General features: G+C 56.6%; 86 protein-coding genes (1 of these 86 cut by a window edge). 52 read left to right on the top strand and 34 right to left on the bottom strand.

The genetic code is table 11. The features are described from left to right. Positions 1 to 250, top strand: a 250-nt coding sequence (locus VGE55_RS10535; protein WP_331131631.1) for a hypothetical protein, incomplete at its 5' end; no start/stop codon positions are given. On the opposite strand, the gene VGE55_RS10530 is transcribed toward VGE55_RS10535, so the two are convergent. Both VGE55_RS10530 and VGE55_RS10525 read right to left on the bottom strand, forming a co-directional pair. Beyond that, positions 247 to 1,092, bottom strand: a complete 846-nt coding sequence (locus VGE55_RS10530; RefSeq protein ID WP_331131630.1) for a flagellin — start codon at positions 1,090 to 1,092, stop codon at positions 247 to 249. The genes VGE55_RS10535 and VGE55_RS10530 overlap by 4 nt on opposite strands. A 383-nt stretch (positions 1,093 to 1,475) precedes the next feature. Further along, positions 1,476 to 2,339 (bottom strand): flagellin, encoded by an 864-nt coding sequence (locus VGE55_RS10525; protein WP_331131629.1) that lies wholly within the window; start codon positions 2,337 to 2,339, stop codon positions 1,476 to 1,478. 545 nt (positions 2,340 to 2,884) lie between these two features. Here VGE55_RS10525 and flhD point away from each other — a divergent pair. The 9 genes from flhD to VGE55_RS10480 all read left to right on the top strand — a co-directional run bounded on the left by flhD (position 2,885) and on the right by VGE55_RS10480 (position 12,014). Next, the gene (gene flhD, locus VGE55_RS10520; protein WP_256765182.1) at positions 2,885 to 3,202 is read left to right on the top strand and encodes a flagellar transcriptional regulator FlhD; all 318 of its coding nucleotides are present in this window, start codon (positions 2,885 to 2,887) and stop codon (positions 3,200 to 3,202) included. Positions 3,203 to 3,240: 38 nt separating this feature from the next. Then, a complete protein-coding gene (flhC, locus tag VGE55_RS10515) occupies positions 3,241 to 3,804 on the top strand; it encodes a flagellar transcriptional regulator FlhC (protein WP_331131628.1) in 564 nt (187 codons plus the stop codon). Between the two features lie 320 nt (positions 3,805 to 4,124). After that, the gene (motA, locus tag VGE55_RS10510) at positions 4,125 to 4,985 is read left to right on the top strand and encodes a flagellar motor stator protein MotA (protein ID WP_331131627.1); all 861 of its coding nucleotides are present in this window, start codon (positions 4,125 to 4,127) and stop codon (positions 4,983 to 4,985) included. 6 nt (positions 4,986 to 4,991) lie between these two features. After that, the gene (motB, locus tag VGE55_RS10505; protein WP_331131626.1) at positions 4,992 to 5,933 is read left to right on the top strand and encodes a flagellar motor protein MotB; all 942 of its coding nucleotides are present in this window, start codon (positions 4,992 to 4,994) and stop codon (positions 5,931 to 5,933) included. Positions 5,934 to 5,979: 46 nt separating this feature from the next. After that, a complete protein-coding gene (locus tag VGE55_RS10500) occupies positions 5,980 to 6,912 on the top strand; it encodes a chemotaxis protein (protein WP_331131625.1) in 933 nt (310 codons plus the stop codon). Positions 6,913 to 6,921: 9 nt separating this feature from the next. Continuing rightward, complete coding sequence (cheY, locus tag VGE55_RS10495; RefSeq protein WP_331131624.1) at positions 6,922 to 7,311, top strand: chemotaxis response regulator CheY; 390 nt, start codon at positions 6,922 to 6,924, stop codon at positions 7,309 to 7,311. A gap of 27 nt (positions 7,312 to 7,338) precedes the next feature. Then, entirely contained in the window at positions 7,339 to 8,151 is an 813-nt protein-coding gene (locus tag VGE55_RS10490; RefSeq protein ID WP_331131623.1) for a protein phosphatase CheZ, read from the top strand. Positions 8,152 to 8,185: 34 nt separating this feature from the next. Beyond that, entirely contained in the window at positions 8,186 to 10,024 is a 1,839-nt protein-coding gene (locus VGE55_RS10485) for a chemotaxis protein CheA (protein ID WP_331131622.1), read from the top strand. A gap of 244 nt (positions 10,025 to 10,268) precedes the next feature. After that, a complete protein-coding gene (locus tag VGE55_RS10480; protein WP_331131621.1) occupies positions 10,269 to 12,014 on the top strand; it encodes a methyl-accepting chemotaxis protein in 1,746 nt (581 codons plus the stop codon). 7 nt (positions 12,015 to 12,021) lie between these two features. Here the strand turns inward: VGE55_RS10480 and VGE55_RS10475 are convergent, their stop codons facing one another. Beyond that, on the bottom strand, positions 12,022 to 12,381 hold the full coding sequence (locus tag VGE55_RS10475) for an Hpt domain-containing protein (protein WP_331131620.1): 360 nt from the start codon (positions 12,379 to 12,381) through the stop codon (positions 12,022 to 12,024). Positions 12,382 to 12,479: 98 nt separating this feature from the next. Between VGE55_RS10475 and flhB the strand changes: the two genes are divergently transcribed. The 7 genes from flhB (at position 12,480) to VGE55_RS10440 (ending at position 21,743) form a co-directional block, all read left to right on the top strand. Beyond that, positions 12,480 to 13,610: a flagellar biosynthesis protein FlhB gene (gene flhB, locus VGE55_RS10470; RefSeq protein ID WP_331131619.1), complete on the top strand. Its 1,131-nt coding sequence runs from the start codon at positions 12,480 to 12,482 to the stop codon at positions 13,608 to 13,610. Positions 13,611 to 14,302: 692 nt separating this feature from the next. Next, positions 14,303 to 16,411, top strand: coding sequence for a flagellar biosynthesis protein FlhA (gene flhA / locus VGE55_RS10465; protein WP_414675006.1), 2,109 nt, complete (start codon positions 14,303 to 14,305; stop codon positions 16,409 to 16,411). Then, on the top strand, positions 16,408 to 17,781 hold the full coding sequence (gene flhF, locus VGE55_RS10460; protein WP_331131617.1) for a flagellar biosynthesis protein FlhF: 1,374 nt from the start codon (positions 16,408 to 16,410) through the stop codon (positions 17,779 to 17,781). Before flhA ends, flhF begins: the two co-directional genes overlap by 4 nt. A gap of 23 nt (positions 17,782 to 17,804) precedes the next feature. Next, complete coding sequence (locus tag VGE55_RS10455; protein ID WP_331131616.1) at positions 17,805 to 18,566, top strand: hypothetical protein; 762 nt, start codon at positions 17,805 to 17,807, stop codon at positions 18,564 to 18,566. Positions 18,567 to 18,588: 22 nt separating this feature from the next. Then, on the top strand, positions 18,589 to 19,305 hold the full coding sequence (locus VGE55_RS10450) for an RNA polymerase sigma factor FliA (protein WP_331131615.1): 717 nt from the start codon (positions 18,589 to 18,591) through the stop codon (positions 19,303 to 19,305). Between the two features lie 86 nt (positions 19,306 to 19,391). Continuing rightward, positions 19,392 to 21,299, top strand: a complete 1,908-nt coding sequence (locus VGE55_RS10445; RefSeq protein WP_331131614.1) for a PAS domain-containing sensor histidine kinase — start codon at positions 19,392 to 19,394, stop codon at positions 21,297 to 21,299. Between the two features lie 6 nt (positions 21,300 to 21,305). Beyond that, on the top strand, positions 21,306 to 21,743 hold the full coding sequence (locus tag VGE55_RS10440) for a response regulator (protein WP_331131613.1): 438 nt from the start codon (positions 21,306 to 21,308) through the stop codon (positions 21,741 to 21,743). Here the strand turns inward: VGE55_RS10440 and VGE55_RS10435 are convergent. The 3 genes from VGE55_RS10435 to flgA form a co-directional block, all read right to left on the bottom strand. After that, positions 21,718 to 22,230, bottom strand: coding sequence for a flagellar protein FlgN (locus tag VGE55_RS10435; RefSeq protein WP_331131612.1), 513 nt, complete (start codon positions 22,228 to 22,230; stop codon positions 21,718 to 21,720). The two genes, VGE55_RS10440 and VGE55_RS10435, sit on opposite strands and share 26 nt — an antisense overlap. Before the next feature lie 18 nt (positions 22,231 to 22,248). Further along, positions 22,249 to 22,542 (bottom strand): flagellar biosynthesis anti-sigma factor FlgM, encoded by a 294-nt coding sequence (gene flgM, locus VGE55_RS10430; RefSeq protein WP_331131611.1) that lies wholly within the window; start codon positions 22,540 to 22,542, stop codon positions 22,249 to 22,251. Positions 22,543 to 22,685: 143 nt separating this feature from the next. Next, on the bottom strand, positions 22,686 to 23,441 hold the full coding sequence (flgA, locus tag VGE55_RS10425) for a flagellar basal body P-ring formation chaperone FlgA (RefSeq protein WP_331131610.1): 756 nt from the start codon (positions 23,439 to 23,441) through the stop codon (positions 22,686 to 22,688). Positions 23,442 to 23,638: 197 nt separating this feature from the next. Here flgA and flgB point away from each other — a divergent pair, with 197 nt between their 5' ends. The 11 genes from flgB (at position 23,639) to flgL (ending at position 33,200) form a co-directional block, all read left to right on the top strand. After that, positions 23,639 to 24,073 (top strand): flagellar basal body rod protein FlgB, encoded by a 435-nt coding sequence (flgB, locus tag VGE55_RS10420; protein WP_331131609.1) that lies wholly within the window; start codon positions 23,639 to 23,641, stop codon positions 24,071 to 24,073. A gap of 19 nt (positions 24,074 to 24,092) precedes the next feature. Further along, positions 24,093 to 24,515 carry a flagellar basal body rod protein FlgC gene (gene flgC, locus VGE55_RS10415; protein WP_331131608.1) on the top strand — a complete coding sequence of 141 codons (423 nt, stop codon included), beginning with the start codon at positions 24,093 to 24,095 and terminating at the stop codon, positions 24,513 to 24,515. A 13-nt stretch (positions 24,516 to 24,528) separates the two neighbouring features. Beyond that, positions 24,529 to 25,197, top strand: a complete 669-nt coding sequence (locus tag VGE55_RS10410; protein ID WP_331131607.1) for a flagellar hook assembly protein FlgD — start codon at positions 24,529 to 24,531, stop codon at positions 25,195 to 25,197. Positions 25,198 to 25,256: 59 nt separating this feature from the next. After that, positions 25,257 to 26,567: a flagellar hook protein FlgE gene (gene flgE / locus VGE55_RS10405; protein WP_331131606.1), complete on the top strand. Its 1,311-nt coding sequence runs from the start codon at positions 25,257 to 25,259 to the stop codon at positions 26,565 to 26,567. Positions 26,568 to 26,590: 23 nt separating this feature from the next. Beyond that, the gene (gene flgF / locus VGE55_RS10400) at positions 26,591 to 27,328 is read left to right on the top strand and encodes a flagellar basal-body rod protein FlgF (RefSeq protein WP_331131605.1); all 738 of its coding nucleotides are present in this window, start codon (positions 26,591 to 26,593) and stop codon (positions 27,326 to 27,328) included. A 27-nt stretch (positions 27,329 to 27,355) separates the two neighbouring features. Then, positions 27,356 to 28,138 carry a flagellar basal-body rod protein FlgG gene (gene flgG, locus VGE55_RS10395; RefSeq protein WP_331131604.1) on the top strand — a complete coding sequence of 261 codons (783 nt, stop codon included), beginning with the start codon at positions 27,356 to 27,358 and terminating at the stop codon, positions 28,136 to 28,138. Between the two features lie 132 nt (positions 28,139 to 28,270). Next, on the top strand, positions 28,271 to 28,861 hold the full coding sequence (locus VGE55_RS10390; RefSeq protein ID WP_331131603.1) for a flagellar basal body L-ring protein FlgH: 591 nt from the start codon (positions 28,271 to 28,273) through the stop codon (positions 28,859 to 28,861). A gap of 66 nt (positions 28,862 to 28,927) precedes the next feature. Further along, a complete protein-coding gene (locus VGE55_RS10385; protein ID WP_414675005.1) occupies positions 28,928 to 30,034 on the top strand; it encodes a flagellar basal body P-ring protein FlgI in 1,107 nt (368 codons plus the stop codon). After that, entirely contained in the window at positions 30,034 to 30,441 is a 408-nt protein-coding gene (locus VGE55_RS10380) for a rod-binding protein (RefSeq protein WP_331131601.1), read from the top strand. The genes VGE55_RS10385 and VGE55_RS10380 overlap by 1 nt, the downstream gene beginning before the upstream one ends. Positions 30,442 to 30,471: 30 nt before the next feature. Then, positions 30,472 to 32,202: a flagellar hook-associated protein FlgK gene (flgK, locus tag VGE55_RS10375; protein WP_331131600.1), complete on the top strand. Its 1,731-nt coding sequence runs from the start codon at positions 30,472 to 30,474 to the stop codon at positions 32,200 to 32,202. Positions 32,203 to 32,219: 17 nt separating this feature from the next. Continuing rightward, positions 32,220 to 33,200, top strand: coding sequence for a flagellar hook-associated protein FlgL (gene flgL / locus VGE55_RS10370; RefSeq protein ID WP_331131599.1), 981 nt, complete (start codon positions 32,220 to 32,222; stop codon positions 33,198 to 33,200). A gap of 444 nt (positions 33,201 to 33,644) precedes the next feature. On the opposite strand, the gene VGE55_RS10365 is transcribed toward flgL, so the two are convergent. Both VGE55_RS10365 and VGE55_RS10360 read right to left on the bottom strand, forming a co-directional pair. Beyond that, positions 33,645 to 34,277, bottom strand: a complete 633-nt coding sequence (locus VGE55_RS10365; RefSeq protein WP_331131598.1) for a response regulator transcription factor — start codon at positions 34,275 to 34,277, stop codon at positions 33,645 to 33,647. Next, entirely contained in the window at positions 34,274 to 35,809 is a 1,536-nt protein-coding gene (locus tag VGE55_RS10360; RefSeq protein WP_331131597.1) for a hybrid sensor histidine kinase/response regulator, read from the bottom strand. The genes VGE55_RS10365 and VGE55_RS10360 overlap by 4 nt, the downstream gene beginning before the upstream one ends. Before the next feature lie 188 nt (positions 35,810 to 35,997). Here VGE55_RS10360 and VGE55_RS10355 point away from each other — a divergent pair, with 188 nt between their 5' ends. From VGE55_RS10355 to VGE55_RS10345, 3 genes are read left to right on the top strand one after another with little or no spacing between them, the layout of a single operon-like run. Continuing rightward, the gene (locus VGE55_RS10355; RefSeq protein ID WP_331131596.1) at positions 35,998 to 36,990 is read left to right on the top strand and encodes a CheR family methyltransferase; all 993 of its coding nucleotides are present in this window, start codon (positions 35,998 to 36,000) and stop codon (positions 36,988 to 36,990) included. Then, on the top strand, positions 36,987 to 37,610 hold the full coding sequence (locus tag VGE55_RS10350) for a chemoreceptor glutamine deamidase CheD (RefSeq protein ID WP_331131595.1): 624 nt from the start codon (positions 36,987 to 36,989) through the stop codon (positions 37,608 to 37,610). Before VGE55_RS10355 ends, VGE55_RS10350 begins: the two co-directional genes overlap by 4 nt. 9 nt (positions 37,611 to 37,619) lie before the next feature. After that, a complete protein-coding gene (locus VGE55_RS10345) occupies positions 37,620 to 38,723 on the top strand; it encodes a chemotaxis response regulator protein-glutamate methylesterase (protein ID WP_331131594.1) in 1,104 nt (367 codons plus the stop codon). Here the strand turns inward: VGE55_RS10345 and VGE55_RS10340 are convergent. Further along, positions 38,720 to 40,471 (bottom strand): EAL domain-containing protein, encoded by a 1,752-nt coding sequence (locus tag VGE55_RS10340; protein WP_331131593.1) that lies wholly within the window; start codon positions 40,469 to 40,471, stop codon positions 38,720 to 38,722. The two genes, VGE55_RS10345 and VGE55_RS10340, sit on opposite strands and share 4 nt — an antisense overlap. A gap of 32 nt (positions 40,472 to 40,503) precedes the next feature. Here VGE55_RS10340 and greB point away from each other — a divergent pair, with 32 nt between their 5' ends. Beyond that, a complete protein-coding gene (gene greB, locus VGE55_RS10335) occupies positions 40,504 to 41,061 on the top strand; it encodes a transcription elongation factor GreB (protein WP_331131592.1) in 558 nt (185 codons plus the stop codon). Positions 41,062 to 41,653: 592 nt separating this feature from the next. On the opposite strand, the gene VGE55_RS10330 is transcribed toward greB, so the two are convergent. The 7 genes from VGE55_RS10330 to VGE55_RS10300 form a co-directional block, all read right to left on the bottom strand. Beyond that, positions 41,654 to 43,900 carry a bifunctional (p)ppGpp synthetase/guanosine-3',5'-bis(diphosphate) 3'-pyrophosphohydrolase gene (locus tag VGE55_RS10330; RefSeq protein ID WP_331131662.1) on the bottom strand — a complete coding sequence of 749 codons (2,247 nt, stop codon included), beginning with the start codon at positions 43,898 to 43,900 and terminating at the stop codon, positions 41,654 to 41,656. A 48-nt stretch (positions 43,901 to 43,948) separates the two neighbouring features. Then, positions 43,949 to 44,203 carry a cell division topological specificity factor MinE gene (minE, locus tag VGE55_RS10325; protein ID WP_256765145.1) on the bottom strand — a complete coding sequence of 85 codons (255 nt, stop codon included), beginning with the start codon at positions 44,201 to 44,203 and terminating at the stop codon, positions 43,949 to 43,951. A 5-nt stretch (positions 44,204 to 44,208) separates the two neighbouring features. Next, positions 44,209 to 45,021, bottom strand: a complete 813-nt coding sequence (minD, locus tag VGE55_RS10320; RefSeq protein WP_331131591.1) for a septum site-determining protein MinD — start codon at positions 45,019 to 45,021, stop codon at positions 44,209 to 44,211. 11 nt (positions 45,022 to 45,032) lie between these two features. Continuing rightward, complete coding sequence (gene minC / locus VGE55_RS10315) at positions 45,033 to 45,827, bottom strand: septum site-determining protein MinC (RefSeq protein WP_331131590.1); 795 nt, start codon at positions 45,825 to 45,827, stop codon at positions 45,033 to 45,035. A gap of 103 nt (positions 45,828 to 45,930) precedes the next feature. Then, positions 45,931 to 46,137 carry a DNA-directed RNA polymerase subunit omega gene (rpoZ, locus tag VGE55_RS10310; RefSeq protein ID WP_256765142.1) on the bottom strand — a complete coding sequence of 69 codons (207 nt, stop codon included), beginning with the start codon at positions 46,135 to 46,137 and terminating at the stop codon, positions 45,931 to 45,933. A gap of 10 nt (positions 46,138 to 46,147) precedes the next feature. Further along, positions 46,148 to 46,795 carry a guanylate kinase gene (gene gmk, locus VGE55_RS10305; RefSeq protein ID WP_331131589.1) on the bottom strand — a complete coding sequence of 216 codons (648 nt, stop codon included), beginning with the start codon at positions 46,793 to 46,795 and terminating at the stop codon, positions 46,148 to 46,150. A gap of 11 nt (positions 46,796 to 46,806) precedes the next feature. Further along, complete coding sequence (locus VGE55_RS10300) at positions 46,807 to 47,739, bottom strand: YicC/YloC family endoribonuclease (RefSeq protein ID WP_331131588.1); 933 nt, start codon at positions 47,737 to 47,739, stop codon at positions 46,807 to 46,809. Positions 47,740 to 47,824: 85 nt separating this feature from the next. On the opposite strand from VGE55_RS10300, the gene dinB reads away from it, so the two are divergent. The 5 genes from dinB to VGE55_RS10275 all read left to right on the top strand — a co-directional run bounded on the left by dinB (position 47,825) and on the right by VGE55_RS10275 (position 53,185). Then, positions 47,825 to 49,042 carry a DNA polymerase IV gene (gene dinB / locus VGE55_RS10295; protein WP_331131587.1) on the top strand — a complete coding sequence of 406 codons (1,218 nt, stop codon included), beginning with the start codon at positions 47,825 to 47,827 and terminating at the stop codon, positions 49,040 to 49,042. Positions 49,043 to 49,080: 38 nt separating this feature from the next. Then, the gene (gene rph / locus VGE55_RS10290; protein ID WP_331131586.1) at positions 49,081 to 49,809 is read left to right on the top strand and encodes a ribonuclease PH; all 729 of its coding nucleotides are present in this window, start codon (positions 49,081 to 49,083) and stop codon (positions 49,807 to 49,809) included. Between the two features lies 1 nt (position 49,810). Further along, positions 49,811 to 50,440, top strand: coding sequence for an RdgB/HAM1 family non-canonical purine NTP pyrophosphatase (gene rdgB / locus VGE55_RS10285; protein WP_331131661.1), 630 nt, complete (start codon positions 49,811 to 49,813; stop codon positions 50,438 to 50,440). A 1-nt stretch (position 50,441) separates the two neighbouring features. Beyond that, on the top strand, positions 50,442 to 51,767 hold the full coding sequence (gene hemW / locus VGE55_RS10280) for a radical SAM family heme chaperone HemW (protein ID WP_414674996.1): 1,326 nt from the start codon (positions 50,442 to 50,444) through the stop codon (positions 51,765 to 51,767). Between the two features lie 80 nt (positions 51,768 to 51,847). Further along, on the top strand, positions 51,848 to 53,185 hold the full coding sequence (locus VGE55_RS10275) for a DsbA family protein (protein ID WP_331131585.1): 1,338 nt from the start codon (positions 51,848 to 51,850) through the stop codon (positions 53,183 to 53,185). A gap of 18 nt (positions 53,186 to 53,203) precedes the next feature. On the opposite strand, the gene VGE55_RS10270 is transcribed toward VGE55_RS10275, so the two are convergent. Then, the gene (locus VGE55_RS10270; RefSeq protein WP_331131584.1) at positions 53,204 to 53,728 is read right to left on the bottom strand and encodes a hypothetical protein; all 525 of its coding nucleotides are present in this window, start codon (positions 53,726 to 53,728) and stop codon (positions 53,204 to 53,206) included. 152 nt (positions 53,729 to 53,880) lie between these two features. Between VGE55_RS10270 and clpB the strand changes: the two genes are divergently transcribed. Next, positions 53,881 to 56,469 (top strand): ATP-dependent chaperone ClpB, encoded by a 2,589-nt coding sequence (gene clpB / locus VGE55_RS10265; RefSeq protein WP_331131583.1) that lies wholly within the window; start codon positions 53,881 to 53,883, stop codon positions 56,467 to 56,469. Positions 56,470 to 56,711: 242 nt separating this feature from the next. Here the strand turns inward: clpB and VGE55_RS10260 are convergent, their stop codons facing one another. Further along, positions 56,712 to 57,590, bottom strand: coding sequence for a metal-dependent hydrolase (locus VGE55_RS10260; protein ID WP_331131582.1), 879 nt, complete (start codon positions 57,588 to 57,590; stop codon positions 56,712 to 56,714). Between the two features lie 124 nt (positions 57,591 to 57,714). Here VGE55_RS10260 and VGE55_RS10255 point away from each other — a divergent pair, with 124 nt between their 5' ends. The 3 genes from VGE55_RS10255 to aceA all read left to right on the top strand — a co-directional run bounded on the left by VGE55_RS10255 (position 57,715) and on the right by aceA (position 60,954). Continuing rightward, positions 57,715 to 58,734, top strand: coding sequence for an AraC family transcriptional regulator (locus VGE55_RS10255; RefSeq protein ID WP_331131581.1), 1,020 nt, complete (start codon positions 57,715 to 57,717; stop codon positions 58,732 to 58,734). A 91-nt stretch (positions 58,735 to 58,825) separates the two neighbouring features. Further along, positions 58,826 to 59,317: a ribonuclease E activity regulator RraA gene (rraA, locus tag VGE55_RS10250; protein ID WP_331131580.1), complete on the top strand. Its 492-nt coding sequence runs from the start codon at positions 58,826 to 58,828 to the stop codon at positions 59,315 to 59,317. A gap of 317 nt (positions 59,318 to 59,634) precedes the next feature. Next, on the top strand, positions 59,635 to 60,954 hold the full coding sequence (gene aceA, locus VGE55_RS10245; protein WP_331131579.1) for an isocitrate lyase: 1,320 nt from the start codon (positions 59,635 to 59,637) through the stop codon (positions 60,952 to 60,954). 236 nt (positions 60,955 to 61,190) lie between these two features. On the opposite strand, the gene VGE55_RS10240 is transcribed toward aceA, so the two are convergent. The 3 genes from VGE55_RS10240 to VGE55_RS10230 form a co-directional block, all read right to left on the bottom strand. Then, on the bottom strand, positions 61,191 to 62,882 hold the full coding sequence (locus tag VGE55_RS10240; protein WP_331131578.1) for a cation:proton antiporter: 1,692 nt from the start codon (positions 62,880 to 62,882) through the stop codon (positions 61,191 to 61,193). A 91-nt stretch (positions 62,883 to 62,973) separates the two neighbouring features. Further along, positions 62,974 to 64,605 (bottom strand): methyl-accepting chemotaxis protein, encoded by a 1,632-nt coding sequence (locus tag VGE55_RS10235; RefSeq protein ID WP_331131577.1) that lies wholly within the window; start codon positions 64,603 to 64,605, stop codon positions 62,974 to 62,976. Between the two features lie 105 nt (positions 64,606 to 64,710). Beyond that, entirely contained in the window at positions 64,711 to 68,037 is a 3,327-nt protein-coding gene (locus VGE55_RS10230) for a PAS domain S-box protein (RefSeq protein ID WP_331131576.1), read from the bottom strand. A 247-nt stretch (positions 68,038 to 68,284) separates the two neighbouring features. Here VGE55_RS10230 and VGE55_RS10225 point away from each other — a divergent pair, with 247 nt between their 5' ends. Both VGE55_RS10225 and VGE55_RS10220 read left to right on the top strand, forming a co-directional pair. Next, the gene (locus tag VGE55_RS10225) at positions 68,285 to 69,055 is read left to right on the top strand and encodes a sulfite exporter TauE/SafE family protein (RefSeq protein ID WP_331131575.1); all 771 of its coding nucleotides are present in this window, start codon (positions 68,285 to 68,287) and stop codon (positions 69,053 to 69,055) included. Between the two features lie 107 nt (positions 69,056 to 69,162). After that, the gene (locus tag VGE55_RS10220; RefSeq protein ID WP_331131574.1) at positions 69,163 to 71,103 is read left to right on the top strand and encodes a hypothetical protein; all 1,941 of its coding nucleotides are present in this window, start codon (positions 69,163 to 69,165) and stop codon (positions 71,101 to 71,103) included. Positions 71,104 to 71,168: 65 nt separating this feature from the next. Here the strand turns inward: VGE55_RS10220 and VGE55_RS10215 are convergent, their stop codons facing one another. Further along, on the bottom strand, positions 71,169 to 71,378 hold the full coding sequence (locus tag VGE55_RS10215) for a cold-shock protein (RefSeq protein ID WP_256765114.1): 210 nt from the start codon (positions 71,376 to 71,378) through the stop codon (positions 71,169 to 71,171). A gap of 271 nt (positions 71,379 to 71,649) precedes the next feature. On the opposite strand from VGE55_RS10215, the gene VGE55_RS10210 reads away from it, so the two are divergent. Then, complete coding sequence (locus tag VGE55_RS10210) at positions 71,650 to 72,423, top strand: GNAT family N-acetyltransferase (RefSeq protein ID WP_331131573.1); 774 nt, start codon at positions 71,650 to 71,652, stop codon at positions 72,421 to 72,423. Here VGE55_RS10210 and ppx read toward each other — a convergent pair. Continuing rightward, the gene (ppx, locus tag VGE55_RS10205; protein ID WP_331131572.1) at positions 72,420 to 73,922 is read right to left on the bottom strand and encodes an exopolyphosphatase; all 1,503 of its coding nucleotides are present in this window, start codon (positions 73,920 to 73,922) and stop codon (positions 72,420 to 72,422) included. The two genes, VGE55_RS10210 and ppx, sit on opposite strands and share 4 nt — an antisense overlap. A gap of 228 nt (positions 73,923 to 74,150) precedes the next feature. Between ppx and ppk1 the strand changes: the two genes are divergently transcribed. Beyond that, on the top strand, positions 74,151 to 76,289 hold the full coding sequence (gene ppk1, locus VGE55_RS10200) for a polyphosphate kinase 1 (RefSeq protein WP_331131571.1): 2,139 nt from the start codon (positions 74,151 to 74,153) through the stop codon (positions 76,287 to 76,289). Positions 76,290 to 76,301: 12 nt separating this feature from the next. Here the strand turns inward: ppk1 and VGE55_RS10195 are convergent, their stop codons facing one another. Beyond that, positions 76,302 to 78,587 carry a bifunctional (p)ppGpp synthetase/guanosine-3',5'-bis(diphosphate) 3'-pyrophosphohydrolase gene (locus VGE55_RS10195; RefSeq protein WP_331131570.1) on the bottom strand — a complete coding sequence of 762 codons (2,286 nt, stop codon included), beginning with the start codon at positions 78,585 to 78,587 and terminating at the stop codon, positions 76,302 to 76,304. 65 nt (positions 78,588 to 78,652) lie between these two features. After that, entirely contained in the window at positions 78,653 to 79,513 is an 861-nt protein-coding gene (locus VGE55_RS10190) for an alpha/beta hydrolase (protein ID WP_331131569.1), read from the bottom strand. Between the two features lie 97 nt (positions 79,514 to 79,610). On the opposite strand from VGE55_RS10190, the gene VGE55_RS10185 reads away from it, so the two are divergent. After that, a complete protein-coding gene (locus VGE55_RS10185; protein ID WP_414675004.1) occupies positions 79,611 to 80,393 on the top strand; it encodes a 3-hydroxybutyrate dehydrogenase in 783 nt (260 codons plus the stop codon). Here VGE55_RS10185 and VGE55_RS10180 read toward each other — a convergent pair whose 3' ends face one another. The 3 genes from VGE55_RS10180 to VGE55_RS10170 all read right to left on the bottom strand — a co-directional run bounded on the left by VGE55_RS10180 (position 80,394) and on the right by VGE55_RS10170 (position 85,339). Beyond that, positions 80,394 to 81,359 (bottom strand): alpha-E domain-containing protein, encoded by a 966-nt coding sequence (locus VGE55_RS10180; protein ID WP_331131568.1) that lies wholly within the window; start codon positions 81,357 to 81,359, stop codon positions 80,394 to 80,396. It abuts the gene before it with no gap. 15 nt (positions 81,360 to 81,374) lie between these two features. Further along, positions 81,375 to 82,790, bottom strand: a complete 1,416-nt coding sequence (locus VGE55_RS10175; RefSeq protein ID WP_331131567.1) for a circularly permuted type 2 ATP-grasp protein — start codon at positions 82,788 to 82,790, stop codon at positions 81,375 to 81,377. 95 nt (positions 82,791 to 82,885) lie between these two features. Next, complete coding sequence (locus VGE55_RS10170; RefSeq protein ID WP_331131658.1) at positions 82,886 to 85,339, bottom strand: DNA internalization-related competence protein ComEC/Rec2; 2,454 nt, start codon at positions 85,337 to 85,339, stop codon at positions 82,886 to 82,888. Between the two features lie 138 nt (positions 85,340 to 85,477). On the opposite strand from VGE55_RS10170, the gene VGE55_RS10165 reads away from it, so the two are divergent. After that, positions 85,478 to 86,821 carry a hypothetical protein gene (locus tag VGE55_RS10165; RefSeq protein WP_331131566.1) on the top strand — a complete coding sequence of 448 codons (1,344 nt, stop codon included), beginning with the start codon at positions 85,478 to 85,480 and terminating at the stop codon, positions 86,819 to 86,821. Here VGE55_RS10165 and VGE55_RS10160 read toward each other — a convergent pair. Beyond that, positions 86,810 to 87,607, bottom strand: a complete 798-nt coding sequence (locus tag VGE55_RS10160) for a TatD family hydrolase (protein WP_331131565.1) — start codon at positions 87,605 to 87,607, stop codon at positions 86,810 to 86,812. The genes VGE55_RS10165 and VGE55_RS10160 overlap by 12 nt on opposite strands. Before the next feature lie 15 nt (positions 87,608 to 87,622). Between VGE55_RS10160 and VGE55_RS10155 the strand changes: the two genes are divergently transcribed. Next, a complete protein-coding gene (locus VGE55_RS10155; RefSeq protein ID WP_331131564.1) occupies positions 87,623 to 88,180 on the top strand; it encodes a DUF2062 domain-containing protein in 558 nt (185 codons plus the stop codon). A 1-nt stretch (position 88,181) separates the two neighbouring features. Here VGE55_RS10155 and VGE55_RS10150 read toward each other — a convergent pair whose 3' ends face one another. The 3 genes from VGE55_RS10150 to VGE55_RS10140 are packed head-to-tail and all read right to left on the bottom strand — an operon-like array spanning position 88,182 to position 91,100. After that, positions 88,182 to 89,108 (bottom strand): recombination-associated protein RdgC, encoded by a 927-nt coding sequence (locus VGE55_RS10150; protein ID WP_331131563.1) that lies wholly within the window; start codon positions 89,106 to 89,108, stop codon positions 88,182 to 88,184. Between the two features lie 35 nt (positions 89,109 to 89,143). Further along, positions 89,144 to 89,854: an ABC transporter ATP-binding protein gene (locus VGE55_RS10145; protein WP_331131562.1), complete on the bottom strand. Its 711-nt coding sequence runs from the start codon at positions 89,852 to 89,854 to the stop codon at positions 89,144 to 89,146. Beyond that, positions 89,847 to 91,100: a lipoprotein-releasing ABC transporter permease subunit gene (locus VGE55_RS10140; protein WP_331131657.1), complete on the bottom strand. Its 1,254-nt coding sequence runs from the start codon at positions 91,098 to 91,100 to the stop codon at positions 89,847 to 89,849. The genes VGE55_RS10145 and VGE55_RS10140 overlap by 8 nt, the downstream gene beginning before the upstream one ends. A 75-nt stretch (positions 91,101 to 91,175) precedes the next feature. Here VGE55_RS10140 and VGE55_RS10135 point away from each other — a divergent pair, with 75 nt between their 5' ends. The 4 genes from VGE55_RS10135 (at position 91,176) to lysS (ending at position 96,845) form a co-directional block, all read left to right on the top strand. Continuing rightward, positions 91,176 to 92,390, top strand: coding sequence for a hypothetical protein (locus VGE55_RS10135; RefSeq protein WP_331131561.1), 1,215 nt, complete (start codon positions 91,176 to 91,178; stop codon positions 92,388 to 92,390). Continuing rightward, positions 92,387 to 94,135, top strand: coding sequence for a single-stranded-DNA-specific exonuclease RecJ (recJ, locus tag VGE55_RS10130; protein WP_331131560.1), 1,749 nt, complete (start codon positions 92,387 to 92,389; stop codon positions 94,133 to 94,135). The genes VGE55_RS10135 and recJ overlap by 4 nt, the downstream gene beginning before the upstream one ends. Positions 94,136 to 94,202: 67 nt before the next feature. Beyond that, positions 94,203 to 95,307 (top strand): peptide chain release factor 2 gene (gene prfB / locus VGE55_RS10125; RefSeq protein WP_331131559.1). Its coding sequence is split into 2 segments (ribosomal slippage): positions 94,203 to 94,283 and positions 94,285 to 95,307, totalling 1,104 coding nucleotides; the frame shifts between segments, so codons are not numbered across the junction. Positions 95,308 to 95,309: 2 nt separating this feature from the next. Then, positions 95,310 to 96,845, top strand: coding sequence for a lysine--tRNA ligase (gene lysS, locus VGE55_RS10120; protein WP_331131558.1), 1,536 nt, complete (start codon positions 95,310 to 95,312; stop codon positions 96,843 to 96,845). Between the two features lie 596 nt (positions 96,846 to 97,441). Here the strand turns inward: lysS and VGE55_RS10115 are convergent. After that, positions 97,442 to 98,353 carry a transglutaminase family protein gene (locus VGE55_RS10115; protein ID WP_331131557.1) on the bottom strand — a complete coding sequence of 304 codons (912 nt, stop codon included), beginning with the start codon at positions 98,351 to 98,353 and terminating at the stop codon, positions 97,442 to 97,444. A 2-nt stretch (positions 98,354 to 98,355) separates the two neighbouring features. Further along, on the bottom strand, positions 98,356 to 100,849 hold the 3' portion of the coding sequence (locus tag VGE55_RS10110; protein WP_331131556.1) for a circularly permuted type 2 ATP-grasp protein. Its footprint extends 74 nt past the window's final position; the window shows 2,494 of its 2,568 coding nt (coding positions 75-2,568); its start codon lies off the right edge, out of view; the stop codon is at positions 98,356 to 98,358.

Below are 100,849 nucleotides of genomic sequence, written 5' to 3'. Positions count from 1 at the left end.
GTGTGTTTTTTGGTTCATTGTGGCTGCGTCATTGCGCTGCCTTATGAATCCATTAACGCGAGGAAAAAAGGAATCTTTAGGGCGGAAAAACAAAAAAATTCTCCACAGCAGGAGAATTTTTTTGCACCCTCAAGTTTGCGGAAGCGTGACCGTAAACACCGGGTTTTGTCTGGATGCAACAGGCCTTGTGGGCTTGAAGACCCTGCCGGGAGACGCCTTGGTGGCGACGCCCCCCGTTCAGCGGGTTTAACGCAGCAGGCTCAGCACGTTGTTGGGCAGCTGGTTGGCCTGGGCCAACATCGCTGTGCCAGCCTGTTGCAGGATCTGCGAGCGGGTCAGGTTGGCAGTTTCTTTGGCGAAGTCTGCATCCATGATCCGGCCCTTGGCAGAAGCCAGGTTGGTGGAGCTGTTTTCCAGTGAGGAAGCCACTTGTTCCAAGCGGCTCAGGCCGGCACCGACGGTCGCACGCAGGTTGGTCACCGCATTGATGTTGGTGTCAATGTTGGTGATGGCGGTGGTGGCGTTGGCCACGCTGTCGATGGCGCCGAAAGTGGAGGCGGCCAGGGTGGTTTGCAGGTCGTTACCGCTGGCTGTACCGTCATCGGTCAGGTTCACGGCCAGGCTGTCGGTGGTGGCGTTGCCAGAACCGATTTGCAAGGTGACCGACTTGTTGGCGGCGCTGAATACGTTGTTGCCGTTGAAGGTGGTGCCAGTGGAAATCCGGGTGATTTCATTGCCCAGTTCGGTGTATTCACGGTTCAGGTTGGCGCGGTCGGTGGAGTTCAGTGTGCCGTTTTTGGCTTGAACAGCCAGTTCACGCATGCGCTGCATGTTGTCGGAAATCTTGCCCATGGCGCCATCGGCGACCTGGAGCAGGGAAGTGCCGTCGTTGGCGTTGCGCTGTGCAACGTCAAAGCCTTTGATCTGTGCGGTCATGCGCTCGGCGATGGCCAAACCGGCTGCATCGTCTTTCGCAGAGTTGATGCGCAGGCCAGAAGACAGGCGGGCAATCGAGGTTTGAAGGGAACCAGCAGACTTGCTCAGGTTCATTTGTGCCGTCAGCGACGGTGCGTTTGTGTTGATTCCTAACATGATGTTCCACTCCGAAATGGTGATCAATGTGGTTGGACAAAAGAGGTCAGGGTTGGTCACCGCTGATCTGTTCGGCAACTGCGCTGCCGATGACTATTTAACGAGGTGGTTTGAAAAAACTTTAGAAAAAACTTCAAAAAAAGTTTTTAAATAACTGATATAAAACAAATAATAATGACGATGTTTCGAGGCCAAGAAAGTCTCGAAACACCGTCACTGGGTTGCACTTGCCCGGCGCTTTGCGCCAGGCTGTGCGGGGTGTAAAAACGGCGGGTGGCGTTTCCCACTCCGCCAAAACAACCGGCATTCAGGAATCAGGATGCAGGCTGCTGCTTGGTCGTGGTGGTTACTTTCATAACCACCGTATTCTTACTTCAACATGCTTACTTCAACAGGCTCAACACGTTGTTGGGCAGTTGGTTGGCCTGGGCGAGCATGGCGGTGCCCGCCTGTTGCAAAATCTGGGAACGCGTCAGGTTGGCGGTTTCTTTCGCAAAATCCGCGTCCATGATCCGTCCCCGGGCTGCAGACAAATTGGTGTTTTGAATGTCTGCAAAAGCCACCACTTGTTCCAGCCGGCTTTGTCCGGCACCCACCACGGCGCGAACACCGGTGATGGCATCGATTGCTCCATCCAGTCGGGTGATGGCTGTCGTTGCGTTGGCCACTGTGTCCACTCCGACCAGGTTGGCTTGAATCGTGCCATTGCCATTGACCAACACGGTCGTCAAATCATTGCCACCAGCGGTTGCATCATCGGTGAGGTTCACGGTCAGCGTGTCCGTGGCAGCGTTGCCAGTACCAATCTGGAAGGCCATGCTCTTGTTGGCAGCGCTGAACACGGCATTGCCATTGAACGTGGTGCCACTCACAATGCGGTCCACCTCGTTGGCCAACTCCACATATTCGCGGTTCAGGTTGGTGCGGTCGGTGGGGTTGAGCGAACCGTTTTTGGCTTGCACAGCCAGTTCACGCATGCGCTGCAGGTTATCGGCAATCTTGCCCATGGCGCCATCGGCCACCTGCAACAGTGAGGTGCCGTCACTGGCATTTCTGGAAGCCACGGCATAACCCTTGATCTGCGCATTCATGCGCTCAGCGATGGCCAGGCCGGCAGCATCGTCCTTGGCGTTGTTCACCCGAAGGCCTGACGACAGGCGGGCAATCGATGTTTCCATGCCCAATCCGGACATCGACAAATTCTTTTGTGCGGTTAACGACGCAACGTTTGTATTGATTCCCAACATGATGATTCTCCAAGCGGTTTGTTTGTGTGTTCGGTGCTGGTCACAATGCCGCGCCGATGTCCTGTTAACGCTGGCCTGGAATCGAACTTGAGGGGGACTGTCAAACTTTTTAAATAAATTTTTGGGGGACTCAAGTTTTAAATCCTCGGGACGTAAACCAACCCTTTTTGACAAATGTTGACAGATGGTCACCCCTTGAAGATTCAAGTTCCACAAGGCATTGGTCGTTATAGAGGCAGAGGGACAAATTTGCGGGTGACCCCGAAAGAGGCACGCCTTATGGGGTTCGAACAGATGGGGGGATCCCCCCAAGCCGTGATGCCCCCCGTCCTCAAGACTTGGCACATTGAGGCCGTGAAGTTGATGGTTGTCATCCAGATTCCTACAAGCCGATTGATGGAAGGATGACGACACGAATGGTGCCAGGCCGATTCAGGATTCTTCTGGAGAAGTCGACACTACGTATGAGGGAAATGTCTTTGAAACCCAGGTTTGAAAGACACAAGAGACACGACAGACTGTTTGTTGAATTGGAGGATGTTCACATGAAAAGCACACGTCTACTGGATGAAATTCGCGAAACCAACTTGTCCTACCTGCTGCTGGCCCAGCAGCTGATTCGTGAGGACCGCGCCGAAGCCACCTTCCGTTTGGGAATTTCCGAAGAAGTGGCTGACCTGATTGATCAGTTGACCACAGCCCAAGTGCTGCGCATCGCCTCCAGCAATATGCTGATGTGCCGCTTCCGCTTTGATGATGAAGTGGTCTGGAACCTGCTGACCAGCCACACCAAAGACCGTACTGTGTCTGGTATGCACGCAGCCATCATCATGTCTGGCAAGGCAGCCAGCACCGCTGCGTAAGTTGCATTTCAAACGATCAAACCATCAAAGGCGCTGTCATGGCTAAAGTCAAATCCATTCTGTCCGAAGCAGCACAAATCCAACTGGCCACCGAGCTGATCCGTCTGGATGCCCGTCTGCAAGTGTTGGAGTCCGAGACGCAATTGTCGCGTGAACGTTTGCTGAAGCTTTACAAAGAGCTGAAGCACAAATCACCGCCCAAAGGGATGTTGCCTTTTTCGACCGACTGGTTCATGACTTGGCAGCCCAATATTCACTCGTCCTTGTTCATCAACATTTACCAGACTTTGATCAAAAGCACCGAGATCGAAGACATCGACGCCATCATCAAGGCCTACCGCATGTACCTGGAGCAGGTTGCTCACTTGGGTTTGCCTGAGGTGTTGTCGTTGACCCGTGCATGGCGCCTGGTGAAGTTTTTTGATGCAGGCATGTTGACCACCACAGAGTGCAAGGAATGTGAAGGCCGTTTTGTGGTCCACACGTTCGAACTGGTCAATGATTATGTGTGTGGCCTGTGCCACATGCCTTCCCGTGCTGGCAAAACCCGCCAGTCGGCTGCTGAGCGTTTCTTCAATGAAGAGGCCAGCCTCGAAGTTTGAACTGAACAATCGCCCCAGGGAGAAGGGGCTACGTTTACCTCCGCTGCGTTAAAAGGTCCGGTTGCATCCTCCCACCCTCTGTCTCTTCCGGGTCTGCAGCGGGGGTTTCTCGCTCCCTCAAGGCCAGTGCCTCACCGCACTGGCCTTGTTGCATTTGGGGGCCCCCGAAATGCAGGTACCACGGCCCTGTGCGGTAACTTGGACAGGCTGTCATGCCTTGAATTCGCCCCTAAAAAGTGGCTTATTCGAATAAAAGATTTTACAAACTCTGCCGACAATACCTATACAGAAAAACCAATTTCGAGCAGAGGGTTCTCTCCATGTTTGTAATCGTCGGCTACATCCTTGTCATAGGCTCCGTGCTGGGTGGCTTCCTCATGGCCGGCGGGCATTTGCATGTGCTGTGGCAGCCTGTGGAACTGATCATTATTGGTGGCGCAGCGATTGGTGGCTTTATTGTGAGCAACACCAACAAGGTGCTGAAAGCGGTGGGCAAGGGCCTGGCCAGTTGCTTCAAGAACACGGCAGTCACCCGAGAGTTTTACATGTCGCTGATGGCACTGATGTATGAAGTTCTCACCAAGGTTCGAAAAGAAGGCTTGATGTCGATTGAAGGCGATGTCGAAGAGCCGGAGCAAAGCCCCTTGTTCCAAAAATACCCCGATGTGCTGGCCGACCATCACATCATCGAATTCATGACCGACTACCTGCGCTTGATGGTGAGCGGCAATTTGAACCCCATGGAAATTGAAGCCTTGATGGACGGGGAACTGGAAACCCACCACCAGGAAGCGCACACCCCGGCATCGGCTGTACAGAAAATGGCCGACGGCCTTCCCGCCTTCGGTATTGTGGCCGCGGTGATGGGGGTGGTGCACGTGATGGGTTCGGTGGGGCAGGTCAGCAACGCCGAGCTGGGCAACATGATTGCCGCTGCGTTGGTGGGTACCTTTCTGGGTATTTTGCTTTCTTACGGTTTTGTGGGGCCGTTGGCCAGTTTGCTGGAGCAAAAAATCAGCGAATCGTCCAAACCCTTTGAATGTGTGAAAACCACGCTGCTGGCCAGTTTGAATGGGTACTCGCCCGCACTGTCTGTGGAATTTGGTCGCAAGGTGCTGTATTCCACCGAGCGCCCAACTTTCCTGGAGTTGGAGTCGCACGTGAAAGGGACCAAGGGGTAAACGGCCATGGCCAAGTCCGAGCAAGAACGCCCCATCATTGTCATCAAGAAGATCAAGAAAGGCGGCCATGGTCACCATGGTGGCGCCTGGAAAATTGCCTATGCCGACTTTGTGACGGCCATGATGGCGTTTTTCTTGTTGATGTGGTTGCTGGGTTCAACCTCGGAAGGTGATTTAAAGGGCATTTCGGACTATTTCAATTCACCCTTGAAGGTTGCCCTGATGGGGGGTGAAGGATCGGGTACCGCCACGAGTGTAATACGGGCTGGTGGAACGGATTTGGCACGCTCGGTGGGGCAGATCAAAAGTGGCAACGACTCCAAGGATGCGAATTACAACCCCAATTCAAGCACCGAGAAGGCTGAAGCCCTGCGTCTTGAGCAATTAAAGGGGGAAATTGAGGGCCTAATCGACGCATCGGATTTGATGAAACAGTTTAAAAATCAAATCATCCTGGATTTAACACCAGAAGGATTGCGGATTCAGATTGTGGATGAGCGCAACCGCCCCATGTTTGACATGGGCAGTGCCGTGCTGAAGGACTACATGAAGGACATTCTGCGCAACCTGACCAAAGTGTTGAACCAGGTGCCCAACAAGTTGACCTTGTCAGGGCACACCGATGCAGCGCCGTATGCCTTGGGCAACAAGGGCTACAGCAACTGGGAATTGTCGGCTGACCGTGCCAATGCCAGTCGCCGGGAAATGACGGCAGCCGGTATGTCCGACAACAAGATGCTGCGTGTGGTGGGTTTGGCCTCGTCGGTGCCGTTGATTGAGACTGACCCAATGGCCGCCGTGAATCGCCGAATTGCGATTGTGGTCATGAACAAAAAAGCAGAGGAAGCGGTGCGTGCCTTGGCGCACACCGATTCCGCCGAGGGACGGACATTTGTGGATTTGCCACCCGTGCCCAAGTTGAATGAACAGCCTGTGAAAGGGCAATGATTGAAATGGAAAACAATGGCTAGCAGCCATTTTGTCAGGAGCGACAATGATGCAAAACGACTACCGCTTGATGAACATGATTGATGAGAAGGCTCGGCTGGCGGGCTCCAACAAAATGGAGTTGCTGCTGTTTTCGCTGGGCTCGACCGAGGTGTTTGGCATCAACGTGTTCAAGGTTCGCGAAGTGTGCGAAACCTTGCCCATCACCCGCACACCCAACATGCCACCTGGCGTGGAAGGCATCATTTCATTGCGCGGCAGCATTTTGCCGGTGATTGACCTTGCCCAGTGCTTGCGCATGGGCAACGGCGAGGAACGCACCAAGCTGATCATCACGGAATTTTCTTCGCACACACAGGCTTTCCTGGTGCAGGACGTTGACCGCATTGTGCGTGTGGATTGGGAGCAAGTGAAGTCGCCCCAAAGCATCGGCCAGTCGCAAAGCGCCATGATCACCGCCTTGACTGAATTGCCCGATGGCAAGTTGGTGTCGATTCTGGATGTGGAGCAAATTCTGGGTGAGGTGATTGGTGAAGGCGATGTGCCCAACATGGACTCGCTGCGCCCGGATCACCCACACCCGGTATTCTTCGCCGACGACTCCAACCTGGCCCGCAAGAAAATCACGGAAGTGCTGGAAAAGTTGCACCTGCCTTACCAAAGCGCCACCAATGGCCGCGAAGCCTGGGAAAAGCTGCGCAATATTGCCAACCGCGCTGAAAACGAAAACCGCGACATCAAGGATGAGGTTTCCCTGATCCTGGTGGATGCTGAAATGCCAGAGATGGACGGTTATGTGTTGACACGCCACATCAAGGAAGACGTGCGATTCAAAGGCATTCCCGTGGTGATGCATTCATCACTGTCGTCTGTGGCAAACAAGAAGCTGGGTCAACAGGTGGGTGTGGATGCCTACGTCGGCAAATTCCATCCGGAAGAGCTGGCCCAGATGGTCACGTCAATGCTGCAACCAGCGTAAGGAGCAAGCATGAGCCCCGAAGAATTGAGAATCCTGATCGTGGATGACTTTTCGACCATGCGTCGAATTGTCCGAAACCTTCTGAAGGAAATTGGTTACAACAACGCGGACGAAGCGGAAGACGGTGCTGTCGCGCTGGGCAAGCTCAAAAGCGGTCACTTCAATTTTGTGGTGAGCGACTTGAACATGCCCAACATGAACGGCTTTGAGTTGCTGCAGAACATTCGCAGCGACCCCGATCTCAAGCACCTGCCAGTGTTGCTGGTGACTGCGGAAGCGAAGAAGGAAGACATTGTGACGGCTGCGCAAATGGGCGCCAACGGCTACATCGTCAAGCCCTTCACCAAAGCGACCCTGGAAGAGAAACTTGGCAAGATTGTCGCCAAGATGTCTGTGTAAGAACCTACAACAAGCGAGGGCGTGAGGATGACTCCCGATAACCTGAAGAACGGCGACAACGACGAACTGGAAGCCCTGTTCGACTCCATTGCAGAACAGCGCACCTGGGATACTGGTTCCGCCGATGCACCAGCGGCCAATGCGCCTGCTGCCTCTGCACCCGCACAGCCAACAACCACAGCGAGTGCTGCCAGTGACAATCCTTTCGCCGACATGGGTGAGGTCAACAGCGACGAGCCACATGATGTGTTTCGCCGGGTGGGTTCACTGACGCGAAAATTGCACGATGCCCTGCGCGAACTGGGCTACGACAAAAGTGTTGAAAATGCTGTCAACAGCCTGCCCGATGCCCGTGCACGCCTGAATTACATCGCCAACCTGACTGGTCAGGCTGCTGAAAAAGTGCTGGCCACGGTCGAGGCATCGCAAAAGCTGAACGACGACTTGGCTGAGCAAGCCGGTGCGTTGGACAAGGCCTGGGACAAGCTCTACAACAACGAAATGAGCCTCGAAGAATTCAAGACCCATGCGCAAGCCAACCGCGACTTTGTGAAACGGGTGTCTGGCCACACCGGTGAGATGGGCAGCAAGCTGACCGACATCATGATGGCGCAGGACTTCCATGACCTGACCGGCCAGGTGGTCAATCGCATTGCCAACATGGCCCAAGGTCTGGAAGAACAACTGGTTCAATTGTTGCTGGACACCACGCCGCCAGACCAGCGCAAGCAGGTTGAGGAAACCTGGTTGAACGGCCCAGCCATCAACACCGAAGGTCGCACCGATGTGTGCGCCAACCAGGGCCAGGTCGACGACCTTCTGGAAAGCCTGGGCTTCTGAGGACAGTGCCCGTTGAGTCGGGTGGGAGAAATGAATGAGCGCATTCAGTGATGTAGAGTTGCTACAAGACTTCTTGACCGAAGCGGGCGACTTGCTGGAAGACGTGGACGCCAAGCTGGTGGAGTTGGAGCAAAGCCCAGAAGATTCAGACCTGCTGGCCACCGTTTTTCGCGGATTTCACACCATCAAGGGTGGGGCTGGCTTTCTGGAAGCCGCGCACTTGGTGGAGTTGTGCCACAAAACCGAAAACCTGTTTGACAAGTTGCGCTCGCGCAGCCTGACGCTGACCGCCGAAATGATGGACAGTATTTTGGCCGCCACTGGCGAAGTGCACCGCATGTTTGGTGAAATGCGCAATGGTCATCAACCTTCGGGTGCTCCTGAAGAGCTTTTGGCTGCGCTGGATGCGGCCATTGAAGGGCGCAGCGTGGTCCCTGCGGAAGCTGTGGTCACCGTGACATCAGCAAGCTCACCGGTTGAGCCTGTGGTCAGCACTGCCGTGGTGCGTTCTACCAACACCGACGATGAGCTGGATTGGGCAGGCATGTACGAGGCTGTGGTGGGCGTTCCACCCAAGGAACTTGCACAAGCTGCGCTCAGCACCGAAATGGTCACCGAGGCCTTGTCCAAGCAATCGGCAGCGGCAGTACGCCCCAAGCCTGCGGCCAAACCCAAACCAGCATCATCGCCGGCCGCTGCAGCCACCAAAGAAAACACGATTCGCGTGGATACCCAGCGTTTCGACCAGATTTTGAACCTGAGCGGCGAAATTGGTTTGACCAAAAACCGCCTGAATTGCCTGTTTGATGCCATCACACGTGGTGACCGTGGTGAAGACGTGATCAAGGCGCTGGACACCGTGGTGGGCCAGTTGGACATGCTGGTGTCGGACCTGCAATCGGCCGTGATGAAGGCCCGCATGCAGCCTGTGGGGCGAGTGTTCCAGAAATACAGCCGCTTGGCGCGCGATGTGGCCCGCCAATTGGGCAAAGACGTCGAGCTGGTGATTGAGGGTGCAGAAACCGAAGTGGACAAGTCCATTCTGGAAGAACTGAATGACCCGCTGGTGCACCTGGTGCGCAACGCCGTGGACCACGGCATTGAGACGATTGCCGACCGCACGGCAGTGGGCAAAAATGCCAAAGGCATCGTGAACCTGTCGGCCCGGCAGACTGGCGACCACATTGTGATCGAAATTCAGGATGACGGCCGAGGCATGCGTCCGGAAATTATTCGGGAAAAGGCGGTTGAAAAAGGGTTGATCAGCCATGAAGAGGCTGGCCAGTTGAACACCCAGGACAGCCTGCAGTTGATTTTTCTGCCAGGGTTTTCAACCAAGGACCAGATCTCCGACATTTCCGGTCGCGGTGTGGGCATGGATGTGGTGAAAACCAATATTCAGCGTTTGAATGGACGCATTGAGATCCAGTCCGAACCGGGTCAAGGGTCTCGCATCACGATTCTGCTGCCCTTGACGCTGGCCATTTTGCCGGTCTTGATGTTGAAGCTGGAGGAGCAGATTTACTCGTTGCCACTGTCGTGTGTGCGGGAAATCATTCCAATCGAGCAAGACAAGGTACAGCGCGTGAATGGCAAGCCCACAATGGTGATTCGGGGCGAAGTGGTACCTTTGCTGGACCTGGCGCATTTGATTGGTCGCCCCACCAGCGACCGCCCCAAAGTGGGTGTGATGGCCGTCAGTGGCAACCGAAGCTGCATTTTGGCCGTGGACACCCTGGTTGGTCAGGATGAGGTCATGATCAAGCCGCTGGACGGTGTCAAACCCAAAGGTGTGGCGGGTGCCACATTGTCTGGCGAAGGCTTGCTGGTGCTGGTGCTGGAATTGCGGGAATTGCTGGAAGGGCAGTTGTGATCTGATCTGTCCACCGCAGTGTCATGCTGATAAGGCTGAGTCACCGACTCAGCCTTTTTTATTTCACTGTTTTTTCCAAGTGAAAAACAAACATGGTTTTGCAGCCTTAATAGCCTGATTGGGTTACCCGGTAATTTTTGATAATTCTGATGTAGCTGTTGCGAAACCCCGTGGCAGACATTCTTCAAACCAACAAAACAATGCCAATGAAGGGCCCACGAGGCTCGGGCTGGGAGATGTTCAGATGAGTTCACTGTACCGCACCATTGAGAAGACGTTCTTCTACACATTGAGCCGAAAGTTGTTGGGCAATGTGATGGTCACTGTGGCGGTGGCGTTAACCGGTTTCGGGGTGTTGTACCTGTGGTTGCATGGCCGTGTTCCGGCGGCAGATCTACCTCTCTTTAACACGCTGTTTGCGGTGTTCGCTGGCCTGACACTGAGCAGTGGTGTGGGCGCCTACCTGTATTTGAAACACCTGATTGTTCGCCCGGTGCATTTGCTGAGTGCACGCATGGACCAGTTGGCCAACGGCGAAGGCGATTTGTCGGTGGACTTGCCGACCGTGACGCAGGACGAATTGCGTGATCTGGCCGACAATTACAACGCATTCATGGCGCGGCTGCGTGACCTCATTCATGAAATTCGCCGCATGACAGCGCAGGTGTCGATGGAGTCGGTGCGCGTTTCCGGCAGCCTGAAGGATGCCAGCCGCACCGCAGATCGCCAGGGCGAAATCACCGGTGAAATTTTCAATGCGGCTGACAATGCATCGCAAGCCATGCAGCAAGTGGCCAACAGTGCGAATTACTTGTCGTCGGCCACCAGCGAGCATTTGCAAACGGTGAATTCTTCTTACCGTGAGTTGCTGACCGTGGCCGAAGAAATGAACATTGCCTCAGGCAGCTTGAACAGCTTTGGTCAGACCGTTGAACAATTGGCAGCCACCGGCAAGGGCATTGAAAACATTGTGAAGTTGATCAACGACATTTCGGACCAAACCAATTTGTTGGCCTTGAATGCCGCCATTGAGGCAGCCCGCGCTGGTGAACAGGGCAGGGGCTTTGCTGTGGTGGCCGACGAGGTGCGTGGACTGGCTGAGCGTGTCAAGGCGGCCACTGGCGAAATACGCGGCAACATTTCATCCATGTTGTCCTTGGTCGCTGACACTCAAAACGAAACCCGTGAAATCAACAAAAGCATTTTGAAAGGTCAGCACACAGTGACCACATCGTCCGAAAAGTTTTCGGGCATGGTCCACAGTTTTGAAGAAATGAGTGCCCAGATCAATGATGTGACCAATCAGGTGCAGTCTGTGAAGGTGATCAATCGGGAAGTGTCGGAAAAGGCCTCCCACATTCGTGAAACTGCACAGTCGGTGATTCGTCAGACCACTGACAGCGAGCGCTCCAGCAGCGAACTGGCCAACGCAACGGACCGCATCAAGGAATTGGTGGCACGATTCAAGATCGGCAAAGGGGCCTATGAGTCCATCATTGAGCGGGCCATGCTGGCCCGGCAGGCCTGCACCGATGTGTTGGTGCGTGCCCAGCAAAATGGCGTGAACATTTTCGATGAAGCCTACAAAGCCATTCCCAACACCAATCCACAAAAATACAGCACCCATTACGACCGCGCAGTGGAGCGGGAGTTGCAACAGGTGTATGACCAACTGGTGGCCGATGTGCAGGGCTCGGTGTTTGCTTTGTGTGTGGATCGAAAAGGGTATGCACCCACCCACAACAGCAAGTATTCCCGCCCAGCCACGGGCGACCTGAAAAAAGACTTGGTCGAAAGCCGCGACAAGCGGATGTTCAGCGACCCGGTTGGGCTGCGGGCTGCACAAAATGTGACGCCATGGCTGCTGCAAACCTATCGCCGCGACACAGGCGAGGTGCTCAATGATTTGTCACTGCCGATCGAGATTGACGGCCGTCACTGGGGTGGCATACGCCTGGGCTTTACACCGGAACTGTTGATTCGGGACTGATACCGGCTCAATGGCCACTGAGCCACTGGTTCATGGCCGATTCGCATTGCTTGAGTCGGTCCATCAACTTTTCGTACAGAAACTGAAAACTCTGGATGTCTTTGTCCGAGGGCACATTGGGTGCTGTACGGCAGGTTTTCTCCAGGGTTTCGGCGATTTCCCGAACCATCTCAAGCCCAATGGTGGCACTGGCGCCTTTGACGTTGTGCGCAGCATTGCCCAGTTCAACCCAGTCTGCAGCTGAGTAAGCCTTGGTCAACCGGTGGGCGTAGGTTTCACGCTCATTTAAGTAAACCCCGATCAGCATCTTGAGCAATTCAAGATCGTTGTCGATGCGTGTCAGCGCCTCGGTGGGGTCGTAAAGCATGGGTGCCTGTCCTGTCCGGTTTCCCCTTCAATTCAGGGGTTTGTTTTGTTGCTTGTTCAACACATAATAGTGCCTCTACAGCAGAAAGGGGAGCCGCGGTGGCTGAAGAAAGCGACCAGGAAAAGGAATTAGCCGCCTCAGAGCAAAAGATTCGCAAGGCGCGCGAAGAAGGCAATGTGCCCAGGTCTCGGGATTTGGGTGGTGGCGTTGTGTTGCTGGTGGGCGTGGCCTTGCTGTACTCGTTGGGTACAGACCTGTTAAGCCAGAGCGAAAAACTGTTGCGTGCAGGCCTCACCCTGGATCGAGCACAGGCCTTTGACCCCAAAGCCATGGGGCTGAAATGGATTGGCATGATGCAGGACAGCTTGGTGATTTTGCTGCCCCTGTTTTTGGCCGTGTTTGTGTCGGCGATTGTGGCCAATTTGGCGGTGGGCGGACTGAACTGGTCAACCAAACCCTTGGAACCCAAGCTGTCCAAGCTCAACCCGATCAGTGGGTTGAAGAATATTTTTTCCAGCAATGGGCTGGTGGAATTGCTCAAGGCGGTGTTGAAAGCCTTGGTATTGGGCGGTGTGGGCTATTTGCTCATCAAGGCTGACATGCCCGAGTTTGCGCAATTGTCGGCCATGCCGCTCGAACATGCGATGGCCGAAACAGCCCGCATTGCCGTCAAGGACTCCCTGATCCTGGCCAGTGTGTACATGGGCATTGTGGCGCTGGATGTGCCTTACCAGTTGTGGAAGTACTACAAAGGTTTGCGCATGAACCTGGAAGAGCTCAAGCGTGAAGCCAAGGAATCTGAAGGTGATCCGCACTTGAAAGGGCGCATCAAGCAAATGCAACGAGAGGCTGCACGAAAGCGGATGATGGCCTTGGTGCCCAAAGCGGATGTGATTGTCACCAACCCAACCCACTACTCGGTGGCCTTGAAATACGACAAGCAGGGCAATGGCGCGCCGCGTGTCTTGGCCAAAGGCATCGGCCCCCTGGCCCTGCGCATACGTGAGGTGGCCCAGGAAGCCAAAGTGCCTTTGGTGGAAGCACCGCCCTTGGCGCGTGCGCTGTATGCCAACGTGGAGCTGGAACAGGAAATACCCGCCAGCCTGTACACGGCGGTGGCCAAGTTGCTGGCCTATGTGTATGCCTTGGCCGAGGGCAGGGCGCATTTGCTTCAGGTGCCCGATTCGGCGGACATCCCGGCGGGTTTGGATCCTGGGGTGAGTGAGTAAAACCGGTATTTGCGCTCTCTCCGGCTATCAGCACGTCAACCCCACTCTTTGAGCTTGTTTGAATAGCGCCACTGCGCAATTACCTCGCCCTTTGCGACGGTCCATTGGTGTTTCCCTCGCTGAGCCTCACGATCGCTGAGGTCGCCCCTCCAAAAAGCGAGTCGGGATCGACCTCTGGGCCCACTCGTTGAGCTTGGCCCACCGCGCCTGTTTGGCACGCTCGGGCCAATGGCCCTGACTGTCGCTGCAGGGGAGGTGAACCGCGCAGGCCGTCAAACCGGTGCTACCAAGACGCTCGGTGCCAAGCCCCAAGCAATACCGGCTTGCCTGGCGCCGAACAGTCAGCCCCCCGATCGGTTTGACCCGCACAGCATTCGAACACCCGGACCGAGATGTTTGAGCCACGCAGTGGCGAGTTATCGGTCCGGTTCTGAATGCGCGGGGCAACCTTTGCCTTTCGGGGGGCGTTTGGACCGGGCTACCGGTGTTGCTGGGGGCTAACAATGGGCACGGGCTACCGGCATTGCTGGGGGGCTGTAAAACAGACCGGGCTACCGGCGTTGCGAAGGGGCTTCACCAACCCAAGGCATCTCACGTTGCAATTGGACACCTTTTCGGCCTCAATTCCCCGCTTGGTCCTCCCCTCAAGTTTTCCATAATGGAGCCGTTAACAACATCAGATGCGCAGAACTGTGGCCACTCCCGCATTCAATCTTGAATTCCTCAAACAGGGTTTCTCTGGCGACAAAGCCAAGACCTTGGGCGCGCCGCTGTTCATTCTGATGATTCTGTTCATGATGATGCTGCCGCTGCCTCCAGTGGTGCTCGATCTGCTGTTTTCATTCAACATCGCGCTCAGCCTCATGGTGCTGGTCGCCAGCCTCTACACCACCCGCCCGCTGGACTTTGCGGCTTTTCCCACCATTCTGTTGGTCACCACACTGATGCGCCTTAGCCTGAACGTGGCGTCTACCCGCGTGGTGCTGATGCATGGCCATGAGGGCCCCGACGCAGCGGGCAAGGTGATTGAGGCATTTGCCCACTTTTTGATTGGCGGCAACCTGGCGGTTGGTCTGGTGGTGTTTGTGATTTTGATGATCATCAACTTTGTGGTGATCACCAAAGGTGCAGGCCGCATTGCGGAAGTGTCTGCCCGCTTTACCTTGGACGCCATGCCTGGCAAACAGATGGCGATTGATGCCGACCTGAATGCAGGCCTGATTGCCGAAGACGAAGCCAAAAAACGCCGTCAGGAAGTCACCCAGGAAGCGGAGTTCTTCGGCTCCATGGACGGTGCTTCCAAGTTTGTGCGTGGTGATGCCGTGGCTGGTATGTTGATTTTGGCCATCAACATCATCGGCGGCTTTGCCGTGGGTGTGGCGCAGCACGACCTCAGCTTCGCGGCTGCGGGCAAAAACTACGTGATGCTGGCCATCGGCGATGGCTTGGTTGCCCAAATTCCTGCACTCATCATCTCCATTGCCGCCGGCATGGTGGTGGCCCGCGTGGGGCAGGGGCAGGACATTGGTTCGCAAATGGCGGGCCAGCTGATGAAGTCGCCCCAGGCGATTGCCATCACTTCCGGCATTCTGGCCTTGATGGGCATGATCCCCGGTATGCCCAACTTTGCGTTCCTCACCTTGTCGGCAGGCTTTGGTTACTTGGCCTACCGCATGGCGGCCAAAAAGGCAGAGCCCGCCAAGCAGGCCTCAGATGCTGAAAAAGAAAAAATCAAGGCAGCCACCACCGAAGCCCAGGAAGCCACCTGGGACGACCTGGTGCCTGTGGACACCGTGGCCTTGGAAGTGGGTTATCGCCTGATCAGCCTGGTGGACAACAAGCAGGATGGCGATTTGCTCAAGCGCATTAAAGCCATCCGCAAAAAGTTTGCACAGGAAGTGGGCTTTTTGCCACCGGCCGTTCACCTGCGCGACAACCTGGAACTGCGCCCCTCCGTGTACCGCATCCTGTTGAAGGGCGTTTGCATGGGCGAAGGCGAAGTGTTCCCCAACCAGTTTTTGGCCATTAACCCGGGCCGTGTGACCATGCAGTTGCCTGGCCCGCAAACCAAAGACCCTGCCTTCGGTTTGCCAGCCGTTTGGATTGCCGAAGACCAAAAAGACAAAGCCACCGCAGCAGGCTACACCGTGGTGGATGCGTCCACCGTGGTGGCCACCCACCTGAGCCACATTCTGCAAACAGCGTCTGCCCAGTTGCTGGGCCGCACCGAAACCCAGCAGTTGCTGGACCATTTCGCCAAGACCGCGCCCAAGGTGGTGGAAGACCTCACCCCCAAATTGCTGGACGTGGCCGTCATTCAGAAGGTGCTGCAAAACTTGCTGGATGAGTCGGTTCACATTCGCGACCTTCGCACCATTTTTGAAACCTTGCTGGAATACGGCAACCGCACCAAAAACCCCTTGGAGCTGACCGCTGCAGTGCGCATCGCCTTGGGCCGTGCCATTGTGCAAGGCCTTGCAGGGCCATCCGATGAATTGAATGTGCTGGTCATGGAGCCCCGTCTGGAGCAGATGATCAGCCAGGCCCACACCACTGCGGGCAATGACCACGTGGGCATCGACCCCAATCTGGCGGAAACACTGGCACGCCAGACCGCCGAGGCCGCTGGACGTCAGGAGCAACTGGGGCAGAGCCCAGTGTTGCTGGTGCCCGATGTGCTTCGCCTGTCGATGTCCCGTCTTTTAAAGCGTGCAGCACCCAATTTGAAGGTGCTGTCGCACAGTGAAATCCCTGAAAATCGTTCCATCCGCGTCGCGCAGGTCGTAGGAGCCAAAGCATGAAGCTGAAAAAATTCACCGCCCCCACCACACGGGAAGCCCTGCAGAAACTTCGGGCTGAACTGGGCGAGGACGCCATCATCCTGTCCACCAAGCGAACGGCCGCAGGGACAGAGGTGTTGGCCGCTGCTTCTCAAGACCTGGATGATGTGGCCATGCAACAGGACAAACAACCCGAAAAGCCACAAGCTCAGATTGTTAGCCCCACGTCCTGGACACGCAGTGAGCGGGCCCAATACCAAGCACAGCAGCCCGTGAACAGTGCGGTGGCTGAGCCTTCGGCCCGCGCCGACAAAATTGCCCAGCAGGTGGCTGCTCAGCGCAGCAGCTTGTTGTCGAACAACGCCCCATCCATGGCACCCGAGCAGCGCTTTGACAACGATGACATGGTGTCTGAAGTGGGTCGTCGTCGGTCTCAAGCGGCCAGTCAAGCCATGGTCAACGAGCAGGCGGCGGTGCTGGAAGAAATCAAGCAAATGCGCCAGTTGCTGAAAGACCAGATGAACATGATCGCCTGGCGGGATTCACTGGAGAAAAACCCCTTGAAAGCCGAGCTGTGGAACCACCTCAGCAATGCCGGTTTTTCGCCCTTGTTTGCCCGCACCGTGGTGGACAAATTGCCCGGCGGCCTGACAGAAGCCCAGGCCATGGATTGGGTGCAGAATGTATTGAAGAAAAACCTGGCAGTGGTCAATGCCCAAAACGACATGGTGGAAACCGGCGGCACCTATGCCCTGGTGGGCCCCACGGGTGTGGGCAAAACCACCACCACGGCCAAGCTGGCTGCACGGTGTGTGGTGAAGTATGGTGCCGATTCGCTGGGCTTGATCACCACCGACAGCTACCGGGTGGGTGCGCAAGACCAACTGCGCATTTACGGAAAAATTCTGGGTGTGCAGGTGTACACCGCACAAAACCATGCGGACTTGCAGCAACTGCGCTCCACCATGCAGCGCAAGCGCCTCATTTTGATTGACACCGTGGGCATGGGACAGCGCGACAGCCGCGTGGCCGAGCACACCAAGATTTTGACCGACAGCCACGTGAAGCGGGTTCTGCTGCTGAATGCCACCAGTCAAACCGAAACGCTGGACGATGTGGTTCGCCATTACAAAAGCACGGGTCTGGATGGGGCCATCGTGTCCAAACTCGACGAAGCCATCAAACTGGGCGGCGTGCTGGATGTGGTGATGCGCCACAAGCTGCGCCTGCACTACATTGCAACCGGACAGCGCGTACCCGAGGATCTGTTCCTGGCCGATTCCCGCGTGCTGGTGCACCGTGCCCTAAAGAACCGTGCCAGTCAGGCCTTCAGTTCGTCTGACGAAGAATTGAAGTGGAAAATGGCCCAAGTCTCCACGACTGGTTTGTAAGCCCTTTCGCTAGACTGAGTCTTATGGATCAAGCCACCACATTGCGAAAGTTGTTGGGTCAAGCCCGCCCGGTCATCACACCGATTCTGGGTGACATGGGTTTTGACTATGCAGCCTGCCTGGCCCGTTTCATTTTGGAGCGGCATGCCCGACTGCAATTGAATGCACTGGTGTTTGACGCATCGGTTGCGGGCTTGCGGCAACTGCTGCCTGCAGACCGCCGGTTGGACGTGATTGAATTTTTCAAGGGTCGATTGAACCTGGAAGACCAGGTGGTTGAGCTCGCCGATGGTCAGTACCTTTCGCCTGCCATGCACGGTTTGTCGGCCCTGGCCCAAAATATCGACCAAGCCGAGGTCTTGCTGAGCCGCCTGCACCGCTTGCCCGTCACCTGTGACCGGCATTTTGCAACGTTGCCTTACGAGTCCTGGAAGCTGGCTGCCAAATTTGCACCTGCAGACGACTGGTATTGGGTGGTTCAACCCACGGCGAACTCGGTCACACGGGTGTTTCAAGCCATTCGCAATACATGCGGGGTAGATCAAAACATTCACCACCGTGTTATTGTTGCGGGAGTGAAAGGGACGGATGAAGCCGATCACGTGTTTGCCAACCTGTTGGAAAGCACCTCAGGGTTTTTGAGCCAGCCACTGCAGTACGCCGGTCATTTGCCGGCCTTGGCCTTGGGTCAACCCTTGAGTATGATGGGCCGAGAGATGATGACCGCAGGACGGCGAGCGGCCAAACTGGTGTGTGCCCTCGAAGAGCACGCCCTGGCCGAATAACAAGACAGGAAGCACACCCTCCATGTACACAGCGCAAGGCACACTCGACAAATCGCAGCAAATTGACCAGTACATTCCGCTGGTCCGTCGGCTGGCGCACCATTTGATCGCCAAGTTGCCGGCGTCTGTGCAGATTGATGACCTCATTCAGGCCGGTCTGATTGGCTTGATGGACGCCATTTCCCGTTTTGAAGAAGGGCAGGGCGCCCAGTTTGAAACCTATGCCAGCCAGCGCATTCGTGGTGCCATGCTGGATGAGCTTCGCCAGGCCGACTGGATGCCGCGTGGTGTGCGCCAGGCGCAACGCAAAATCGACAATGCCACCATCAAGACCGAGCAGAAGCTGGGCCGATCGGCCACTGAGGCTGAAATTGCCGAAACACTCGGTGTGAGCCTTACCGAGTATCAAGAGATGCTCTTTGACTCACGCGGTGCCCAGTTGGTGTACTACGATGACTACGCCGAAGACGGTGATGGCGAAGGCTATCTGGACCGTCAAATGGACGGTGACGAAGAAGCCAACCCGCTTGAAATGTTGGGTGACCAGCGTTTCCGCTCGACTTTGATCAAGGCCATTGAAGAACTGCCCGAGCGCGAAAAAATGCTCATGGGACTGTACTACGAGCAGGAACTGAACTTCCGTGAAATTGCGGCTGTGTTGGGCGTGACCGAGTCCCGTGTGTGCCAATTGCACACCCAGGCGGTGAGCCGTCTTCGGACCAAGCTCAAAGACCACTGATGCCCTGAATTCGGCGAAACCCCACTCGCCAAAAGCGGCGCGGCTCGCGTAGACTAACCACACCGTCGACTTCATTTGACTTGCCCATGGCCGCAAGCCCACCCTCTGTTGGTAAACCCGGCAGCATTGAGCAATCCCGAGCCCGTGTTTACCGCGCACTCCTGATCGTCATTGTGTGTGCCGTCGGCCCAGTCGCCCTGGCTGCGGTTTATATGTCTGCAGACACCAGTCGGGCATCCAGTTGGCAGTTCATGGTTCTCGTCACCAGTATTCTGGGTGTATTCAGTGCCCTGTTCATGGGCCGAAAATTGCTGTCCACCTTGTTTGAGGCCTTGAACCAGGTCATGCAGTCCGAACGCCAGTTGCGCAAACTCATGGAATTGTCGGGTGATTGGTATTGGCAACAAGACCCCAGCCATGCCATTACCCGAATCATTTATCGAGGCCGCGAGCAGGCCAATGCCGAGCTGACCGAAGATTTGCCTTTTCGGGGTTTGGCACGTTGGGAGGTGGATGGGCTGAAGTGCATCGACCCGCGTTACAACTGGGACAGTTTCCGGGCGTTGCTGGACAATCACCAACCGTTTGACCGGGTGCTGTTTGAGTACTGGCCGGCCAACAGGGCTCGGCTCATATTCGAGTCCACCGGTCGCCCCAGTTTTTCCGGGCAAGGCGACTTTGCCGGTTACATGGGTGTGTCAGCCGACCTGACCCAGAAGAAATTGAATGAACAAATGTTGTCGCTGCAACGCTCACTGCTGCAGGGGGTTTTGCTGTCGGCGCCAGTGCCTGAGTTGGCAGCATCGTATGCCAAGGGCTTGAAACATTGCCTGACAGCGCACACTGAGGTGTTGCTGGGTTACCGGGACAATTCGCAGGTACCCAAGTGGCATATTCGCGGCACCAGTTCTGAATTGCATTTGCCCTTGGACAAGGGCCTGGCCTTCTGGAACAACCCGGAGGCCTATTGTTCACCACTGGAAGGCCATGATCAGCAAGGCCTTGTGTGGCTGGGTCAAATGAAGCCCGAGTGCTATTTCGACCCCGCCTGGACGAGCCGTGTGGGTGTGAGTTGCATCTGGGTGGCCATACGCAAAGCAGTCGAGCCCAACCAGCCAGAATATTGGGTCATGGTTGCCCAACGTGGCACCCCCAAGGTGTTTCACGATGACGTGTTGCGGGTTTTGACAGCCGTGCGCGTCTTGGGTTTGTGCGTTGAGCGGCGTGTGTTTGAAGATGATTTGCAGACTTTGAACGCCACACTGGAACAGCGCATTGAGGCCCGTACGGCGGAGCTGAAACGCAGCAATTCCGAGCTGGAAGCCTTCACTTACACTGTCTCGCATGACCTGCGGGCACCGCTGCGCGCCATCGACGGTTTTTCCAGCATCCTTCGGGAAGACTTCAAAGACCAATTGCCCGACGATGCGCAACATTTGCTGGACCGAATCAGCAACAACGCCCGCCAAATGGGCGGGTTGATTGACGGCTTGCTGGACTTTTCCCGCCTGTTGCGCACGGATGTGGCCCTGGTCGAGGTCAATCAGCAACAATTGATCGAGCAAATCATCGATCAACTGGATGCCAAACGTCGGGCCACACTCGAGGTGTCCAGTTTGCCGAATGTGCATGCTGACCCGGTGTTGCTCAAGCAGGTTTGGATGAATCTCATCGACAATGCGCTGAAATTCTCGGCCCGAACCGATGCGCCCAAAGTGACCATTGCTTGCGAGAAACTGCCGAAGTTTTACCGCTTCAGCGTGCAGGACAACGGGGCTGGTTTCGACATGAAATACGCGGACAAACTGTTCAATGTGTTTGAACGTTTGCACCACAAAAAGGACTTTGATGGCACCGGTGTGGGCCTGGCCATTGTGAAACGGATTATTGAACGCCACGGTGGCGAAATTCGCGCACTGGGCGAGGTGGGCAAGGGTGCCCGGTTTGAATTTACCTTGCCAGATGATGCTGGCAATATCGACAAAAAGGATTAAAAAGCCATGGCAGATGTGGTGTTGGTGGATGACAATTCCAACGACGCGGATTTGGCGTTGCGTGTGGTGCGGAAAACCTCGGCGAGTTCTTCAACAGTCTTGTTGGAAGACGGCGAACGGGCCATCGACTATTTCAAACAGTTGATGAGCCAGCCCGGTGAGGACGGCACGCCCGATCTGCCCAAGTTGCTGTTGCTGGACTTGAAACTGCCCAAGCTTGATGGTCTGGAGGTGTTGAAATTTCTGCGGGCACAGGACGTGTTCAACACCATGCCGATTGTGGTGTTGTCATCCTCTCGGGAAATCAGCGATGTTCGGCGGGCCTACGAGTTGGGTGTCAACAGCTTTGCGGTCAAACCCGTTCAGTTTGACCAGTACCTGACGCGCATTTCTGCGCTGGTGTCGTATTGGATGACGATCAACGAATTACCGCGCGGGGCGTGAGCCCCGAGCCGGACAGGCTGTTCAGCGACCCTGTGGGACCGTAGGTATTGGCCGATCCAGGTTGCTGGTCAGCCACGGCGGCGGCAGTCAGGATGGAAATGCGCTCTTGCAAGCCAGCCAGTTGCTCGGCCACCAGTTCACCGTTGGTGGTGTTTAAGCGGTGGGCCTGTTGCAGGGTTTCGCGCAGTGTGGCGTAGGTGCCCTGCAAGCGGCGTTCATCACCCGCCAGGTCGTCCACCCAGTAAGCCATACCGTCCAGCGTGGGTTCGTAACCCAGGCTTTGGGCAATCTGAATGTTGTTCAGGTAGCGCTTTTCAAGTTCCAGCATCATGCTTTCTTTTTGAAGCGCCAGCTCACCCAAACGCGCGGTTTCCAGTTTCACCAGACAGGCCTGCTCTTCCAGCAATACATCCACCAAGGCCATGGCAATGTCGCATTCCTGCGCCAGGTTTCGGTAGAGGTTGATGGCCTGTTCTGTGTGTGACATGGTGTATTCCTCGCGGTTTTACTTTTGGCCCAGCAACTCGCGGGCACTTTCAATCACTTTGGATGCGACAGCCTCGGCATTGACTTCAAACTTGCCTTCACGGATGGCTTGCTGAATCTCAGCCACACGTTTTGCATCGAAGGGCGCTTCAGCACCTTTGATGCCGTCAAACTGTCCGGACAGCTTGGTCACGGCGCTTTCGCTGGTGCTGCTCTCGACGCTGTCTGTCTTGCTGGCCTTGCTTCCACCCTGAGGTTTCGTCAGTTTGTCCACCGAGCCCGGCTCGAATTTTCCGTTGATCTTTATGCTCATGTCATCCTCCGCTTCAGGCAGAGCCTAAGGTTGCTTTCCATGACTGTTTAACGGTCACACCCGCCCTAACTTTAACGAAATATCGACGGAATGCCCATTATTTTGCATCGGCTCACCCGTCTCACGTGTCTTGCACAAGTCCATCAAAGGGTAACCTCCACTTGGAGGGGCTCTACAGCAATGCCCTGAAGCACTTTTCCTTGCGGAGTTTTGATTTTGACCGTCTGACCCTGTTCGGCAGAATCCATGGCCACTGCAGAGCCACCGATCGAAAAACCGGGCCCTTGAATCAGCACTTTCACCGTGTCTCCGCTTTTCACCATGGGTTGCCCTTTGAGCAGGTCCGGCTTCAAGATGGCACCCGGCCACAAGGCACGGGCGGCTGTCTTTTGGTTCAAATGCGACAAATCGGCCACCCAGCCTGTGCCCAGTTGGGCAATGTCCAGGGTTTTGAATTCGACATCATTGCTGGTCACGTCCTGACCCGAGGCCACGGCATTTTTCATGACCAACACCGGCGCATACACCTTCACGTCTACGCCCACAAAAAAACCGGGGGTGTCGGTGCCCAGACATTGGACCCGCAAAAATGTACGTCCCCAGAGGCGGTTGCCGGTGGTGTTGGCCAACAGGGGCGAGGGGCAGTCCACCCCTCCAAGTCGGGGGTCCTGTTTCACCAGGCTCACGTCAATCTGACTGCCAGCCGGCACACTGGCCGGGTCAATCAGGGTATTCAACTGGTCCACCGTCACCCAGCGGGATTGGCTTGCAGCGCGGTTCCCGGCCTGGACAGTCTGCGGATGAGCCAACCCGACAGACAACACCAAGGCAGCCGCCAGCATGATGCTGCGGTGGGCCCAGCCTGTGGTCAGTTGTCTCGGTTGTGTTTCACTTTTCATTCAAGTTTTCGGTCAAGCGGCCGTTAAATGAGATAAACAGGTTGATCAACAAATCGATCCGTCCATGCATCGTAGGTGGGCAAGGCTCGCCCATGCCCATTGAATAGAGCGGGTAATTTCCCCTTTATTGTGTGTTTGATTGGACAGCAGCGCAGGAATAATCCATTCATCCCCCTGTGGAGAAAAGGATTTTTCAGATGCTGGACAAACTTGCTGACACGATGCAGTTCTCTGCCGAGGCGCTCAAACTGCGCGCTCGCCGCCAGGAAATTCTGACTTCCAACATCACCAACGTGGACACGCCCAATTACAAGGCCGTGGACATGAAGTTCAATGAGGCCTTGCGTGCTGCCACTGGCGACACCGCTTCTGGCCAGGCGTCTGCCTTGTCTTCACCCACCTTGGCAGTGACCCACAAAGGCCACATGGCCGGCAACGGTCAAGCCATGTCCACCCAAGCCATGTTGCAGTTCCGCCGAGGCAACAACCCAGCTGTGGATGGCAACACGGTGGACATTGAACGCGAACGCGCCGCATTTGCCGAAAACACCGTGAAATACGAAGCCGCCCTGCGCAGCATCAATGGTCGAATCTCGACCTTGAAGCAGGCCATGGGCTCGGGCAACCAGTAAGGCTTAGGAGAACAGCACCATGTCCATGTTCGATGCATTCAAACTCGCCGGCAGTGCCATGCAGGCCCAAACCCAGCGCTTAAACACCGTGGCCTCCAACCTGGCCAACGTCGACACAGCGTCGTCCAGCCCTGACCAGGTCTACCAGTCCCGCAAGGTGGTGTTTGAAGCCGTGCTGCAAAAAGCCGCGCCCGGCAAAGCGGCATTGGCTGACGATGTGCGCGTGAAAGACATCATCACCGACAAAACCGAACCCAAGAAAATGTACGACCCCAAGCACCCCATGGCGGATGCAGAGGGTTATGTGTACATGCCCAATGTGAATGCAGTGGAAGAAATGGTGGACATGTTGTCTGCCTCCCGCAGTTACCAAACCAACGCGGAAGTGATGAACACCGCCAAATCGCTCATGTTGAAAACCCTCAACATGGGCAACCAGTAAGGAGCCTTGAACCATGGCCATTGATGCAACTTCCTCCGTCGGCACCGCCAGCAAAGCCAGCGCCACGGCCAAAAAGAACGAGAACAGCCCTGAAGCCATTCAGGAACGTTTCATGTCGCTGCTGGTGGCGCAGCTGAAAAACCAGGACCCGATGGCGCCCATGGACAACGCGCAGGTGACCAGCCAAATGGCGCAATTGAACACGGTGACTGGCATCAACAAGTTGAACGATTCCATGTCGGCCATGGCCGCGTCGGTTGCGTCCAACCAAACTGCCCAGGCCGTGACCATGTTGGGTCGCGCTGTGTTGACGGAAGGCAACGACATTGCCATGAAAGACGGTGTGGGCACTGGTTCACTGGAAATGAAACAGTCGGCCGACAGCGTGCAGGTCAATATTCTGGATTCCAATGCCAAGGTGATTCGCACCATGGACATGGGTCCACAGGCCAAAGGCATTCACCAGTTTGATTGGGACGGCAAGGACGCCAACGGCAACCTGGTGCCGGCTGGCAACTACAAGTTTGAAGTGCAGGCAACCGCCGCTGGCCAAAAGGCCGATGTGACCACGCTGAGTTTGGCGGTGGTGCAGGGTGTGCGCAACGCCGGCAGTGAAGGGTCGAAATTGCTGACCAATCTGGGAACGGAATTGTCGTTTTCGGACATCAAGCAGATTTTTTAAGCATCAACAACAGCGCAGTCATTCAAGCGAAGTAAGCAGAGTTTAATCAGGAGCTCAACATGGCAATTGCAGGTGGATCATTCCAACAAGGTCTCAGTGGCTTGAACGCAGCACAGCGTGGCCTTGAGGTTATCGCCAACAACGTGTCCAACGCCAGTGTCGTTGGTTTTAAAGGGTCGGAAGCCGAGTTTGCCGATGTGTTTGCGCGAGCCTTCAGTGGTGCACGGTCCTCTGCCGCCATCGGTTTGGGTACCACGCTGTCGTCGGTGAACCAAAGTTTCAAGCAGGGCAACATCAATGTGACCGGCAACCCGTTGGACATGGCCATCAATGGCAATGGCTTTTTCAAAGTGGCCAGCACAGCCGGCGAAATGGTGTACACCCGCAATGGTCAGTTCAATGTCGACAAGGATGGCAACATTGTCAACTCCAAGGGTGACAAATTGCAGGGTTTCCCGATCGACTCAACAACCGGACGTGTGTCCGATGTGTCCGGTGTAGTCACCGTATCGCAGGCCGCCATTCCACCATCGCCTACCCGAGGCTCAGGCCTTGAGCTCAACCTGGATGCGCGCGCCACAGCCGTTCCCGCTGCCGTGACCTTCGACCCGACCAACCTGAACTCGTACAACAACACCACGTCCATGACGGTGTATGACGAGCTGGGCCAGTCGCACATCATGAGCATTTACCTGCGCAAAGACACACCCAACAACTGGAGCGCCTATGCAACCGTGGATGGCACGCAAGTGGACGTGGGCTTGTCGCCCGTAACGCCCACAGTGGCCCCTGCACAAGCCGCTGCTGGTGCACTGGTCTTTGGCGTGGACGGCAAGCTGTCCACCCCTGCCAATGCGAGCTTCACAGTGGACCTGTCCCGGTTTGTGACTGCAGCCGGTGTACCGTTTTCGTCCACGGGTGCCGCACCCAACAGCTACACCTTCGACATGAGCAAGGTCACGCAGTACGGCAGCGCCTTCTCGGTTCAAAACCTCAGCCAGGATGGTTACACGGCCTCGCCGTTCTCCGGTTTTAACGTGGGTACGGACGGAACACTGACCATCAGCTATGCCAACGGCAAACAGGTGGATGTGGCAAAAATTGGCCTGTACAAATTCCAGAACCCTGAGGCACTTCAGCCGGTGGGCTCTAATGGTTGGCTGGCCACACAGGCGGCCGGTTCTGAATTGGTGTCCCTGAGTGAAGATTCCGGTTTTGGGCTGATTCAGTCCGGTGCCCTGGAAGAATCCAACGTGGATTTGACGGCTGAACTGGTGGCCATGATCTCCGCCCAGCGTGTCTATCAGGCCAACTCGCAGAGCATCAAGACGCAAGACTCGTTGCTGCAAACCATCACGAACCTGCGCTAAGCGACACAGAAGGCGATTGACCCATGGACAAACTGGTTTATCTGGCTTCTCAAGCAGCCAAGGGCACCATGGCCCGGCAAGAGAACATTGCCAACAACCTGGCCAACGTCAACACACCGGGCTTCCGGCAGCAGCTCATGGCTTTTCAGAGCGCGCCGGTGGTGGGCGAGGGCAGTGGCAGTCGCAGTTTTGCAGTGGAAACCTCGGTGGGGTTCGACACCACACCCGGGCAAATCCAGTCCACCGGCCGCGACATGGACGTGGCCATTCAGGGCAAGGGGTGGTTTGCGGTTACGGCTGCAAACGGCAATGAAGCCTACACCCGCAATGGTTCATTTCAGGTGGATTCCGGCGGCAATTTGGTGACGCAGGAAGGGTATCCCGTGATTGGTACATCGGGTCCCATCAACGTGCCGCCTGATCACCGTTTGTCTTTTGAAACCGACGGTACCGTGTCCGCCATTCCCTTGACCGGGCAGGGTGGTGTGGTGCCCTTGGGCCAACTCAAGTTGGTCGATGTGGAAGAAGGGCAACTGGCGCGTGGTGATGATGGCCTGTTTCGCCGCAAGGACGGTCAGGATGCCGACCCCGACCCCACGGTGCGCGTGGCTGGTGGCTTTATTGAAACCAGCAATGTCAATGCGGTGGACATGATGGTGCAAATGATCACCGCAGCTCGCCAGTACGAAACCCAAATGAAGATGATCAGCTCGGCTCAAGAGAATGACCGCGCTGCGAACAACCTGTTCGGCTTGAACTAAGCCGGGCCGAACTGAGGAGAAACTGTCATGATGCGTTCTTTGTGGATCGCCAAAACCGGTCTGGATGCCCAGCAAACCAACCTGGATGTGATTTCAAACAACCTGGCCAACGTGTCCACGAATGGTTTCAAGCGCTCACGTGCGGTGTTTGAAGACCTGTTGTACCAAACCCTGCGCCAACCCGGTGCGCAAACCACCGAGCAAACGCAGGTGCCTTCCGGTCTGCAGGTGGGCACTGGTGTGCGGCCTGTGTCCACAGTGCGAAATTTTGCACAGGGCAATTTGCAACAAACCAGCAACAACCTGGACATTGCCATCAATGGACAGGGTTTTTTCCAGGTGCAAATGCCCGACGGCACCACCAGCTACACCCGCGATGGCAGCTTCCAGCTGGATTCCAACGGCACCTTGGTGACCTCCAACGGCTATCCCATTCTGGGCCCTGTGACGGTACCCCCCGGTGCGCAAACCATCACCGTGTCGCAAGACGGCACCGTGTCAGCCACCATTCAAGGGCAGGTTGCGCCCCAGCAGTTGGGCCAGTTGCAATTGGCCACTTTCGTGAACCCGGCCGGTTTGTTCAGCATGGGCCAAAACCTGTATCAGGAAAGCGCTGCTTCAGGCGCGCCCACTCAGGTGGTGGCTGGCAGCAACGGCTCTGGCCAGTTGTCGCAAGGTTATGTGGAAACGTCCAACGTGAATGTGGTGGAAGAGCTGGTGGGTTTGATTCAGGCGCAGCGTGCGTACGAGATCAATTCCAAGTCAATCACGACATCTGACCAGATGTTACAGCGCTTATCACAGCTTTGATTTTTGCCTGACCTGACACACTGAGTGTGTTAGATGGGAGAAAAAGCAATGCTTACACGGCTTCTGATTGGTTTAACGGCAGCAGTTTCAATAACTTTAGGGGGATGTTCCACTTTTAATCCGAAAGTGGACATGCCCCAGCAAACAACGGTGCAACAGCCTGCCCCGCAAGTGGCCATGGCGCAACCCACTGGCAGTTTGTACAGCCCGCAAACCTTTCGCCCCCTGTTTGAAGACCAGCGCGCCCGTTTCGTGGGCGACACGCTCACCATCCAGGTTGTGGAACAGTTGGCCTCGGAACAAACCAATTCGGCTTCGGCCTCCCGCAACAACACCACCAGCCTGACATTGCCCGGCCTGGGTTTCGGCATTTTCGACACCAATCCCGTGGACAAGTCCGCAACCGGGTCTGCCGATTTCAAGGGCCAAGGCCAAAGCAAAGCCGCCAACACCCTGACCGGCACCATCACAGTCACCGTCAGCGAGGTGTTGCCCAACGGCAATTTGCGCGTGGTGGGCGAAAAGCAGATTGGTACCAACCGCGATGTGGAAAAGCTGAAGTTCACCGGTGTGGTGAACCCGGTCACCATACTGCCCGGCAATGTGGTGCCCAGTAACCGCGTGGCCGACGCCCGCATTGAATACAAGGGCGAAGGCACGATTGATGCCGCCACCACCATGGGCTGGCTGTCTCGCTTCTTCCTCTCTGTTCTCCCATTCTGATTGCCCCGGAGCCTGCTCATGAATTCGCCCTACCTCAGCCCCAGCCTTCAGTGGATCAAGCGCTTGATGAAAGTGTTTGTGATATTTGTCAGCCTGATGGCGGTGTTTAGCCTGTGCAATGCAGCACAGGCACAGACCCGCATTCGCGACCTCACCAGCGTTCAGGGCGTGCGTTCCAACCCGATTTACGGCTATGGCCTGGTGATTGGTCTGGACGGCACCGGCGACCAAACCACTCAAACCCCCTTCACCACCCAAAGTATTGCGGCCATGCTGGCGCAGTCCGGTATCAACTTGCCACCGGGTGCCAGCATCCAGCTCAAAAACGTAGCCTCGGTCATGGTGACGGCCAACCTGCCCGCCTTTGTACAGCCTGGTCAATCGATTGATATCACCGTGTCGTCCATTGGCAATGCGAAAAGCCTGCGCGGCGGCATGCTGTTGCTCACACCCTTGAAAGGCCCGGATGGCCAGGTTTATGCGCTGGCTCAAGGTCAGTTAATTGTGGGCGGTGCCGGTGCGTCGGCTGGCGGTTCAAAAACCCAAATCAACCATTTGTCCTCGGGCCGCATTCCCAACGGTGCCATTGTTGAGCGTGAAGTGCCCACACCTTTTAATCTCGGCGAAAACATTCAACTGGAGTTGAATGCCACCGACTTTTCCAACGCAACCCGGGTGGCCCAAGCCATCAACAAGGGCATGGGACAAGACCTGGCCCAGGCGCTGGATGGTCGCATCATCCGCGTCCGCGCACCCTCCAGCCCCAATGAACGGGTGGCCTTCCTCTCAAAAATTCAGGAACTGGGCATCGACAAGGCGGTGGGTACAGCCAAAATCATTGTGAATGCCCGCACTGGCTCGGTGGTCATGAACCAGGCGGTTGCCCTGGAAGACTGTGCGGTGGCCCACGGCAATTTGACCGTGAAAATCACCTCCACACCCGTGATTTCCCAGCCCGCGCCGTTCTCGCAAGGCCAAACCGTGTCCACACAGCAGTCCGACATCCAGATTTCGCAATCCGGTGGCGAAGTGATCTCGCTCAAGGGGGCTGCGCAGTTGTCCGACGTGGTGAAGGCCTTGAACACCCTGGGCGCCACACCGCAAGACTTGATCTCCATCCTGCAGGCCATGCAAAGTGCCGGCAGCCTGAAAGCCGAAATTGAGGTGATCTGATGGTTGCACCCTTGTCCAACAACGCTGCCGACCCACAATCCCTGTCGCTGGACACCCGCAGCCTGGAGGGCTTGAAGCGCGGTGCCCGGGCAGAAAAGGGCAGTGCGGAGTACAACGCGGCCATTGACAAAGTGGCCACACAGTTTGAATCCATTTTTTTGCAAATGGCCTTGAAGGGCATGCGGGATGCAACACCGCAAGGCGGCTTGTTCAGTGACTCGGCCACCAAAAGTTACCAGGCCATGTATGACCAGGAATTGGTTCAGAAGCTCTCTGGACGCGGCCTTGGGCTTGCACAGGAAATTGCGCGCCAATTGAAGTCGCAGGGGGGCGGCGCAGTCCCACCCCAAAGCGGGCATTCCCAAATGGAGCCGCAGGCCTCAACTTTGCCAAAACAGGGCCGTTAAGCCGTATAAGAGAGAAAAGGATTCGACATCATGACGAACTCGGTCTATGGCATTGCACTCAGTGGCCTGAACGCGGCGCGTTCGGGCCTTTCGACCACATCCAACAACATCGCCAACAGCAACACGGTGGGGTACAACCGCCAACTGGTGATCCAGCAGGCGCGCCCCTCGTTTGGTAGCGACATTGGATACATTGGCCAAGGGGTGGACATTGCCTCGGTGCAGCGGGTGTATTCCGACTTTCTGAATTCCCAGGAGCAGAAAGCCACTTCCGACTCAGCCTTTTTTAAAGCCAAGTCGGAACAGATTTCGCGTGTGGATGCACTCATTGCCGATGATTCATCCGGTATTTCGGGCGCCTTGAGCAACTTTTTTGCAGCCGCCCAAACCCTGACCACCAACCCGGCCGACCTTCCATCCCGACAAAACTTTTTGTCGGCAGCCGACTCCCTGGCAGGGCGTTTTAACGGACTGAACAGTGTGTTGGATGAGTTGCGCAATGCCACCAACCTGCGTGTGAAGGACACCGTGGCCCAAGTCAACGATGCCACGGCGCAAATTGCGCAGTTGAACGACCGCATTGTGGCGGCGGGTTCGCAAACCTTCAATGGCGGCCAACCCAATGACTTGATGGACCAGCGGGACAAGCTGATCATGGACCTGTCTCAACAGGTGCAAGTCACCCGAGTGAACATGGCCGATGGCTCGGTTAACCTGTTTTTGGGCAACGGACAACCGCTGGTGGTGAAAACCACCCAGTTCCCGGTGAGTACACAGGTGGACCCATCTGACCCCAAGAATTTGCTGGTGGGCACCACCCAAACGGTGAACGGTCAGCAAACGTTGATTCCACTGAAGGCAGACACGCTGGGCATGGGCGCACTGGCGGGTTATTTGAGTTTTCGTGACAATGAATTGAACCAGTACCAGAACACGGTCGGCTTGCTGGCAGCCCGCGTGGGCGAGGCCATCAACAACATTCAGACCGCGGGTGTAGACCTGGATGGCAATGCTGGCAATCCACTTTTCAAATTTGGCTCTGGCTCCATGTTGAGCGGTATTTCGCGTGTGGTTCCCAATGTGAACAACAGCACCACCAACGTCACCAACATCACGTTCAAGAGTGTGGACTTGTCCAAAATCAGCGGCGCCGATTACGAAGTGACCATCATTGGCGGGCAGCCGCAATATCGGGAATTGGGCTCCACTGGCGCATTCCAGGCCGCTTCACTGGTGCCCGACCCTGCTGGGGATTACTACGAAATTCGCGATCCGGCGGGTGCGCCGCTGGTCCAGTTCCAGCTGGACAATGCCACGCCGCAGGAAGGCGATACCTTCACATTGATGCCCGTGCGGGACGCCGCACTGAACATGAGTTCAGCCATTACGCGCCCCAATGAAGTGGCTGCATCGTCAGCCACCAACCCCAGCGTGGGCAACAACGACAACATTCGTTCGATTGCCGCTTTGCAAACCTCCCGCACGCTTTACAAAAGCAACAACGCGGCGGGTGTGTCGGTGTCGGATGCCTTCAATCAACTGGTGAGCCGGGTTGGCAACAAAGCGCGTGAATTGCAAGTGTCGTCCGATGCGCGGGACACCGTTCTCAAGCAGGTGACAGAAAGTCGCGATGGTTTGTCGGGCGTCAACATGGACGAGGAAGCCGCCAATCTCATCAAATATCAGCAGGAATACCAGGCCTCGGGCAAAGTCATTTCCCTGGCCAAAGAGCTGTTCCAGCAAATCCTGGAAATGTTCTGATCTGGAGTCTATGAACCATGGCGATTAACCGCGTAAGCACCAACCTGTATTACAGCATCACCGCAGACAGAATGTCCAAACAGCAGGGTGAACTCATCAAGCTGCAAGGTCAGCTGGCCACCGGTGTCCGTGTGCTCAAACCATCGGACGATCCGCTGGCCATGTCCACAGCCATGGGGGCCAAGTCAGCCATCAAGACGCTGGACAGCTTTCAGTCCAACATCACCTATGTGAACAACCAGTTGAGCCAAATGGACACCGCATTGGGCTCAGCCAGTGACGTGATGAGCAGCATCAAGGAGTCCATGTTGCAGGCTGGCAACCCAACGCTGAGTGCGGCTGAGCGAGAAATTCTGGCCCGCGACCTGGAAGGGCGCATGGATGAATTGCGCGGCATTGCCAACCGGACAGACCCCAATGGCAATTATCTGTTTTCAGGCACATTTCAGGATCAGGCGCCGTACCAGGTGCCGAATCCACCTGCTGTGACCGGCAGTTTTCTGGAGCAGCCCACACAGGCCGCCATGCAGGCGGTGACAGGGCGCAGCATTCAGGTATCGGCTGGGCGTGACATCGACTTGAGCATCACCGGTTACGACGCGTTCAACAATCCCAACACGGGCAACGATGCATTTGCCATCATGCGCCAAGCCATTTCTTATCTGCGCGACCCCGGTTACCCGGGGGGGCAGCAGGGCGCTACGCCGGCTGACACTTTCAAGAAAGCGTTTGATGACCAACGGGCCGAGCTGGATGGCGTGTTTGACCAGGTGCAACTGGCGCGAACCAAAGTGGGCGTGCGTTTGCGTGAGGCCGAGACGCTGGAGCAAATCAACTCGGCTGCATCGCTGGACCAGGAGAAAGTGGCTGGTGAGGCGGTTGGACTGGACTATGCCAAGGCCATCAGTGAACTGTCGCAAGGTCAGTTGCAGTTGCAGGCCTCACAGCAGAGTTTTGCATCGACCTCGCAGTTGAGCTTGTTCAGCTTCTTGAAGTAAAGGCGGGGGCTGGAATGCCCCTGTCTGTTTATTGTCCCTTCGCAAAAGCGGTGGCCAGTGATTTTTGACTGCCCCAGCAACACCGGTTGCCCGTGCTTTTTGATTACCCCCAGCAACACCAGTGGCCCGGTCCGAACGCCCCCCGAATGTAAAGGTTGCCCCGCGCATTCTGAACCGGACCGAGAACTCGCCACTGCGTGGCTCAAACATCTCGGTCCGTGTGTTCGAATGCTGTGCGGGTCAAGCCGATCGGGCGGGCTGACTGTTCGGCCCCGGGCACACCGGTATTGCGGGGGGCTCGGTGCAGGCGGCCTGCGCTGTTCACCTCCCCTGAAGCACAGATTGGCCGTCGCCAAGGGGTGTGAACGCGAAGTGCCGCATCCAGTGTGCTTCTAACGACCAATTGGCAGCGCACTACCGCCACTACAGCACTGCACCGCTGCATTAAATCAACCCATGCTCCAACGCATACCGCGTCAATTCACCATTGGTTTTCATGCGCATTTTTTCAAGAATTCGCGCACGGTACACACTCACCGTCTTGGGGCTCAGCGACAGTTCTTCCGCAATCTCGCTCAATTTCTTGCCAGCAGCAATCAATCGGATCGTCTGGAATTCCCGGTCACTTAAGGTGCTGTGCAAGGGTTTTTCAGTGTCTTCTGTCAGGTGGCTGGCCAGTGATTCCGCCAACTCTGGTGTGATGTATTTCCGGCCTGCAGCAATCACTTGAATCGCATCCACGAGTTTTTCCGGCGCGGTGTTTTTGGTCAGGTAGCCCGATGCACCTGCTTTCAGCGAACGCACGGCATATTGGTCTTCCGGGTGCATGGACAGCATCAGGATTTTCAAGGCTGGGTATTTGTCTTTCAGGATTTTCACCACATCCACGCCATTTTTTCCCGGCATGGAAATGTCCAAAATTGCCAGCTCGACCGTTGGGTTGGCCGTCATGGCCTTCATGATTTCCGAGTATTCCCCGGCTTGGGCCACCACCTGAATGTAGCCAGTGTCCTCCAGCAACTGTTTTAAACTGCCACGCAGCAGGGCGTGGTCATCGGCCAACAACACTTTGATCATTCGTCTGCCTCTTCCCCTGAATGTCCCTTTGGAATGGACACCATCACCGTGGTGCCTTGTCCAATCGCTCCGCTCACATCCACCCAACCATCGAATGCGGCGACCCTTTCTTGCATTCCTCTCAAACCGAAGGATGTTTCTTTCAACTTGTCGGCGTTGTCGATGCCCTTGCCGTTGTCCCGAATCTCCATGGACAATTCATTGTCGGTGACAAACAGCTCCACATCAACCCTGGTCGCTTGCGCGTGTTTCACTATATTCGTTAATGCCTCCTGCAAAATGCGGAATAGGGCGGTTTTTTCCTCCCCAGGCAAATCCAGGTCTTCCACATTGCTTCGAAAGTGTGCTGCAACCTGACACCGTTTGTTGAAGTCCTTCACCAACCAGTCCAGTGCGGGAATCAGGCCGTAATCCAGAATGCCTGGGCGCAGGTCTTTGGCAATCCGCTGGCTGCTGGCCAGCAAATGCTCAATCAACTCCAGCATGTCATCCAGCTTTTCTTGCACGGCGTCATCGGCTGTCAGGTTCTTGTTCAGCCACGCCACGTCGGCCTTCAATTTGGTGAGCGATCCACCCATGTCATCGTGAATTTCCCGCGCAATGGCACCGCGTTCCTGTTCGCGCCGCTTTTCAAACTCTGTGGTCACCTGCCGCAGTTCCACCTGCGCCTTCAACAGCCGTTCCTCGGCGTGTTTTCGGTCCGAAATGTCCAGCAACACACCATCCCACAACACCATATTGCCTTTGGGTTTGGCCACGGCACTTAGGTACACCCAACGGGTGTCCTGTCCTTTGCGTTGTTTTAGCCGGCCTTCCCAGCCAAATGGTTCGTCATTGGCGGGCGGGTTCAGCAATTCCTCAAACAGCAGGGCGGCGTCGTCGGGCTCGAACTGTTCAAAGAAGTAATGGGGATTTTCCAGAAAATTGCGGGGTGGCACACCAAACAGGCGAATCACCCCTTCGCTGACAAAAGGCACGGTGGGCTTGGCCTTACCGGCCCCAGACACCATCTGGAAAATAATGCCGGGAATGTTTTCAGCAATCGCTGCAAACCGACGTTCACTCTCCCGCTGCGCCATTTCAGCCGCCGCCAGGTTGCGCCGCTCATTGGCCGCGCGCAGCGAACGCTCAATGGCTGGCACCAGCCGGGCCATCTTGTCTTTCATCAAATAGTCATCAGCCCCGGCGCGCATGGCGTCCACGGCCACATGCTCACCAATACTGCCCGACACAATGATGAACGGGATATCCAAGCCAGAATCCCGCACAACCCGCAAGGCTTCCTCCGAGCTGAAACCGGGCAGGTTGTGATCAGAAATCACCACCTGCCATTCTTCATGCTGAAGCTTCTGCTTCAACTCTTCCAGCCGATCCACACGCACAGCGGTGTATTTCAGGCCACCCTGTTTCAGTCGGTAGCACATCAACTCAAAATCCGAGTCATTGTCCTCCACCACCAACACCTTCAATCCGTCATCGGAAAAACCGCTCAAGTTGAGCAGGGAAGGTGGCAGCCCCTTGTTCTCGTTCATTGTTGGTTTGGCCTCTCATGGGCTTTTCAGCGTGTTGGGCGGTTCTCGCCAAAGCAGAAACAAACCCGCTTTCAAGGTGTTAATCCGGGCTTGTCATGAAGGCAGTTTAGCGGAACATGCAAGTGTCGGGAACTCACAAAAAGGTGGGTTCTTTTCATCCTGAACAGTTTTCCCTACAAAGGCTCGGCATGAACCAAACGCCCCCCCGCTTTGAACCCAAAAACCTGCAAGGGTCCAGTCTCATCACCGGTGCGCGTCAGGTGGTCAGTTCAGTGGGCAAAAGTCTTCAACAGGATGAGGCGGCCAGCCGAGAGTTTGACTTCACCGAGGCGGACTTTGCGCGGGTGCGCAGCATGATCCTCAAGATTGCCGGCATTTCTCTGGCACCCAGCAAGCAAAGCATGGTGTACAGTCGCCTGGCCCGTCGCCTGCGGGCCTGCAATCAAAACCGGTTCTCTGCCTATCTCGATTTTCTGGAAAACAACCCCAGCAATCCAGAGTGGGAACAGTTCACCAATTCGCTGACCACCAACCTGACCTCGTTTTACCGTGAGGCCCACCATTTCGACATCCTGAAAAGCCAGTTGCAAAGTTTGTCGGGCAAATCACGCATCGACATCTGGTGCAGCGCTGCCTCCACCGGTGAGGAGCCCTACACCCTGGCGATAACAGCCATGGAAGCCTTCAACAGCCTGAATCCACCCGTGCGCATTCTGGCCACCGACATCGACACCAAAGTGTTGGAGACCGGTCAAAAGGGCGTGTACCGCATGGACCAGGTGGAGAAAATTCCGCAGGACATCCTTCGCAAGTATTTCCTGAAGGGCAAAGGCGACAGTGAAGGCCTTATTCGTGTGCGCCCCGAGTTGCAAGCCATGATCACATTTCGCAAGGTCAACCTGATGGACCAAAGCTGGAGCATTCGCCCAGGTTTTGATGTCATTTTTTGCCGCAATGTGATGATCTATTTTGAAAAAGACGTGCAGATGCAAATCCTGAAGAAATTTGCACCCCTGATGAACCCGGGTGGTCTGTTGTATGCAGGCCATTCAGAGAACTTTGCCATGGCTCGGGACTATTTCACCTTGCGTGGCAAAACAGTGTATGTCGTCAACGATGACAAAGCCTTCAAGGGCAATGGTTCTACACCCGCTGCAGGCCGAATTCAGGTGGGTGCATGAACACCGCGCCCGTGCGGGAAGAACGCACACAAGCGCCTTCAGCCAGCCCTGATGCTGCGGTGGTGGCGCTCGATCGCAAGGTCATCATGCCCGGCGAGCACTGTGTGTCCTGGGACCCTGTGGAGATTGTCACATTGCTGGGCTCCTGTGTTGCCGCTTGCATCTACGACTCTCAACGAAAAATCGGCGGCATGAACCACTTCATGTTGCCAGACATTCCCAGTGTTGCGCCCGCTTTGACTGATCAAACCAAACCCCTGCGGTATGGTTTGTACGCCATGGAACGGGTGATCAACGACCTGCTCATGATGGGCGCCAAGCGCGAACATTTGGTGGCCAAAGTGTTCGGTGGGGCCAACATGACCAACACCCTGGAAAACCAGCATGTAGGCCGCCGCAATGCGCAATTCGTGATCGAGTTTTTGCGCAGGGACAAGATTCGGGTATTGGCCTCTGACCTGGGTGGAACCAACAGCCGTCGCATTCGTTTTAACACCCGAACCAATGCGGTGCGTGTAGAACGTGTGGCCAGTGCCGACCAACTTGCGCTGCGTCAGGAACGTCAATATCGCGATCAAATTCAATCCGATCCGGTCAACGGTGAAGTGATATTTTTTTAAAGGATTCTCATGAGCAAGATCAAAGTGGTCGTCGTCGACGATTCTGCCCTGATCCGCAACTTGATGACCAAAATCATCAATTCGCAACCCGACATGGAGACCGTGGCCACAGCGCCCGACCCGTTCATTGCGCGAGAGCACATCAAGCGATTGAATCCAGACGTCATTACGTTGGACATTGAAATGCCCAAAATGGATGGTATTGAATTCCTGGAGCGCATCATGCGTTTGCGACCCACGCCGGTGGTGATGGTGTCTACCTTGACCGACAAAGGCGCTGACGTCACGTTTAAAGCCCTGGAACTGGGGGCGGTGGATTTTGTGACCAAGCCCAAACTCGACATCAGTCAGGGCATGCTGGACTACGCCAATGAAATCACCGACAAAATCCGCGCAGCCTATGCCGCCCGTTATCGTTTGACCAAATTGCCCGAGAAATCTGCAGCTGCCCTGGCAGGCTCAGAAGTCGCCAAGCCTGTGATTGCCCCGGCGGCCTTGGGTAACCGGTTTGCTGCCACGGAAAAACTGGTGCTGATGGGTTCATCCACTGGCGGTACTGAAGCCATCCGCGTGATTCTCGAACAATTGCCCACCGATTCGCCTGCCATTTTGATCACGCAGCACATGCCAGCCGGGTTCACCAAAAGCTTTGCGGACCGCTTGAATCAAGTGTGCCAGATCACCGTGAAAGAAGCCACGCATGGTGAACGGGTGCTGCCGGGACATGCCTACGTTGCCCCGGGTGACAAGCATCTGAAGCTGGGCCGAAACGGCGCCAACTACATTTGCCAACTGGAAGACAGCGAGCCGGTCAATCGCCACAAGCCATCGGTCGAGGTGTTGTTCAAGTCGGGAACTGAAGTCTCACCCCGCAACATCATTGGCGTGATGCTGACCGGCATGGGCAAGGACGGCGCACAGGCCATGGCAGACATGAAGAAGGCCGGGTCCTACAACATTTGTCAGGATGAAGCCAGTTGTGTGGTGTTTGGCATGCCCCGTGAAGCGATTGCCTTGGGTGCTGCCGATGAAGTGGTTCCACTCAATCAAATTGCCAAACGGCTGCTGGAGCATTTGTCCAAAATCGGTGGACGCGCAGCCATCCGCGTTTAATGTAACCAAGCCAGCAACGCATCGGCACTCAGGGGTCTGGAGAACAGATACCCCTGAAGCCGGTCGCACCCCATGTCCACCAAGGCCTGTCGTTGTTCGGCGGTTTCTATGCCCTCTGCATGCACCACCAGGCTCAAGGCGTGAGCCAGGTCAATCACGGCCTGCACAATTTTTCGACTCGATGGGCTGTCCAGCAAGTCGCTGACAAAACTCTTGTCAATCTTCAGCACGTCCATGGGCAGTTGGCGCAGGTAGTTGAGCGATGCATAACCTGTACCGAAGTCGTCCATGGCGATTGAGCAGCCGGCCGCACGCAGTTGGTTCAAAGCGTCCACCGTGCTGTCCATGTGGTCAATCGCTGCAGATTCGGTCACCTCAAACTCAATCCAGTGAGTGTCCAGACCGCTTTCACGGATGCTGGCCACGGCTTTGGACGGAAAATCCGGATTCATCAGTTGGCCGACTGAGCAGTTCACCGAGCACCACAACACATGACCGGCCTCGTGGAAAGCCTTTACCTGCCGGGCTGCAGTTCGAATCACCCAATCGCCCAGTGCCTCAATCAAGCCCGTGTCCTCAGCCACCTGAATGAACTCGCCGGGCATGATCAAGCCCAGCTCAGGGTGTGTCCACCGCACCAAGGCCTCCAGGCCACAAACCTGGCCTGTTTTCAGGTCTTCAATGGGTTGGAAGTTCAGCACCAGTTGGTGGTTTTCAATGCCCTTGGCCAAGCCCAATTCAATGGCCCTGCGGCGTTTCGCCAAGCTGTGTACCTCGGTTTCCACAGCGCGCAGCAATTCAAATGAGCGCAGCTCAAGAACACCAGCCACGGCCTGTGCATGGGTCACCAGTTCGGCTGCGTGGGTGCCATCCCGGCCTGGGCGCGCCAAACCAAGTCGCATGCGCGGCCGCAGCGAAATATTGTCCAGCAGAAACGGTCTGTTCAAATGGGCTTCCACAGCTGACAGGCGCTCCAGCAGGGCGCTACCGGGGTGCGCCCAGTCAAATCCATTGCTGACCACCGCCAAAGTAGTGTCCGACCATCGGCACAAAATATCGTTGGGAAACACTTCTCGAACGCGGCCCACCACCCTGTCCAGCATGTTGCGACGCGCGCGCGGGTCCAGTTCCATGCCCCGCATTTGGTGACGTGACAATTGAATGCTGAACAAACACAGGTCTTGTCCCTGTGCGCTATTCAGCATCAGCCCGGACAACGCTTTCAGCAGGCCCTCCCGATTCAGAAAGCCGCTGGACGCATCGAAGTAAACCGCCCGTCGGTGGGCCTGCTCCAGCAAATGTTTTTCGCGTTTAAGCCGCAAGGTGTCCAGCTCACGGCGTATGGCCGGCACTAACCGTTCTGGCTTGGACTTTTCGACATAGTCCCGAACCCCCGCATGCATGGCTGCAATACCGTGTGCTTCCGAGGCCATGCCTGAGAGCAATATCAGTGGCGTGCCGGGCCGGTGCTGCTCAAGCAGGTTTGCAGCATGGTCATGCGTCAGGTCCGGCATGGAATAATCGCAGATCACCACATCGGCATCGTGCTGTTCCAGCGCATGCACCAATGTCTTCTCATCGGCCGCGTGAAGGATGCTGGCCGTTGGCCAGGTTTTGTGCAGTTGCCGCGCTATCAGGACAAAGTCGTCTTCGCTGTCGTCAACAATCAGTATGCAAGGGCTTTGCGCAGTCGAATTCATGGGGCTTTTGTTGTTGTCCACGCCGTGGCGCTTTACGGTATCCTGCACACTTCTGCAAATGCTGTCCAGTGTTGTAAACCATGAGCAAGGCATTCACCAAAGAGACGGAAACCGAGCACGATGACGATGCGCCAGAAGGCGCCGCTGCACTGCCCGTGGGTGCAAAAAATTACGTCACCCCACAAGGCTACCGCCGCATGCGTGACGAATTGACACACCTCGTGAAAATCGAAAGGCCCGAAGTGGTGTCGGTGGTGTCTTGGGCAGCCTCCAATGGTGACCGTTCTGAAAACGGCGATTATCTCTATGGTAAAAAACGCTTGCGGGAAATTGACCGCCGCATTCGTTTTCTGACCAAACGCACCGAAATTGCCGAGGTGGTTGACCCGGCGACCCAGCAGGGGTTGGACAGCGTATTTTTCGGTGCCACCGTGACCTACATCAACAGCAAAGGCGACGAACTCACAGTGAAGATTGTTGGGGTTGATGAAGTCGACCCGGCGAAGGGGCACATCAGCTGGATTTCACCCGTGGCGCGAGCGCTGCTCAAGGCCAAGGAAGGAGACACCGTTCGCCTGATGACACCGGCTGGGCCGGACGAGCTTGAGGTGGTTGAAATTCGGTACGTTGTGGAGTGAGCTGCGCTGCGCAGTTCCTTCGTCCTTGGCGGTGTGCGCATGGCCGCCAGCATATTCACTCCCTTGACCGCGTTCTGAATCGCGGCACCACGCGGTTCCCTCACCCTTGGCGACGGCCAATCTGTTGTTCAAAACCTGGGCCTCGCGACCGCTGAGGTCGACCCTCCAAAAAACACGGTCGGGAATCGACCTCTGGGCCAGCCGGAAGGCTGTGCCCACCGCGCCTGCTTGTCACGGTTTTGCAGATTGTCCTGACTGTCGCTGCAGGGGAGGTGAACCACGCAGGCCGCTATGCGACTCGGTGCCATGCCCACAGCAATACCGGTATGCCCGGCGCCGAACAGTCAGCCCCCCGATCGGTTTGACCCGCAGAGCATTCGAACGCACGGACCGAGATGTCTGAGCCACGCAGTGGTGAGTTCTCGGGACGGTTCGAAGGCGCGGGGCAACCTTTACTTTTCGGGGGGCGTTCGGACCGGGTTACCGGTGTTGCTGGGGGCTATGCCAACAGGCACGGTTGAGCGGTGTTACCGGGGGCAATCGAGAGGCCCAGGCTACCGATATCCGGAAGAGTCAGTAAAACAGACAGTGCTCACAACCCAGGTGTGTGAAGGATCCGCGTTTTCACAAAGGTTTTGCCCTTGGCCCGAGCCACGCGCTCCACATATTCAAGCCGTCGCAAGGCCATCAAAATACGCGCCAAGTGGATTCGGTCATTGACCTGGATGGTGAAATGCAGCACTTTGCGGTTGGCGGTTTCGTCGCTCATGGTCAGGTTGGTGATGTTGGCCCCCAAGTCGCTCAAGGTGGCGGCCACCGTGGCCAAGGCGCCCTTTTCATTGAGCACTTGCAAGTCCACATTCACATCAAACTGTCGCGTGATGTCTTCTGCCCATTTCACATCGGTCCAACGCTCGGGTTCCTTGCGGATTTGCTTGCGGGCGTTGTCACATTCATCGGTGTGGATGATGAGGCCCGACCCTTTGCGCACGTAGCCGATGATGGCGTCGCCCGGAATGGGCATGCAGCAATTGGCCCTTTGCACCGACATGCCCTCACCACCATGCACAATGATGGGCGCACGAACCTGACCACCAGCCGAGGCCGGTGCATCCACCCGGGCGTCCACCTTGCCCAGCGCCATCAGCACACGGCGGGCCACCACCGGGGCCACCCGACGACCGGCCCCAATGTCGGCCAGTAATTCTTCCTTGGTGCTGACCTGAGAGTCTTTCATCAACCGGTCCCACACATCCTGGCTTAATTCATTCAAACGGATGTTGTCGGCTTCCAAGGCCTGGTCCAGCAGCCGGTTGCCCAATCGCACCGTTTCCTCGGTATTCATCGACTTCAAGTAGTGCCGAATTTCAGAGCGTGCCTTGCCAGACCTGACAAACCCCAGCCACACCGGGTTGGGGCGGGAGTGTGGTGCCGTGATGATTTCTACCACGTCACCACTCTTGAGCACCGTGCGCAGAGGTTCAATCACCTGGTTCACGCGGGCTGCGACACAGTGGTTGCCCACATCGGTGTGCACCGCATACGCAAAGTCCACCACGGTGGCTCCACGCGGCAGGCTCATGATTTTGCCGTTGGGCGTGAACACGTACACCGCGTCAGGGAACAGGTCCACCTTGATGTGTTCCAAAAACTCGGCTGAGTCTCCCGTCTGGTTCTGAATGTCCAGCAAACTTTGCAGCAAACGGTGGGTTTGGGTTTGAATGGTGTTCAAGCCGTCGCCATCGCCCTTGTAAAGCCAGTGGGATGCAACGCCTTTTTCGGCAACCCGGTGCATGTCTTCCGTGCGGATTTGAAATTCCACCGGGGTACCATACGGGCCCAGCAGGGTGGTGTGCAGGCTTTGGTAGCCATTCACTTTGGGAATGGCGATGTAGTCTTTGAACTTGCCCGGCACCGGTTTGAACAGTTGGTGCAGCATGCCCAGCGCCAGGTAGCAGGTGGGCATGTCTTTCACCACCACGCGAAAGCCATACACGTCCAGCACTTGCGAAAAGCTCAGGCGCTTTTCAATCATTTTCCGGTAAATGCCAAACAGCGCTTTTTCCCGGCCATACACCTGACATTCAATTTTTGCATCGCCCAGGCACTTTTCGACCGCTTCCAGAATTTTGCCCACCACCTCACGGCGGTTGCCCCGCGCGGCCAACACCGCTTTGCGCAGCACCTGGTAACGCATGGGGAAGGCGTGTTTAAAGCTGAGGTCTTGCAGTTCCCGGAAAATTTCGTTCAAACCCAGCCGGTGGGCAATGGGCGCGTAAATCTCCAGGGTTTCCAAGGCAATGCGACGCTTCTTGGACGGACTCATGATGTCCAGCGTGCGCATGTTGTGCAGGCGGTCGGCCAGTTTCACCAAAATCACCCGCAAGTCGCGGGCCATGGCCAGCAGCATTTTCCGGAAGTTTTCAGCCTGCGCCTCTTCGCGCGAGGAAAACTCCATCTTGTCCAGTTTGGACAAGCCATCCACCAGGTCGGCCACGGCGGGCCCAAACCGGTCAATGAGGTCGTCTTTGGTTGCGCCCGAATCCTCCATCACGTCATGGAGCAGGGCGGCCTGGATGGCTTGGCTGTCCAGTCGCCAACTGGCGCACAGCTCGGCCACGGCGATGGGGTGGGTGATGTAGGGTTCGCCGGTGGCCCGGAACTGGCCCAGGTGTGCGGAGTCAGAAAATTTGTAGGCTTCGCGGACGCGTTTGATCTCCGCCTCTGGCAGGTAAGCCGAGGCGGCCCCAATCAACTGGGCGATGGAGACCACACCGGACACGACACCGGGTCGAGCAGCTGATGGATTGGTTTCAGAATGTAACTCTCTGGCTTGCATCAACCCCATTCAAACCTACAACACCTTCGGAAGTCTATTGTGACGGATTTACTTCTGATCCGGCAACACGATATTCACTTCAAGCATCTCCATATTGCCTTGTTTTTGAAGATTAAACTTGATGTCGTCGTGGTTGATCTTGACGTATTTCGCAATCACCTGCATCAATTCGTCCCGCATTTGGGGCAGAAAGTCAGGACCGTCGGTGTCCACCCGTTCCCGGGCGATGATCAGCGACAGTCGTTCTTTTGCAACACTGGCGGATTTCTTCTTCTCGCCAAACAGCATCGTGAGGAGGGACATGGCCATTAACCTCCAAACAGGCGCTTGAGCAGGCCAGGCTTTTCGTAGTCCACAAAACGCAGGGGTTTGGTCTCGCCCAAAAAGCGTGAAATGCAGTCCTGGTAGGCTTCAGCCGCATCGTTGTTCTCGGCATGAATCACCGGCATGCCCTGGTTGGACGACTGCAGCACCGTTTCAGACTCTGGAATGACACCCAAGAGCGGAATGCGCAGCAGGTCTGCCACGTCGGTGTGGCTCAACATCTCGCCATCGTTGGCCCGCTTGGCCGAATAACGCGTGATCAGCAGGTGTTCCTTCACAGGTTCGCCGCCTTCCTTGGCGCGTTTGCTTTTGGCTTGCAAAATGCCGATGATGCGGTCCGAGTCGCGCACGGACGACACTTCCGGGTTGGTCACCACAATGGCTTCGTCTGCAAAGGTCAACGCCATCACTGCACCGCGTTCAATACCGGCCGGGCTGTCGCACACAATGTATTCAAAACCCATCTCGGACAGGTCTTTGATCACTTTTTCCACGCCTTCTTCGCTCAGCGCGTCTTTGTCGCGGGTTTGCGAGGCCGGCAAAATGGACAGCATCGGGCAGTGTTTGTCCTTGATCAAGGCTTGTTGCAGGGTTGCTTCACCATTGATGACGTTCACCAAGTCGTACACCACGCGGCGTTCGCAGCCCATGATGAGGTCGAGGTTGCGCAGGCCCACGTCGAAATCGATCACGACAGTTTTAAAGCCACGCAGGGCCAGTCCAGACGCAAAGCTTGCGCTGGTGGTGGTTTTTCCGACGCCACCTTTACCGGATGTGACAACAATGACTCGACTCACGAAAAGTTCTCCTAGCGGATGTTGAGGGCCTTGAGTTTCAGGCTGGCCTGCTCTTGGCTTTGATCTAAATAAACGAGTGTGGGCTTGGAACGGTTGTCTTCAGGGAAACCGCCCTCGAAAGTTAAATAGTAACCTGCCACGGCCACCAGTTCCGGCTCGAAGCAGGTGGAGATGATGCGGGCATCGCGGTCACCGGCAGCACCCGCCAGGGCGCGGCCTCGAAGCACACCGTAGACATGCACGTTGCCATCGGCAATCACCTCGGCACCGGCAGACACTTGGCCCATCACGACCAGGTCAGCGCCTTGTGCGTAAAATTTTTGACCGCTGCGCACCGACTGCTCAATCACCAGGGTTTTGCGGGCGTTGGTGTCCTGGTTCTCAGGGCTGGTTGGCTCTGCCGCAGTGACATCCGCTCCGCTGGGTTCCTCACTGTTTGTTTCAACCGGTTGGGGCGCTGCATGGGTTTGAGTGTACTCAGCGCCTGCCTCAAATCGAATACCCAGGGCTTCGGCCTGGTCTTCCAGCCCGGTGGCCGTACCGCGCAATTCGACCCAATGCACACCGGCTTCTTTGAACAGGCTGGCAAATGCTGTCAGGTCGATGCCATATTCTGTCAGTTGTTCGGCTGTGAAGGCACTGAGGTCCAGCAGGGTGGTTTCAGCACTGTAAATGCCGGGTGTTGGGCCCAGCCGTTTGCGCACGGCCTCCAGCAATTCAGCCTGGGGGGCTGGTTTCAACACAAAAGCCACTGCCTTGGTTGAGGCAAAACGGATGTCCAGTAGGGAATGGGTGCTGGTGTTCACGGGGGTGTGATGGGTGGTGCAATCAATTAATGAGGGGTGTTCCAGAAGCACAAAGCCCGAGCCATGGTGGTCTCGGGCTTGTGTGACGTTTAACCTGAAAAACTTAGATGGGCACGCGTTTGAGCATTTCCACACCCACTTCACCAGCCGCGATTTCACGCAGGGCTGTGACCGTGGGTTTGTCCTTGCCGGCTTCTACCTTGGGCGTGTGGCCCTGGGCCAGCATGCGTGCGCGGTAGGTGGCTGAGAGGGCCATTTCGAAGCGGTTGGGGATGCGTTTCAGGCAGTCTTCAACGGTGATGCGGGCCATCGTGGGTTCCTTACAGTCCAATACTTTTGAGTTGTTCGCCGTGGCGGGCCATTTGCTGGTTAAAGCGGCACCGTGCGGCATAAACAATGGATTTCAGCTCCAGCAGAGCCTGATCGAAATTGTCGTTAAGGATAACATAATCAAAGCGTCGAGCCTGCTCGATTTCCAATTGTGCGGCGCCCATTCGCTTCAAAATCACTTCCTCGGCATCGGTTCCGCGCCCACGCAAGCGTCGCTCAAGCTCTTCAAGGCTGGGCGGCAAAATAAAAATGGACACCACATTGCTCACCTTGCGCACCACCTGTTCGGCGCCTTGCCAATCAATTTCAAGCAGCACGTCCCGGTCGGTGGCCATTTGGCCCTCCACCCACTGGCGCGAGGTACCGTAGTAATTGCCATGCACGTGGGCCCATTCCAGAAAGCCGTCCTGGTCCCGAATGGCCTCAAATTGATGCTCGGAAATGAAGTGGTAGTCCACCCCGTCCTGTTCACCCGGCCTAGGGCGGCGTGTGGTGTTGGAAATCGACAGGCCGATGCCATCCACCTCACTCAGCAGCGCCTTGACCAGGGATGATTTCCCGGCACCCGAAGGCGCACTGACGATAAACAGGCTACCGGCATAGTGGGGTTGGGCCGAGGGTTGTGCGAGTTGGTTCATTTGAAACAGCCTTATTCGATGTTCTGGACTTGTTCGCGAAACTGCTCCACCAGCACCTTCAGGTCAATGGAGGCCTGGGTTTGCGCAATCGCATGGGCTTTGCTGCCCAAGGTGTTGGCCTCGCGGTTCAGTTCCTGCGTCACAAAGTCCAGTCGCTTGCCCACCACGCCACCCTGTTTCAAAATGCGGCGCACCTCGGTGAAGTGGGTGTTCAATCGGTCCATTTCCTCTTTGACATCAATGCGCACGCTGTGCAAGGCCACTTCCTGCTTGATGCGGTCTTCCAGGTCTTCCACCTTCAAGTGGCTGGCACTGTTTTGCACCACCTTGTCCAGTATGTCAGTCATGCGCTCGCGGATTTTGCCTTCGTAGTGGGCCAAGAATTCCGGCAATTGGGGCAGCAGGCTGTTGAGCACGCCTTCCATGCCATCAATTTTCTCATTCAATACAGCTGCCAATTGAGCGCCCTCCCGTTCGCGGGTGGCTTTCAGCGCATCAATGGCCTCGTCACACAATTGGCTCACGGTTTCCAGCAGCTCATCGCCTTGAAGGCTGTTGTCTTCCACCACGCCAGGCCAATTCAAAATTTCGGTAATCCGGAAGCCGTTGGCCCGTGGCAGCACCGACTGAATGCTGGATTCCAGCTCAGCCAGCATTTGCACTTGGGCGAGGTCCACTTGCGGAATGCGTTTTTCGCCTTCGGCACGGCCCCAGCAGATGCGGCACTCCACCTTGCCGCGCGACAGGCTGGCCATCAGTTTTTCTCGGACCAGGGGTTCGCACAGGCGCAGGTCGTCGGGCATGCGGAAGTTCAAATCCAGAAAGCGGGAGTTCACGCTGCGCAGTTCCATGCTGAGCGTGCCTGCACGGGTGGTTTTTTGCACGTTGGCAAAGCCGGTCATGCTGTGGATGCTGGCGGTGTTTTTGCCGGGTTGCTTGCTCATCGGATTGGCTCGGTTCAATGGCACATGGCCGTGTGGATGTTGGAGGGATTGTAAACTGTTCGTGCAGATGTTCTCTGGAAGCCTTGTGGAGTTAGCCCGACGAATCATCGCCCACCTCGACATGGATGCGTTTTATGCCAACGCCGAGCTGGTGCGCAACCCGGCCCTGAAGGGCTTGCCTGTCGCTGTGGGTGGGCCACGCGGCTTGAAGCCGCTGCCTGGGCAGGCCTTTCCCACGCTGGGCCAGTACGCCGGCCGTGGCGTGCTCACGACCGCCAATTACGAGGCCCGTGCCTTGGGCTTGCATTCGGCCATGCCCACCATGAAAGCGGCCAAACTTGCACCACAGGCTATTTTGTTGCCGGCCGATTTTGAGTGGTACAAAACCCAGTCACGCCGTTTTAAAGCGGCTGTGCGCGAACTCGCCCCCTTGCTGGAAGACCGTGGGATTGATGAAATTTATTTGGACCTGAGCGAGCAAACGGGCGGTGACTACGCCGCAGCCGAGCAATTGGCGCGCCAGTTGCAGCAAGCGGTGTTTGAAGCAACCGGCGGGATGACCTGTTCCATTGGTTTGTCCCAGAACAAACTGACATCAAAAATTTGCTCAGACCTGCGCAAGCCCCATGGGCTCACCATTGTTCGACCCGAGGAGTTCCGTAGCATCATCTGGCCTTTGTCGGTGGGAAAAATCAATGGCATCGGTCCCAAGGCACAGGAAAAACTGCATGCGATGAATGTGCAAACGATTGCGGACCTGGCAGCTCAACCAGTGGATGTATTGCAGGCCCGCTTTGGCGATACGTATGGCCTGTGGATGCACCACAGTGCCCACGGACGGGACGACCGCGAGGTAACCCTGTACTCCGAGCCCAAAAGCATTAGCCGCGAGACCACCTTCGAGCAGGACATGCACGTGCGGCGAGACCGCGACCAACTCACCCAGATTTTGCTGCACCTGGCCGAGAAACTGGCCAAGGACCTGGATCGCAAGCAGCGCTTGGCCCGCACAGTGGGGGTGAAGGTGCGTTTTGCGGATTTCAAGTCCCTCACCCGCGACATCACCACCGGGCAGGCGCATGGCACAGCTGAATCCTTGGTGCAGGCTGCTCGGGAATGTTTGAAAAAAATCCCCTTCACCCCCCACGGCGCCCGCGCCAACATCCGCTTGTTGGGCATCAAGGCCAGCCATTTGTTGACGGTTGAGGAGGCTGCACACCCTGTGCAGCAGGCCAAACCGGGCGCGCGTTCCGCAGCCCAGTCTGCCGCGCAGTTGGATTTGGGCCTGGAAGATGGGGGATAATTCGTACAATTCATCCACATTGAAAAGCCGGAGTATTCATGAGCAGCCCCCGCCTCGATGGCCGCAGCCCCCAAGCGCTGCGCCACGTCTCCCTTGAACGCCATTACACCAAACATGCCGAGGGGTCTGTCATGGTGCGCTTTGGCGACACCCATGTGTTGTGCACCTGCTCGGTGGAAGACAAAGTCCCCGGCTTTTTGAAAGGCCAAAACCAGGGCTGGTTGACGGCCGAGTATGGCATGTTGCCCCGCTCAACCCATTCCCGCATGGACCGTGAGGCGGCCAAAGGCAAGCAGAGTGGCCGCACACAGGAAATTCAACGCCTGATTGGCCGCGCCCTGCGTGCGGCGGTTGATTTGAACAAGCTGGGCGAGCGCACGCTGAAAATTGACTGCGATGTGATTCAGGCCGATGGGGGTACCCGCACCGCGTCCATTACGGGTGCCATGGTGGCTGTCGCCGATGCCGTGGGCTCTCTGCTGAAAAGTGGTGCATTGGCTGAAAGCCCCATCACCCAATTTGTGGCGGCGGTGTCGGTGGGCGTGGTCAATGGCCAGGTGGTGCTCGACCTGAATTACGATGAAGACTCCAACTGCGAAACCGATCTGAATGTGGTCATGACGGAAGCCGGCGGGTTTGTCGAAGTGCAGGGCACTGCCGAAGGTGCGGCATTTAGCCGTGGCGAATTGAACGGCATGCTGGACAGCGCTGCTGCAGGCATTGCCGAGTTGGTTCGTTTGCAAAAAGCGGCACTGGCGGGTGAGTGACATGGTGGTGGCTGACCAGGCGTGGGTATTGGCCTCTGGCAACAAAGGCAAGCTGAAGGAATTTCAAGACCTGTTTGCCCCATGGGGCATTGAGTGGGTGGCGCAGGGCGAGCTGGGTGTGCCCGATGCGGAAGAGCCCTTCCACACCTTCATCGAAAATGCCTTGACCAAAGCCAGACATGCCAGCCGCCTGACCGGGCGGCCGGCACTGGCCGATGACTCGGGTTTGTGCGTGCCCGCTTTACAGGGCGCACCGGGTGTGTTGTCTGCCCGGTATGCCACCCTCTTTGGGCGTGAAAAAAGCGATGCCAACAACAATGCCTGTTTGGTTGAGCAACTGAAGGGCATCATGGACCGCCGGGCCTACTTTGTGTGCGCCATGGTGTGGGTGGCCCATGCCGATGACCCAACCCCCACGGTTGCACAAAAAATGTGGTGGGGCGAGGTATTGGACACACCGCGGGGCGAGCATGGGTTTGGTTACGACCCGCACTTTTGGCTGCCCGAGCATGCCTGCACCGCCGCGCAAATGCCCAAGGCACAGAAAAACCAGTACAGCCACCGGGCACAGGCCACACAGGCCTTGCTGCAGGAACTGCAGCAGCGCTTGAACCTCACGAAGGCAGTCTAACGTGGATACACCCACAGGGCAGGGCGCCACCACGGCATTCAATTTGGTGTCGCGGGTGTTCAAGCCCGGTGAACTTCAATTTTCGGCCATGCCGCCCTTGGGCTTGTACATTCACTTGCCTTGGTGTGTGCGCAAATGCCCATACTGTGACTTCAACAGCCACCTGGCCCCGCAAAGCCCATTCCGGGAGGTGGCGGTGGTGCGTTCGTCAGGCTCAAGTCTTGAGCCTGATCATTCATCGGAAGCGGTGTTTAAGCCAGCCGACACCTTGCCCATGGACTTGCAGCGCCGTTACCTGGCTGCGCTGCTGGCTGACCTCGACCAGCAGTTGCCCAAAATTTGGGGCCGCAAGTTGTATTCCGTGTTCATCGGTGGGGGCACGCCATCGTTGTTCGCACCTGAGTTGATTGACGAACTGCTGGGCGCTGTGCGGGCCCGGTTGGGCATGCCGCAAAGCGGTGAAATCACGTTGGAAGCCAACCCCGGTACCTTTGAGCTTGAGCGTTTTCGTGGTTTTCGTGAAGCCGGTGTTACACGCTTGTCGATTGGGGTACAAAGTTTTTCCACCACACATTTGAAGGCCTTGGGCCGAATTCACAGTGGCGACCAAGCCGTTCAGGCCGTCGCCGCTGCGGTTCAATTGTTTGATGAGGTGAATGTTGACCTCATGTATGGCTTGCCCCACCAAACGCAGGCGCAAGCCAAGCGCGATGTGGCCCAAGCCATCGAGTTGGGTCCCACCCACCTCAGCCTCTACCAACTGACCATGGAGCCCAACACCCTGTTCGCGCAGCATCCACCCCCATTGCCCGATGACGACACTTTGGCCGACATTGAGGATGCTGTGCACAACTTGGCCGCGCAGGCTGGTTATGAGCGGTACGAAATTTCCGCCTTTGCAAAACCCGGCCACCGTTGCCAACACAACCTCAATTACTGGGGGTTTGGCGATTACTTGGGGATTGGTGCTGGCGCCCATGCAAAAATCAGCTACCCCAACCGAATTGAACGGGAAACCCGCCCGCGCAACCCCCAGGGTTACATGCAAGCATGGCTTGAGGGGCAGGGAGACGGCCTGGCCTCACAAACGCTGTCCACCCAAGAACTGCCTTTTGAATTCATGCTGAACGCATTGCGCCTGATGGAGGGCGCACCCGAGCAGTGGTTTGTGGAACGTTGTGGCCGGCCTCTGAGTGATTTGCAGCGTGGCCTTCGCCACGCCTTGAAGAAGGGGCTGATGGACTCCCAACCCGGCATTTTGAAGCCCACCGCGTTGGGGTTTCGCTTTTTGAACGATGTTCAGAGCCTGTTTTTGACCAGCGATTGAGGGCCCCCTTTTTTTCTATGTTGACAATGTGTAAATAAAAATGGCACATTGGCGTCAGTCCACTGACCCAATGGCCCGCCATGTCCATCAAATCATTGTTGATGCCTGCCATCACCGAGCGCGTGTTTTCCGAGGCAACCCTCCACCGCAAGCGGGCCAAGGCCGAGGTGTTGCGCCTGAAGCAGGGGCGCCCCCACACCGTGCATTACTTTCACCAAGTCGACGACCCCTACAGCGCACTGTTGGTTCAGGTGTTACCCAGCTTGCTGAAGCGGTATGCCATTGAGTTGTCCATCCATGTGTGTAGTCCACCAGACTCAGCATCCGCCCCCGAGCGAGCCAAACTGGAGCAATTCAGTCGCCAGGATGCGCAACGCCTGGCCAACCGGCATGGTTTGGCATATACCAACCCAGGTCAACAGCCCAATGCAGCACTAATCCGCGCTGTTCAGCGCAGTGTGTTGACTACCGTGGGTCGCCCGCTGGAGTTTTTGTCGGTGGCCCATGAGTTGGGCCGCTGTCTGTGGACCAATCAGTTGTCAGAAGAAACCTTGGGAACCGATGAAGGTTCTGAGGCGGAGCTTCGCAGTCATCTGGCCCAGTCCGACCGTTTGCGTGAGTCGTGGGGCCATTATCTGGGTGGCATGTTGTATTACGAAGGGGAATGGTACTGGGGGTTGGACCGTTTGCATCACCTTGAAACGCGTCTCAAAGGGCTCCATTTGGAAAATGTGGGCACTTTCGGTCACCGTGATTTTCTGTGCCAACCAGACACCGACCCTACAGAGCCTTTTGCCTGCAGCGATCCGCCCCCCATTGATTTTTATTTTTCATTTCGCAGCCCGTACTCGGCGATTGTGGCGCCTCGCGTGTTTGAACTGGCCCGCTTGAGCGGCGCCAAAGTCAATTTGAAGTATGTGTTGCCCATGGTCATGCGGGGCTTACCTGTACCCAAAAACAAGCGCCAGTACATTGCACACGACACAGCACGGGAGGCGCGTTTTCATGGCATCCCGTTTGGCCGTTTGAATGATCCGGTGGGGCGCCCAGCCGAACGTGGCTTGGCGCTGATTCCGTTTGCCGAGCGCCATGGTCGGGGGCAGGCGTACGTGTTGTCCTTCATGAAAGGGGTTTGGTCTGAGGGTTTGGACGCTGGTAGCGACCGTGGACTGTGTCAGATCGTGGAGCGCGCCGGGTTGAACTGGCGACGTGCCCAGCAAGCGTTGCAGGAGGATCATTGGCGCATGGTGGCTGAGGCCAATCGCCATGAGCTGTTCCAGATGGGCTTGTGGGGGGTGCCTTCTTTCCGAGTCGGAAAGATGTGCACTTGGGGGCAGGATCGACTGTGGTTGGTTCGTGAGGCCTTGCAGTCGGGGGCCATTCAAGCACCCGTCAACAAAGCTCGAGAAACTGCCTGACATCGCCGATTTGGCAAATTAATTCAAATGTTTGCTCTCCGGCCGCTCGATGATGCTGGACGTGCCCTTGAAATGCAGTCCCCATTCCGCTTGAGCACAGGTGCGAATCAAGAGGTCGGCGAACCCATGCTGCAGCTGTTCGGCCATTCGCATCTCAAACCCCTTGCCCGATGAGGCGCAGAGTTTCAACACCAGCTCTTCGGTGGGGCCTTCCCCGCCTGGCCGCAATTCAATCTGGGTAATCAGCAGGGGTTCGGCACCCAGGGGTGTATCCGTTTCCTTGTCCTGAAAGGGCGTTGAAAAATCTGCCGAATACAGCGACACCTCTCGGCTCATGTCCAACAGCGCCTTGCGACCCACGTCGTTCAGTGGTCGGTCACTGGATAGCAAGGTTGCCATCATGTCGTCCAGGCTGGGTATCAACATGTTCACCATGCGGCGGGTCAACCAGCAACGCACCTCTTGATGATCGGCCGAGTTGATTCTCAACAGCAGGCGGTCGTGTTCGGGTGCGTACGCAATTTGCAGTTGTTTGATTTGCATGGCTGGCCGGTTAAATAATCTGCTTGACTCAGGTCAAGGCATTCGGTCTGAAAAAGCATAAGCTCTTGAAATACATCCGTGCGCCCACATGTCTGGCTCATGATGGAATGCACCTGCATTTTGACTCAATTTGATTAAAAAAGGGTTTACACATGCGACTGGACAAACTGACCACCAAATTTCAGGAAGCCTTGGCCGATGCCCAAAGCTTGGCCGTCGGTAAGGACAACCCCACCATTGAGCCTGCCCACGTGCTGCTGGCCATGTTGCGTCAGGGCGACGGGTCCATTCGTGGCGTGGTGAGCAAGGCCGGCGGAAACCCAGCCGTACTGCAAAAGGCCTTGGAACAGGACGTGAACAACCTGCCACAGGTGGCCAACAATGCAGGGCAAATCCAGATCAGCAGCAAACTCCAGGCTGCCCTCAACCTGACCGACAAAGAGGCCCAAAAGCGCGGTGACCAATACATTGCCAGCGAATTGTTTTTGTTGGCCTGCCTGCACGAAAGCACTGGCGTTGCCCGCGCCATGAAAGAGGCGGGCTTGAATGCCAACAATCTTGGCACGGCCATTGAGCAGCTTCGGGGTGGTGCATCGGTGGACAATGCAGAGGGCGAGAGTCAACGGGAGGCCCTCAAAAAATTCACCATCGACCTGACCGAGCGCGCACGGCAGGGCAAGCTCGACCCGGTGATTGGCCGCGACGATGAAATTCGCCGGGCCATTCAAATTTTGCAACGCCGAACCAAAAACAACCCGGTGCTGATCGGTGAACCCGGTGTGGGCAAGACCGCCATTGTGGAAGGTTTGGCACAGCGAATCGTGAATGGCGAGGTGCCCGACACACTCAAAAACAAGCGTGTGTTGGTGTTGGACATTGCCCTTCTGCTGGCCGGTGCCAAATACCGTGGTGAGTTTGAAGAACGCCTGAAAGCGGTGTTGAAAGACATCGCAGCCGACGAGGGTCAAACAATCGTTTTCATCGATGAAATCCACACCATGGTGGGTGCAGGCAAGGCCGAGGGGGCCATTGACGCCGGCAATATGTTGAAGCCTGCACTGGCCCGTGGTGAGTTGCATTGCATTGGTGCCACCACGCTGGACGAATACCGGAAGTACATCGAGAAAGACGCCGCGCTGGAGCGCCGTTTTCAGAAAGTGCTGGTGGGCGAGCCCTCGGTGGAAAGCACCATTGCGATTTTGCGTGGCTTGCAAGAACGCTATGAGTTGCACCACGGCGTGGACATCACTGACCCCGCGATTGTGGCCGCAGCCGAACTGAGCCACCGCTACATCACCGACCGTTTTCTGCCCGACAAAGCCATCGACTTGATTGACGAGGCGGCCGCGCGCATCAAGATGGAAATTGACTCCAAACCGGAGGAAATGGACAAACTGGACCGTCGATTGATTCAGCTCAAAATTGAGCGTGAAGCGGTCAAGAAGGAATCGGACGAGGCCTCGAAAAAGCGTTTCGCCCTGATCGAGGAAGAAATTGCCCGCCTTGAAAAAGAGTATGCCGACCTCGATGAAATCTGGAAGGCCGAGAAAGCGGCCGTGCAGGGCAGTGCGGCCATCAAGGAAGAGATCGACCACATTCGCGCTGACATCGAAGCGCTGAAGCGCAAGGGCGATTGGCAAAAAGTATCGGAGTTGCAGTACGGCAAACTCCCCCAATTGGAAGCGCAACTGAATGCGGTGAAAGACACGGAAAGTGGCGAGAAAAAGCCCAACCGATTGCTGCGTACCCAAGTGGGCACCGAGGAAATTGCGGAAGTGGTGAGCCGTGCGACTGGTATTCCAGTGAGCAAGATGATGCAGGGCGAGCGCGAAAAGCTGCTCAAGATGGAAGACGTGCTGCACCAGCGCGTGGTGGGGCAAGATGAAGCCGTGCGCCTGGTGAGTGACGCCATTCGCCGCTCACGGGCTGGCTTGTCTGACCCCAACAAGCCCCTGGGTTCATTTCTGTTCCTTGGCCCCACCGGCGTGGGCAAAACCGAGTTGTGCAAAGCGCTGGCTGGTTTTCTGTTTGATTCAGAAGACCACCTCATTCGCATCGACATGAGCGAATTCATGGAGAAGCACAGCGTGAGCCGCTTGGTGGGTGCGCCCCCCGGGTATGTGGGTTATGACGAGGGCGGGTATTTGACCGAGGCGGTCCGGCGCAAACCCTACAGCGTGATTTTGCTGGACGAGGTGGAAAAGGCCCATCCCGATGTGTTCAATATATTGTTGCAGGTGCTCGACGATGGTCGACTGACCGACGGCCAAGGCCGCACGGTGGACTTTAAAAACACCGTGGTCGTGATGACCTCCAACCTCGGCTCACATGAGATTCAACGCATGGCCGGGCAAGAGCCCGAACTCATCAAGGCGGCTGTCATGAATGAGGTGCGCCAACACTTCCGCCCGGAATTCATCAACCGTGTGGATGAGTTGGTGGTGTTCCATGCGCTGGACAATGCGCACATTGCCAATATTGCACGCATTCAACTGGCCCGCTTGCAAAGCCGGTTGGCCAGCCGCGACATGGGGCTGGATGTGAGCGATGCCGCAATCAACGAGGTGGTGAAGGCCGGTTTCGACCCGCTGTATGGTGCTCGACCCTTGAAGCGTGCCATTCAGCAGCTGATTGAAAACCCGGTGTCCCGCATGATTCTGGAAGGCCGGTTTGGCCCGAATGATGTGGTGCCGGTGGATTTCAAAGACGGGGAATTTACGTTTGAGCGGGTGGTGCATTAGTCGTTAGGGCCCGTGCCTTTGTAGGCACCCCCAGCAACGCCCGCAGCCCGAGCCGAACGCCCCCCGAAAGTAAAGGTTGACCCTTGCATCTCGAACCGGACCGATAACTCGCCACTGTGTGGCTCAAACATCTCGGTCCGTGTGTTCGAATGCTCTGCGGGTCAAACCGATCGGTGGGCTGACTGTTCGGCGCCGGGCACACCGGCATTGCTGGGGGCGTGGCACCGCGCATTCAACACACCTCAATGCGCCGCGGCGTACATCGCCTCACCCGCCAGCACGGGGTTGCCAGTCTTGTTGAAGGTGTCCAGCCACACACCATAGTTGTGCACGGTGGGGTCCTGCCAGGGGTGAAAACCGGGCTTGAAGTAGTTCAGCAGTTTGGGCAGCAAGCTGCTGTACAAACCTTTGGGACCCAACAACCACACCAGGCCTTTGGCGTACATCTTGACTCGGGTCCAGCCCTTGAAGCCATCCGTGCCCAAAATCACCCAGGTGAAAATCAGGGTGTGCAGGGTGAAGTTGAACATGGCATGGGCCATGGCCAGGCAACGTTTAAAGTAACCCACCTTGGCCACTTTTTGCAGCACATCAAAGGCCACGGCTTTGTGTTCCATTTCTTCAATCGCATGCCAAGCCAACATGGCGCGCACACGGTGGTCCGCACCAGCCATCACTTCCTTGCGGGCAAAAAACATCTCGGCCATCATGGCGGTGAAATGCTCCAAGGCGGCAGTCATGGCCAAGTTATATTCGGGTGACATCCGCTCCAAACGGCCGTTCATAATCTTGTTGATCACTTTCAGCATTTTATCAACCGGCACGCCTTGCTCTTTCAGGCGCTTGTTGTAGTCGGTGTGCACTTTGCCGTGTTGACCTTCCTGGAAGGAAAAGTCTTTCACCGCTTTCAACAATTCAGGGTCGGTGATTTTGTCTTTAAAGTTGCGCACGCTGGAAATGAAATAGCGCTCGCCATCGGGGAAGCTCATTTGCACACCGTCAATGACGCGGGTCTTGAACGCATCCCCGTCCATCCAGTAGCGTGGAATGTCTCCATCGGTAATACCGAAATCCAAATCCTTGCGAACCACAATGTCTTCTTTGAATGATGTTGTTGTCATCGCTGCCTCCGACTGCTTGGTGGAATAAAGATTACCGAATGCCCACAACACACGCTATGATTTGAAATGACAAAAAAGGAAGAAATAACGACAGAGTGCGGAATTTCCGACATAGGGAGATCGGGTGGAAACCATCAACTTTCAAATGCTTGCGAGCTTGGCCAATGCTGCGCGCCGTTGCGACATTGACCTCAATGAAGTGATGCAAGCCTTGCAACTGGACATCGACATGAGCGGTGACCCACGGCGGCGCATGTCACTGCCCTGTTTTTCGGCCCTCTTCAAAGCCGTGGAGGCCCGCAAGCCCAAACACCATTTTCCGCTGGTGTTTGGCGATTCATTTAATTTTGACGGCTTGCCCGAGTTGGCCACCTTTGTGACCAGTGCATCCACCCCGCAAGAGGCCATGCAAGTGCTGGACTGGGCGCCCAAGTTGTTGCATCCCAACCTTCAATTTGAAACCCGAATACAGGGCCCTGAAGTGGCGCTGGAAGTGAAGGTGATGGACCCCGCCGGTGTGTACAACGACCTGCCCGGCTTTGTGGAATCGACCATGGCCGCGGTGCTGAAGTTTGTGCGCTTGTTAAGCCCTCAAGGTTCGCTGGTGCGGCGGGTGGAGTTTCGCCATGCCCCCATGGCTGCGGTGTCGGAATATGAACAATTGCTGCAGGCCGACGTGTTGTTTTCCCGACCGTTGAATCGCCTCATCACCAATGCCTCGGCACTGGATGTGCCGTTGCCGGGTGGCATCCCTTCGGCGCACTTGAAGGCGCAAGCAGTCATCTTGAACCGCCTGCTGCCCGAGGTGGAAGAAACCACACTGGACCGGCGAATCCGCCGCTTGCTGAAATCCCGGCTGAGTTTGCTGGCCGAGCCACTGGACACGATTTGTTCGGAATTGAATATCCACCCACGGACACTGCAACGCCATTTGAAAGAGTCGGGCTCTTCCTACGGCGATGTGCTCAACCAGGTGCGCCACGAACTCGCCATTGAAATGTTGAAAGGCTCCGTGATGGACATGGAAACGATTGCATCCAAACTGGGTTATTCAGACCGACGCAGTTTCACCAGCGCATTTCAGCGTTGGCAGGGCATTTCACCCCGCGAATTTCGCAATCAGAATTCGACAGCTGCGAGTTGAATACCTGCAGAACGGCGGTGTTCGCTGGTTACAATGCCGGCAATTGTCCATGCTGTTTTTGACCCCATTAACTGTTCAATTTGGTGAATCGATGAAACCCACAACCGACCTTTGTGATGCAAACGAAGACAAGATTGCGGCTGGCACCCTCAGGGTGGTTGAGCCCATGTTCAAAGCCTGGGGAAAGTCCAGTGCATTTGCAGGGCAGGCCCATACCCTGAAGGTGTTTGAAGACAATACCTTGGTGCGCACTGCGCTTGAACAGCCAGGCCACGGCAAGGTGTTGGTTATCGACGGGGGTGGTAGCAAGCGCTGCGCATTGGTGGGTGGCAACCTCGGTGTGTTGGCCGACAAAAATGGTTGGGCTGGCATTGTGGTGTACGGCTGCGTGCGCGACACCCTGGAATTGAATGCCTGCACCGTGGGCATTCGCGCGCTGGACGCACACCCCATGAAAAGCCAAAAGCGCGGGGCTGGTCATGAAAACATCGCTGTGGCGTTGGGTCACACCGTGGTTCGACCGGGTGATTGGGTGTACGTGGACGAAGACGGTGTGTTGGTCTCTGACCAAGCCTTGATCTAAGTCCTCGAAAAAACGGGATTTTCTTCAAAAATTCTCGTTTTTTCACCCACGGTGCAGTGCGGGGTTTAGAGGCCATGCTCTTTTTTATAAAGAGAAAAAGTATTTCACATCGTGCATAAAAACACATAAGTAATTGATTTTAAATAAAACGAAAAATAGTCTTGTATAAGATATAACTCTTGTTGCCGTGCGAAATGATCTGTAAGATACGGTCATTCGCAAGGTCGATCACCTAAAACGGTGACCCCCCACACAGCAGCACCTGCGGGCCTCGATCAGCACCCCGTTTCTTTCTTACTTTTGCCTGAGGAAAAGCCATGAGCAAATCATTTGAACAGCAAGTTCAAGAACTGAACAAAGACTGGGAAACCAACCCCCGTTGGAAACTGGTTAAGCGCGGCTACAAAGCGGAAGACGTTGTGCGTCTGCGCGGTTCGGTACAGCCCGAGTACACACTGGCCAAGCGCGGTGCTGAAAAGCTGTGGGAAAAAGTAAACGGTGGTGCCAAGAAAGGTTACGTGAATGCATTCGGTGCGATCACCGCTGGTCAAGCCATGCAACAAGCCAAGGCAGGCCTGGAAGCCGTTTACCTGTCAGGCTGGCAAGTTGCTGCCGACGGCAACAGCTCGGAGACCATGTACCCCGACCAGTCGCTGTACGCCTACGACTCCGTGCCAAAAATGGTTCGTCGCATCAACAACACTTTCCAGCGCGCCGACGAAATTCAGTGGAAAAACATTTGCGACGGCAAAATGAAAGCCGAAGACGCCATCGACTACTTCCTGCCCATCGTTGCTGACGGTGAAGCTGGTTTCGGTGGTGTTCTGAACGCTTACGAACTGATGAAGAACATGATTGCTGCTGGTGCAGCAGGCGTTCACTTCGAAGACCAACTGGCCGCTGTGAAGAAGTGCGGTCACATGGGTGGCAAGGTTCTGGTGCCAACCGCTGAAGCCATTCAAAAGCTGATCGCCGCTCGTCTGGCCGCTGACGTGATGGGTGTTCCTTCCATCGTTCTGGCCCGTACCGACGCTGAAGCCGCCAACCTGCTGACTTCCGATTTCGACGAAAACGACAAGCCTTTCCTGACTGGTGAGCGCACTGCCGAAGGTTTCTACCGCGTGAAGAACGGTCTGGAGCAAGCCATTAGCCGTGGTATCGCTTACGCCCCTTACGCCGACCTGGTGTGGTGTGAAACAGGTACGCCTGACATCGGTTTTGCCCGTGAATTCGCGCAAGCTGTTCTGGCCAAGAACCCAGGCAAGCTGCTGAGCTACAACTGCTCACCATCGTTCAACTGGAAGAAAAACCTGAACGACAGCCAGATCGCTTCCTTCCAGGAAGAGCTGAGCGCACTGGGCTACAAGTACCAGTTCATCACACTGGCCGGTATCCACGTCAACTGGTACAACACATTCCAGTTTGCACACGCTTACGCCCGCGGCGAAGGCATGAAGCACTACGTGAACATGGTTCAGGAACCCGAATTCGCAGCACGCGAAAAGGGCTACACATTTGTGTCGCACCAGCAGGAAGTGGGTGCAGGCTACTTCGACGACGTGACCACCGTGATTCAAGGTGGTGCTTCCTCCGTGACAGCCCTGACAGGCTCCACAGAAGAAGAACAGTTCCACTGATCGGAACTGGCCGAGTCGAACACGGCATTTGCTGACCGCCCCGTGCAGTCTCAAACAACCCTTGGTGGGGTTGTGGGGCGGGTCAGTGGAAGAGGGGGAGAGGAGACAAACTCGATAAAAACCAAATGAGTATTTTCCCCTTGCTGAACCTTTACCCAAGGTTCAACAGCAGGCGCTGAAACCCGACGAGAAACTCGTCGGGTTTTTTATTGGTGTCTACCATTTGGCCTGGTTGTTCAATGGGCGCTGTGCGCCGTTTGGGTAATCGACTTTGCAATGGCATCCGCCATGACCGCGTCCGCACGATAGGTGTGGATTTGACCGTCCAGGCCCAGCGCCTGTGTTTCTTCTCGGGAATACACCTGCACATGCACCTGCACGCTGGGGTTCAGCATGCGGGCATTGTCAATAATCTGGCCCACGGAAGGCATGTCGCCGGTGGCCACCACCAAATGGTCTGCCTTCACGATGTGCGCCTGCACAAGGGTCGTGGGGTCGGCCCATTCGCCCGCCACCGCTGCTTTGCCAGCGTCGCGCAGCTTCTTGACCATTTCTCGGCTGGTGTCCACGGTGACCACAGCACAACCCGCAGCCTCCAGTTGTCGAATCACTTTTCGTCCCAGTGCGGTGTAACCCATGACAACCACATGCTGCCCAAGGAAGCGTTCATCGGTTTGCACCGGCAGCGCCTCGGTGTGGTGGCTGCGTGCATTCAGGCGACGCAAAAAACCAACCCGTTTCAGCAGCAGGTCTTGCAGGCGGGGCAGCAGCGAGAACACCAAGGGGTTTAGACCAATCGACAGAATGGCGCCTGCCACCACCAAGCTCTGCACTTCGGTGTCCACCAAACCCAAATACAGGCCCAAGCTCACCAAAATGAATGAAAATTCGCCAATTTGCGCCAAACTGGCTGCAATCACCAGTGCACTTTTGAGGGGGTACTTGAACAGCAGCACCAGCACGGCCGCAGCCAGGGATTTGCCCAGCACAATGATGCCCACCACAGCGAGCACACGCAGCGGCGTGTCAATCACCACCTGTGGATGAAACAGCATGCCGACTGACACAAAAAACAGCACTGCAAATGCGTCTCGCAGGGGCAGGGATTCCTCTGCCGCGCGATGACTCAACTCACTTTCGCGCATCACCATGCCGGCGAAAAAAGCGCCCAGTGCGAAGGACACACCAAACAATTCAGCGGCCAAAAAAGCGAGGCTGACGGCCAAGGCCACCACCGACAGGGTGAACAATTCCCGTGAGCCTGTCTGAGCAATTTTCCAAAGCACTTTGGGCACCACCCGCTTGCCCACCACCAACATCAAAGCGACAAACCCGGTCACTTTCAGCAAGGTCAAACCGAGGTCTAGGGCGATGGCGCCGGGCGAACCCAACGCACCGCCTTTGAGCACGCCAGCCAACGGAGGCAGCAACACCAGGACCAGCACCATGGCCAAGTCTTCAACCACCAACCATCCCACGGCAATTTGCCCGTTGACGGAGTTCAGCATGTTTCGGCTTTCAAGCGCTTTCAACAAGACCACCGTGCTGGCCACCGACAAAGCCAAGCCAAACACCAGTGCTTTGCCCAAGGGCCAACCCCACACCTGCGCCACCAACATGCCCATGCCCGTGGCCACAGCCATCTGCACCACTGCACCAGGCAGCGCGATATTTTTGACCGCCAACAGGTCTTTCAGCGAAAAGTGCATGCCCACACCAAACATCAGCAGCATCACGCCGATTTCGGCCAGTTGATTGGTCAAATTTGCGTCAGCTACAAACCCCGGTGTTGCGGGGCCGATTACAAAGCCGGCAATCAGATAGCCCAGCAAGGCGGGGGCTTTTAAGCGCTCGGCCACGTAACCAAAAATCAAGGCCAGGCCAAAACCAAAGGCGAGCGCAGCAATCAGGGGAACGTCGTGGGGCATTGTTTCCGGTGCTTAGAGGGTGGCTGGGGTAGATGTGTTGTATCACATCCCCCCACTAGACTCCAAGAAAACCGGAAAGTTGCGCGTGGGCTTAAGCCGATTGGGTCTTGAATGAGGCCACAGCCTGCATCAGTTCGCTGGACAGTTGAAGCAGGTGCGCCGACACGGCTTTGTTCTGGGTGGCTGATGCTGTGTTCTCTTCGGTCATTTGGGCCACACGTTCCACATTCCGGCTGATGTCTGTGCTCACGTTGGACTGTTCCTTCATCGACACCGAAATGGCCCGAATGGCTTCACTCACTCGATCGGCTTTGCGTTTGATGTCGTCAATGGTTGAGGTCACCATGTCAGCTTGCGCAATACCAGTCTGAACAAGCTCAACCGATGAGCCCATCGATTGAACGGCATTCTCTGTAATACGTTGAATATCGAACACCATGCCGGATATCCGGTCTGTGGACCCCTTGGTCTGCTCGGCCAGCTTTCGCACCTCATCGGCCACCACAGCAAAGCCTCGCCCTTGCTCACCCGCCCGCGCTGCTTCAATGGCCGCATTGAGTGCAAGCAGGTTGGTTTTCTCGGCGATTTCCGTGATGGTTGAAATAATTTCTGAAATGGCTTTGGACTGTTGTTCCAGGGATTTCACCGCCTGTGCGCTGTGCTCGACCGACTCGGCAATGCGTGCGATGCCATCCACAACGCTGGCCAATTTTTGTTGTCCATCGTCCGCCGCAGACTTGGCTTGCAGGGCGGTTTGGGTGGCATCCTCGGCATTGTCGGTGATTTGCGTGATGCTCACGGTCAACTGCTCCACCGCTGCTGCCATCGACGACGTTGCCTCGGCTTGTTCGTTGCTGGCTTGCGCCATACTGCCCGAGGATTGTTCAACCTGTTCGGCGCTGCTGCCCAAGGCATGTGCGGTGACCCGCAAGCCACCAATCAGTTGGTTCAAGCTCTGCTGGGCTTTGTTCAGTGCCTGAAGAATGGCATCGATTTCGTCATCTTTTCCAGCACTGATGGTTTGGCTCAAGTTGCCTTCAGCCAGGGCTTGAATGTGTGCGTTGGCCACGCTGAGCTTGCGGCGCAGCAATCCGGAAAACAGCAGGTAACTGGACAAGCCCAAAACAATGGTGAGGCCCATGGCAATGCCAACACTGAGCAACGCCGACTGATAGGCATCTTCACTCGCTTTCAACCGAATGGCCAGAAGCCGCTGCTCTTCAGCCTCAACCGAGCCGAGAATTTCCCGCATTTTGTCCATGTAGGGTTTGGAGCTGACGCTGCGCACTTCTTCGTCGTAATCGGCCTGACTCATTTTTTGCTGATTCAACTGTCTGCGAGCATCAATGAGGTGATTGATGACGCGTTGTAACCAGCCATCATAAATATCCTGAAACTGTTTGAAGCGCTCCACCTGCGCCGCATTGTCAGAAGTCAGGTTCATGCCCTTTTTCAGCGTCTCGCTCACAGCCTGCTGCCCGTCCTGATAGGGTTTTAGGTAGTCCTCGAACCCGCGCAGCAAAAACCCACGCTGACCAGTTTCAATGTTGATGACACTCTCCCGCAATCCGGAAACAGCTTGAATCACCTCATACGTGTGCACATTCATCTTGGAGTTCGATTGAATGTTGTGTGAACTGATGAGTCCAACCACCCCGGTGATTGCAGACAACACAATAAGCGCGGCAAAGCTGATGGCCAGTTTGGCTTTCAAGGTTTTCATGGGCAGGATACCTCTGGGGTTTTTTTGACGAATGAACACCGATTGTCCGGTCGGGATGCAGCCTTGTCATGGGTTAAAAGGGTGATCCACCCGCTTCGGGGGACATTAAACTGGGGTGGAGCCTGTTTCCATCAGGATGCGAATCAAGGTCTCTTTCTTGAAGGGCTTCACCACGTGTTCGCACATGCCCGCACGCAATATTTCAATGCGGTCTTTTTCACTGGCCGATGCCGTCACTGCAACAATTCGGGGTGCCTTGTCGCCCATGGCTTGGCGAATGGCATGCGTGGCCGCAAAACCGTCCATTTCCGGCATTTGCAAGTCCATCAACACAAAGTCGTAAGCTTTGTTGGCACACGCTTGTACTGCCAACAGTCCATTCTCAGCCAAGTCCACCAATGCGCCCCATTTTTTGAGCATCTCAGAGGCCACCATGCGGTTCAATTTGTGGTCATCCACCACCAAAACCTGTTTGCCGAGCAATGGGCGGTCTTCCTGTTCAGTGGGTTCAGGCGTTGTGGCGGTGCTCGGTGTGCCTTGTTGGAGCAGGGCTGGCAACGGCGAGTGGCGTTGATAATTCGGTGAGGTGCAGGGCAGGGTGAAGTGGAAGGTGGTTCCCTCACCCAGCGTGCTTTCCACGCCGATTTCGCCGCCCATCAACTCGGCCAGGCTTTTGCAAATCGACAAGCCCAACCCGGCGCCACCATATTTTCTGGATGAACTGTTGTCGACTTGACTGAACGGTTTGAACAGGTCACTGATTTGTTCCGTGTTCATGCCGATCCCTGTGTCCTTGATGGCAAACTGCAAAAATTCGCCATTCCGGATTTGTTTGACCTGCAAATGAATGTGGCCTTTGTCTGTGAACTTCAGGGCATTGGACAGCAGGTTGTTGAGAATTTGCGCGAGTCGAAGACGGTCACCCACCAAGCTGACAGGACACTCTGGGTCCTTCGTACAAAACAGGCGAATGTTCTTTTCGTCGGCACGGTACGAGAACAGATCCATGCTTTTGTTCAGCAGTTGGTCCAAATCGAAACGGCCCAAGCTCAGTTCCAGCTTGTTGGCTTCCACCCTGGAAATGTCCAGAATGTCGTTCAGAACATTGAGCAACACGTCGGCAGCCGATCCGATCTTGCGGATGTAGTCCCGTTGCTGGGCGGGCAGCTCCATGTCTTCCATCAACTGGATCAGGCCCATGATGGCATTCATGGGGGTGCGAATCTCATGGCTCATGTTGGCCAGGAATGCACCTTTGGCCTTGTTGGCGGCCTCGGCTTGTTCTGTGCGTTCTACCAAGGCACTGTTCATGCGTTCCAGCTCACGCTGCTGTGCCTTGAAATCGGTGATGTTGGTTGAAATCGAGAAAAACCCTTCAACCCGACCATACAACACGTCGGGGATCAGGTGAACCAGCAGATCGGCATATCCGCCTGTTGGCAAGGCCTTCTTCTTTTCGAAGCGACGGCGTTCTCCGCGCATCACGGCGTCGTAGTGTTCCTTGTGTTGCTGGTAGTTTTCTTCGCCCATCACTTTGCGCAAATGCAATCCGCGGATTCGATCGGAAGGCAGGTTGCTCCATTTCTCGTGGTTTTTGTTGGCAAAGTGGCACCGCAGGTCGGTGCCCCAGTACGACACCAGGCCAGGCAGGCATTCAGACAGGGTTCGTAAAAAATGCTCCCGCTCAATCAGTGCGGCTTCCTGTCGTTTACGCTCGGTGATGTCTTGCACGTGGGCGATGAAATACAGCACACGGTCTGCCGAGTCCCGAACGGCAGATACGCTGAGGTGCACCCACACCACAGGTCCTTCCTTGTGGATATAGCGTTTCTCCAACTGAAAGCTGTTTCTCAAATGACCAAACACCTCGCGCACCCACGGTTTGTGCAAATCGGCGTCTTCCGGGTGGGTCACCGAGGTAAAACGCATGGACAGCATTTCAGATTGTGAGTAACCCAGCGTGGTGCACAGTGCATCGTTGACCTGTAAAAACTGGCCTTTGGGATCCAATATCGCCATGCCAATCGCGGCCCATTCGAACGACGACCTGAAGCGTTCTTCAGCCTCGCGCAAGGCCGCTTCGAATTGCCGTTGTACCGTGATGTCCACATTCACGCCCACCAGGCGCAAAGCCTGCCCGGCATGGTCGCGGTGCACTTTGGCACGGGACTGAATGTTGCGAATCACACCATCGTGGCCACGCACAATGTTGAAGTGAAATTCGAACGCATCTTCGCGACGTTCCGCCTGCATCAAAATTCGGTGTATGCGTTGCCGGTCCTCGGAAGTCACATAGCGCATCCAGTCGTCAAGCGTGAGCAATTGAACGGCATCCTTAACGCCGTAGATGCCGAGCATGGTGTCATCCCATCGAACCAGGCGATCATCCAGGTTCAATTCCCAAACGCCGATGCCTGCGCTTTGGGTGGCCAAATGGAAGCGCTCCCGCTGGTGCAGGGCTGTTTGACGGGCCAGGTCCTCCAGTTGTGCGTGTTCAAGGTGATGTCGGTTGGATTGCCGAATGGCCAGCAGGGTCAGGCCCGTGAACAGGCCAAAGCCAACCAGAAGAATGAGACTGTCCCGTGCCCAGATCGCTTGCGTGGGCTCGCAGTCCACCCAAATGGTGAGTTGAACAGGCCACTGTGCATCGTGTAGGTTGCCTGGCTGCAAATGGGTCGATGCCCGCAGGTGGCTTGGGAAGTGATTGCTGTGGTGCTGGTCAATGTGCGTCGCATTGTCAGGCTGGTCGACATCGGTTGTTCGCCCCTGCAGATCGCTCAGCCAGACCGGCATTTTTTTGGGCTCAGGCTGCAGTGTCAATAGCTCACCGTTGTCAAGTGACAGTGCGGAAGAAATCTCCGGACCCATGTGCATGGACAGTATCCGGCTCGCAAGGTAGCTCTTGTTGAGTCCCATGATCAGCATGCCCACGGTTTTTCCGTCGCTGTTGGTCAAGGGGTGTTGAACCAGGAGAACCGGCCCGGATTGGGGGGAGTCCACCGACAGTACCCGAAAGTCCTTGGGCCAGGTGCTGAGGTCCTTCAATTGTTGTTGGATGAAGCGAACATCAATGTCACTGTTCTTCCGTTTCACCCCACCCAGCAATATGCCCTGGTCGCTCATCAATGCAATGGCGTTGACCGAGGGCAAGGTATCCAGCAGCTGATTCAGGGAATTTTGTATACCGCTGGGGTCTGCACCTTGTAATTGGCCCCGCAGCACTTCAGTGCTGGCGTCCATGCTGCGTTCAATGTGCAGCATTTCGTCCCGCACCCCGTCGTGAAGCAGGCGCAACTGCTTTTGACTCAAATCAACAGCCTGGGTGTGCAGTCGCTGGTAATCGGCAATCGACATGCCCAGCAAGCCAGTGGCCAATACGGTCAGAACCGCCAAGGCGAGCAAGCGTTGATGTCGATAGATTTTTTTGTTCACCGGACAATCCGTCTGGAATAAATTCAAATTGCTGATAAGCGTGGTCTAGGGCCCCACGATCCCCATTTACATTGTGCGACTGGGGTGCCTCGTCTGATCCTCCGAGAAGGGAATGAAATGCCCCCCCTTTTTTGACCATGGGGGTTTTGCCGACTGGGCGTCTTTGGGCCAATCCACTAGCATCAGGTCACTTTGTTTAACATTACCGGGCTTGGGTCAGATGACACCACAAGCCACAAGGACAACAATGTCGCAGTGGTTGGATTTTGTGTGGGTTGCCGTGGGCGCCTTTTTTGCAGGAGCCGTCAATTCGGTGGCGGGCGGCGGAACATTTTTCTCGTTCCCCGTTTTGCTGGCGGTGGGCGTTCCGCCGGTGATTGCCAACGCCACCAATTCGGTGGCCTTGTGGCCTGCCAGTTTGGCCGGTGCATGGGCTTACCGAGGCGAAATGGCCCGTTACAAAGCCCACCTGCTGCCATTGGCTGTGGTTGCTTTGCTGGGCGGCTTGTTGGGTGGTGGTTTGTTGCTGATGACACATGACAGCCTGTTCAGCCAACTGATTCCTTGGTTGTTGCTGTTGGCCACCGCCTTGTTTGCATTCAGCCGCCCCTTGTCAAAACTGGCTGCCCGCTGGGGTGGACAAGGCCATCAGCACTTCGGTGTCGGAGGGTTACTGGTTCAGGGCTTGGTCAGCGTCTATGGTGGTTTTTTTGGCGCTGGCATGGGGATCTTGATGCTGGCCAGCCTGTCCATTCAAGGCATCGACGATGTTCATGAATTGAATGCCTTGAAAAACGGCCTGTCAGCGGTGGTGTATTCAGTGGCCTCAGTCACCTTCATTGTGGCGGGTTCCATTTGGTGGACCCACACGGTGGTCATGGTTGTTGCTGCGGCTGTGGGTGCTTATCTCGGGGTCGTGGTTGCCCGGCGTATTCCTGCCCAATGGCTGCGGGCCTGCATCGTGTTGGTCGGTTTGGTTCTCACCGTGGTCTATTTCAAGAAGACCTACCTTGTTTGAGGTAAGTAACGACCCCAGGTTTTGCGTACAGGTGGGCGCTGTGGCACTGTAAGAAAAAAGCCTGTCAGTTCAACCCAATAACCTTTGACACGGGTGTACTGATTTCAATGCCAATCAACTCGATAACTGTTGATGTAAGCCAGCCAACGTCCAAGGAAGAGGCCAGTTTCCTGGCTGGTTACAAATCGCATATTTTGCACAAGGCCGGCCTGAAAGAGCTCGACGCCGGTCGCTGTGTCACCCTCACTTGGACAGCCAAGCTTAAAAATTTCGTGATGGGTAACAATGCCCAGGCCCGATATCGGCGAGCCGATTTCGAGTCCAGGCAACTCAATTCCTGTGCGGTGTGGGCCGCTCGCCACCGGGCTGCACAGGCGGGCCAACCGCTCGACCTTCACCATGACAAGTCGCTGCAGTTGCGCCTGAATCGGGAGGATTTCAGGCGCTTTAACCGCCCCTTGCTGGTGGACCCCCAAAACAACACCAGCGCACGCAACAAGATGGCCACCCGTTTTTCCCGGTTTGCCAAATGGTGCAACGGCATCAGTGAGTTGGGCGCAGCGCCCACCGGTATGATGTTGCAAATCATGAAGGACCTCACCATGCCGAACCGGCACGACAGCACCATGGGCGCTCAAGCCCGCGCCCTGTGCACGCTGGTGGCCCCCGTATTTCCTGCAGTGGCCTATGTGGGTGTCTGTTTGTCCAATGCTGCCGCTGGCATCAGTACAGCCTTGGCTGGTCAAATGGGTAAATCTGTTGCGGGTGCCGTGGGCAGCTTCAATGCTGTCACTGCGGTTTCTGCACTGTTTTCCCTGGGGGCCTCGGCTACGGCCGGTGTGGCAGCCAAGCGCCAAACCCTGAGCGATCAAACGGTTGACTGGGTGACCCAAGAGCAAACCAAACACACCCGCCGCCTGGTGACTTTGATTCAGGACATGCGCAAGCAGCCGGGCGCCCGTCTGGCGGTTTGCCGTGCGCTTCGGGGAAAAATTCCAAGTGAACGTTGCCTGCCGGGTGACGATGGGAAAACCCGGGAACCCATCCTGATTGATGCCTTGATTCAGGCGGTTAAATCGGCCACCAATGGCGACGAAGCCTGCAACGCCGTCGACCACACCTTGGGCCGATACCTCAATGTGAAGCGGTTTGATTTGCCAGACGATGCGCCTGGCAACCTGATTCGCGACGATGTTCATTCCAAACACCGCATTGCGCGTGAAAAGGATGTGCTCGCTTTAACAAACCTGATTCAACATGCCCGTTTTGATGCGATAGACCCCGATCGGCACAACGATATTCGGACCGACATCCAAGATGCCGTCAAACGCGCGCGGGCAGGCACGGTCAAATCTTTCGCCGATGCTGCAGACCATGCGAATCACAGCACGGTGGCCAGGGCACTTCGACACGGCCAAGAGGGACTTGAGCCCACCCTTCGGGACAAGCAGAAAAACAATCCACAACATGGATTGAAGTGGATTGGGTCCAACGACCAAATGCTGGCCAATCACCACCAATACGGCCCGTGTACGCTTTTTTTTGCCCGCTGTGCTGAAGGCATGCGGGTGTTCAGCCATGGTGTATTGCTGTCGACCAATTACCAGTTAACACGGCCATTTGCGTGGGCCTTTGGTCGGCTCACTGAGCTGTTGCCGAATGTGACTGTACCAGGCCGAGACAGCCCCATTCAATTGCGTGGGCATCAGTCCCGGGCAGTGTCGTTCAGCGTGGGGCGTTTTTTCTCCAGCGCCATCTGGGCTGTTGCGGAGTCGTTCCTGATTCTTCCGCTGGCCGCTGGCGGTGGGGTGGCTTACACGGGGCAAGGGCCCATCAGTGGTGTGGAATTTCCATTAAAGCCCATCGGTGGCAAATGGATGTTTGGGTTCAGCGTGGTGAGCACGGCCTTGCAAATGATCATGGTGGCCGGCCTGACCTTGCCGATGGTGGCTTTGGCCAAAGGGGCCTTTGTGTTGGAGGGCTGGCAGGGGAATATTCGTCGCAGTGACCCTGGGCTTAAAAAGCGTGACCGCCTGACTTGGGAATGAGCCGGATTGTGATATAAAAAAAGCCCGCTGAAAGCGGGCTTTTTCGCAAAGTGCTGTGCCTGAAATTACTGAGGTACAACGTTCTCGGCTTGTGGTCCTTTCTGACCTTGTGTCACAGTGAAGGACACTTCCTGGCCTTCGGCCAGTGTCTTGAAGCCAGAACCCTGGATGGCGCTGAAGTGTACAAACACATCAGGACCGCCGTCGCGGGAAATGAAACCAAAACCTTTGGATTCGTTGAAGAACTTTACTTTACCTTTGAGGGTTTCAGACATAGCTGTATTCCTGGATCTCTAAATTGAACAAAATAGCGAAAAAACCGGGGGTATCTTGAGAAACAGAACGAATTACTAGACTGAAACGCCTGAATTGAACTGACCTGAAGTAGCGCCAAATTTTTTTTGCTATCAGCAGTTTAGGGTATTCCACAGGTCTGTCAAGCTCCTTTTTCAGATCAGGTCATTTTTTCTTCACAAAAGTTTTATTGGTCTGTCACATCGGCACCGTAGATTTCACGTCATCGAACTGAAAAATGGATGACAAGCCATGCACGGAAGCCAGCAAAACAACCCGAAACACGCGCTGTACCTGCAATCCGCCGCAGCAGACCAGGGTGCCTCCCTGGAAGTGGTGCTGGCCAAAACACCCGATGAGGTGCTGGAAGCCCAAAAACTGCGATTCAACATATTTTCAGAAGAATATGGTGCCGACCTGGGCACCAGCGGTGTGGACCAAGACGTGTTTGACGCCTATTGTGACCACTTGCTGGTTCGAAACACCCAAACCGCTGAAGTGATTGGCACCTATCGCATTTTGCCGCCCGAGGGCGCGGCCAAGCTGCGCTGCTGGTACTCCGAAACCGAGTTTTTCATGAACCGCATTGAGCGCTTGCGCAGCTCCACCGTGGAAGTGGGGCGCTCGTGCGTGCACCCCGACCACCGCAGTGGCGCCGCCATCATGCTGTTGTGGAGCGGCATTGCACAGTACATGAAGCTGGGTGGCTACAAGCACCTCATTGGTTGTGCCAGTGTCAGCCTTCGTGATGGTGGGCACCAGGCGGCCAGCTTGTTCAAGCGCCTCGAACCCCACCTGGCCGAGGCCAATCTGCAGGTTTTCCCCAAAAACCGCCTGCCCATTGAACGCCTGCGCAGCGATGTGGACATTGAGCCACCCCCTTTGGTGAAGGGCTACCTGCGCTTGGGGGCGAAGGTGTGTGGCGAACCCGCCTGGGACCCGGACTTCAATACGGCAGATTTCATGATGCTGTTGTCGATTGACCGAATGAGCCCCCGCTACGCTCGGCACTTCGGCTTTATTTAAGAGCGCCGGGCCACCAGTTCCAGCACCAAGCCAATTTTTGCCCACTGGTCCACTTCAGTCTCCAGGCTGTATTGGCTCAGTGGGTGGCTTTGAAGCCATGACTTTGGCAGACTCAACTGCACGCCTTTCTCTGTCAACCGGAGCTTGGCCGCTGGCATGGGGTCGTCATCCCGCCGGCGCAAAAACAATGCAGCCAAGCGCAGGCACAGTGGTGCTGCCCAGTGTCTGGGCGTGTCGGCCAGGCTGCCCACCTTGGCCAGCTTGCCGTTGTGGGCCAGTACCCAGGTGGCCAACTGGTTTTGCTCCCGTTTTGAAAACCCTGGCATGTCAGCATTGCTCAGGATGTAAGCCGCGTGCTTGTGGTGCCCGTTGTGCCCAATCGACAAGCCGATTTCATGCAGCTGGGCAGCCCAGTTCAGCATGGGCAGTTGTTCTTTCAGCACGGGTTGCTGCCGAACCAATTGTTTAAACAGCGCTTCGGTCAATTCACGCACACGCTCGGCATGAACTGGGTCGATCTTGTATCGGTGAATGAATTGGGCCACGGTGAGTTCGCGCATGTCATCGTTGTGGCGGCGCCCCAGCATGTCATACAGCAGGCCCTGGCGCAGGGCGCCATCGGTCACTTCCATCTGCTCGATACCCAGTTCTTCAAACACCGCAATCATGACGGCCAGGCCACCCGGCATCATGGGCAGGCGGTCGGCTTTCAAACCATTCAGCGTGATGGCGTCCAAGTGACCAGCCCCCACCACATGGGCGCGAATTTTTTCCAAACCTTCCTTGGAAATGCCGTGTTCGGTAAACCCGTTGGAAATACAGATTTCGGCCAGCGCACGGGCTGTGCCCGATGAACCGATGGCGTGGGTCCAACTGCCTTCCTTGAGTTCGCGGCGCAGCACGGCCACTTCACGACGGGCACTCAGAATGGCGTTTTTCATGGCACGGGCGCCAATGCTGCCATCGGCAAAATAAACTTGCGCACAACTCACGCAGCCAATGTAAAGGCTTTCCATGGCCAAGGGCTCATAGTCCTCACCCAAAATAAACTCGGTGGAACCGCCGCCAATGTCCACCACCAGGCGTTTGCCCTGGCCAACCGGCAACTGGTGCGCCACACCGCAATACACCAGGCGGGCTTCTTCAACACCGGAAATCACATCAATCGAAAAGCCCAACGCTTTTTCAGCCTTGGCGATAAACTCTGCGCTGTTGCGGGCCACGCGCACCGCATTGGTGGCCACGGCACGCACATTGTCGGCATCGAATGAGCGCAGGCGTTCGCCAAAGCGCTGCAAGGCCAGCAAAGCCCTTTCCTGAGAGGGCTCATCCAGCACTTTGTTTTCATCCAGCCCTGCACCCAAACGGACGGGTTCGCGCAGGCTGTCAATGAGGTAAATTTGCGATTGCCCGTGGAGTTCCTCCACCCGCGCCACAATCATGCGGAAGCTGCTGGAACCCATGTCGACCGATGCGATCAACTGTGGTGGTTTTGCCATGGTGTGCACATTGTTCAAAGTCTGGCGCTAGGATGCCACAAACGGCAGCGCCCCTTTGTACATGGCTTGCGAAGTGGCGCTGAACTTGGTGTGCAGAGTTGTGCTGAGACGACAGCGCGGATCGTTTCCGTCAACGGTGTATTGTCTGAATTGTCAAATGTTTGTCATGTTACTGAAATAAGATCAGGGTGACGATTTGTTCAACTGAGGATGCGCTTGAAAAACCCGGTGACTTTGCCACATGTGGCCCCCAACAAAGACCTGTACCTGAACCGCGAGCTGGGGGTGTTGGCTTTTAATCGCCGGGTTTTGGCCATGGCCGAAGACGAGTCGGTTCCGCTGCTGGAGCGCTTGAAATACTTGTGCATTGTGTCCTCAAACATGGACGAGTTCTTTGAAATCCGGGTGTCGGGTTTGATGGAACAGATGCGGCAAAACCCCGACTTTCGCGAAGACGATGGCCTGACGGCCAGCGAATGCCTGGCGCGTGTATCGGACGTGGCGCAAAGCATTGTGGAGCAGCAGTACCGCCTGTTGAATGATGGTGTGCTGCCCGCATTGCGCAGTGAGGGCATTGCACTGATGACCCTGAACACCTGGAATGATGAACAGGCCCATTGGGCTCGCCAGTATTTCAGGAATGAGGTGTTGCCGGTGTTGACGCCAATTGGACTGGACCCTGCGCACCCCTTTCCCCGTGTGCTGAACAAATCCCTGAACTTTGCGGTGGAGCTGTCGGGTCAGGATGCTTTTGGCCGTTCGTCCAACATCGCGATTGTGCAGGCGCCACGTGCCTTGCCTCGACTCATTCGCATGCCATCCAACCTGTCGGGTTATGAACATGGCTTTGTGATGCTGACCTCGATTTTGCAGTCCTTCATTCCAGAACTGTTCCCGGGCATGGAAGTGCATGGCGTGTACCAGTTCCGCGTGACCCGCAACAGCGACCTGTATGTGGATGAGGAAGAAATCACCAACCTGCGCGTGGCCTTGCAGGGTGAACTGTCACAACGCCACTATGGGGATGCGGTGCGGCTTGAAGTCTCTGACCAATGCACAGACACGATGACAGCCCGTTTGCTCAAAGAGTTTGGTTTGAGTCAGCAGGCCTTGTACCGGGTCAATGGCCCAGTCAACCTGGTGCGCCTCATGCAGTTGCCCGATTGGGTGGATCGCCCCGATTTGAAATTCAAACCCTTTACCCCAGGCCGCCCGGATGCCTTGGTGAAAGAGGCGGATATTTTTCGCGCCATTCAAAAAGGCGATGTGTTGTTGCATCACCCATACCAAAGCTTTAACCCGGTGCTGGACTTTTTGAAGCAGGCGGCCACCGACCCGAATGTGGTGGCCATCAAGCAAACCATTTACCGGACGGGCACCGACTCCGCCTTGATGGAAAGCCTGTTGGCTGCAGCCCGCAGCGGCAAGGAAGTGACCGTGGTGTTGGAATTGATGGCCCGGTTTGATGAGGAGGCCAACATTCAGTGGGCCTCAAAATTGGAGCGGGTGGGTGCACACGTGGTGTACGGTGTGGTGGGCCAAAAGACCCACGCCAAAATGCTGATGGTGGTGCGCCGTGAAAAGGCCGACAACGGCAAGCCCTTGCTGCGCCGCTATGTTCACCTGGGCACGGGCAATTACCACCCGCGCACTGCCAAGCTGTACACCGATTTCGGTTTGTTCTCCTGCGATGAAGCCTTGGGGCATGATGTCCACGAAATCTTCAACCACCTCACTGGTTTGGGCCGGGCCCGCAAACTGAATAAAATCTGGAATTCCCCGTTCAACTTGCACAACAACGTGGTGGCGGCGGTGCGACGCGAGGTCGAGCATGCCAAGGCGGGCAAAAAGGCGCGCATCATGGCGCGCATGAATGCACTGCTGGAGCCGATGCTCATTAACGAGCTGTACGCGGCCTCGCAAGCGGGTGTGAAAATCGATTTGATTGTTCGAGGCGTGTGCGCCCTGCGGCCCGGTGTGCCGGGCTTGAGCGACAACATCACGGTGCGCTCGGTGGTGGGGCGTTTGCTGGAGCACAGCCGGGTGTTTTATTTCCTCAACGACGGGGTTGAAGATGTTTACATGTCCAGCGCCGACTGGATGGAGCGCAACTTTTTTCGCCGGGTGGAGCTCGCCGTGCCCATCACCGACCGCAAGCTGAAAAAGCGGGTGCTGGACGAAGGTTTGAAGGCTTTGATGGCCGACAATTTGTTGGCCTGGAACATGGACGCGGATGGCCATTACACCCGCCGAAAACCCACAGGCGCCCGCCGCCTGAATGCGCAAATCCACTTGCTGGGTTTGCTGGCGGTGAATTATCAGGAAGAGGGTGGAGCAGGCTCAGCCAGTGAGCCTCTGCCCGACTGAGGTTCTTAACGCTTATCGGCGGCGCACATCAAACACGCCGTCGACTTCCAGCAGGTGGGACAGCGCCTGTCGCAACACCTCGCCACTGCCCACTTCGGCCGTGAATTGCATTTTGGCGACGCCCCGGGTGCTTTCGGTTTTAACACCAATCACGTTGATTTTGTCGCGCGAGAACACTTCGGTGATGTCGCGCAGCAAGCCTTGGCGGTCGTTTGCGGTAATCGAAATGTCCACCGGATAATGCAAGCCGTCTGATTCACCCCAGGTGGTTTCAATCAAGCGTTCCGGGTGCTTGCGCATCACTTCAGCCAAATTGGAGCAACCCAGGCGGTGAATGGACACGCCTTTGCCCCGGGTGACGAACCCGATGATGGGGTCGGGTGGGGCAGGGCGGCAGCAGCGGGCCAGGTTGGTCATGAGCGTGCTCACACCCACCACCAGCACGCCAGACTGTTTGCCGTCGCTTTGCCCTTTGCGCCGGGTAATGATTTCAATCTGCTCTTCATCGGACAGCGGCCCTTCGGCCACCGGCGAACTTTTGAGCGCATGCTCAATGGCCCGGGGGCGAATTTCCTCCCGAGCCAGGGCCACGTACAAATCCTCTGCTTTGTCGTAGCCCAGCTTCTGTGCCAGGTCGTCCTGGTTTTGTGCGGTCAGGCCGATGCGTTGCAATTCTTTGTCAGCAATGGCTTTGCCACGTTCCAGGGTTTCCCGCCGTTCCTGTTGGGCAAACCACTGCTTGACCTTCTGGCGGGCGCGGTGGCTGACCAGGTATTTCTGGGTGGGGTTGAGCCAGTCTCGGGATGGGCCGGTTGCGGCAGCATCACCACGCGCACTGATCACCTCGACCGTTTGACCATTTTCCAGCGGGGTGTTGAGCTGCACCATTTGCCCGTTGACTTTGGCGCCGCGGCAGCGGTGGCCCAGCTCGGTGTGCACATGGTAAGCAAAGTCCAGCGGGGTGCTGCCCGTGGGCAATTCCACAATTTTGGCTTGGGGCGTGAACACATACACATGGTCGTTCAGGGCTGCAATCTGCATGTCCTGCGCCCAGTCGCTGGCTTCGCCCAAGGTGTCGGTCACGTCTTTTTGCCAGGCCAGCAGTTGGCGCAACAAGGCAATGCGTTCCTCAAATGCACCTTCAGCACGGCTGGCGCCGCTGTAGCCATCCGTGCCCGCTTCTTTGTAACGCCAGTGGGCGGCCACACCGTATTCGGCAAACTGGTGCATTTCTTCGGTGCGAATTTGCACTTCCAACGCTTTGCCGGTGGGGTCTTGCACAACTGTGTGCAGCGAGCGGTAGCCATTGGGCTTGGGCTTGCTGATGTAGTCGTCGAACTCTTCGGGAATGGGTTGCCACAGGTTGTGCACAATGCCCAACGCTGTGTAGCACTCATCCACCGTGCCCACAATCACCCTGCATGCGCGCACATCGTACAGCTTGTCAAAGCTCACGCCTTTGCCGCGCATTTTGTTCCAGATGCTGTAGATGTGTTTGGGGCGCCCACTGATTTCGCAGTGGATTCCAGCCCGCAGCAAGGCATCCTTGATGGTTTGCATGGCCGATTCAATAAACGCCTCACGCTCGGTGCGCTTTTCATCCAGCATCTTGGCGACGTTTTTGTATGTGTTGGGCTGCAAGATGCGAAACGACAGGTCCTCCAGTTCCCACTTGAGTTGCCACAGGCCCAACCGGTTGGCCAGCGGTGCGTACAGCTCCAGGGTTTCCTGCGCGTGTTGTTGCGCATAGTTCCACAGCGGGCCCTGCTCGCCTTTGATGTCGGGGTGGGCCGTGAAGTGGCGCAGGGTTTGCAGGCGCGAACACAGGCGAATCATGATGACCCGCACATCGGTGGCCATGGCCAACAACATTTTGCGCAGGGTTTCCATTTGGTCAGCCCAGCGCAGGGTCTCGATGGCACTGCGGGCTGCATTGGGCCCAACCATGGACCGCATTTTGAACAGTTTTCGCAATGAGGCCAGCATGCGGCCCACCTCAGTTCCGAAGCGCGCTTCCATGTGGTTTTCCAGGTGCTTGTCGAAAAACACCATGGGGCCCAAGGCGCCGGCAATCCGTGTGTCGGCATCGGTTCGCAATTCAGCCAGCAAATCGGCCACAGCCAGCATGTGCTGAATGGCCGGTTCCTGTGTATCCAACACCTGGCCATTTGCATGGCTGCGGATGTAATCCAGCGCCTGTTCAACCCGATGGGCATCGGTCGGGTTCAGCAGGGCCAGCGCCGGTGCTGTGGGCTGGTCCGGGTTGTCAGTGGCCAGGGTGGATGTTACAGAAACCATTGTGTCGAGTCAGGGTTAACCAGTTGCGCCCGCACGGCCGCGTTTGTTGAGCCACAAAGGCCAGTTTAAAACAAAAAGTCTTCCACAATCCGGATTTGGTCTGCATGCATGAAGGTGGGTGCATGCCCCACACCGGGGATTTCCTTTAACTGTGCTTTGGGCCCTTCGGTTGACATGCGCTGGCAGGTGGCTGTTGACAACAGGTCGGACAGCTCACCGCGCACCACCAGGGTTTGCGCACGGATTTGGCTGTAAGCAGCCCACAACATGCCCTCGCTGGCGGCCACAGTGTCCGGCGTCAAGCCTTGAAATGTGGCACCAATCAATGGATCGTAATGGGTGGTCCAGCCCCCCTCGGTTTGCACTAGTACGCTGTCGCACAGGGTGTTCCACTCGGCCTCGGTGTGTGGGCCAAATGGCAGCGAAATGGCCTTGATGGCGGCGCGTGCGGTTTCCAAATCGGCAAACACGGGCGATTTGCCCACATACTGGCCAATCCGGCTCAATGCTTCAAAATTCAGGCTGGGGCCCACATCGTTCAAGATGAGTTTGCGCACCGGGTTGTCGGGCAGGCTGGCGTAGCCCATGCCGATCAAACCGCCCATGGAGGTGCCAAACCAGTCCAGCGTGCCCGGGTTCAAGCGGGCCACCAGGGCCACGCAAGCCGCCACATAGTTGGGCACGGCATACAGGGCACCATTGCCCAACCAGTCTGAACCGCCACGGCCTGGCATGTCGGCTGCCACCACCCGCAGGCGCTTGCCCAGCGTTTGCCCCATTTGTTCAAAGTCCTGACTGCTGCGGGTTAAACCATGCACACACAACAGCACATGTGGGTTGTCGGGTTCGCCCCATTCGCGATAGGCTAGTTTTTTCAGGCCCATGGGGCTTAACCATTGGACGGTGTGCAAGCGGGCTGTCAGCATGGTTCTCTAGTCTCCTTTCAAGGCATGACCCTACCGGGTCAGTATTTCAGTTTTTCCGGCATTCGTTTCAGCAAGAGGGGTCGCAGTGAGCATTAATCTGAACATCAACAACAAAATAGCCCTGGTCACTGGCTCCACCAGCGGCATCGGCTTGGGCATCGCCCAGCGTTTGGCGGCCCAGGGCTGTCACATCATGCTCAATGGTTTTGGCAGTGATGCACAAATTGCACAGGCCCGCGCCAGCATTGAGGCTTTGGGCGTGAAGTCGGGCTTTCATGGCGCCGACCTGTCCAAGCCGGATGAGATTGAAGCGCTGATTAAAGCCACGGAAGGGCAACTCGGCCCAGTGGACATTTTGGTGAACAATGCGGGCATTCAACATGTGTCGCCGGTGGAGCATTTTGAGGTGGCCAAGTGGGATGCCGTGATCGCCATCAACCTGACAGCAGCCTTCCACACCACCCGTTTGACACTGCCGGGCATGAAGGCCCGCAATTGGGGGCGCATTGTGAACATTGCGTCGGCGCATGGGCTGGTGGCCTCGGCCAATAAATCGGCTTACGTGGCGGCCAAACATGGCATTGTGGGATTGACCAAAGTGGTGGCTCTGGAAACCGCACAAACCGGTGTGACGTGCAATGCGGTGTGCCCGGGTTGGGTGCTCACGCCGCTGGTGCAGGCCCAGGTGGATGCGCGCGCCAAAAACGAGGGTGTGTCGGTGGAGCAGGCCAAAATCAATTTGCTCGCCGAAAAGCAGCCCTCGCACGAATTTGTGACGCCCGAGCAGCTGGGCGGCCTGGTGGCGTTTTTGTGTTCCGAGGACGCCGCACAAGTGCGCGGCGCGGCCTGGAACATGGATGGCGGCTGGGTGGCCCAGTGATTACTGGTATTCCAAAGGCACCAGGAAGTCCTTGCTGATGCGGTTACCCAGGTCGTTGACCCGCTCGAGGAAGTTGGTGAGGTAAGCGTGCAGGCCCATGTGCAGGATGTCGTCGATCTGGTTGTACAGCAGTTCGGCCCGCAGTTTGCCAGCACGCCGTTCGGTGCCGGCTGAGTAGCTGTTGCGGATGGTCTCCAGGTTGTTGCACACCTCGTTGATGGATGCCAACAGCGAGCGCGGCATGTCGTCTCGCAATATGAGCAATTCACACACACGTTCCGGTGTGATGACATCGCGATACACCTTGCGATAAATCTCGAACGCAGACACAGACCGCAGAATGGCAGCCCAGTGGTAGTAATCGGAATGCGGGTCCTCCGAACTGAGGCTGGTGGCCAAGGGGTTAAAGGGCATGCTGTGGAATTTCACATCCAGCAAGCGTGCTGTGTTGTCTGCGCGTTCCAGAAATGTGCCCAAGCGAATGAAGCGGAAGGCTTCGTCTTTCAGCATGGTGCCAATCGTGACCCCACGCGACAGGTGGCTGCGGAATTTCACCCATTCAAAAAACTCGGTGGGGTCGCGTTCCACAACACCCTCGGCAAACAGTTTTTTCAGTTCCAGCCAAGTGGTGTTATTCGTTTCCCAAACTTCGGTGGTCAATGCACCCCGCACGGCGCGCGCGTTCTCCCGGGCTGCTTGCAGGCAACAGTAAATGCTGGAGGGGTTGCCCGGGTCTTTCACCATGAAATCAATCACAGCCTCGGGCGTGATGCTGGCATGCCGGCGCGAATAGGCCTCTTGCAATTCGCAAATGGAGAGCATGGCCCGCCAACCCTGTTCGGCATTGTCGGCATCTTGTGGCAGCAGGGCGGTTTGTACGTTCACATCCAGCATGCGTGCGGTGTTCTCGGCCCGCTCGATGTATCGGGCCATCCAGAAGAGGTGGTCTGCGGTGCGGCTCAACATGGTGATTCCTCCTCTTTAGCGTTCCAGTACCCAAGTGTCTTTCGTGCCGCCGCCCTGACTGCTGTTGACCACCAGCGAGCCTTCGCGCAGGGCCACACGGCTTAAGCCACCCGGTATCAGCGACACCTTGCTGCCTGAAAGTACAAAGGGACGCAAGTCGATGTGGCGGGGCGCCAGCCCCGACTCCACAAAAGTGGGGCAGGTGGACAAGGCCAAGGTGGGTTGTGCGATGAATTTGGCCGGGTCTGCAATCAGCTTGGCGCGAAATTCTTCAATTTGTGCTTGGGTGGATGCAGGGCCAACCAACATGCCGTAACCACCGGCGCCGTGCACCTCCTTCACCACCAGTTCAGGCAGTTTGGCCAGCACTTCTTTCAAATGCTCGGGCTTGCGGCACATCCAGGTGGGCACGTTGTGGATGATGGGTTCTTCGCTCAGGTAAAAGCGAATCATGTCGGGTACATAGGGGTAAATCGACTTGTCGTCGGCCACGCCGGTGCCAATGGCATTGCACAGTGTGACGTTGCCCGCGCGGTAAGCGGCCAGCAACCCAGGCACGCCCAATTGGGAGTCTGGCCGGAAGGCTTTGGGGTCCAGAAAGTCGTCGTCCAGTCGGCGGTAAATCACATCCACGCGACGGGGGCCTTGGGTGGTGCGCATGTACAGCACCTCGTCGTCCACGAACAGGTCTTTGCCTTCGACCAATTCAACACCCATTTGCTGGGCCAAAAACGCATGTTCAAAGTAAGCCGAGTTGTACATGCCCGGGGTGAGCACCACCACAGTGGGTTCGCTGCCTTGGCGGGGCGACACACTGCGCAGGTTTTCCAACAGTTTGTCAGGGTAATGCTCCACCGGGGCCACGCGGTTGCGGGCAAACAGTTCGGGGAACAAACGCATCATCATTTTGCGGTTTTCCAGCATGTAGCTCACACCGGAAGGCACGCGCAGGTTGTCCTCGAGTACATAGAACTCACCTTGACCTGCCCGCACCACGTCGACACCGGCAATGTGGGCATAGATGTCGCCAGTCACTTTCACACCCTGCATTTCGCGGCGGTACTGCTCGTTTTCAAAAATCTGTTCGGGCGGTATCAGGCCCGCTTTCAAAATGTGCTGCTTGTTGTAAATGTCTTTCAAAAACAGATTGAGCGCTGTCACCCGCTGGCGCAGGCCGGTTTCCAGAATTTTCCATTCAGCCGCCGGGATAATGCGCGGCACGATGTCGAAGGGAATAAGGCGCTCGGTGCCGGCATCGTCGCCATACACGGCAAAGGTAATGCCCACGCGGCGAAAAATAAGGTCCGCCTCAGCCCGCTTGTTGTGCAAGCGCTCGGCGGCCTGGCTGTCCAACCATTTTGAAAAGTCTTGATAGTGGGGTCGCACGGCGCCTTGGGCGTTGCGCATTTCATCAAATGCCGGGATGGACATGGTGTGGATTCCTTCTTCTATCCCCTGTGTTTAACAAGAAGTGTGCCAAGCGGATTCAGCCTGAAAGCGGGCCATGTTTTAGAAAGTTAACAGTGTCAGGGCTGGTATGCACTGTTTTCGTGCGTTGCCCCCAGGCCTGCGCGAATCTGAACGGCTGTTTCGAGGCTGGGTGGGGTGGTGTCTGCGCCAAAACGCAGGCGGATTGCACCATCTTGGGCGGTGTTGAGTACCGGCAGGTTTTGCCCTGTGTAGCGAGCCATCACGCTGGGGTGGGGGTGGTGGTAGCGGTTGTGCCAGCCCGACTGAACAATAACCAGTGTGGGCTGTACGGCTTCTAGAAACGCAGGGCTGGACGACGTTTTTGAACCGTGGTGGGGTGCAAACAGCACTTCGCTTTGAAGGGCTTCAGGTGGGTGTTGCTCCAACAGCTTTTGCTCGGCAAAGGTTTCCACATCGCCCGTGAGCAACACACTGTGCACACCGTTGTGAATCCGCAAGACACAGCTGTGGTTGTTGGTGGTCCAGCGTTTGTCCGTGGGGTCGTCCTGGCGAATGGGCAAGGGTTCAAACCGCACACCGTCCCATTCCCAGGTGGGCAACCGATGGCAGTCTGCGGTGTTGACTGTACGTGAATAACGTTCGCCATTGCTGCGTGCTGCGGCTTGCAGCGGGTGGTCGGGTGGCAGCGAACTGGCAAACGCACGGATTGGCCACTGGGCCAGCACCGATGCCGCGCCGCCACTGTGGTCTGCATCGCTGTGGGAAATCCAGAGTGCATCCAGAGGGCCATTGAGGTGTGCCTTCAGCCAGGGCAATAGCACCAATCGACCTTGGTCGCTTTGTGGCGTCAGTGCAGGACCGGTGTCAAACATCAATGCGTGATGACGGGTTTGCACAGCCACCGCGGTGCCTTGCCCAATGTCCAGTGCAGTCACCCAAAAAGTTTGCTCGGCCGGGCGTGCGGGGGGCAGGGCCATGAGCGCAATCAGTGCAAAGGCCAGTGTGCGCGGAAACACGTGGCGTGGCATCAACAAGCCTGCACAACCCAAACCCGCCAGCCCCAATATCCAGGCGGGTTGGCTGTGCAGGTGCAACACAGCTGGGCCCTGTTCTACGAGCCAACCCAGCGCGCTTTCCAGTGCGGCCAGCGAACCGGCTGCCAGGTGGAGTGCCCAGGCTTGATGGCCCAGGCCACCCAGCAAAGCCAGTGGTGTGCTAACGACGCTCATCCACGGAATGGCGATGGCATTGGCCAAGGGGCTGATGAGGGATTGTTGATTGAACAGCATGGCAGAAGGCACCAACAAACCGACGGTGACTGCCCATTGGGCACGCACGGGTTCGGAAAGCCAATCCGGCCACCGTGAATTGAAGCGGTAATGCCCGTGGCTTGAAAAGATCAAGGTGGCAATGGCCAGAAAGCTGAGTTGAAAGCCGGTGTCGTACAGACACCAAGGGCTGGCGAGCATGCACAGCCCCGCAGCGGTAAACCACACATCCCAAGGGTTGGTTTTGGCCTGCCGACACAGCAGCCAGGCTGTCATTGCCAACATGTACACCGTGCGCTGGGCTGGGGCTTGCCAACCCGAGGTGAGTGCATAAAGCAGGGCCATCACAGTACCCCCGGCGAGGCCAGCGAGCCCGGCCGGGCACTGCAGGCAGAGCCTGGGGCTTAGCCGCCACAAACGCGCCAGCAAGGCGCCAAACAGGTGGGCAAACAAGGTGATGTGCAAGCCTGAAATGGCCACCAGGTGGGCAATACCCGTGTTGGCATACAGGGTTCTATGCTCAGGGTCGATGAGGCCCTGGTCTCCCGTGAGCAGGGCCAGCACCAAGGCCTGTTGGCTGTGGCCGTCCAAAGTCTGTACCACCCACTCGGTGAGCGTCCAACGCAGCCGTGCTGGCCAGTGCAGCAGTCGTTGCCAAGCGCCATGTTCATTGGCCAAGTGGGTGATGTTGCCATTCACTTGTGCAAATCCAGACAAGCCCAGTTGCATCCAATGGTGTTCAATCGAAAAGCCATCGAAGTTTTTTGTGGGGTGCAAGGCTCGCAGTGTGAGCCTGGCAGTGTAGTGGTCACCGACCTGTAGTTGTTGGGTTTGGTCTTGGTCTAGCCGCAGCATCAAACGTGCTTGTTTTGGAAGACACGGGGACGGCGATTCGTTTTCAACCTGTGCGCGCACCATGCCCCCAGGGCGCATGCCCAATTCCAGCAATTGAAAATGGGTGGTGACGTCTTGGCGATGGCAGTTCAGCGGAATGCGCCGTGCCAGGGTGGCAGTGCTGTCCAAAGCCATCCAGCCGTAACCGGCGATGCACGCCAGCAAAATGGCCAGTGTTTTGAAGTACAGAGGCTGCCGGTACCGCCCTGCGGTGGTCACCACTCCATAGACTGCTGTGCACAACAAGCAGGCCCAGAGCCCAACACCCCAACTTTGATGGTTGGACCATGCGTGTGCCCATTCGAGTGGACTTTGGCTGCACAGCCAAAGTCCACAACAAAAAGCGCCAACCAGGCGGCGAAACTGGGGCGAATGCTGACGATACATGTCATCAGCATTGCATCGCGGCATTCAAATCCTTCGATGGAGGGTGGGGTAATGACCCCATCAAGGTCCCCCCAGCCTGCACGAACTTTCTATCCGGAAATTTCCACACAGAGCCCCTGTCAAATTACACATCGTTCAATGACTCAATTCAGTACAACAGCTGGCATCAACCTGCCAATCAAGGACTCCTTGGATTTCGGTTCACATGTTCGCAACGCTGAGCATGAATTAGCTCCTGCCAGAGACGCGGCAGAAGCCGCTGTGGATGCATTGATGCACCCCAACGGCGCCATCATGCATTGCTTTAAAGCCTACACAGGTGGGCGGCCTCGGTATGACAGTCTCGGTCTTGTTCGGGCAGTGCCGGCATCATTGCGGGCACAAGGGTATTACGGGCTTGTCCAGCCACATGCCATGCGCAGTTCGTTGCCTGGGTTGAATGTGGATGTTGTCCATGGTGCTGGAGATCCCCGCATGTTGAGCGTTGCTGATCACGGACCACGCATGCGGAATGGGGAAATTCAGATGGTTGAACCACCCACGCAATCGGGTGGACTGGAGATTGGTCGCTCATTCGATGTGGGGCATTGCCACTTTCATCCCGTGGCCAGACATTCGCCGTTTCGCTCAAGTGAGGTTCCCGATGTGTGGCGCATTGAGTCTAGTCTGGCCCCCAATTTGGTGGACAGTCCGGTGTCTTGCTTGTCTCTTGCCATCACCCACGAGCATTTTTTTTCAACCTTTTTGAAAGGGCTCTCCACACCAATCACCTCAAGTTCACTCCCCGTGCAAGCCAGACCCCGGTTCTCCCACTCCTCAAGCGTGGACTCAAAATCTGACCATGGTCCGCTGGTCGAATTCAAACAGTTGGAGTCCACGATTTTTTGGCGAATTGCTCGGCATTTGAAAGCCAGTCTATCCCCTCGTTTGGCAGAGCGTTTTCTATCACGGCCACTGGTGAATGTCTTGCCTGACGGCTGTTGTAACAGCACCGTGGGAGAGTCGCTGGTTTCCAATTGGATCAACGAACCTGTTCGAGTCCTGTCCGACATTCAAGGCCAAATGAAATCAAATCGATCTGCTGATCTGATGGAACTGGTTAATTGGGTGTCCACTCAGTTGGCCGAGTTGCAACAGGCGGTCCTTCGTTGTGATGTCGCTGCGGCAGATCGCGGTGCGATTGGGCGTCAATATGTTATTGGCCAATTGCGTGACACGGTCTGTCAGGCGATTGGCCTGCATTCCGCTGCCGAACAGGCAGAGTTTGAATTGCTGTGCAAGGTCAAAAGGCAACTTGTTCATCCGGAGTTGGTCTCATTTGATACCGGTGATGATGTTGGCCATTTGGTCAAGTTGACTCGTCAAACCATGGCGCCTGTTGAGAAGACCAATGTGGCCTTCATGGCTGATTTGCTAAAAACCACGATAAGACGACTGAACGCACGGAAAGAATTGCAGTTCGAATTTGATTCACTGGAATGAGTTTTTTGCGGCCCGCAAAGCAGGCAGGGCAGACTCGGAATTGAGGGCAACCTGCTGTGCCAATGTTTGCAGGGGAATGTTCCGAAGCGTTGCAATCACCTCCGCGATTTGGGGCAAATGGGCGGGTTCGTTGCGTTGCTTGTTGATCCATTCGGGCGGGATGTCGGGCCCGTCGGTTTCCAGCACCAGCGCTTCCAAGGGCAATTCAGCAGCCAGTCGCCGAAGCTGAAGTGCCCGGGTGAAAGTACAAGCCCCGCCAAAGCCTAATTTCATGTGCAGGTTCAAAAAATGCTCGGCCTGTTGAAAGCTGCCATTGAATGCATGGGCAATGCCGCTTTTGGGCTTGAACATGCGCAAGCCTTTGAGGATGGGGTCTTGCGCTTTGCGCACATGCATCACCACCGGCAGGTCAAAGTCCCGGGCCATCTTGAGTTGCGCGTGAAAAAACGCCACCTGCCGATTCCAGTCCAACCCGGGCACAAAACCATCCAGGCCAATTTCACCCACGCCAGCCAGCAAAGGGTCCCCTCGGTGTTGCTGTAGTGCATCCCGAAGCACCTCCAAATGGTAGTCCTCAGACTGGTGCACCAACAGCGGGTGTATGCCCAGGCAATACACTGCCCCGGGCGTGCGATGGGCAAGTGCCACCAGCGCATTAAAATGGTTTGCATGCACGGCCGGTAACACAAACCGGTTAACATGTTTATTCAGCGCGCGTGAAACCACTTCCACCCGGTCGTGGTCGTATTCATGTGTATCCAAATGTAGGTGTGTGTCTGTCCACATGTTGTTGAGTTTGCCATGATTCGCCGCTGGATTCGTCATCATTTGCCCTCTGTCGAGCACTTTGAGCGGCTCCCGCTGTTGCGGCATTTCAAGTCGCACTTGGCGCACCCCAACCTGTGGGCGCTTAACCGCCGCAGCATTGCCGGGGGGGTTGCTGCAGGTTTGTTTTGCGGACTCATTCCAGGGCCCTTTCAAGTGGCTGCTGCATTCGTCTGGGTACTGTTGTGCAAGGTGAACCTGCCGGTGGCATTTGCCACCACCTGGTACACCAACCCCATCACGATTGTGCCACTGTATATTGTGGCGGTGGCTTACGGTGACTGGTTGCTGGGTTCGGGCGGTGGTGCGGTCATGCACCCAGTGCCGGATTGGGACTGGCACAACTTTTCAGGCTCACTGCATGCGCTTCTGGACTGGATGCTGGGCTTGGGACCATCGCTGGCGGTGGGTTTGCCCGCCCTCATGATCACCTTGTCAGCAGTGGGTTATTGCATGGTGCGGGTGGGCTGGAACATTGGTGTGCGTTGCAGTTGGGCCCGGCGCAAAGCACGCCGAGCCAAAAGCATTCACTGACTTAAGCGGCTTTCAGAGTTTCGGTTGTGCTTTCGCCCACCTTCAGTTCACCACCCAGCAGGTTCACGACATCACCAATCAGTTTTCTTAGTTCACCGCTCATCAACGCGAAGTCGGTGTCGAAGGCGTCATTGTCTTTGTCCACGTCTGCACTTTCTTTCAACACGTCCAGCGGTGCGATGCGCTTCAATTGCAAGTTTTCCTGCAACACGAACGATACCCGGTCTGCCCAGGTCAGTGCCAGTCGAGTGGCGGTTTTACCACCCTGAATGTGGCGGGCCACCTCAGTACTGTCCAGGCTGTGCTTTACATATCGAATGGTGGCGGCTTGTTCGCCACGGCTGCGCAGTTCGCAATCCTGGTCCACTGTAAAGCCACGCGGATTGTCTTCCTCCGTCAGCCATTGCGTCATGGCAGTGCCCGGCGACACCTTGGTTTTCAGCAGGGTCAGCGCCAGCCCGGGGACTGATTTCATGAGCAAACCCATCACATCCTCAGCTTTGCTGGGGCTGCTCGCATCAATCATCAAGAGGCCGTCCACCGGGTTGATCCAGGCGTAGGTTCGGCTGCGAATTACAAATGCGCGGGGCAGAAGTTCAGTCATCACCGCTTCTTTGATGTCTTTCACCTGCTTGCGGCCAGGCTTGTAGCCCTCGCGCTCTTCAATCTCGGCCACGCGGGCTTGTGTGAACTGCTTCACCACGCTGGCGGGCAGCAACTTTTTTTCCATGCCCAGGCTGATCAGCAATTGCTTGTTCAACTCAAACACCAAGGGCTCTCCATCGGCTTTGGGTGCAACCCATCCACGGGTTTGCAAATCGCCTCCACCACAGGGTGGCAAGCCATGCTCAGCCAGTTTTTCATGCAGGCTGTCAGCGGTTTCGTTCCAGTTGTGCAGGCGGTAAATAAACAGGTTTTTGAACCACATGGGTTGTATCGTCGGTGAAATGTTGGGGGAGGGTTTCAGTTCGCGGGTTTCAATTCGCCTTTTTCAAGGCGCAACACCCGTTTGCAGCGGCGAGCCAGTTCCAGCGAGTGGGTCACAATCACCAGTGCCGTGCCCAGTTCTTGTGTGGCATTCAGCAACAGGTCGAATACGGCATCGGCGGTTTCCTGGTCCAGGTTGCCGGTGGGCTCATCGGCCAAGATGGCTTTGGGTTGGGTCACCATGGCGCGGGCAATGGCCACACGCTGGCGTTCACCGCCCGACAATTCTGCAGGTCGATGGCTCAAGCGATGCGCAAGCCCCACCTTGTCTAGCAATGTTCGGCTGCGCGCTTGCGCATCGCCTTTGTTCAATCCACCAATGCGCAGCGCCATGGCCACATTGTCCAGCGCTGAAAACTCGGGCAACAGGTGGTGGAATTGGTAGATAAAGCCCAGGTGGCGGTTGCGCTCAAGGCCCAGTTGTTTCACCGACCACGGTTCAATGGCTTCACCACTCCACAACACCGAGCCACTGTCGGCCTTTTCAAGGCCACCCAGCACATGCAGCAAGGTGCTTTTGCCCGCGCCCGATGCACCCACGATCGCGACAGTTTCGCCAGCCGAAATTTGTAAATCCAGGTGCTTGATCACCTGTGTGGCTTGGTCTGCTGCGCCAATGCCTTGAAAGGCTTTGCTCAGTCGCTGGGTTTCCAGCACCACCGTGGTTTGTTGATTGGGATTATTCATACCGCAATGCCTCGGCCGGTTCGGCGCGCGATGCCCGCCAGCTGGGGTAAATGGTGGACAGCACGCTCAACACCAGCGCCACGGACACAATGGTCACGATGTCGCCCAAGCGCGGGTCAGAAGGCAATTCACTGATGAAATAGATGGACTTTGGCAAAAATTCTACGCCCAGGGTGCGCTCAATGAACGGTACGATGGCGCCCAAATTGATGGCAATCAGCCAACCGGCTGTTACACCCAGGAATGTGCCGATCCAACCCACCAAAGCGCCTTGCAACATGAAAATGCGCTGAATGGAAAAGGGGCTGGCACCCAAGGTACGCAGAATGGCGATTTCGCCACGTTTGTCTTTCACCGTCATCACCAACATCGACACCAGGTTGAAGGCCGCCACCGCGATGATCAGCGTCAAAATGATGAACATCATCCGTTTTTCGGTTTGTACGGCGGCAAACCAGGTGCGGTTTTGCACTGACCAATCCCGCACCCACACGGTGGGCGGCAGGTTGCTCTCCAGTTTGCGGGCCATGAAGGGGGCACTGTTCATGTCTTTCAACTTAACCCGCAGGCCGGTGGGCCCGTTGCTGCGGTAAAAGCGGGCTGCGTCGTCAATGTTCATCAAGACCAGGCCGCTGTCGTATTCATAGTGGCCGGTGCTCACCAACGCGGCAATTTGAAAGGCGCGCAGGCGGGGAATCATGCCCGCTGGCGTCATTTGGCCCGATGGCGCAATCAGTGTGATTTTGTCGCCCACCTGCACCCCAATTTGGCGGGCCAGGTCCAGGCCAATCACCACCTTGAATTCGCCGGGCGCAAGGTCCGACAGTTTGCCACCCACCACTTGTTGAAAGGTGGACACTTGGGTTTCCAGTGTGGGGTCGATGCCGCGCACGATGGCTGGCCTCAGCAGGTCGCCATAGGCCAACATGCTTTCACCGGCCACATAGGGGGCCACGCCCACAATGTCCGGGTCGAAGGCCTTGATTTGTTTGCGCAATTCATCGGGGTCGATGAAACCATCCTGCGGTGCCAAAATTTCAATGTGGGCAATCACCGACAACATGCGGTCGCGCACTTCCTTTTGGAAGCCGTTCATGACCGAGAGCACCACGATGAGCGCAGCAACACCCAAGCCAATGCCCGCCATGGACAGGCCCGAGATAAAAGAAATGAAACGATCGCGACTGCGGTGGCCACCACCGCGCACGTAGCGCAGGGCAATCTCGACGTCAAAGGGTAAACTAATCACAACTGTGTCCGATTGATTGTTTGTGTGCCTGCACCCCGTGCAGCGCGCACCCATTGTAGTGTGAATAAAACCGTGCCCAACACCCACCATGCGCCTTTAAGGGTTCTCATCCCCAACATTCTGGTTCCCGAAGCTGCACTGGCCCGTCTTCAACGCTCACAGGGCGCCAAAGGCCAGGGGCAATCGCCCGGGCAGATATTTCAAGGCCTGCCGCCCGGTTTGCTTCAAGTCATGGCGCGCAGTCTGCCCGACATGCACCAGCCAGCAGGTCACCTGGATCGGGTTGAGGCATGGCTGTTGAACTGCTTGGATCCCGATGGGCTCGCAAAGTTCGACCAGTACCCGGCGTGGGCCATGTTGAATGCGCAGGCCGCCGATTTCACACGGTTTTTTGGCACGGTGGGCAACCTCGAGTTGAACCGGGATGGTGTGCAATTCACCCCGCCCGAGGTGCTTCAAGTGGGTCAAGCCGACCTGGCGGCTTTTTGGGCCGTGGTGCAAGGCGAACTGGCAGCGCAGGGCTGGCGTGTGGAGGGGACACCCGGATTTCACACGGCGTTGAGCAACAACACCCCACTGCCCATGGAGCAAGCCTCGCCCTGGTCGGTGCAGGGCATTCGCCTCACCGACTATTTGCCCATGAGCGATGATTGCGCCGCCTGGCGCCGCATGTGGCTCAACCTTCAGGTGGAACTGCACAACGCGCCATTCAATCAAGCCCGTGAGCAGCGGGGCTTGAAACCCCTGAATGCACTGTGGTTTTGGGGCGGCGGGCGTGCCTGGGAAGCAACTGAGGCCTTGCCCACGGTGAAGGCTGTGGGTGCAGATGGCGTGTTTGATGCTGTCAAAATCACCGACGCTGGTGGTGAAGCGTTGAATCGCCTGGTGTTTTGGACACAATTGCTCAAGGGCGCCCACGCCAGCGAGACCAGCCCATCTACAGTGTACGTAGTGGACTTTGATGGCTGGGGCGGCACCACATCCGCGTTCAAGGTGCTGGAGGACGAGGTGCTTCAGCCCATGCGTTTGGCTGGTCTGGCGTTTGACTGGACCTTGATGGGCCAACACGGCTGGCGCACCGCCCGCAGTGGCTGGGCGCAGCGTTTGAAATTCTGGCAGCGGCAACCCAACTGGCTGCACTTGGCAGAGCCCGAGCCCGATGGACTGCCCACCGAAGACGATCTGCAAGCGGCCTACCAGCGCGGGCAGCAGGAACAAGACCAACTGAATGCCATGCTGCTGGGTGAATTTGAACCCCAGCCCGGCGTCGGAAAAGCTCGACCATGACCCAACACACCAACACCCCCCAACTCAAGGTGCGTGCTGCGCAGCCCCACCTGGAAGCCCAGTTGCAGCAACAGGGCTTACACCCCTTGTTGGCCCGTTTGATGGCAGCCCGGGGGGCAGTCAAACCCGAAGATGTGCAGGCACGCCTGCAGGATTTGCTCAACCCACTGGACATGAAGGGCATGGCAGAGGCCGCCGAAATTTTGGCCGATGCGCTGGAAGCCGGGGCACGCATTGTGGTGATTGGTGACTATGACTGTGATGGTGCAACCGCCACGGCCGTGGCAGTGCGTGGCTTGCGCATGTTGTTGGCTGCATTGGGTGCCGACGAGGCAGCCTGCCGCTACCACATTGATTTTTTGGTGCCCAACCGCTTTGACTATGGCTATGGCCTAAGCCCGCAAATCGTTCGCCTGGCTGCCGAGCAATTTGAACCCGATTTGCTGGTGACGGTGGACAACGGCATTGCCAGCGTGGACGGCGTTCGCGAAGCCAACGACTTGGGCATTGGTGTGGTGGTGACCGACCACCACCTGCCCGGTGACACCCTGCCGGAGGCGCTCGCCATTGTGAACCCCAACCAACCCGGTTGCGGCTTCGAGAGCAAATCCATCGCGGGTGTGGGGGTGATGTTTTACACCTTGCTGGCCACCCGCGCCGTGCTGCGCGACCGGGGGGCTTTCGATGCCCAAAGCCAGCCCAGAATTGACCAACTGCTCGATTTGGTGGCCTTGGGCACCGTGGCCGACGTGGTGAAACTGGACGCCAACAACCGCCGCTTGGTGGCCCATGGGCTAAAGCGAATTCGGCAGGCCCAGGCCCAGCCGGGCTTGCTGGCCTTGTTCAACGAGGCTGGCCGCGACCACCGAAAGGCGGTGGCCACCGACCTGGGTTTTTCGATTGGTCCGCGTTTGAATGCAGCGGGGCGCTTGTCCGACATGACCATCGGCATTCGCACCTTGATCACGGACGATGCAGCAGAAGCCAGTCGACTCGCGGCCCAGTTGGGCCAAATGAACGAGGAGCGCAAGCGGATTGAAGAGTCCATGAAGCGCGATGCCTTGGCCGACATTGAAGCCTTCGTTAGCAGCGACAACCCGGCTGCCGGGGTGGTGGTGGCCCATGACAGTTGGCACCAGGGTGTGATCGGCATTTTGGCCTCCCGCATCAAGGAAAAGCTGTACCGCCCCACGATTGCGCTGGCGCCGGGTGATGCAGGCGAGTGGAAGGGCAGTGGCCGGTCTGTGCCGGGTGTGCATTTGCGCGACGTGCTGGACTTGGTGAGCAAACGCCTGCCTGAAGGCGCCATGCCCAAATTTGGCGGACACGCCATGGCCGCCGGTTTAACGCTGGACGGCCAATACCTGGATGAATTCAAGGTGGCCTTCGCCCAAGCGGTGCTAGACCTTTGCGACCCGTCTGCGCTGACGCAAACCGTGGAAACGGATGGGTCCATTCCCGCTGACTACATTGTGGGCCAGGCGGCCGACCTGCTGGAAACCCAGGTGTGGGGGCAGGGCTTTCCGCCCCCGTTGTTTCACGATGAATTTGAGGTGGTGGAACACCGTTTACTCAAAAACGCCCACAGCAAATTCACCCTGCGCCGCGACGGCAAAACATTCACAGCCCTGCGTTGGCGCAGTACCGAGCCCCTGCCGCACAAAGTTCGCATTGCCTACCGCTTTGAACGGGATACATTCCAGGGTGGCGAGGCTGTGCAACTGATTGTGGAGCACGTGCTGTAGAGGCGGTCAAACCGCCAGCGGCTTCCTGCGTTACAATAGAAGGTTACGCAAACACTCGCTGAAAACCATGGAAGCCGAACGCTTAAATGCCCTGATCAACACCCTGACTGACCTCGCCGACCGTGCAGGCCAGTTGCGGAGGTATCTTTGACGTCGACCGCAAAGCGGAACGACTGACCGTAGTCGATGCCGAGTTGGAGGCCCCCGACGTCTGGAACGACCCCAAACACGCGCAAGAACTGGGCAAGGAAAAAAAGCTGCTCGATGGCGTGGTGGTGACCATGAACACGGTGCAAAGCAATCTTGCTGATGCGTCTGAACTGGCTGAAATGGCCAAGGGCGAAGGCGATTTCGACACTCTAGAAGCCATTGAAGCCGATGTGGAGTCGTACAAAAAGGTCATTGAAGACCTCGAGTTTCGCCGCATGTTCAGCAACCCGGCCGACCCCGCCAACTGCTTTATCGACATCACAGCCGGTGCTGGTGGTACCGAAGCGCAAGACTGGGCGTCCATGTTGCTGCGCCAGTACATCAAATACTGCGAGCGCAAGGGTTTCAAGGTTGAAATCATGGAGCAGTCCGATGGCGATGTGGCGGGCATCAAGTCGGCCACATTGAAAGTGGAGGGCGAGTACGCCTTTGGTTACCTGCGCACTGAAACGGGTGTACACCGCCTGGTTCGCAAGTCCCCATTTGACTCCTCCGGTGGTCGCCACACCTCGTTTGCCTCGCTGTTTGTGTACCCCGAGGTGGACGATTCCTTTGAAATCGAAATCAACCCGGCCGATGTGCGCACCGACACCTACCGCGCCAGCGGTGCGGGTGGTCAGCACATCAACAAAACCGATTCCGCTGTTCGCTTAACCCACATTCCCACCGGCATCGTGGTGCAGTGCCAGAACGACCGTTCGCAACACCGCAACCGCGACGAAGCCTGGAGCATGCTGAAGGCCAAGCTGTATGAGTTTGAAATGCGCAAGCGCATGGCCGAGCAACAAGCCCTGGAAGACACCAAAACCGATGTGGGTTGGGGCCATCAAATTCGCAGTTACGTGCTGGACAACAGCCGTATTAAAGACTTGCGCACCGGCGTTGAAATTTCCAACACCCAGCGTGTGCTGGATGGCGACCTCGACCCCTTCATTGAAGCCAGCTTGAAACAAGGCATCTGACCATGAATGACAAAACACAGAACACCGGTGCCGATGAGCAGCCGTTGGATGAAAACCAGATCATCGCCGAGCGCCGTGGCAAGCTGAGCAAGTTGCGTGAAAAAGGCCAGGCCTTTCCAAACGGCTTCAAGCCCACCCACAAAGCGGCTGACCTGCACGCCCAGTACGGCAACGTTAGCAAGGAAGAACTGGACCCACAAGGCATTGAAGTGAGTGTGTCTGGCCGCATGATGCTGAAACGCGTGATGGGCAAGGCCAGTTTTGCCACCGTGCAAGACGGCACCGGGCGTATCCAGTTTTACATCAACAACGATGGTGTGGGCGAAGAAACTCACGGTGAGTTCAAGCACTGGGACCTGGGCGACATCATCGCTGCCAAAGGCAAGCTCTTTAAAACCATGAAGGGTGAGCTGAGCGTGCATTGCACCGAGATTCATCTGTTGGCCAAAAGCCTGCGCCCATTGCCCGACAAGTTTCACGGACTGGCTGACCAGGAAATGAAATACCGTCAGCGGTATGTCGACCTGATTGTGACCGAAGAAACCCGCAGCACTTTTGTGGCACGCTCCAAAGCCATGTCGTCCATTCGCAGTTTCATGGCCGACCACGGTTTTCTTGAAGTGGAAACACCCATGCTGCACCCCATTCCCGGCGGTGCATCGGCCAAGCCATTCATTACGCACCACAATGCGCTGGACATGGAAATGTTTCTGCGAATTGCGCCCGAGCTGTATTTGAAGCGCCTGATTGTGGGTGGGTTTGAGCGGGTGTTTGAGATTAACCGCAACTTCCGCAACGAGGGTGTGAGCCCACGCCACAACCCTGAATTCACCATGATGGAGTTTTATGCGGCGTATTGGGATTACCGCGACCTCATGGACTTCACCGAGAAAGTCATCCAGAACGCAGCCATCCAGTCACGCGGCACAGCCACGCTGACCTACCAGGGCCGTGAACTCGACCTGTCCAAGCCGTTTGCGCGCCTCACCATTGTCGAAGCCATTCAGAAGTATTTTCCGGAGTACACCACCGAGCAACTGAACGATGTGGCTGCACTGAAAGCTGCGCTGCTGAAGAAGGGTGTGAACACCGAGAAAGAACCTGCGCTGAAAAACGCAGGTGTGGGTGCCTTGCAACTGGCCTTGTTTGAAGAAACCTCCGAGAGCCTGCTGTGGGAGCCCACCTTTATTGTGGACTACCCGGTGGAAGTGTCGCCGTTGGCCCGTGCATCGGACAACAATTCGCAAATCACCGAGCGCTTTGAGTTGTTCATCACCGGCCGGGAAATTGCCAACGGCTTTTCGGAGCTGAACGACCCCGAAGACCAGGCCGACCGTTTCCGCAAACAGGTGGAAGCGAAAGAAGCGGGTGATGATGAGGCCATGTTCTTTGACGCCGATTACATTCGCGCGCTCGAGTATGGCATGCCCCCCACCGGTGGTTGCGGTATTGGGATTGACCGGTTGATGATGCTCATCACCGACAGCCCCAACATTCGGGATGTGATTTTGTTTCCGCACTTGCGGCGCGAGGATTGAAGGCTGCTTAAGTAAAACCGGCTGCCCATGCCGGTTTTTTATTGCCCCTTGGGCAGCACTGGCAGCCCGTGCTTTTTGATTATTCCCGGCAACACCGGTAGCCCGGTCTGTTTTACAGCCCCCAGCAACACCGGTAGCCCGTGCCGAACGCCCCCCGAATGAAAAGGTTGCCCCGCGCATTCTGAACAGGACCGATAACTCGCCACTGCGTGGCTCAAACATCTCGGTCCGTGTGTTCGAATGCCGTGCGGGTCAAACCGATCGGGGGGCTGACTGTTCGGCGCCGGGCATACCGGTATTGCTGGGGGCGTAGCGGCTCGGTGCAGGCGGCCTGCGCGGTTCACCTCCCCTGCAGCGACAGTCGGGACAATCTGCAAAACCGTGAAGAGCAGGCGCGGTGAACTTGCCCACCGGGCAAGTTCAGAGGTCGATTCCCGACCGTGTTTTTTGGAGGGTCGACCTCAGGGATCGCGAGGCTCAGGTTTTGAGCCACAGATTGGCCGTCGCCAAGGGCGAGGTAAAGCGCAGTGCCGAGAAAAAGCCGAACATGGTCCTGTGCAAACGTAAGCGCCGGCATTCCCAAAGTACGGCACCCCTCAAAACACCGTCACTCCCACCTTCAAACTGTGCTTTCCACCCCCATGCACCACCCCGCGAATCGGTGGCACATCCGCATAGTCACGTCCCAAGGCCACCGTCACATACCGGCAGTCGGGCAGTTGGTTGTTGGTGGGGTCAAAATCCACCCAACCCAGTTCAGGACCACACCACAGCGACACCCAGGCATGGCTCGCATCAGCCCCCAGCAACTTGGGTTGCCCCGGCGGTGGCTCGGTCAGCATATAGCCGCTCACGTAGCGGGCTGACAATCCCAATGAGCGCAGCACACCCAGCATGACATGTGCAAAATCCTGGCAAACCCCTTGGCGTTGTTGCATCACTTCTTCCACCGTGGTCTGTATGGTGGTTGATCCGCTTTTGTAAGTGAATTCTTTGAAAATGCGTTGCATCAGCGCATAAGCAGCAGGCACCACTGCCCGGTTCGGCCAAAAGTCGAGTCGCCCATAATCCCTCAGGCTGTCCAGTATTGGCACATGCTTGCTCTCAAACCGAAACTGAAAGTCCGTGCTCACCTGTTGACCGGCCTTGTAGCGTAGTGCATCCACAATGCTGTGCCACACGGGTGAGTCAAGCTCATCCAGTGAGCCTGTGTGTAGCTGTGGGGTTACTTCCACTTCCAGTTCGCTCACCACTTCCAGGTGGTCGTGCGGGTAGTTCATTTCAAAGTGATGAACCACATTGCCAAAGGCGTCCTGGCTGGTTTGCACAGTGGACGGGTTAGGGCGAATTTTCAGGGCATGGCGCACCAGTTTTTGCCCCTTGCGCAATGGGCCTGCATCCATCTGGCTGCTTTCCTGCGGCTGAAGAATACAAATCTGCTGTGAACATTCCGCCGGGCTTTGGTAATCGTATTCGGTGACATGCATCACCTTGCGTTGTTCGGCCATGTTCAACGCCCCTGAATCACTTGGTCAGGCTGGTCGGCCAGCCTGAAGTACTGGGCACCAACCAGGTCCGACAATTTGTAGGCCGTATCGAGCAAGTCGGCCAACCAGGCTCGCAGCTTGCGCCCAGTCTCGGCGGGGAAGGGGGGTTGCAGGCTTTCCAGAGACAAACCCTCGGGTAAGCGGTTGTTGCGGTACACACCTTCAAACAAGGTGCGCAGGGGTTGTACATCGCCTGGCAGCTGGTTCAGCACAATGTTCAATTTGTACAAAATGCGTTGCACAGCATAAGGCGAGTCTTTGTCGAACAGCAGCAGGTCCAACGCAGGCAGCCATTCAAAACGGTGCTGGTAGCGGCTGCGGTAGGTGATGGTGCTGTCGGCCATGGCCACCGCCAAGGCCAAGCCATGCTCACCCGCGCGCCCTGGCATGCTGGTCATTGACAACAAACAATCGCAGGCGCTGCAGAGTCGCTCCAATTGGCGGCCCAATTGCAAAAAGCGCCAGCCGTAGTCCCGGGTCATGTGGTCACTTTGTTCGCCATGCATGGCCATGAGGTAAAGCTGAATGCGTTCCAGCGCGGGTGTGGGAATGGTTCGCAGTGCTTGGGCACCCGTGGGCTCGTGCAGCACCTTGGAACAGTCATTGAGCAGGCGCCAGTGGTGGCTGCTTAACCGGTCCCGCAGTTGCCCGGCCACCATAGCCAGTCCATTCAATTGCGCGGCCAAGCCCATCGCGGGTTGTCCGCCCACGCCGGTTTTGTACCAAATCCGGTTCAGTACATCGTCTTCAAAGTCATCCTGATTCACCGGCGCTGCGGCATCAAATTCACTGCTCAAGCCCTGCTTGCCACACAGCTCGTGCAAAAATCCCAGGGTCGTGGTATCCAGCACCTCTTCCTCTTCCAGCAGGGTTTGCGCGTGCATCAGCAAGCGCAGCGAAAAACTGGCCCGCTCGGTGTAACGGCCCAGCCAAAACAGATGCTCAGCCGCACGGCTGGACACGGGCCTGCGCAGTTCTTTCAGGTCTTTGGCCTGAAGGCGCTCTTTCAAATTGCTGCTGCGGTCCACAGCCTGCCCGGTGCATACCCAGGTGTCCAGGCTGCTGCCACCTTTTTGCATGGACACAATGCCGTGTTGGTCGCCCGCAATGCGGGTCAGTCCACCGGGCATTACCTTGTAACCGCCTTGGCCATCGGTGACGGCAAACAGCCGAAGCATCATGGCGCGTTCTTCAACATGGCCTTGTGCATTCCAAATGGGCACGCGAGACAGCGGGATCAATTCCTGCAGGGTGTACTCCGACGGGTGTTGGCTGATGCGTGACAGCCAATTGCGTTTGGCAATGTCGTCCAGCGACGAGCCCATGACCGATTCCATGACGCGCCCCTTTCGATTGGGGCCGGTGGATTTGATCACGAGGTTGTCCAGCCGCTCGCTGGCTTGTGCCCAAGCCGGGGACTCGCCACACCACCAACTGGGTACGCTGGGCAGCACCAATTCTTCCTTCAGGATATGTTCGGCCAAGCCCGGCATAAAGCCATGCATGGCCGGGCTTTCCAGCCAGCCCGCACCCGGCATGTTGGCCAACACCACGCCGCCGGTGCGTGCAGCCTGCAACAGGCCGGGCACACCCAGTTGTGAGTCCTCCCGAAGCTCCAGCGGGTCTAGCCACTGGTCGTCTGTTCGGCGCATCAGGCCATCGATTTGCTCCAGGCCATGCACGGTTTTCAGGTAAACCGTGTTGCCCCGCACCACCAGGTCACTGCCTTCCACCAGCGTAATGCCCAAGTACCGGGCCAGGTAGGTGTGTTCAAAATACGTTTCGTTGTAAGGGCCTGGCGTCATGAGCGCGATGCGGGCTTGTTCACCTTTGGGCGAGAGCTTTCGAATGGCGTCAATGGTGTCGCGATAAAAGCCAGCCAGGTGTTGCACCTGCATGTCGCGGAAAGGGCGACTAAAGCTGCGTGAAATGCTCAGGCGGTTTTCCAGGGCATAGCCCAGTCCAGAGGGGGCCATCATGCGGTGGTTGATGATCCACCATTGGCCATCCGGCCCACGGCCCAGGTCGAAAGCCACCAAATGAAGCCACACATCACTGGCGGGCTTTACGCCCTGCATTTGCGGCAAGTAACCGGCATGCCCGTACACCAGGTCTGCTGGCATCAGCCCTCGCCGCAAGAATTCCTGCGGGCCATAGGCATCCACCATCAGCGCATTCAGCAGCCGGGCCCGTTGAACAATGGCCTGCTCCAACACCGCCCAGTCATCGCCACCCAAAATGAAGGGCAGCAAGTCCAGCGACCAGGGGCGGGCAGCGCCCTGATGTTCGTCGGCATACACATTGTAGGTAATGCCGTTGTCACGAATTTGCCGCGCCAAAGCCTGCTGTTTGGCATTGAGGTGTTCGGTAACGTGTTGCTGTGGCAGGTGGGACAAAAATGTGGACCACACAGGCCGAAGGCGGCCTTCCCCAGCCAGTTCGCTGTAGTAAGCGCTG

The sequence above is a fragment of the Limnobacter sp. genome, from assembly GCF_036405155.1.
GTDB lineage: Bacteria > Pseudomonadota > Gammaproteobacteria > Burkholderiales > Burkholderiaceae_B > Limnobacter.
Note: the sequence above shows the minus strand (reverse complement) of the source record. Positions and strands in the feature narration are given on the sequence as shown.

Coding starts and splice junctions, on each gene's coding strand:
- VGE55_RS10220 (WP_331131574.1), top strand. CDS start 69,163: ATGCCAATCAACTCGATAACTGTTGATGTAAGCCAGCCAACGTCCAAG.
- minE (WP_256765145.1), bottom strand. CDS start 44,203: ATGTCCCTCCTCACGATGCTGTTTGGCGAGAAGAAGAAATCCGCCAGT.
- VGE55_RS10145 (WP_331131562.1), bottom strand. CDS start 89,854: ATGAATAATCCCAATCAACAAACCACGGTGGTGCTGGAAACCCAGCGA.
- VGE55_RS10475 (WP_331131620.1), bottom strand. CDS start 12,381: ATGCTTTACGACCCCACCGAGGCGCTGACACGCATCGACAACGATCTT.
- VGE55_RS10195 (WP_331131570.1), bottom strand. CDS start 78,587: ATGGTTTCTGTAACATCCACCCTGGCCACTGACAACCCGGACCAGCCC.
- flgM (WP_331131611.1), bottom strand. CDS start 22,542: ATGAGCATAAAGATCAACGGAAAATTCGAGCCGGGCTCGGTGGACAAA.
- VGE55_RS10490 (WP_331131623.1), top strand. CDS start 7,339: ATGACTCCCGATAACCTGAAGAACGGCGACAACGACGAACTGGAAGCC.
- VGE55_RS10330 (WP_331131662.1), bottom strand. CDS start 43,900: ATGCAAGCCAGAGAGTTACATTCTGAAACCAATCCATCAGCTGCTCGA.
- VGE55_RS10435 (WP_331131612.1), bottom strand. CDS start 22,230: ATGTCACACACAGAACAGGCCATCAACCTCTACCGAAACCTGGCGCAG.
- VGE55_RS10180 (WP_331131568.1), bottom strand. CDS start 81,359: ATGTTGAGCCGCACCGCAGACCACCTCTTCTGGATGGCCCGATACATC.
- VGE55_RS10235 (WP_331131577.1), bottom strand. CDS start 64,605: ATGAAAACCTTGAAAGCCAAACTGGCCATCAGCTTTGCCGCGCTTATT.
- VGE55_RS10480 (WP_331131621.1), top strand. CDS start 10,269: ATGAGTTCACTGTACCGCACCATTGAGAAGACGTTCTTCTACACATTG.
- VGE55_RS10450 (WP_331131615.1), top strand. CDS start 18,589: ATGTACACAGCGCAAGGCACACTCGACAAATCGCAGCAAATTGACCAG.
- VGE55_RS10385 (WP_414675005.1), top strand. CDS start 28,928: ATGAAAGTGTTTGTGATATTTGTCAGCCTGATGGCGGTGTTTAGCCTG.
- rraA (WP_331131580.1), top strand. CDS start 58,826: ATGAAACCCACAACCGACCTTTGTGATGCAAACGAAGACAAGATTGCG.
- VGE55_RS10165 (WP_331131566.1), top strand. CDS start 85,478: ATGACTCAATTCAGTACAACAGCTGGCATCAACCTGCCAATCAAGGAC.
- recJ (WP_331131560.1), top strand. CDS start 92,387: ATGACCCAACACACCAACACCCCCCAACTCAAGGTGCGTGCTGCGCAG.
- flgC (WP_331131608.1), top strand. CDS start 24,093: ATGTCCATGTTCGATGCATTCAAACTCGCCGGCAGTGCCATGCAGGCC.
- flhF (WP_331131617.1), top strand. CDS start 16,408: ATGAAGCTGAAAAAATTCACCGCCCCCACCACACGGGAAGCCCTGCAG.
- VGE55_RS10530 (WP_331131630.1), bottom strand. CDS start 1,092: ATGTTAGGAATCAACACAAACGCACCGTCGCTGACGGCACAAATGAAC.
- VGE55_RS10360 (WP_331131597.1), bottom strand. CDS start 35,809: ATGAACGAGAACAAGGGGCTGCCACCTTCCCTGCTCAACTTGAGCGGT.
- flgF (WP_331131605.1), top strand. CDS start 26,591: ATGGACAAACTGGTTTATCTGGCTTCTCAAGCAGCCAAGGGCACCATG.
- VGE55_RS10170 (WP_331131658.1), bottom strand. CDS start 85,339: ATGTATCGTCAGCATTCGCCCCAGTTTCGCCGCCTGGTTGGCGCTTTT.
- VGE55_RS10350 (WP_331131595.1), top strand. CDS start 36,987: ATGAACACCGCGCCCGTGCGGGAAGAACGCACACAAGCGCCTTCAGCC.
- VGE55_RS10190 (WP_331131569.1), bottom strand. CDS start 79,513: ATGCTGACAGCCCGCTTGCACACCGTCCAATGGTTAAGCCCCATGGGC.
- VGE55_RS10225 (WP_331131575.1), top strand. CDS start 68,285: ATGTCGCAGTGGTTGGATTTTGTGTGGGTTGCCGTGGGCGCCTTTTTT.
- VGE55_RS10445 (WP_331131614.1), top strand. CDS start 19,392: ATGGCCGCAAGCCCACCCTCTGTTGGTAAACCCGGCAGCATTGAGCAA.
- greB (WP_331131592.1), top strand. CDS start 40,504: ATGAGCAAGGCATTCACCAAAGAGACGGAAACCGAGCACGATGACGAT.
- clpB (WP_331131583.1), top strand. CDS start 53,881: ATGCGACTGGACAAACTGACCACCAAATTTCAGGAAGCCTTGGCCGAT.
- VGE55_RS10150 (WP_331131563.1), bottom strand. CDS start 89,108: ATGTGGTTCAAAAACCTGTTTATTTACCGCCTGCACAACTGGAACGAA.
- flhC (WP_331131628.1), top strand. CDS start 3,241: ATGGCTAAAGTCAAATCCATTCTGTCCGAAGCAGCACAAATCCAACTG.
- ppx (WP_331131572.1), bottom strand. CDS start 73,922: ATGGCAAAACCACCACAGTTGATCGCATCGGTCGACATGGGTTCCAGC.
- VGE55_RS10380 (WP_331131601.1), top strand. CDS start 30,034: ATGGTTGCACCCTTGTCCAACAACGCTGCCGACCCACAATCCCTGTCG.
- VGE55_RS10365 (WP_331131598.1), bottom strand. CDS start 34,277: ATGATCAAAGTGTTGTTGGCCGATGACCACGCCCTGCTGCGTGGCAGT.
- flgE (WP_331131606.1), top strand. CDS start 25,257: ATGGCAATTGCAGGTGGATCATTCCAACAAGGTCTCAGTGGCTTGAAC.
- VGE55_RS10215 (WP_256765114.1), bottom strand. CDS start 71,378: ATGTCTGAAACCCTCAAAGGTAAAGTAAAGTTCTTCAACGAATCCAAA.
- cheY (WP_331131624.1), top strand. CDS start 6,922: ATGAGCCCCGAAGAATTGAGAATCCTGATCGTGGATGACTTTTCGACC.
- gmk (WP_331131589.1), bottom strand. CDS start 46,795: ATGAACCAACTCGCACAACCCTCGGCCCAACCCCACTATGCCGGTAGC.
- VGE55_RS10500 (WP_331131625.1), top strand. CDS start 5,980: ATGATGCAAAACGACTACCGCTTGATGAACATGATTGATGAGAAGGCT.
- flgK (WP_331131600.1), top strand. CDS start 30,472: ATGACGAACTCGGTCTATGGCATTGCACTCAGTGGCCTGAACGCGGCG.
- VGE55_RS10410 (WP_331131607.1), top strand. CDS start 24,529: ATGGCCATTGATGCAACTTCCTCCGTCGGCACCGCCAGCAAAGCCAGC.
- motB (WP_331131626.1), top strand. CDS start 4,992: ATGGCCAAGTCCGAGCAAGAACGCCCCATCATTGTCATCAAGAAGATC.
- flhD (WP_256765182.1), top strand. CDS start 2,885: ATGAAAAGCACACGTCTACTGGATGAAATTCGCGAAACCAACTTGTCC.
- VGE55_RS10390 (WP_331131603.1), top strand. CDS start 28,271: ATGCCCCAGCAAACAACGGTGCAACAGCCTGCCCCGCAAGTGGCCATG.
- VGE55_RS10160 (WP_331131565.1), bottom strand. CDS start 87,607: ATGTGGACAGACACACACCTACATTTGGATACACATGAATACGACCAC.
- rph (WP_331131586.1), top strand. CDS start 49,081: ATGAGCAGCCCCCGCCTCGATGGCCGCAGCCCCCAAGCGCTGCGCCAC.
- VGE55_RS10485 (WP_331131622.1), top strand. CDS start 8,186: ATGAGCGCATTCAGTGATGTAGAGTTGCTACAAGACTTCTTGACCGAA.
- VGE55_RS10210 (WP_331131573.1), top strand. CDS start 71,650: ATGCACGGAAGCCAGCAAAACAACCCGAAACACGCGCTGTACCTGCAA.
- VGE55_RS10270 (WP_331131584.1), bottom strand. CDS start 53,728: ATGCAAATCAAACAACTGCAAATTGCGTACGCACCCGAACACGACCGC.
- VGE55_RS10155 (WP_331131564.1), top strand. CDS start 87,623: ATGATTCGCCGCTGGATTCGTCATCATTTGCCCTCTGTCGAGCACTTT.
- flgA (WP_331131610.1), bottom strand. CDS start 23,441: ATGAAAAGTGAAACACAACCGAGACAACTGACCACAGGCTGGGCCCAC.
- VGE55_RS10260 (WP_331131582.1), bottom strand. CDS start 57,590: ATGACAACAACATCATTCAAAGAAGACATTGTGGTTCGCAAGGATTTG.
- aceA (WP_331131579.1), top strand. CDS start 59,635: ATGAGCAAATCATTTGAACAGCAAGTTCAAGAACTGAACAAAGACTGG.
- VGE55_RS10175 (WP_331131567.1), bottom strand. CDS start 82,790: ATGTCCATCCCGGCATTTGATGAAATGCGCAACGCCCAAGGCGCCGTG.
- VGE55_RS10440 (WP_331131613.1), top strand. CDS start 21,306: ATGGCAGATGTGGTGTTGGTGGATGACAATTCCAACGACGCGGATTTG.
- VGE55_RS10275 (WP_331131585.1), top strand. CDS start 51,848: ATGTCCATCAAATCATTGTTGATGCCTGCCATCACCGAGCGCGTGTTT.
- lysS (WP_331131558.1), top strand. CDS start 95,310: ATGAATGACAAAACACAGAACACCGGTGCCGATGAGCAGCCGTTGGAT.
- motA (WP_331131627.1), top strand. CDS start 4,125: ATGTTTGTAATCGTCGGCTACATCCTTGTCATAGGCTCCGTGCTGGGT.
- rdgB (WP_331131661.1), top strand. CDS start 49,811: ATGGTGGTGGCTGACCAGGCGTGGGTATTGGCCTCTGGCAACAAAGGC.
- VGE55_RS10300 (WP_331131588.1), bottom strand. CDS start 47,739: ATGAGCAAGCAACCCGGCAAAAACACCGCCAGCATCCACAGCATGACC.
- flgB (WP_331131609.1), top strand. CDS start 23,639: ATGCTGGACAAACTTGCTGACACGATGCAGTTCTCTGCCGAGGCGCTC.
- flgG (WP_331131604.1), top strand. CDS start 27,356: ATGATGCGTTCTTTGTGGATCGCCAAAACCGGTCTGGATGCCCAGCAA.
- VGE55_RS10525 (WP_331131629.1), bottom strand. CDS start 2,339: ATGTTGGGAATCAATACAAACGTTGCGTCGTTAACCGCACAAAAGAAT.
- flgL (WP_331131599.1), top strand. CDS start 32,220: ATGGCGATTAACCGCGTAAGCACCAACCTGTATTACAGCATCACCGCA.
- rpoZ (WP_256765142.1), bottom strand. CDS start 46,137: ATGGCCCGCATCACCGTTGAAGACTGCCTGAAACGCATCCCCAACCGC.
- VGE55_RS10240 (WP_331131578.1), bottom strand. CDS start 62,882: ATGCCCCACGACGTTCCCCTGATTGCTGCGCTCGCCTTTGGTTTTGGC.
- VGE55_RS10355 (WP_331131596.1), top strand. CDS start 35,998: ATGAACCAAACGCCCCCCCGCTTTGAACCCAAAAACCTGCAAGGGTCC.
- VGE55_RS10455 (WP_331131616.1), top strand. CDS start 17,805: ATGGATCAAGCCACCACATTGCGAAAGTTGTTGGGTCAAGCCCGCCCG.
- VGE55_RS10115 (WP_331131557.1), bottom strand. CDS start 98,353: ATGGCCGAACAACGCAAGGTGATGCATGTCACCGAATACGATTACCAA.
- VGE55_RS10345 (WP_331131594.1), top strand. CDS start 37,620: ATGAGCAAGATCAAAGTGGTCGTCGTCGACGATTCTGCCCTGATCCGC.